104 protein-coding genes (2 of these 104 running past the window's edge) are annotated in these 113,451 nt (G+C 68.9%); 44 read left to right on the forward strand and 60 right to left on the reverse strand.

Annotation, left to right across the window (positions count from 1 at the left end):
* On the forward strand, nt 1-290 hold the 3' portion of the coding sequence (locus ACN8HC_RS01630; RefSeq protein ID WP_490073119.1) for an acyl-CoA dehydrogenase. The gene continues 1,570 nt to the left of window position 1, outside the view; only the last 290 of its 1,860 coding nucleotides appear in the window; the start codon falls outside the window, past its left edge; the stop codon is at nt 288-290.
* Nucleotides 291-413: 123 nt separating this feature from the next.
* Here ACN8HC_RS01630 and ACN8HC_RS01635 read toward each other — a convergent pair whose 3' ends face one another.
* The 3 genes from ACN8HC_RS01635 to ACN8HC_RS01645 are packed head-to-tail and all read right to left on the reverse strand — an operon-like array spanning nt 414 to nt 3,312.
* A complete protein-coding gene (locus ACN8HC_RS01635; protein ID WP_490073120.1) occupies nt 414-920 on the reverse strand; it encodes a hypothetical protein in 507 nt (168 codons plus the stop codon).
* A 31-nt stretch (nt 921-951) separates the two neighbouring features.
* Nucleotides 952-2,841 carry an NHL domain-containing thioredoxin family protein gene (locus ACN8HC_RS01640; protein ID WP_490073121.1) on the reverse strand — a complete coding sequence of 630 codons (1,890 nt, stop codon included), beginning with the start codon at nt 2,839-2,841 and terminating at the stop codon, nt 952-954.
* 48 nt (nt 2,842-2,889) lie between these two features.
* Nucleotides 2,890-3,312 (reverse strand): hypothetical protein, encoded by a 423-nt coding sequence (locus tag ACN8HC_RS01645; RefSeq protein WP_490073122.1) that lies wholly within the window; start codon nt 3,310-3,312, stop codon nt 2,890-2,892.
* A gap of 140 nt (nt 3,313-3,452) precedes the next feature.
* Here ACN8HC_RS01645 and ACN8HC_RS01650 point away from each other — a divergent pair, with 140 nt between their 5' ends.
* Nucleotides 3,453-4,076 carry a LysE family translocator gene (locus ACN8HC_RS01650; RefSeq protein ID WP_490073123.1) on the forward strand — a complete coding sequence of 208 codons (624 nt, stop codon included), beginning with the start codon at nt 3,453-3,455 and terminating at the stop codon, nt 4,074-4,076.
* A 79-nt stretch (nt 4,077-4,155) separates the two neighbouring features.
* Here the strand turns inward: ACN8HC_RS01650 and ACN8HC_RS01655 are convergent, their stop codons facing one another.
* Nucleotides 4,156-4,950 carry a carbon-nitrogen family hydrolase gene (locus ACN8HC_RS01655; protein ID WP_490073124.1) on the reverse strand — a complete coding sequence of 265 codons (795 nt, stop codon included), beginning with the start codon at nt 4,948-4,950 and terminating at the stop codon, nt 4,156-4,158.
* A gap of 5 nt (nt 4,951-4,955) precedes the next feature.
* Nucleotides 4,956-6,965, reverse strand: coding sequence for a bifunctional copper resistance protein CopD/cytochrome c oxidase assembly protein (locus ACN8HC_RS01660; protein WP_490073125.1), 2,010 nt, complete (start codon nt 6,963-6,965; stop codon nt 4,956-4,958).
* A gap of 73 nt (nt 6,966-7,038) precedes the next feature.
* Between ACN8HC_RS01660 and ACN8HC_RS01665 the strand changes: the two genes are divergently transcribed.
* The 3 genes from ACN8HC_RS01665 to ACN8HC_RS01675 all read left to right on the forward strand — a co-directional run bounded on the left by ACN8HC_RS01665 (nt 7,039) and on the right by ACN8HC_RS01675 (nt 10,261).
* Nucleotides 7,039-7,830, forward strand: coding sequence for a hypothetical protein (locus tag ACN8HC_RS01665; protein WP_490073126.1), 792 nt, complete (start codon nt 7,039-7,041; stop codon nt 7,828-7,830).
* A 167-nt stretch (nt 7,831-7,997) separates the two neighbouring features.
* Nucleotides 7,998-8,507, forward strand: coding sequence for a MarR family winged helix-turn-helix transcriptional regulator (locus tag ACN8HC_RS01670; protein WP_490073127.1), 510 nt, complete (start codon nt 7,998-8,000; stop codon nt 8,505-8,507).
* Entirely contained in the window at nt 8,504-10,261 is a 1,758-nt protein-coding gene (locus ACN8HC_RS01675; RefSeq protein ID WP_490073128.1) for an MDR family MFS transporter, read from the forward strand. Before ACN8HC_RS01670 ends, ACN8HC_RS01675 begins: the two co-directional genes overlap by 4 nt.
* A 188-nt stretch (nt 10,262-10,449) precedes the next feature.
* Here the strand turns inward: ACN8HC_RS01675 and ACN8HC_RS01680 are convergent, their stop codons facing one another.
* Entirely contained in the window at nt 10,450-11,970 is a 1,521-nt protein-coding gene (locus tag ACN8HC_RS01680) for an amino acid permease (protein ID WP_490073129.1), read from the reverse strand.
* 251 nt (nt 11,971-12,221) lie between these two features.
* Nucleotides 12,222-14,063, reverse strand: a complete 1,842-nt coding sequence (xsc, locus tag ACN8HC_RS01685; protein ID WP_490073130.1) for a sulfoacetaldehyde acetyltransferase — start codon at nt 14,061-14,063, stop codon at nt 12,222-12,224.
* Nucleotides 14,064-14,240: 177 nt separating this feature from the next.
* On the opposite strand from xsc, the gene ACN8HC_RS01690 reads away from it, so the two are divergent.
* From ACN8HC_RS01690 to ACN8HC_RS01710, 5 genes are all read left to right on the forward strand, one after another.
* On the forward strand, nt 14,241-15,050 hold the full coding sequence (locus ACN8HC_RS01690; protein ID WP_490073131.1) for an IclR family transcriptional regulator: 810 nt from the start codon (nt 14,241-14,243) through the stop codon (nt 15,048-15,050).
* Nucleotides 15,047-16,000 carry an AAA family ATPase gene (locus ACN8HC_RS01695; protein WP_490073132.1) on the forward strand — a complete coding sequence of 318 codons (954 nt, stop codon included), beginning with the start codon at nt 15,047-15,049 and terminating at the stop codon, nt 15,998-16,000. Before ACN8HC_RS01690 ends, ACN8HC_RS01695 begins: the two co-directional genes overlap by 4 nt.
* Nucleotides 15,997-17,682, forward strand: a complete 1,686-nt coding sequence (locus ACN8HC_RS01700; RefSeq protein ID WP_490073133.1) for a cobaltochelatase CobT-related protein — start codon at nt 15,997-15,999, stop codon at nt 17,680-17,682. Before ACN8HC_RS01695 ends, ACN8HC_RS01700 begins: the two co-directional genes overlap by 4 nt.
* A 97-nt stretch (nt 17,683-17,779) precedes the next feature.
* Complete coding sequence (locus ACN8HC_RS01705) at nt 17,780-18,007, forward strand: FitA-like ribbon-helix-helix domain-containing protein (RefSeq protein ID WP_490073134.1); 228 nt, start codon at nt 17,780-17,782, stop codon at nt 18,005-18,007.
* Nucleotides 18,004-18,429, forward strand: coding sequence for a type II toxin-antitoxin system VapC family toxin (locus tag ACN8HC_RS01710; RefSeq protein WP_490073135.1), 426 nt, complete (start codon nt 18,004-18,006; stop codon nt 18,427-18,429). Before ACN8HC_RS01705 ends, ACN8HC_RS01710 begins: the two co-directional genes overlap by 4 nt.
* A 413-nt stretch (nt 18,430-18,842) precedes the next feature.
* Here ACN8HC_RS01710 and ACN8HC_RS01715 read toward each other — a convergent pair whose 3' ends face one another.
* The 3 genes from ACN8HC_RS01715 to ACN8HC_RS01725 are packed head-to-tail and all read right to left on the reverse strand — an operon-like array spanning nt 18,843 to nt 22,337.
* The gene (locus tag ACN8HC_RS01715; protein WP_490073136.1) at nt 18,843-19,829 is read right to left on the reverse strand and encodes a phosphotransacetylase; all 987 of its coding nucleotides are present in this window, start codon (nt 19,827-19,829) and stop codon (nt 18,843-18,845) included.
* Nucleotides 19,826-20,944, reverse strand: a complete 1,119-nt coding sequence (gene ald / locus ACN8HC_RS01720) for an alanine dehydrogenase (RefSeq protein WP_490073137.1) — start codon at nt 20,942-20,944, stop codon at nt 19,826-19,828. The genes ACN8HC_RS01715 and ald overlap by 4 nt, the downstream gene beginning before the upstream one ends.
* Before the next feature lie 28 nt (nt 20,945-20,972).
* Nucleotides 20,973-22,337 carry an aspartate aminotransferase family protein gene (locus ACN8HC_RS01725; protein ID WP_490073138.1) on the reverse strand — a complete coding sequence of 455 codons (1,365 nt, stop codon included), beginning with the start codon at nt 22,335-22,337 and terminating at the stop codon, nt 20,973-20,975.
* Nucleotides 22,338-22,535: 198 nt separating this feature from the next.
* On the opposite strand from ACN8HC_RS01725, the gene pdxR reads away from it, so the two are divergent.
* Nucleotides 22,536-23,996 carry a MocR-like pyridoxine biosynthesis transcription factor PdxR gene (pdxR, locus tag ACN8HC_RS01730; protein ID WP_490073139.1) on the forward strand — a complete coding sequence of 487 codons (1,461 nt, stop codon included), beginning with the start codon at nt 22,536-22,538 and terminating at the stop codon, nt 23,994-23,996.
* Nucleotides 23,997-24,009: 13 nt separating this feature from the next.
* Here pdxR and ACN8HC_RS01735 read toward each other — a convergent pair whose 3' ends face one another.
* Together ACN8HC_RS01735 and ACN8HC_RS01740 are read right to left on the reverse strand one after the other, a co-directional pair.
* The gene (locus tag ACN8HC_RS01735; RefSeq protein WP_490073140.1) at nt 24,010-25,374 is read right to left on the reverse strand and encodes an MFS transporter; all 1,365 of its coding nucleotides are present in this window, start codon (nt 25,372-25,374) and stop codon (nt 24,010-24,012) included.
* A gap of 35 nt (nt 25,375-25,409) precedes the next feature.
* On the reverse strand, nt 25,410-26,675 hold the full coding sequence (locus ACN8HC_RS01740; RefSeq protein ID WP_490073141.1) for a hydroxyacid-oxoacid transhydrogenase: 1,266 nt from the start codon (nt 26,673-26,675) through the stop codon (nt 25,410-25,412).
* Between the two features lie 160 nt (nt 26,676-26,835).
* On the opposite strand from ACN8HC_RS01740, the gene ACN8HC_RS01745 reads away from it, so the two are divergent.
* Nucleotides 26,836-27,627, forward strand: a complete 792-nt coding sequence (locus ACN8HC_RS01745; protein ID WP_490073142.1) for an IclR family transcriptional regulator — start codon at nt 26,836-26,838, stop codon at nt 27,625-27,627.
* A 27-nt stretch (nt 27,628-27,654) separates the two neighbouring features.
* Here the strand turns inward: ACN8HC_RS01745 and ACN8HC_RS01750 are convergent, their stop codons facing one another.
* Nucleotides 27,655-28,347, reverse strand: a complete 693-nt coding sequence (locus ACN8HC_RS01750) for a GntR family transcriptional regulator (protein ID WP_490073143.1) — start codon at nt 28,345-28,347, stop codon at nt 27,655-27,657.
* Nucleotides 28,348-28,363: 16 nt separating this feature from the next.
* On the opposite strand from ACN8HC_RS01750, the gene ACN8HC_RS01755 reads away from it, so the two are divergent.
* The gene (locus tag ACN8HC_RS01755; protein WP_490073144.1) at nt 28,364-31,192 is read left to right on the forward strand and encodes an FAD-binding and (Fe-S)-binding domain-containing protein; all 2,829 of its coding nucleotides are present in this window, start codon (nt 28,364-28,366) and stop codon (nt 31,190-31,192) included.
* 131 nt (nt 31,193-31,323) lie between these two features.
* Here ACN8HC_RS01755 and ACN8HC_RS01760 read toward each other — a convergent pair whose 3' ends face one another.
* The 5 genes from ACN8HC_RS01760 to hisC form a co-directional block, all read right to left on the reverse strand.
* Nucleotides 31,324-32,001 carry a maleylpyruvate isomerase family mycothiol-dependent enzyme gene (locus tag ACN8HC_RS01760; RefSeq protein WP_490073145.1) on the reverse strand — a complete coding sequence of 226 codons (678 nt, stop codon included), beginning with the start codon at nt 31,999-32,001 and terminating at the stop codon, nt 31,324-31,326.
* A gap of 185 nt (nt 32,002-32,186) precedes the next feature.
* The gene (locus ACN8HC_RS01765) at nt 32,187-33,623 is read right to left on the reverse strand and encodes a dihydrolipoamide acetyltransferase family protein (protein ID WP_490073146.1); all 1,437 of its coding nucleotides are present in this window, start codon (nt 33,621-33,623) and stop codon (nt 32,187-32,189) included.
* Nucleotides 33,624-33,705: 82 nt separating this feature from the next.
* A complete protein-coding gene (locus ACN8HC_RS01770; RefSeq protein WP_490073147.1) occupies nt 33,706-34,695 on the reverse strand; it encodes an alpha-ketoacid dehydrogenase subunit beta in 990 nt (329 codons plus the stop codon).
* Nucleotides 34,695-35,915 (reverse strand): pyruvate dehydrogenase (acetyl-transferring) E1 component subunit alpha, encoded by a 1,221-nt coding sequence (gene pdhA / locus ACN8HC_RS01775; protein WP_490073148.1) that lies wholly within the window; start codon nt 35,913-35,915, stop codon nt 34,695-34,697. The genes ACN8HC_RS01770 and pdhA overlap by 1 nt, the downstream gene beginning before the upstream one ends.
* Nucleotides 35,916-36,197: 282 nt before the next feature.
* Entirely contained in the window at nt 36,198-37,292 is a 1,095-nt protein-coding gene (gene hisC, locus ACN8HC_RS01780) for a histidinol-phosphate transaminase (RefSeq protein ID WP_490073149.1), read from the reverse strand.
* A gap of 74 nt (nt 37,293-37,366) precedes the next feature.
* Between hisC and ACN8HC_RS01785 the strand changes: the two genes are divergently transcribed.
* Nucleotides 37,367-37,762 (forward strand): phage holin family protein, encoded by a 396-nt coding sequence (locus ACN8HC_RS01785; protein WP_490073150.1) that lies wholly within the window; start codon nt 37,367-37,369, stop codon nt 37,760-37,762.
* Between the two features lie 4 nt (nt 37,763-37,766).
* On the opposite strand, the gene ACN8HC_RS01790 is transcribed toward ACN8HC_RS01785, so the two are convergent.
* Nucleotides 37,767-38,708 carry an NUDIX hydrolase gene (locus ACN8HC_RS01790; protein ID WP_490073151.1) on the reverse strand — a complete coding sequence of 314 codons (942 nt, stop codon included), beginning with the start codon at nt 38,706-38,708 and terminating at the stop codon, nt 37,767-37,769.
* Between the two features lie 101 nt (nt 38,709-38,809).
* Here ACN8HC_RS01790 and ACN8HC_RS01795 point away from each other — a divergent pair, with 101 nt between their 5' ends.
* Nucleotides 38,810-39,148 (forward strand): hypothetical protein, encoded by a 339-nt coding sequence (locus ACN8HC_RS01795; protein ID WP_490073152.1) that lies wholly within the window; start codon nt 38,810-38,812, stop codon nt 39,146-39,148.
* Between the two features lie 517 nt (nt 39,149-39,665).
* On the opposite strand, the gene ACN8HC_RS01800 is transcribed toward ACN8HC_RS01795, so the two are convergent.
* The 3 genes from ACN8HC_RS01800 to ACN8HC_RS01810 form a co-directional block, all read right to left on the reverse strand.
* A complete protein-coding gene (locus ACN8HC_RS01800; RefSeq protein ID WP_490073153.1) occupies nt 39,666-41,594 on the reverse strand; it encodes a S53 family peptidase in 1,929 nt (642 codons plus the stop codon).
* Nucleotides 41,595-41,754: 160 nt separating this feature from the next.
* Nucleotides 41,755-42,645 (reverse strand): L,D-transpeptidase, encoded by an 891-nt coding sequence (locus ACN8HC_RS01805; protein ID WP_490073154.1) that lies wholly within the window; start codon nt 42,643-42,645, stop codon nt 41,755-41,757.
* 118 nt (nt 42,646-42,763) lie between these two features.
* On the reverse strand, nt 42,764-43,465 hold the full coding sequence (locus tag ACN8HC_RS01810) for an ANTAR domain-containing protein (RefSeq protein WP_490073155.1): 702 nt from the start codon (nt 43,463-43,465) through the stop codon (nt 42,764-42,766).
* Between the two features lie 190 nt (nt 43,466-43,655).
* On the opposite strand from ACN8HC_RS01810, the gene paaI reads away from it, so the two are divergent.
* Together paaI and paaK are read left to right on the forward strand one after the other, a co-directional pair.
* On the forward strand, nt 43,656-44,069 hold the full coding sequence (gene paaI / locus ACN8HC_RS01815; protein ID WP_490073156.1) for a hydroxyphenylacetyl-CoA thioesterase PaaI: 414 nt from the start codon (nt 43,656-43,658) through the stop codon (nt 44,067-44,069).
* Complete coding sequence (paaK, locus tag ACN8HC_RS01820) at nt 44,066-45,397, forward strand: phenylacetate--CoA ligase PaaK (RefSeq protein ID WP_490073157.1); 1,332 nt, start codon at nt 44,066-44,068, stop codon at nt 45,395-45,397. The genes paaI and paaK overlap by 4 nt, the downstream gene beginning before the upstream one ends.
* Before the next feature lie 60 nt (nt 45,398-45,457).
* On the opposite strand, the gene ACN8HC_RS01825 is transcribed toward paaK, so the two are convergent.
* Nucleotides 45,458-46,024, reverse strand: a complete 567-nt coding sequence (locus ACN8HC_RS01825) for a DivIVA domain-containing protein (RefSeq protein WP_490073158.1) — start codon at nt 46,022-46,024, stop codon at nt 45,458-45,460.
* Between the two features lie 33 nt (nt 46,025-46,057).
* Here ACN8HC_RS01825 and galE point away from each other — a divergent pair, with 33 nt between their 5' ends.
* Nucleotides 46,058-47,077 (forward strand): UDP-glucose 4-epimerase GalE, encoded by a 1,020-nt coding sequence (gene galE, locus ACN8HC_RS01830; RefSeq protein ID WP_490073159.1) that lies wholly within the window; start codon nt 46,058-46,060, stop codon nt 47,075-47,077.
* Here the strand turns inward: galE and ACN8HC_RS01835 are convergent.
* Nucleotides 47,065-47,352, reverse strand: coding sequence for an MbtH family NRPS accessory protein (locus ACN8HC_RS01835; protein ID WP_490073160.1), 288 nt, complete (start codon nt 47,350-47,352; stop codon nt 47,065-47,067). The genes galE and ACN8HC_RS01835 overlap by 13 nt on opposite strands.
* A gap of 173 nt (nt 47,353-47,525) precedes the next feature.
* On the opposite strand from ACN8HC_RS01835, the gene ACN8HC_RS01840 reads away from it, so the two are divergent.
* Nucleotides 47,526-49,244: an alpha/beta hydrolase gene (locus tag ACN8HC_RS01840; RefSeq protein WP_490073161.1), complete on the forward strand. Its 1,719-nt coding sequence runs from the start codon at nt 47,526-47,528 to the stop codon at nt 49,242-49,244.
* A gap of 19 nt (nt 49,245-49,263) precedes the next feature.
* On the opposite strand, the gene argS is transcribed toward ACN8HC_RS01840, so the two are convergent.
* Nucleotides 49,264-51,030, reverse strand: coding sequence for an arginine--tRNA ligase (gene argS, locus ACN8HC_RS01845; RefSeq protein WP_490073162.1), 1,767 nt, complete (start codon nt 51,028-51,030; stop codon nt 49,264-49,266).
* 86 nt (nt 51,031-51,116) lie between these two features.
* Here argS and ACN8HC_RS01850 point away from each other — a divergent pair, with 86 nt between their 5' ends.
* The 3 genes from ACN8HC_RS01850 (at nt 51,117) to ACN8HC_RS01860 (ending at nt 54,125) form a co-directional block, all read left to right on the forward strand.
* Nucleotides 51,117-51,908 carry a hypothetical protein gene (locus ACN8HC_RS01850; RefSeq protein WP_490073163.1) on the forward strand — a complete coding sequence of 264 codons (792 nt, stop codon included), beginning with the start codon at nt 51,117-51,119 and terminating at the stop codon, nt 51,906-51,908.
* A gap of 104 nt (nt 51,909-52,012) precedes the next feature.
* Nucleotides 52,013-53,257: an AI-2E family transporter gene (locus ACN8HC_RS01855; RefSeq protein WP_490073164.1), complete on the forward strand. Its 1,245-nt coding sequence runs from the start codon at nt 52,013-52,015 to the stop codon at nt 53,255-53,257.
* Between the two features lie 46 nt (nt 53,258-53,303).
* Nucleotides 53,304-54,125 (forward strand): hypothetical protein, encoded by an 822-nt coding sequence (locus tag ACN8HC_RS01860; RefSeq protein WP_490073165.1) that lies wholly within the window; start codon nt 53,304-53,306, stop codon nt 54,123-54,125.
* A 24-nt stretch (nt 54,126-54,149) separates the two neighbouring features.
* Here ACN8HC_RS01860 and ACN8HC_RS01865 read toward each other — a convergent pair whose 3' ends face one another.
* The 3 genes from ACN8HC_RS01865 to ACN8HC_RS01875 form a co-directional block, all read right to left on the reverse strand.
* Nucleotides 54,150-54,782 (reverse strand): TetR/AcrR family transcriptional regulator, encoded by a 633-nt coding sequence (locus ACN8HC_RS01865; protein ID WP_490073166.1) that lies wholly within the window; start codon nt 54,780-54,782, stop codon nt 54,150-54,152.
* Between the two features lie 81 nt (nt 54,783-54,863).
* Nucleotides 54,864-55,994 (reverse strand): L-cysteine desulfhydrase Cds1, encoded by a 1,131-nt coding sequence (gene cds1, locus ACN8HC_RS01870; protein WP_490073167.1) that lies wholly within the window; start codon nt 55,992-55,994, stop codon nt 54,864-54,866.
* A 104-nt stretch (nt 55,995-56,098) separates the two neighbouring features.
* Nucleotides 56,099-57,037, reverse strand: coding sequence for a LysR family transcriptional regulator (locus ACN8HC_RS01875; RefSeq protein WP_490073168.1), 939 nt, complete (start codon nt 57,035-57,037; stop codon nt 56,099-56,101).
* A gap of 174 nt (nt 57,038-57,211) precedes the next feature.
* Here ACN8HC_RS01875 and ACN8HC_RS01880 point away from each other — a divergent pair, with 174 nt between their 5' ends.
* The 4 genes from ACN8HC_RS01880 (at nt 57,212) to ACN8HC_RS01895 (ending at nt 60,842) form a co-directional block, all read left to right on the forward strand.
* Entirely contained in the window at nt 57,212-57,910 is a 699-nt protein-coding gene (locus ACN8HC_RS01880) for a DUF4282 domain-containing protein (RefSeq protein ID WP_490073169.1), read from the forward strand.
* A 149-nt stretch (nt 57,911-58,059) separates the two neighbouring features.
* Complete coding sequence (gene galT, locus ACN8HC_RS01885; RefSeq protein ID WP_490073170.1) at nt 58,060-59,133, forward strand: galactose-1-phosphate uridylyltransferase; 1,074 nt, start codon at nt 58,060-58,062, stop codon at nt 59,131-59,133.
* On the forward strand, nt 59,133-60,305 hold the full coding sequence (gene galK, locus ACN8HC_RS01890) for a galactokinase (protein ID WP_490073171.1): 1,173 nt from the start codon (nt 59,133-59,135) through the stop codon (nt 60,303-60,305). The genes galT and galK overlap by 1 nt, the downstream gene beginning before the upstream one ends.
* 15 nt (nt 60,306-60,320) lie before the next feature.
* Entirely contained in the window at nt 60,321-60,842 is a 522-nt protein-coding gene (locus ACN8HC_RS01895) for a low molecular weight protein-tyrosine-phosphatase (protein WP_490073172.1), read from the forward strand.
* A gap of 28 nt (nt 60,843-60,870) precedes the next feature.
* On the opposite strand, the gene speB is transcribed toward ACN8HC_RS01895, so the two are convergent.
* Nucleotides 60,871-61,815: an agmatinase gene (gene speB / locus ACN8HC_RS01900; RefSeq protein WP_490073173.1), complete on the reverse strand. Its 945-nt coding sequence runs from the start codon at nt 61,813-61,815 to the stop codon at nt 60,871-60,873.
* Between the two features lie 156 nt (nt 61,816-61,971).
* Nucleotides 61,972-62,361, reverse strand: coding sequence for a hypothetical protein (locus ACN8HC_RS01905; RefSeq protein ID WP_490073174.1), 390 nt, complete (start codon nt 62,359-62,361; stop codon nt 61,972-61,974).
* Between the two features lie 145 nt (nt 62,362-62,506).
* Here ACN8HC_RS01905 and ACN8HC_RS01910 point away from each other — a divergent pair, with 145 nt between their 5' ends.
* From ACN8HC_RS01910 to ACN8HC_RS01930, 5 genes are all read left to right on the forward strand, one after another.
* Nucleotides 62,507-63,286 carry a VOC family protein gene (locus ACN8HC_RS01910; protein WP_490073175.1) on the forward strand — a complete coding sequence of 260 codons (780 nt, stop codon included), beginning with the start codon at nt 62,507-62,509 and terminating at the stop codon, nt 63,284-63,286.
* A 9-nt stretch (nt 63,287-63,295) separates the two neighbouring features.
* On the forward strand, nt 63,296-64,255 hold the full coding sequence (locus tag ACN8HC_RS01915) for an FAD-dependent monooxygenase (RefSeq protein ID WP_490073176.1): 960 nt from the start codon (nt 63,296-63,298) through the stop codon (nt 64,253-64,255).
* A 65-nt stretch (nt 64,256-64,320) separates the two neighbouring features.
* Nucleotides 64,321-65,733, forward strand: coding sequence for an adenylosuccinate lyase (gene purB / locus ACN8HC_RS01920; RefSeq protein WP_490073177.1), 1,413 nt, complete (start codon nt 64,321-64,323; stop codon nt 65,731-65,733).
* A gap of 107 nt (nt 65,734-65,840) precedes the next feature.
* Entirely contained in the window at nt 65,841-66,122 is a 282-nt protein-coding gene (locus ACN8HC_RS01925) for a metal-sensitive transcriptional regulator (protein WP_490073178.1), read from the forward strand.
* A gap of 28 nt (nt 66,123-66,150) precedes the next feature.
* Complete coding sequence (locus ACN8HC_RS01930) at nt 66,151-66,366, forward strand: heavy-metal-associated domain-containing protein (RefSeq protein WP_490073179.1); 216 nt, start codon at nt 66,151-66,153, stop codon at nt 66,364-66,366.
* Between the two features lie 23 nt (nt 66,367-66,389).
* Here ACN8HC_RS01930 and ACN8HC_RS01935 read toward each other — a convergent pair whose 3' ends face one another.
* The 4 genes from ACN8HC_RS01935 to serS all read right to left on the reverse strand — a co-directional run bounded on the left by ACN8HC_RS01935 (nt 66,390) and on the right by serS (nt 70,213).
* Nucleotides 66,390-67,043 carry a VOC family protein gene (locus ACN8HC_RS01935; RefSeq protein ID WP_490073180.1) on the reverse strand — a complete coding sequence of 218 codons (654 nt, stop codon included), beginning with the start codon at nt 67,041-67,043 and terminating at the stop codon, nt 66,390-66,392.
* Nucleotides 67,044-67,070: 27 nt separating this feature from the next.
* Entirely contained in the window at nt 67,071-67,886 is an 816-nt protein-coding gene (locus ACN8HC_RS01940) for a TrmH family RNA methyltransferase (protein ID WP_490073181.1), read from the reverse strand.
* Nucleotide 67,887: 1 nt separating this feature from the next.
* Nucleotides 67,888-68,670: an HAD family hydrolase gene (locus tag ACN8HC_RS01945; RefSeq protein WP_490073182.1), complete on the reverse strand. Its 783-nt coding sequence runs from the start codon at nt 68,668-68,670 to the stop codon at nt 67,888-67,890.
* A gap of 232 nt (nt 68,671-68,902) precedes the next feature.
* On the reverse strand, nt 68,903-70,213 hold the full coding sequence (serS, locus tag ACN8HC_RS01950) for a serine--tRNA ligase (RefSeq protein ID WP_490073183.1): 1,311 nt from the start codon (nt 70,211-70,213) through the stop codon (nt 68,903-68,905).
* A 96-nt stretch (nt 70,214-70,309) separates the two neighbouring features.
* Between serS and ACN8HC_RS01955 the strand changes: the two genes are divergently transcribed.
* From ACN8HC_RS01955 to ACN8HC_RS01965, 3 genes are all read left to right on the forward strand, one after another.
* A complete protein-coding gene (locus ACN8HC_RS01955; protein ID WP_490073184.1) occupies nt 70,310-71,224 on the forward strand; it encodes a diacylglycerol/lipid kinase family protein in 915 nt (304 codons plus the stop codon).
* Nucleotides 71,221-71,676 carry an SRPBCC family protein gene (locus tag ACN8HC_RS01960; protein WP_490073185.1) on the forward strand — a complete coding sequence of 152 codons (456 nt, stop codon included), beginning with the start codon at nt 71,221-71,223 and terminating at the stop codon, nt 71,674-71,676. The genes ACN8HC_RS01955 and ACN8HC_RS01960 overlap by 4 nt, the downstream gene beginning before the upstream one ends.
* An 83-nt stretch (nt 71,677-71,759) precedes the next feature.
* A complete protein-coding gene (locus tag ACN8HC_RS01965; protein WP_490073186.1) occupies nt 71,760-72,506 on the forward strand; it encodes a class F sortase in 747 nt (248 codons plus the stop codon).
* A 14-nt stretch (nt 72,507-72,520) separates the two neighbouring features.
* Here ACN8HC_RS01965 and ACN8HC_RS01970 read toward each other — a convergent pair whose 3' ends face one another.
* Nucleotides 72,521-73,375, reverse strand: coding sequence for a prephenate dehydratase (locus tag ACN8HC_RS01970; protein WP_490073187.1), 855 nt, complete (start codon nt 73,373-73,375; stop codon nt 72,521-72,523).
* A gap of 102 nt (nt 73,376-73,477) precedes the next feature.
* Between ACN8HC_RS01970 and ACN8HC_RS01975 the strand changes: the two genes are divergently transcribed.
* Nucleotides 73,478-75,652, forward strand: a complete 2,175-nt coding sequence (locus ACN8HC_RS01975) for a hypothetical protein (RefSeq protein WP_490073188.1) — start codon at nt 73,478-73,480, stop codon at nt 75,650-75,652.
* Between the two features lie 70 nt (nt 75,653-75,722).
* On the opposite strand, the gene ACN8HC_RS01980 is transcribed toward ACN8HC_RS01975, so the two are convergent.
* From ACN8HC_RS01980 to ACN8HC_RS02000, 5 genes are all read right to left on the reverse strand, one after another.
* Entirely contained in the window at nt 75,723-76,598 is an 876-nt protein-coding gene (locus ACN8HC_RS01980; RefSeq protein WP_490073189.1) for a DUF5926 family protein, read from the reverse strand.
* 11 nt (nt 76,599-76,609) lie between these two features.
* Entirely contained in the window at nt 76,610-77,470 is an 861-nt protein-coding gene (locus ACN8HC_RS01985; RefSeq protein WP_490073190.1) for a P1 family peptidase, read from the reverse strand.
* A 10-nt stretch (nt 77,471-77,480) separates the two neighbouring features.
* Nucleotides 77,481-77,909, reverse strand: a complete 429-nt coding sequence (locus tag ACN8HC_RS01990) for an ATP-binding protein (protein ID WP_490073191.1) — start codon at nt 77,907-77,909, stop codon at nt 77,481-77,483.
* 25 nt (nt 77,910-77,934) lie between these two features.
* Nucleotides 77,935-78,759, reverse strand: a complete 825-nt coding sequence (locus ACN8HC_RS01995) for a glycerophosphodiester phosphodiesterase (protein WP_490073192.1) — start codon at nt 78,757-78,759, stop codon at nt 77,935-77,937.
* A 179-nt stretch (nt 78,760-78,938) separates the two neighbouring features.
* Nucleotides 78,939-80,387: a UDP-N-acetylmuramoyl-L-alanyl-D-glutamate--2,6-diaminopimelate ligase gene (locus ACN8HC_RS02000; protein WP_490073193.1), complete on the reverse strand. Its 1,449-nt coding sequence runs from the start codon at nt 80,385-80,387 to the stop codon at nt 78,939-78,941.
* Nucleotides 80,388-80,728: 341 nt separating this feature from the next.
* On the opposite strand from ACN8HC_RS02000, the gene ACN8HC_RS02005 reads away from it, so the two are divergent.
* Both ACN8HC_RS02005 and ACN8HC_RS02010 read left to right on the forward strand, forming a co-directional pair.
* Nucleotides 80,729-82,456: a hypothetical protein gene (locus ACN8HC_RS02005; protein WP_490073194.1), complete on the forward strand. Its 1,728-nt coding sequence runs from the start codon at nt 80,729-80,731 to the stop codon at nt 82,454-82,456.
* Between the two features lie 42 nt (nt 82,457-82,498).
* Nucleotides 82,499-83,383 carry a M56 family metallopeptidase gene (locus ACN8HC_RS02010; RefSeq protein ID WP_490073195.1) on the forward strand — a complete coding sequence of 295 codons (885 nt, stop codon included), beginning with the start codon at nt 82,499-82,501 and terminating at the stop codon, nt 83,381-83,383.
* Between the two features lie 18 nt (nt 83,384-83,401).
* Here the strand turns inward: ACN8HC_RS02010 and ACN8HC_RS02015 are convergent, their stop codons facing one another.
* The 6 genes from ACN8HC_RS02015 to ACN8HC_RS02040 all read right to left on the reverse strand — a co-directional run bounded on the left by ACN8HC_RS02015 (nt 83,402) and on the right by ACN8HC_RS02040 (nt 91,245).
* Nucleotides 83,402-83,803, reverse strand: coding sequence for a BlaI/MecI/CopY family transcriptional regulator (locus tag ACN8HC_RS02015; protein WP_490073196.1), 402 nt, complete (start codon nt 83,801-83,803; stop codon nt 83,402-83,404).
* The gene (gene cydC, locus ACN8HC_RS02020) at nt 83,797-87,087 is read right to left on the reverse strand and encodes a thiol reductant ABC exporter subunit CydC (protein WP_490073197.1); all 3,291 of its coding nucleotides are present in this window, start codon (nt 87,085-87,087) and stop codon (nt 83,797-83,799) included. Before cydC ends, ACN8HC_RS02015 begins: the two co-directional genes overlap by 7 nt.
* Nucleotides 87,087-88,133: a cytochrome d ubiquinol oxidase subunit II gene (cydB, locus tag ACN8HC_RS02025; RefSeq protein WP_490073198.1), complete on the reverse strand. Its 1,047-nt coding sequence runs from the start codon at nt 88,131-88,133 to the stop codon at nt 87,087-87,089. The genes cydC and cydB overlap by 1 nt, the downstream gene beginning before the upstream one ends.
* An 18-nt stretch (nt 88,134-88,151) precedes the next feature.
* Nucleotides 88,152-89,597, reverse strand: coding sequence for a cytochrome ubiquinol oxidase subunit I (locus ACN8HC_RS02030; protein ID WP_490073199.1), 1,446 nt, complete (start codon nt 89,595-89,597; stop codon nt 88,152-88,154).
* Between the two features lie 199 nt (nt 89,598-89,796).
* A complete protein-coding gene (locus ACN8HC_RS02035) occupies nt 89,797-90,771 on the reverse strand; it encodes a pirin family protein (protein WP_490073200.1) in 975 nt (324 codons plus the stop codon).
* A gap of 12 nt (nt 90,772-90,783) precedes the next feature.
* Nucleotides 90,784-91,245, reverse strand: a complete 462-nt coding sequence (locus tag ACN8HC_RS02040; RefSeq protein WP_490073201.1) for a MarR family winged helix-turn-helix transcriptional regulator — start codon at nt 91,243-91,245, stop codon at nt 90,784-90,786.
* Between the two features lie 42 nt (nt 91,246-91,287).
* Between ACN8HC_RS02040 and ACN8HC_RS02045 the strand changes: the two genes are divergently transcribed.
* Complete coding sequence (locus ACN8HC_RS02045) at nt 91,288-92,274, forward strand: pirin family protein (protein WP_490073202.1); 987 nt, start codon at nt 91,288-91,290, stop codon at nt 92,272-92,274.
* A gap of 114 nt (nt 92,275-92,388) precedes the next feature.
* On the opposite strand, the gene ACN8HC_RS02050 is transcribed toward ACN8HC_RS02045, so the two are convergent.
* Complete coding sequence (locus tag ACN8HC_RS02050) at nt 92,389-93,393, reverse strand: aldo/keto reductase family protein (RefSeq protein ID WP_490073203.1); 1,005 nt, start codon at nt 93,391-93,393, stop codon at nt 92,389-92,391.
* Nucleotides 93,394-93,449: 56 nt separating this feature from the next.
* Here ACN8HC_RS02050 and ACN8HC_RS02055 point away from each other — a divergent pair, with 56 nt between their 5' ends.
* Complete coding sequence (locus ACN8HC_RS02055) at nt 93,450-94,031, forward strand: 3'-5' exonuclease family protein (RefSeq protein ID WP_490073204.1); 582 nt, start codon at nt 93,450-93,452, stop codon at nt 94,029-94,031.
* Here ACN8HC_RS02055 and ACN8HC_RS02060 read toward each other — a convergent pair.
* Nucleotides 94,015-95,364, reverse strand: coding sequence for a cytochrome P450 (locus ACN8HC_RS02060; protein ID WP_490073205.1), 1,350 nt, complete (start codon nt 95,362-95,364; stop codon nt 94,015-94,017). The genes ACN8HC_RS02055 and ACN8HC_RS02060 overlap by 17 nt on opposite strands.
* Before the next feature lie 89 nt (nt 95,365-95,453).
* Between ACN8HC_RS02060 and ACN8HC_RS02065 the strand changes: the two genes are divergently transcribed.
* Nucleotides 95,454-96,512: a P1 family peptidase gene (locus ACN8HC_RS02065; protein WP_490073206.1), complete on the forward strand. Its 1,059-nt coding sequence runs from the start codon at nt 95,454-95,456 to the stop codon at nt 96,510-96,512.
* 43 nt (nt 96,513-96,555) lie between these two features.
* On the opposite strand, the gene ACN8HC_RS02070 is transcribed toward ACN8HC_RS02065, so the two are convergent.
* From ACN8HC_RS02070 to ACN8HC_RS02100, 7 genes are read right to left on the reverse strand one after another with little or no spacing between them, the layout of a single operon-like run.
* Entirely contained in the window at nt 96,556-97,416 is an 861-nt protein-coding gene (locus tag ACN8HC_RS02070) for a GNAT family N-acetyltransferase (protein WP_490073207.1), read from the reverse strand.
* A 55-nt stretch (nt 97,417-97,471) separates the two neighbouring features.
* Nucleotides 97,472-98,512, reverse strand: a complete 1,041-nt coding sequence (locus tag ACN8HC_RS02075) for an LLM class flavin-dependent oxidoreductase (RefSeq protein ID WP_490073208.1) — start codon at nt 98,510-98,512, stop codon at nt 97,472-97,474.
* A gap of 30 nt (nt 98,513-98,542) precedes the next feature.
* Nucleotides 98,543-99,214, reverse strand: coding sequence for a GntR family transcriptional regulator (locus tag ACN8HC_RS02080; RefSeq protein ID WP_490073209.1), 672 nt, complete (start codon nt 99,212-99,214; stop codon nt 98,543-98,545).
* Nucleotides 99,215-99,245: 31 nt separating this feature from the next.
* Nucleotides 99,246-100,727 carry an aldehyde dehydrogenase gene (locus tag ACN8HC_RS02085; protein ID WP_490073210.1) on the reverse strand — a complete coding sequence of 494 codons (1,482 nt, stop codon included), beginning with the start codon at nt 100,725-100,727 and terminating at the stop codon, nt 99,246-99,248.
* Nucleotides 100,720-101,451, reverse strand: a complete 732-nt coding sequence (locus ACN8HC_RS02090) for an alpha/beta fold hydrolase (RefSeq protein WP_490073211.1) — start codon at nt 101,449-101,451, stop codon at nt 100,720-100,722. Before ACN8HC_RS02090 ends, ACN8HC_RS02085 begins: the two co-directional genes overlap by 8 nt.
* A gap of 11 nt (nt 101,452-101,462) precedes the next feature.
* Nucleotides 101,463-102,014, reverse strand: a complete 552-nt coding sequence (locus tag ACN8HC_RS02095; protein WP_490073212.1) for an amino acid synthesis family protein — start codon at nt 102,012-102,014, stop codon at nt 101,463-101,465.
* The gene (locus tag ACN8HC_RS02100) at nt 102,011-102,673 is read right to left on the reverse strand and encodes an amino acid synthesis family protein (RefSeq protein ID WP_490073213.1); all 663 of its coding nucleotides are present in this window, start codon (nt 102,671-102,673) and stop codon (nt 102,011-102,013) included. Before ACN8HC_RS02100 ends, ACN8HC_RS02095 begins: the two co-directional genes overlap by 4 nt.
* Before the next feature lie 318 nt (nt 102,674-102,991).
* Between ACN8HC_RS02100 and ACN8HC_RS02105 the strand changes: the two genes are divergently transcribed.
* From ACN8HC_RS02105 to ACN8HC_RS02120, 4 genes are all read left to right on the forward strand, one after another.
* Nucleotides 102,992-103,939: a flavin reductase gene (locus ACN8HC_RS02105; protein WP_490073214.1), complete on the forward strand. Its 948-nt coding sequence runs from the start codon at nt 102,992-102,994 to the stop codon at nt 103,937-103,939.
* Between the two features lie 53 nt (nt 103,940-103,992).
* The gene (locus tag ACN8HC_RS02110) at nt 103,993-105,495 is read left to right on the forward strand and encodes a purine-cytosine permease family protein (protein WP_490073215.1); all 1,503 of its coding nucleotides are present in this window, start codon (nt 103,993-103,995) and stop codon (nt 105,493-105,495) included.
* A gap of 123 nt (nt 105,496-105,618) precedes the next feature.
* The gene (locus tag ACN8HC_RS02115) at nt 105,619-106,473 is read left to right on the forward strand and encodes a tryptophan 2,3-dioxygenase (protein WP_490073216.1); all 855 of its coding nucleotides are present in this window, start codon (nt 105,619-105,621) and stop codon (nt 106,471-106,473) included.
* 21 nt (nt 106,474-106,494) lie between these two features.
* Nucleotides 106,495-107,718, forward strand: a complete 1,224-nt coding sequence (locus tag ACN8HC_RS02120) for a kynureninase (RefSeq protein WP_490073676.1) — start codon at nt 106,495-106,497, stop codon at nt 107,716-107,718.
* Here ACN8HC_RS02120 and ACN8HC_RS02125 read toward each other — a convergent pair.
* From ACN8HC_RS02125 to ACN8HC_RS02145, 5 genes are all read right to left on the reverse strand, one after another.
* Nucleotides 107,702-109,213 (reverse strand): flavin-containing monooxygenase, encoded by a 1,512-nt coding sequence (locus tag ACN8HC_RS02125; protein WP_490073217.1) that lies wholly within the window; start codon nt 109,211-109,213, stop codon nt 107,702-107,704. The genes ACN8HC_RS02120 and ACN8HC_RS02125 overlap by 17 nt on opposite strands.
* An 11-nt stretch (nt 109,214-109,224) precedes the next feature.
* Nucleotides 109,225-110,010, reverse strand: coding sequence for an SDR family oxidoreductase (locus tag ACN8HC_RS02130; protein WP_490073218.1), 786 nt, complete (start codon nt 110,008-110,010; stop codon nt 109,225-109,227).
* Nucleotides 110,011-110,149: 139 nt separating this feature from the next.
* A complete protein-coding gene (locus ACN8HC_RS02135; RefSeq protein WP_490073219.1) occupies nt 110,150-111,097 on the reverse strand; it encodes an AraC family transcriptional regulator in 948 nt (315 codons plus the stop codon).
* A gap of 82 nt (nt 111,098-111,179) precedes the next feature.
* Nucleotides 111,180-112,814 carry a thiamine pyrophosphate-binding protein gene (locus tag ACN8HC_RS02140; RefSeq protein WP_490073220.1) on the reverse strand — a complete coding sequence of 545 codons (1,635 nt, stop codon included), beginning with the start codon at nt 112,812-112,814 and terminating at the stop codon, nt 111,180-111,182.
* 7 nt (nt 112,815-112,821) lie between these two features.
* A protein-coding gene (locus ACN8HC_RS02145) for a cyclase family protein (RefSeq protein ID WP_490073221.1) crosses the window boundary here: on the reverse strand, nt 112,822-113,451 show its 3' portion. It continues 150 nt past the right edge of the window; the window shows 630 of its 780 coding nt (coding positions 151-780); the start codon falls outside the window, past its right edge; the stop codon is at nt 112,822-112,824.

A 113,451-nucleotide genomic window follows, 5' to 3' on the forward strand; every position in this document is an offset into this window, starting at 1 on the left:
CTCTGGAGGACGGCAAGCAGCGGGAGATCTACAAGGTGGGACTCAACACCACGCGGTTCCTGCTGGCTGCGGGCGACCTCGTCATCGGCTGGCTGCTGCTGCGCGGTGCCGAGGTGGCGCAGGATCGGCTGGCCGGCGGTGACGCCGGCTCCGACGAGGCGTTCTACCGCGGCAAGGTCGCGGCGGCGAAGTTCTACGCCGCCAACGTGCTGCCGAAGATCGCCGCCGAGCGCGCGATTGCCGAGAGCACCGATCTGTCGCTGATGGACCTGCCGGAGGAATCCTTCTAACACTTCGCCGAGAGGCTCAGAAACACACTGAGAGGCTCAGCAAAGTCGCCCGCCAGGGCCGACTTTGCTGAGCCTCTCGGCGTTTGGTGAGCCTCTCGGCAAGAAGGGGAAGCGCTGGGCGGATCAGGCGGTGGCGCTGGGGCCGTCGTCACGGACCTCGTGGACCGCGGCGACGGCATCCCGTAGCCGGCCGATCCAGTCGTCCTCGTGCCGCCCGACGAGCCGCACGCACCAGGCCAGTGCCTCGGAGCGCGAGCGCGCGACGCCGGCGTCGACGAGCGTGTCGAGCACCCTTCGCTCGGGTTGGCGGAGCCGGGTCATCACCGGTACCGACAGGTTGGTGAAGATCTCGCGGGTGTCGCCGCACGCCGCCCCCCAGGCGACCTTCGCGCCGAAGCGACGCTCCGCCTCGTCGGCGATCCGCATGCGCTTGCCGCGAGTGTCCTCGCGCCACCGCTTGATGCGGCCGCTCTCGGCGGCGCGCGCGCCGTCGGCCTCCGCGCCGTTCACATCGGGCGCCGGCAGGGTGCCGACGACCACGATCTCCTCGCGGTCCGTCGTCACTTCCGGTGCGCCCTCGAACCAGTCGTCGGGCAGCCGCCCGGCGAACCATCCTTCGATCGTGTTCATCCGCTAATTACACGCTTACATGATTACATCGTCAAGAGGTTGCGCGAAGGCCGAGGTTGAGCACGTCAGGGGCGCCCACGACGAGTGACACCGGGATGCCCCAATCTTGTTGATACACGTGGCATGCGGCATGTTCGGGCAGTTCTCCGGTGACCGGGTCACCATCACAGGCGGCCGCCCGCACGGACACGTGCAGCACCCCTTCGGCCATGCCATCGGCAAATTCGAGCGTCCGGTCCAGCCCTTGCGCGGCTCCGGCGCCGCTGCGCAGCAATCCCTCGGGGCTTGCCGAGACGGTGAGCTGGGTCGGGTCGCCATACCGCTTGTCGAGCTTCTGACCGGTCGGCGGCACGAAGTCGACGGACAATCGCAGCGCACCCGGCGACACCTGGGTGACCGGTCGCTGCGTTTGCAACGCAGCGCCGGAAACCCGAGCCGCGGCAACGGGTATGGCGACCCGGACCACCCGATGTGCCGCCGACTCGACGACCACCAGGCGTGCTCCGTCCGGATCGTCCTCGACCAGCAGATCGCTCGGCTCCGCCATACCGGTGGCCAGAGTCGACACCTCGCCGGAGACCGGGTCGTAGCGCCTGATCGCACCGTTGTAGGTGTCGGCGATCGCGACGCTGCCGTCCGGCAGCTCGGTCACCCCGAGCGGGTGCTGCAGCAGCGCCTCGTCGGCCGGCCCATCGAGATGCCCGAAGTCGAAGAGGCCCTTGCCGACATACGAATCGAGCCGGAAGCCATTGTCCTGTAATGAGATCGACCGCAGTGCAGAGGTTTCCGAGTCGGCGATCCAGACCCTGCCGCCGTCGCCGGACGTCGCAAGACCGGATGGCTGCGCCAGCCAGGCGTCGTGCGCGTCACCGTCGCGCAGCCCCTCCTGGCTCGTGCCCCCCAGGACCGCAACCGAGTTGTCCTTCGGGTCTGCCGCCAGGTGCAACACCCACAGCTGGTGCGTGCCGGCCATCGCGATGACGACGCGATCGATCCACCAGGCGAGATCCCACGGCGACGCCAGCGGTTGCCGCAGGGCGGCACCGCTTCCGGAGCGTTCGCGCAACTGCTCGCCCGTGCCGGCCTGCACGCGGATCTGACCGTCCGAGAAGCGGATCGAGAAGATCTGGTGCCGCACGGTGTCGGCGACGAGCGCGTCATAACCGAGTCCGGCCGCGACGTCGGGCGGCAACACGAGCACGCCCTGCGGTGAGTCCAGGAGACCGCTGCCGTACCGAGTTCGCTCGGTCTCCAGGTCCGCCTCGAGGTGCACGACCTCGTGGTGAGCGGTGTCGGAGACGAGATAGCTGCCGTCGCCGGCCGCGGCGATCTTGCCCGGGAAACGCAGAGCGGTCGCGGGCGGCGCGGGCGCGACATACGGGCCGTCACCGGAGCGCAAGGTTCCCTTCGCGCGGTGCTCCTCGAGCAGCTCCCGGATCAGCACCTCCAGCCCGTGCGCGTGCCCTTCGCCGGAGAACTGTCCGACGACGTACCCCTCGGGATCGATGACGACGAGCGTGGGCCACGCGCGCGCAGTGTAGGCGCCCCACGTGGTCAGCTGTGGGTCATCGAGCACCGGGTGGTGCACGGCGTAGCGCTCGACCGCCTGCTCCAGCGCGACCGGGTCGGCCTCGTGCTCGAACTTCGGCGAATGCACGCCGATGAGGACCAACTGATCGGCGAATTCGCGCTCAAGCGGGCGTAATTCATCCAGTACGTGAAGACAATTGACACAGCAAAAAGTCCAGAAATCCAGGACGACGACCTTGCCGCGCAGGTCGGCGAGGCGCACTTTCGCACCGCCGGTGTTGAGCCATCCTCGGCCGAGGAGTTCCGGAGCACGCACCCGCAGCCCTACCCCACGAAGTTCTCCGCTCGTTCCTCGCTCCGATACTTCGCGGGGACCCCGGTAGTTCGTCATACGACCATGGTGGCGCGGTGGCTCGTGGGTGTTGCAGGCAGCCCGGCCTCAGGGGCGCGGGGCCGACGGGTTTTCCGGTTGCGAGCCGTGGATTGCCGACAGACCGCCGATCCGCAACAGCTTGGTCAGCTGCTGGATGCGGTCACGCGACTGGTCCCAGCCCTTGACCTGCTCCGCCGCGAGCAGCCGGCGCTGCTGGGTCACCTCGATCGTCCACGGCTTGCCGAAGACGGCCCGGGCGATCATCACCAATGGGAAGACCAGCAACAACAGGAGGAATTCGCCGAGGAACAGCACCAGGATGACGATGAGCGGGATCATGATGATGCCGAAAATGATCATGCTGATCGGGTCGTCCCCGAGATCCGGGATGTCGAACCAGTCGATGTCCTTGGCCTTCGCCTTGCGACGCCAGGGCAGCCACTTGCGACGCACCCGGTATTTCTCGCCGTTCGGCCCGGAGACCTTCATCCCTCACCCTCCTCGCTACCTGCGGTGCTGACGGTAGCCGCGGGGACTTCGTTCCGGTGGAACACCTGGTCTCGATACACCTCCTCCGCTGCGCTCCCCCGGCACTCGACCAGCGTGCAGGCGGTTCTACGATTTTTCGCATGACGCAGTACCTGTCCTTCGTCGCGCTCGCCGCCGTGCTGGCGATCGCACCCGGCCCCGACTCGCTACTGACCCTGCGCAGCACGCTGCTCGGCGGCCGGCGACGAGGTGCATGGACGGCGGCCGGCATCCTGGTGGCCAACATCGTGCAGGGCGTGCTCGCCGCGTCCGGTCTGGGCGCGATCCTGGTGCACGCCGAGACGGTGTTCCGGATCATCAAGTGGGTGGGAGCGGCATACCTCGCCTATCTCGGCTTCCTCGCGATCCGCGCGGCCTGGCGGATGCGGACGACGGACGGCGCCACGGAGGCGAAACTGCCGGCGCGGCGCAGCCCGTGGTCGGCGGTTCGGCAGGGCTTCCTGTGCAACATCACCAACCCGAAGGTGCTGGCCTTCAACATCGCGGTGCTGCCGCAGTTCGTGGGCGAACACGCAAGCGTGGCAACGCTGCTCACCTACGCGATGACTTTGTCGGCGGTCGGCTCGATCGTGCTTGTCGGGCTGGTCGTCCTCGCGGGTGTCGCCTCTCGCGTGCTGCAACGGGTCACCGTGCGGCGCAGCATCGAAGGCGCCACTGGCGCGGTGATGATCGGTTTCGCCGGCGCGCTTGTCGCGGAAAGCTGACGTGCGCGGCACCTCGATACGCCTCCCCCGCTTCGCTCCGCCGGCTACTCTGCGACCGCTGCGCTCGGCGACCTCGCTGCTACAGGCGTCGGTCGCGGAGGACGGGAAAGGACTCGCGGAACTCCTCGACGGCCGTGGGGTCGATGTCGACGCGTAGCACCTCCTGGCCGGTGCCCGCTTCGGCGAGCACCTCGCCGGTCGGTGCGATGACCGCGCTGTGCCCGCCCATGGTCGTGTTCGCGTGCGTGCCGGCGGTGTTGCAGCCGATCACGAAGCACTGATCCTCGATGGCGCGCGCCCGCAACAACAATGACCAGGCCTCCACCCGAGCCTCCGGCCAGGCCGCCGGTATGACGAAAACCGTCGCGCCGCGGTCCACCTGAGCCCGATAGAGCTCGGGGAAGCGCAGGTCGTAACAGGTCGACAACCCGGCGCGAACTCCCGCAATGTCCGTGATCACGATGTCGGCTCCGGCCTCCATCAGCTTCGGCTCGCCCCCGGCGAAACCGAAGCGGTGAATCTTCCGGTAGGTGGCGACGACCGAACCGTCCGGCGAGATCAGCACCGAGGTGTTCCACAACGTCTTGCCCTCGGGTCCGGTCTCGCCGGAGTCGGGGCGCTCGGCGATCGAGCCGCCGTGCAACCAGACGCCCACCTCCCGAGCCACCGCCGCGAGCGCCGAGACCACTGACCCGCTGACGTCCTGGGACCGTGCCGGCCAGTCCCGGTAGGAGAATCCGCCGGCCGACCACAGCTCGGGCAGGACGACCAGGTCCGCGCCGGACTCCGCCCGCACCAGCCCGACGACGCGATCGGTGCGCTCGGCGAGCGACTCGTCGTCGTCATAGGCCAACTGGATGAGGGCAGTCTGCATGAAGGTCAGTCCTTTTCGTGAGCGCCGGCACGAGCACGCGCGGCCAGATAGTCGTTGTAGGCGATCAGCTCGGCATCGCCGTCGCGCTCGGCCTGCCGCTCGGCACGCTCCCCGGCGGCCCGGTCGGTGCGATACCACTCCCCGGCGATGAGCATCGCCAGCATGAGGGTCGGGAACTCGCCCGCACCCCAGGCGACGGTGCCGGCCCGCTGCTGATCGACCAGGGCGTCGGGCACCCACGACAGGTGGAGCACCGTGAAGAAGTCCGGTGCGAGCAGCGTCGTGCCGGTCATCATCGCCACCCCGAAGAAGGCGTGGAAGGCGATGGCCACGAGCAGGACGAGCATCCGGATCGGCGGCGCCCAGCGCTTGGGGCCCGGATCGATGCCGACCAGCGAGTAGGCGTAGATGTACCCGGTGATCATGAAGTGCGCGACCATCAGGAGGTGCCCGGTGTGCGTGGTCAGCGCCAGGTAGAACCAGCTCGAGTAGTAGAAGACGATCAACGTGCCGAACGAGAGCACGGCGGCGATGATCGGGTTGGCGAAGAAGCCGAAGATCCGTGAGTGCACGATCGACAGGACCAACTCGCGGGGACCGAGGGTGCCGTCGGTGCGCCGCGGCAGCGCACGCATCGCGAGCGTCACGATGCCGCCGCGCACCAGGCAGATCGGCACGAACATCGACACGCCCATGTGCATCAACATGTGCATCGAGAACATGACGTGCCCGTAGATCGCGGGCGCGCCGTCTGCGAAGTAGGTGAAGCCGGCCCATCCGGCGATCCACCACAGGGTGCGGGTGACCGGCCACTTGTCGCCGCGGCGGTGCAACCGCCATACCCAGCGCAGATAAACGCCGAGGGCGAGTATGGCGATCACGGTGAACAGCCACTCGACCCGCCAGGCGGTGAACCAGCTGCTGGTGTCGAGCGGGGTCGGTGTCGGGTAGTCGGTGAGCGAGAACGCGATGTCGGTCTTCTGCAGCGGCGACTCGCCGGACACCGGCGGTTGCGAGCGCGAGAGAGCGGCACCGAGCCCGATCGCGACACCCATCACGACGGCCTCGACCGCCGCGAGACGCACGAAGGCCGCCCGCCCCGGCTTGGATGACCGGTCCGCCCGCAACCGGTCGACGACCCGGCGCCGCTGGAACCAGCCGAGCACGCCGAGCCCGACGAGCGCGGCGGCCTTGGCGAGCACCACGATCCCGTACCGCGACCCGAGCCCGGCGACACCGCCGAGCCGGATCCAGGCGTTGAGCACGCCGGAGAGGCCGACCATCGCATAGCACCAGGTCGCGATCGTCGAGAAGCGCGCGACGACGTCCGGCGTGCCCTTGCCCAGCCGCGACCACATGACCAGCACGGCGAGCAACCCGCCCACCCAGACGGCGACACCGGCGAGGTGGAAGGCCAGCGAGTTGACGGCGGCGTCGTGGTCGTTGCTGCCGGCGGCGTGCCCGGACAGGGCGAGGGGCCACAGCGCGAGCACCGCGCCGAAGAACAGCCAGGCTTGCACCGCGCGGCCGACGCCGATGAAGCAGACGATCGCGATCGCCAGGCCCGCGAGGCTGCTGATCGCCGGATTGCGGAGGGTTTCCAGCTGCCAGGTCCAGTGCCAGACGCCGGACCAGAACCCGCTCGCGCCCACATGCACGCCCGAGTCGTCGGCGTAGTTGAGGATGTCGCTGATGATCCCGAACACCGCCCACGACAGGGCCGACCAGGCGGCATACCGGCAGACGCGGATGCGCCGTGCGGTCCGTGCGCCCTCGGGCATCAGCATCCCGCCGAGCAGCAGCAGCCCGATCGTGAGGGCCATCGACAGCTCGAACAGGGTGGACGACAACGGCAGCCCCCACCGCACCACAGCGCCCGGATCGAGCAGCTGCAGCTTGGCCGCCGCGCCGGTGAACCGGATCCCGGCCGCACACGCGATCAGCCCGCCGAGTGCAGCCGCAGCGACGCCTCCCGCACGCGAGATGGGGCGGGCGGTGCGGGGCTGATCGGTCACTACAAAAGGTTAAGTCCGCAGGTTCTGGCTCATGCGGTCGGTGCTGGCCCGCAGCGGCCATTACCGTGTGGGTATGCCGACACGACCGCTCCCGCCCGAAGGACTCGACGAGTTGGTGACGTCGTATGGCGCCACCGCGCAGGCCGTTCTCGACCTCGGACTGACCTGCCACCCCGACCAGTTCACGTTGCCGACTCAGCACGAGGGCCGCACCGTGCTCGACCAGATCGCGCAGGTCGCAGGCATCCCACCGGGTGAGGTGCGAAGCGGCCACGAGGTGGTGCAGCAACTGGCGCACGCCCTGCCCCGGCGCATGCGGGCACTCCGCGAGCCCGGGCTGACGCTGGACAGTCCGACCCCGGAAGTGCTGGGCGGGGCCGGCACGCTGGGCACGGTTCTCCCGCTGCGGATCATCGACACCTGGTGCCTGGAGCAGGACCTACGCGAGGCACTCGACCGGCCCGGCAGCCTGGACTCGCCGGCGGCCGCACTCGTCGTCGCTGCGATCCTGGCGGCGTTCCCGGCGCAGGCCGAAGGTGCCGGCCTTGCCCCCGGCACTTCGGTGATCATCGAGTGCACCGGCCCCGTCCTGGCCCGCGGAGGAGTCCGCATCACGCCGAGCCCCAACGGCTCGCTGCGCGCGGAGGCGCTCTTCTCGGGGCAGGCCCATGTCGACGAGACCGACGACACCACCGGTGAGCTGATCATCGTGCCGCCGGGCTCGATCACCACCATCCGGCTGACCACCGAGGCGCTCACCCGTCGTGGCGCCGGCCGGGTGCCGACGGCGCTGTTGCGCTACTCGGTCGTGGGCGACGAGTCCATCGCCGCCCGGGTGTTGGACCGCCTCGCCATCGTTTCCTGACCGTCACCCCGCGAAGTTTCTCCCCCGCTGCGCTCCTCCGAATACTTCGCGGGGACCCTGACTCCATACTCCGCGCTTCGAATCAGGACCGGATTTTGTCCATCGGGGTTCGATGTATATACTTGTATGTCGCAAGCAAATGAACCGAGCCCGCAGGAAGTCGACACATGCCCGTTGAGCACGCCGTGGCAATGGAGTTGTCCGCGGAGCTGATCCAGCTGGTCAAGAAGATCGAGGCGGTGCGCCATCACACGCCGCGGGTGCATCCCGGATCGGAGCCGTCGAGCTATCCCGTGATCTTCGCGCTCCGCCGCAGCGGCCCGTCCCGGATCTCGACGCTCGCTGAGTTGGTCCACTCCGACGTCTCCACCGTCAGCCGGCAGGTCAGCCACTTGGTCGGCCATGGGCTGCTGGTCAAGGTGTCCGACCCGGACGACGGCCGCGCGCAGCGCGTCGCGCTGACCAACGAGGGTGAGGCCCTCGTGCAGCGGCTGCAGGACGGCCGCGGCAAGTGGATCCAGCGCATGCTGGCCGGTTGGGACGACGACAAGGCCCGCGACTTCACGCGCTATCTGCACGAGTTCGTGGACGAGCTCAGCGCCGAACTCGACCGCGCTCGCGCCCAGGGCGCGGACCTCCCCGAATTTCCCCCAATCACTCGAAAGGATCCTTCGTGAGCACCTCGACGGCGGCCGACAAAGCCCCCACGAGCGGTGAATTCACCCACCGGCAGATCCTGACGATTCTCACCGGCCTCTTGCTCGGCATGTTCCTCGCCGCGCTCGACCAGACGATCGTCAGCACCGCCATCCGCACGATCGCCGACGACCTGCACGGCCTGTCAGTTCAGGCCTGGGTCACCACGGCATACCTGATCACCTCGACGATCACCACGCCGATCTACGGCAAGCTCGGTGACCTCTACGGCCGCAAGAAGCTGTTCGTCTTCGCGATCGGTGTCTTCATCGTCGGTTCGGCGATGTGTTCCTTCGCGACCTCGATGTACGAGCTCGCTGCCTTCCGGGCCTTCCAGGGCATCGGCGCCGGCGGCCTGATGACGCTGGTGCTCGCGATCATCGGCGACCTGGTGCCGCCCCGGGAGCGGGCGAAATACACCGGCTACTTCATGGCGACCTTCGGCACCTCCTCGGTGCTCGGGCCGGTCGTCGGCGGCTTCCTCGCCGAGACCTCGTCGTTCCTCGGCGTCACCGGCTGGCGCTGGGTCTTCCTGGTCAACGTGCCGATCGGCATCGTCGCGCTCTTCGTGGTGTCGGCGACGCTGCACCTGCCGCACACTCGTCGCGAGGCCCGCATCGACTGGTGGGGCGCGGTCGCTCTCGTCGTCTCACTCGTGCCGTTGCTGACGGTCGCCGAGCAGGGCCGCTCCTGGGGCTGGGCATCGGCAACGTCGCTCGTATGCTTCGCGATCGGCATCCTGGGCGCAGCCGCCTTCGTCTGGGTCGAGCACCGGATGGGCGACAACGCACTGATCCCGCTGCGCATCTTCAAACTGCGGGCCGCCTCGGTGACGATCGGCGCCAGTGTCATCGTCGGCATCGGGATGTTCGGCGGCATCACGGTGCTGCCGCTGTACATGCAGATTGTGCACGGCGCGTCCCCGATGACCTCGGGCCTGATGATGCTGCCGATGGTGGCCGGCCTGATGATCGCCGCCGTCATCTCCGGTCTGATCACCGCGAAGACCGGCAAGATTCGCGGTTTCCCGATCCTGGGCACCCTGCTCGCGACGGTCGGGCTGCTGCTGCTGTGGATCTTCGTCACGGCCGACACCAACCTCGGCTGGGTGATGGTGATGATGTTCATCACCGGGCTCGGGCTCGGAAACTGTATGCAGCCGCTGACGCTGATCGTCCAGAATGCCGTGCCGCCCCGAGAGATCGGCGTTGCGACGTCGGCCGCGACGTTCTTCCGGCAGACCGGTGGCACCATCGGTGTCGCGATCTTCCTGTCGATCCTGTTCAGCACGGTCGGCGACAAGATCAAGGGTGCGCTCGGGGCGGCGGTCAAGGCCGACCCGTCGCTGGGCAGCCCGGCCAACCAGAAGCTGCTCGGGAAGGTCGCCGCGACGGTGCAGGACGACTCCAACATCCTGCAGCACGTGCCCGCCGCGATCGCGCACCCGTTCAAGGTCGGTTTCGCCGACTCGATGGACCTGATCTTCCTGTGCGCGGCGGTGCTGATGTTCCTCGGCTTCCTGGTGCTGCTGCTCATGCCGCCGGTGGAGTTGCGCGCCCAGTCGGCGCAGGCCGCCGCCGCATCCGAAGGTGAGCTCGCCGAGGCGACCGCGATCGGCCAGACTCCCGAGCCGGTCGGTGTCGCCTCGGGTGCGGCCGGACGCCACTCGTTGAACGGTGGCGAGACGGTGAGCGACGTCGACGAGTCGTTGCCGCCACGGCACAACGCGGAGTAGCGAACCCACCAGAACCCGGATCCGGGGCCCCCGCGAAGTATCGGGGGAGCGTGGCGGGGTCCCCACGAAGTATTCGGAGGAGCGAAGCGGGGGAGAAACTTCGCGGGGTGCCGGAGCGGAGGAGAACTTCGTGGGGTGGAAATGGCCCGGCACGTCATACGTGCCGGGCCATTCGTTGTCTTGACCTACTACTTCTCCCGGCGCCGGGCGTCGGCATACGCACGGACCTTGCGGGCGCGCTCACGCGCGCTGACCGACCGGTCCGGCACGTCGACGATCGCGAACGCCGGCGGCGGCAGCTCCACCGGACCCGGGCCGGGCACCGGCCGCTTCTCACCGACCGTGGGGTGGCGGCGCTGCCACCACTCGTAGACGCCGAGGATGATGCCCAGAGTCATGAGGCTCAGCCAGAACTCCTTCTGGGTCTTGCCGATGAATGCCATCGAGACGATCACCGCACCCATCAGCGCGATGGTCAGGTAGCTCAGCCCCGGGAAGAGCCACATCTTCAGCAGCGGACCTTCCGGCATCTCGGCCTCCAGCCGGCGCCGCAGCACCACCTGGGAGATGGCGATCGCGAGGTAGACGAACAGCGCGACGGCGCCATACGAATTGACCAGGAAGCTGAACACCGCGTCGGGCGAGACGTATGCCGCGATCACCGACACGTAACCCACCAGCGTCCCGGCGAGGATGGCGCGCCGGGGCACCCCGCTCTTGGAGAGCTTGGTGAACGCGATCGGCGCGTCGTTGTGCCGGGTGAGGGCGAAGAGCATCCGCGAGGAGGTGTAGAGCGCGGAGTTCAGGCAGCTGAGGACGGCGGTCAGCACGATGAGGTTCATGATCGTCTCGACGCCCGGCACGTTCAGCACGGCGAGCACCGACGCGTAGGGGCTGACGCTGACGTTCTTGCCGTTCCACGCCTGCACGCTGACGACCACGAAGATCGAGCCGACGTAGAAGGTGACGACCCGGATGATGATCGAGCGCATCGCCTTGGCGATCGCCTCGGCCGGTCGCTCGGACTCCGCTGCGGCGATGGTGACGATCTCGGCGCCGGTGTAGAACGCGACGCACGGGACCACGGCGGCGACGACCGCACCCCAGCCCAGTGGTGCGAACCCGCCGTTGTTGACCAGGTTGCCCAGCCCGGGGGTCGAGTGCGGCCACGCTCCGGTCAGCCAGAGGATGCCGGCGGCCAGGAAGAGCACGATCGCCACGACCTTGATCGAGGAGAACCAGTACTCGAACTCGCCGTAGGACCGGGCGCTCACCATGTTGGTGCCGGTCAGCAACAGCATCAGCCCGAGGCTGAGGACCCACAGCGGCACCGCCGGCACCCAGAGCTGCAGGATCCGGCCGCCGGCGACGGCCTCCACCGCCACGACGATGACGAAGAAGTACCAGTACATCCAGCCGACGGCGAATCCGCCTCTGCGGCCGAGGGATTCACGCGCGTAAACATAGAAGGAGCCGAGTGCCGGCCGGTTGACCGCCATCTCGGCGAGCATGCGCATGATCAGAACGGTGATCAGTCCCGCGATGAGGAAGGAGATCACCGCCGCGGGTCCGGCGTCGTCGATGACGACACCGCTGCCGACGAAGAGGCCGGCCCCGATCACCCCGCCCAGGGCAATCAGGTTCATGTGACGTTGTTTCAGGCCCTTCCCGAGCCCGCTCTCGGCGGTCGTCTCCAAGGTCTCACTCATGTGCTAACGCCTCCATCTGCGCCACCGAAGTGCGCGATGTCGCTCACTTGACTGTCGAATCTCGCTGTGACAGTGGGGTTTTCGATCTAGTAATTGAATAACCGCCATCGGGATGTGAGCAGTACCACACACGTGCTCCTTCGTGGTACCAGCCAGTCACGACCGGCCGAAAATGGCAAGGGCCAAGGACCGACCGGGTCACCGGTCGGCCCTTGGCCGCTTGGTATGTCGCGGGCTAGCTCCGTTGGGGTTTAGACGTAGTCCTGGTACTTCTTGAGCAGCCGCACCGGCTTGGACAGCGCGTCGCGACGGAACGGGTCGCCCAGCTCCCGGGTGCACATGATCTCGATGACCGTGGTGACACCGTCCTCCAGCTGTGCCTTCACCGCCGCCTGCAGCGCCGGCCCGACATCCTCCAGCTTGTCGACGGTGACGCCCTGGGCGCCCATGGACCGGGCGACCTCGGCGAAGCTGGGGTTGTCCAGTTCGCCGGCCACGAACCGCCGGTTGTAGAAGTCGACCTGGTTCTTCTTCTCCGCGCCCCACTGCCGGTTGTGGAAGACCACCGACGTGACCGGGATGTGGTGCCGGACGGCCGTCATGATCTCCGTCATGCTCATCGTCCACGCGCCGTCACCGGCATACGAGATGGCGGGCCGGTCCATCGCGGCGGCCTTGGCCCCGATGATGGTGGGCAGCGCGTAACCGCAGTTGCCGAAGCTCATCGGCGCGAAGAACGACCGCGGCTCCTCGAAGCGCAGGTAGGAGTTGGCCACCGAGTTGATGTTGCCGATGTCGGTGGACACCATCGCGTGTGCCGGCATCGCCTTCTCCAGCTCGCGGAGCACCTGGCGCGGGTGCAGCCAGTTGCCGTCCTCACCCTCGGCCTCGGCAATCATGTCGAGGCTGTAGTCGTCGCGCTCATGGGTCCAGTCGTCCAGCTCGCGCTCCCACGCGTCCTTCTCGGCGACGATGCGCTCGCCGCGCTCCGCGCGGGTGCTGTCGCAGGCGAGGGTGCGGTCGCGCAGCCGCTCGGTGAGGGCGACGGCGGCGTCCTTGGCGTCGCCGCAGATGCCGACCGAGATCTTCTTGACCAGGCCGAGCATCTTGTGGTCGGCGTCGACCTGGATGATCTTGGCGTCCTTGGGCCAGTAGTCCAGTCCGTGCTGCGGCAGGGTGCCGAACGGGCCGAGTCGGGTGCCGAGCGCCAGCACCACGTCGGCCTGGCTGATCAGCTTCATCGCGGCCTTCGAGCCCTGGTAGCCCAGCGGCCCGCACCACAGCGGGTGGCTGGCCGGGAACGAGTCGTTGTGCAGGTAGGAGTTGACCACCGGTGCGCCGAGGCGCTCGGCGAGCGCCTGGCACTCCTCGACGCCGTCGGCCATCACGACACCGCCGCCGGAGACGATGACCGGGAACTTGGCGGTGGCGAGCAGTTCGGCCGCTTCGTCGAGCGACTTGGTGCCGCCGGGGCCCCGGTCGAGCACCTGCGGCTGCGGGATCTCGCACTCCAGCTCGCCATAGAAGTAGTCGCGCGGGATGTTCAGCTGGGTCGGGCCGAGCTCGGAGTGTGCCCGGTCGAAGCAGCGAGCGGTGATCTCGGCCATCCGCTTCGGGTTGTTGACGTGCCCTTGGTACTTGGTGAACTCCTGGAACATCGGCAGCTGGTTGGCCTCCTGGAAGCCGCCGAGGCCGATGCCCATCGAGCCGGTCTCCGGGGTCACGATCACCACGGGGCTGTGCGCCCAGAAGGCGGCCGCGATCGCGGTGACGCAGTTGCTGATGCCAGGGCCGTTCTGGCCGATGCAGACGCCGTGCCGGCCGCTCACCCGTGCGTAGCCGTCGGCCATGTGGGCCGCGCCCTGCTCGTGTACGACGGGGACGAGCCGGATCCCGGCGGGCGCGAAGATGTCCATCGCGTCCATGAACGCCGAGCCCATGATCCCGAAGATCGTGTCGACGCCGTTCGCTGCCATCGTCTCGACGAACGCCTCCGACGGCGTCATTCGTTGCACACCGGCCGACTCGTCAGATCGACCGGCGACCTGTGATTCCAGGGCCTGTGCCTCCACGCTTTCCGCGAGATCGGTCATGTGTTCCACTCCTTCAAGGGACGGATCCCGACATCCACCCGTCTCAAAAAACGGAACGTCGCGATCGAATTTCTTCAACACTTGGACCGTAGGCACTGGCTGCGCTACTGTCAAGGCAATCTCGTTTTCTTGTGCTCTCCGTACCGTTTTCCGGAAGCAACCCTGGAGGTAGCTGCGATGAGTTCCCCGCTGCGGCCCGCGCCGGACCCGCTGGCCGCCGAGCCGCTGCCCGGCGACACCCCGGCGTTGCGGTTGTTCGCGCTGCTCGAACTCATCGGCGGCAAGGACCATTTCGTCACCCTGCAGGGGCTCGTCGAGGAGACCGGACTGCCCAAGCCCACGGTGCACCGGATGCTGCAACAGCTGGAAGGCGCCGGGCTGCTGGTGCGGCAGGCCGATGGCCGGCACTACGGCACCGGCGCCCGGCTGCGCGACTTCGCCGAGACGCTGATGCTCAACACCGTCCAGTTCGGCGGCCGGCACGCGGTGCTGCGTCACCTCGCCGCGGAGACCGGCGAGACCTGCAACATCACCGCGCTGTCCGGGGACGAGGTCGTCTACCTGGACCGCGTGGAGACCGACGAGCCGCTGCGGGTGCAGCTCGGTCCCGGCTCGCGGGTGCCGATGCACGCGTCGGCGAGCGGCAAACGGGTGCTGGCGCAGCTGACCACGAAGCAGCGGCACCGACTGCTGGAGCATGCCCCGCTGCAGCGCTTCACCCCCAACACGATCACCTCGGTGAAGGCACTCGATGCCGAGCTGGACCGCATCGCCGAGCAGGGTTACGCGATCGACGACGAGGAGTATCTGCCCGGTCTGGTCTGCATCGCCGTGCTCGTGCCCGGCGGATCGGAGCGGTCCAACCTCTGCGTGGCGACCCAGGCGCCGGTGCTGCGCATCGACAAGGACTCCGCGACGAAGCTCCTGCCGGCGCTGCGGCGCGCAGCGGATGCCCTGGCGGACATCGAGCGGGAGGGAAACCAATGAGCCCTGGAACTGCCTGTGTTGCAGAGCTTTTCGGCATCGAGACCACCATGCAGGTGCCGGTCAGCGCGCCGCCGGCCGAGCTGGCCGAGCACGTCCCGGCCGTCGATCCGGCATACGTCTTCGACCCCGACGTGACGCTGGCGATCCTGTCCGGCTTCGCGCACAACCGGCGGGTGCTGTTGCAGGGCCTGCACGGCACCGGTAAGTCGACGCACGTGGAGCAGGTGGCAGCGCGCCTGGGCTGGCCCTGTGTGCGGGTCAATCTCGACGGGCACCTGTCCCGGCTCGACTTCGTCGGCCGCGACACCGTCGTGGTCCGGGACGGCGTGCAGGTGACCGAGTTCGCGGAGGGCATCCTGCCATGGGCGCTGCAGCGTCCCGTGGCGCTGCTGCTGGACGAGTATGACGCGGGCCGCCCGGACGTGATGTTCGTACTGCAGCGGGTGCTGGAGCAGGAAGGCAGCCTCACCCTGCTCGATCAGAACCGGGTGCTGCACCCACACCCGGGGTTCCGCCTGTTCGGCACCGCCAACACCGTCGGGTTGGGCAACACCAGTGGGCTCTACCACGGGGTGCAGCGGCTCAACCACGCCCAGCTCGACCGTTGGTCCGTCGTGGCAACGCTGAATTACCTACCAGCAGAACGTGAATCGCAGATCGTGCTCGGCCGGGTGCCGGCGTTGCGCGGTCGTGACCCTTTGGTCGGAGCGATGGTCGAGTTCGCCGGACTGACCCGGAGGGCGTTCGCCGCCGGCGACCTGTCGACGCTCATGTCGCCGCGCACGGTGATCAGCTGGGCGGAGAACATCGCGATCTTCGACGACATCGCCCGGTCGCTGCGGCTGGCCTTCACCAACAAGTGCGCGGACGACGAGAAGCCGCTGGTGGCGGAGTTCTTCCAGCGGTGCTTCGACGCGGACCTGGACCTCGCCCTGCCGACGAGCGCATGAGTGTGGTGCCCACGACCGACGAAGTCGCGACCGCGGTCGCGCGGGCGGACCGGTCGGCCGCGGCGGCGCGGGCGCTGGGCGGTGCCGGCTTGCTCCGGCGCGGGGAGGCACTCGTCGACCGCGCTGGGATCGTCCCCGTGCGGGCGGCCCACGTCGTGGCGGCCGACCTGACCGACGCGCGCACCTCGTCCGGGGTTGCCGACGCCGTAGCCGTCCGGCTGCGCTACAGCGACGCCGCGCTGCACCGAAGCCTCTTGCCGGACTCCGAGATCGCCCGGATCGTCGTCGAACTCGCCGAGCAGTTGCGGTGCGAATCCCTCGTGCCCCCAACGCTTCCCGGCGTGCGACGGAATCTTACGCGCCTCTTCGAGCGGTGGATCGACGACGCCTGGCAGACCGGGGCCATCGAGACCGAGCTCGGCTTACACCTGCTCACCATCGCGGTCGTCATCCGCGCCCGGCTCACCGGAAGCCCGATCCCGGAGGAGCTGGAGGACGCCATCGAGAGCACCCGCTTCGCGCTCGCCGAGGACATCGGCCGGCCGTTGCGACGGTTGGCCGGGCAGCGCACCGACCAGCGGGCGTTCGGCGAGTCGGCGCGGGAGATCGCGCTCACGATCGCCGCGCTCTTCCCCGACGAGGTCAGCACCGTCGAGCGGACGAACCTGCGCGAGTCCGGTTTCGTGCCCGTCATACCCCCGGGATCGGACGGCGACGACCCGGCCATGGGAGCACCGGGCACGACCCGCGCGCACGCCGCCATCCGCCGGGACTACACGGTGTTCACCCGTGCGTACGACCGGGTCTCACAAGCCGCCGCGCTGGCCCGCCCGCTTCAACTGAACCGCTGGCGCGCCGAACTCGCCGCACAGCCGCGGCCGGTGCGGGCCGAGCGCATCGCCCGGATTGCCGCGGCCCGGCTGGCCCGACCGGTCACCGCCGGCTGGGCGGGTGGCATGGACGAGGGACTGCTCGACCCGACGATGGTTGCCTCGTTCGTCACCCGGAAGGACGCGTCCGGGATCTTCCGGCTCCCCGGCAGCCGGCTGCGCACCGCGGCGGCGGTGACGGTCCTGCTCGACTGCTCGGGCTCGATGCGTCGGCACAGCGCCGCGACCGCGACCCTGTGCGACCTGCTCGGCCAGGGACTCGACCTGGCGGGAATTCCGTTCGCAGTGCTCGGCTTCAGCACCGTCGACTGGCACGGTGGCCGGGCCGCCCAGGACTGGCGTGCTGCCGGTTCGCCCGCACATCCAGGGCGGCTCGGTGGCACGCACCACCTCGTCTTCGTTCCGCCCGGAGTTCCGTGGCGGCTGGCCCGCCGCGGGCTGCCGGTGCTGCTGCGCCCGGATCTGTATGCCGAGGGCGTCGACGGAGAGGCCGTGCACTGGGCGGCCGGTCAGGCGCGCCACCAGGAGGCGGAGCGCCGGATCCTGCTCGTGCTGTCCGACGGCGGTCCGATGTCGACTGCCACCCGGGACGCCCAGGGGGCGGCATACCTGGATCGGCACCTGGCCGCCGTCGCCGATGCGATCGAGCAGGACGGCACGGTCGAATTGTGTGCTCTGGGCATCGACGCCGACCTGAGCCCGTTCTACCGGCGCAGCCGGACGGTGACTTTCGGCGAGACGCTGAGCCGGGAGACCGTCAACACGGTGCTGGACCTCATCGCCGGAAGATGAGCTACGAGAACGGGATTCGATGGCGTTCCTCGGCTGTGCCTTGCCTGACCGCTTCAGCGGATATGATATCATCTGACTGATATCAGAGGTGATCGTGATGGAACAGATCCTGATCCGCAATCTTCCTGCCGGAACCAAGGCCGCGCTTCGCGCCCGCGCCGAGCAGCGTCACCGGTCTGTCGAGGCAGAGGCGCGCGACTTGCTCACGCGAGCCCTCCAGGACGAGCCGATCAGCATCGTTGACCTCCTCAGCACCGACGACGGAGCCGATATCGAGTTCGAACCCGAGCGGCTGGGTGTCAAGGCCCGCTCAGCAGACCTATGAAATACCTGTTGGACACCAACGTCGTGTCCGCACTGCGAGTGCGAGGGCGCAACCAAGCGGTTGAGGGGTGGGCTGCGTCGGTTCCCGTCGCCGAGCAGTTCGTCTCGGCATTCACCATCGCAGAGATCGAGCGAGGCGTGGTTGCCAAGGAGCGTTCCGACGCTGGGCAAGGGGCGGTTCTGCGTCGTTGGTTCGAAGAGAAGGTCTTGCCCACTTTCGCCGAGCGGGTGCTGCCATTCGACCTCCCGGCCGCCCGGATCCTGGCACGTTATCGGATTCCCGAACACGCGCCGGACGACGATGCCCTCATCGCTGCCGTTGCCGATGCCGCACGAATGACGGTGGTCACACGGAACATCAGGCACTTCGAACCCCTCGGCGTGCCGTGCCTGGATCCGTGGAACACGCCGTCCTCTCAATGATCCGCCAGCGAGCGGGGGCAACTTGCGGTCGGCGCTGAGGCCAATGCCGGTCAGGCCGTCGACATCCGACTCGCGCATGACCGCGGCTTGAGCAGTGATCTCTGGCCACGATGATCGATATCGTCGGAGGTCATGAGTCAGGTCTTCATCGTGAGGCACCCGATGCCCACACTTGACGCCGGATTGGAACCGAGCGAATGGTCCCTGTCGGCGCAAGGCTCGTGCGCGTCGGGGGATTTGCGAGGGCGGCTTCCTCAGGATTCGCGTCGCGTTGCCTCAGGGGAGCGCAAGGCGCAGGAAACACTCCGGGCGGCGCTTGACGGACCGTTCGAGGTTGACCAGAGACTCAATGAGGTACAGCGTCCGGTGGAACGCCGCGCAGCTCTAACCAGCCGCGGGTGGAGAACTCCGGGCTAGCCGGCGACGATCGCTCGATCGGCATTGGCGGCCTGCAACGCGCTGATCAGCGACACGTTCACGACGTCCTCGGCGCTGCACCCCCGCGACAGGTCGTTCATCGGAGCCCGCAGGCCCTGCAGAATGGGGCCGTATGCCGAGGCGTGGCCGACTCGTTCGGCGATCTTGTACCCGATGTTGCCGGCAGCCAGGTTGGGGAAGACGAAGACGTTCGCCTCACCGGCGACCGGCGACCCCGGGGCCTTGCTGGCCGCCACGGCCGGGATAAAGGCCGCATCGAACTGTAGCTCGCCGTCGATACGCAGGGTCGGATCCCGTTGCAGCGCTTGGGCAGTCGCGGTCCGGACGGTGTCCACCGTCGGATGGTCGGCGCTGCCGCTGGTGCTGAAAGAGAGCATTGCCACCACCGGCTCGCGGCCGGTCAGCGCGCCGAATGTGCGGGCGGTGCTGAGCGCGATGTCGGTCAGGCCGTCGGCGTCCGGCTCGGGCACGACGGCGCAATCGGCGAAGGCGACCGGCTCGCCCACCGCGAGCTCGAGCAGGAAGCAACTGGACAGCAGCGAGGTACCCGGCGCGAGCCCGATGCCGCGCAAGGCGGCGCGTATGACGTCACCGGACGGGTTCGCCGCTCCGGCCACCGCGGCGTCCGCCTCGCCGGCGCCGACCGCCGCGGCGGCGACCAGCAGGGGATCGGTCGACGCCTGCACGCGTCGCACCTCCGACCAGCCGTTGCGGGCGGCGAGTTCGTCCAGCCGGGCGGCGACGGGGCCGGTCTGCAGCTCGTAGACCGACCGGCATTCGACCTCTCGGGAGAGGTCTGCGTGCCACCGGCCAACCAGAACGGGCCGCACCCCGTGCTCGGTGAGCCGACAGGCCGCGTCGCGCACCCGACGGTCCTCCCCCTCGGCGAGCACGACGGTGGTCGGTGTAGCGCCCGGCGTCTGCAGGCGCTGCACCCACTGCCTCGTGAGAGGCTCGGTCATCCGCCGAGCACCTCCGTGACCGGGGTGAACTCCAGGCCGTGTGCCGCGGCAACCGGTTCGCTGGTGACCCGGCCCTCGAAGGTGTTCAGGCCGCCGGCCAGCGTCGGGTCGTCGCGCAGCGCCTGCTGCCAGCCCTGGTCGGCGAGCGCGACGGCGTAAGGCAGCGTGACGTTGGTCAGCGCATAGGTCGACGTGTTCGCCACGGCGCCGGGCATGTTCGCGACGCAGTAGAAGATCGAGTTGTGGACCGTGAAGGTCGGCTCGGCGTGCGTCGTCGGCCGCGAGTCCTCGAAACAGCCGCCCTGGTCGATGGCGATGTCGACGAGCACGCTGCCCGGTCGCATGCGGCTCACCGTCTCGTTGGTGACCAGCTTCGGCGCGCGGGCTCCGGCGACCAGCACCGCGCCGATCACCAGGTCGGCCTCCACGACCGCCTTGTCGATCTCGAAGGCATTGGCTGCGACGGTTTTCACGCGGCCGTTGTAGCGGCGGTCGAGTGCGCGCAGCTTGTCGACATTGGTGTCGAAGACGGTGACGTCGGCCCACATACCGACCGCCATCGCGATCGCGTTCATGCCGGAGACGCCCGCGCCGAGGACGACGACGTTGGCCGGCCGGACACCGGAGACGCCACCGAGCAGCACGCCGCGGCCACCCTGCGCCTTCATCAGGTGGTGCGCGCCCTCCTGCGGCGCGAGGCAGCCCGCGACCTCGCTCATCGGGTAGAGCAAGGGCAGCGCCCCGTTCGGGAGCTGGACCGTCTCGTAGGCGATCCCGGTCGTGCCGGCGGTCAGCAGCGCGTCGGTGCACTCCGCCGACGCGGCCAGGTGCAGGTAGGTGAACAGCGTCAGGTCCTTGCGCAGGAAGCCGTATTCGGACTCGATCGGCTCCTTGACCTTCAGCACCATCTCGCCGGCGCCCCACGTCTCCTCGGCGGTGGGGACCAGCCGGGCACCGGCTGCGGCATACTCCTCGTCGGTGATCGATGATCCGGTGCCGGCACCGGCCTGCACGAAGACCTCGTGCCCGTGCTGGACCAGCTCGTGCACGCCGGAAGGCGTTGCCGCAACGCGATATTCGTGGTTCTTGACCTCGGCGGGGACGCTGATGCGCATGGCTGTGTCTCGCTTTCGTTGAATGGGTTCAGGGACGGATGTGGGCGTCGGTCGCGGTCAGCACCGCGTCGACGCAGCGGAAGAGGTCGTCGAGGACCTCGCGGTCGGCGATCAGCGGCGGCGAGAGCATCAGCATCGTCGCGCCGCGGTCGTCCGGACGGGTGATCAGCCCGACGTCGCGCATCGCCCGGGGCATCACCTCCCGGACCAGCGTCGCGCCCTCCTCGTCGGTCAGCGCGCGGCCGCTCTCGCGGTCACCGGTGAGCTCCAGCGCGTAGAAGTAGCCGGTGCCGCGCCACTCGCCCAGGGTCGGGTGGGCATCGACCAGCCGGTCGAGCTGCTGCCGGAAGAAGGGCTCGTTGGCGCGGACGTTCTCCAGCACCTGCTCCTCGGCGAGCGCGCCGAGGTTGGTCAGTGCGACGGCGGTCGAGACGGGGTGCCCGCCCCAGGTCGCGCCGTGGGTGAACATCCCGGCGCTCGGCGAGTCCAGCAGCGCGGCGGCCAGCGGCTGCCGAATCAGCACACCGCCGAGCGGGGCGTAACCGGAGGTCGAGCCCTTGGCGAAGGTGATCAGGTCGGGCACAACGTCGTACTTGGCGGAGCCGAACCACTCACCCAGCCGGCCGTAGGCGCAGATGACCTCGTCGGCGATCAGCAGGATGCCGTAGCGGTCCGCGATCGCCCGCAGTTCCTGCCAGTAGCCCTCCGGCGGCACCAGGGCACCACGCGAGTTCTGCACCGGCTCGGCGAAGATCGCCGCAATGGTCTGCGGGCCCTCCTCCTCGATGATGTCGACCAGCGCCTTCAGCGACGGCAGGTCGGCTGCGGTGCCGCCCTCGGGTACCTGCTCACCGAGCGTGTTGGGGAAGTGCCGGATGCCCGGCATGAGCGGGCCGAACGGCTCCTTGTACTTCGGAATCGCAGTAACGGCAAGGGCACCGAGCGTCGTGCCGTGGTAGGCCATGTCGCGGGAGAGGATCTTGGTGCGCTCCGGCTGGCCCTGGCTGCGCCAGTACTGCCGGCTGAACTTCACCGCCGACTCGACCGCCTCCGAGCCGGAGTTGACGAAGAAGACGGTGTCCAGGTCACCGGGCGCGCGGCGAGCGATCGTCGCCGCCGCCTCGGCCGCCATCGGGTGGGCTGCGGACCAGTTGGTCCAGTAGGCGAGCTTCTCCATCTGCTTGGCCGCCGCGGCCGGTATGTCGCTGCGGCCGTGGCCGATGTTCACGCAGAACAGACCGGCCAGGCCGTCCAGGAAGCGGCGACCCGTGTCGTCATACAGGTAGCAGCCCTCACCGCGCTCGATGATCGGCAACGCGTCGTCCTGCCACACCTTCCCCCGGGTGAAATGCGGGAACAAGTGGCGCTGCGCGAGTGCGCGGGTGTCGGACATGACTGCCTCCCTCGGGCGTGGTGTGTGCTGTGTCACCATCCACGATGGGACGTACGCACTGGGCCTTAGAAGACCCAGCGGGAGGATGATTGATGGATCCAGGCATCGACGAGTTCATTACCCCGATTCGACCCACTCACCAGGGCCCGGTTGGTTTGATTGGCGGGTGCCCAAGCGACGACCACTGGAGATGAGACATTGGCGCTGACCCTGCTCCGGCTGGACCGCGACAGCGCTGAGCCGCTCTATCGCCAGGTCCGCAGAGCGCTCGAGAACGCAGTCACCACAGGCATGTTCGATGCCGAAGAGGCACTGCCCAGTTCGCGTACCCTGGCGATCGAGCTCGGAGTGTCGCGCAACACGATCAAGCTCGCCTACGAGGAGCTCATCGCCGCAGGCATCGTGGTCAGTCGCGAGCGGCGGGGGTTGTTCGTCAACCCGGACGTGCAGGCTGCACTGGTCACCGAGTCGCACCGCACCCCGGGCATCGACTGGTCGAAGCGCACCCGTTCGTTCCCCGACGCGGGCCTGCCGCACATCGAGAAGGTGTCGGACTGGGCGTCATACCCCTATCCGTTCCTCGCCGGACAGACCGACGTGCGCAGCTTCCCGGTCCGGGCCTGGCAACGTGCGCTGCGCGAATCGCTCTACCACCCGCACGTGTTCCCTTCGCTCCAGGACAGCCTCGGAGTCGACGATCCGATGCTGGTCGATGCGATCCGGCGGCAGCTGCTGCCCACTCGTGGCATCGAGGCGGACCCGGACGAGATCCTGATCACCGTCGGGTCGCAGCACGGGCTGGACCTGCTCGGCCGTGTGTTACTCGGCGCCAAAAGCACTGTCGCGATAGAGGATCCGGGCTACCTCGATGCCCGGCACATCTTCACGAGGACCGGTGCCGCGCTGCGAGCGATGCCGGTGGACGCCGACGGCGCGATCCCGCCCGACGACTTCCGTGACATCGACCTGGTCTATGTCACGCCCAGTCACCAGTCGCCGACCAACGTGACGCTGGCGATGGAGCGCCGGCTGCACTTCGTGCAGCGCGCCGGTCGGGCGGGGACGGTGCTGGTCGAGGACGACTACGACTCCGAGTTCCGCTACCGCGGTCAGCCGAGTCCGGCGCTGAAGGCACTCGACCCGACGAGTGACGTCGTCTATCTCGGGACGTTCTCGAAGTTCCTGTCGCCCGGTCTGCGGCTGGGCTACCTCGTGGCACACCGCGATCTGATCCGTGAGCTGGCGCAAGTCCGACGCTATGAACTGCGCCATCCTCCAGGGCAATTGCAGCGGGCGATGGCGCTGTTCATCACCAGCGGCGACTACCACCGCGCGCTGCGCCGGCACCGCGAAAGCCTGCAGCAACGGTGGACCACGATCACCGCTGCCGTGGAGCGCGAGTTGCCGTTCGAGACCGGTCCGTTCCCTCCGGGCGGCGTCAGCCTGTGGCTGGCGGGACCGGCGGGTTTCGACGCCGTCGAGCTCACCGTCCGGGCACGGGCGGCCGGTGTGCTGATCGAGCGCGGCGACATCTACTTCCAGAGGTCGGATGCGTCCGCACGCAGGCACTTTCGGCTCGGGTATGGCGCCATACCAACGCGTTCCATCGTCCCGGGAGTGCAAGCTCTGGCGGCGGTGTGCCGAAAGCTGCACCACTGAACCGGTCCGGTCGTCACACGGCAGAAGCGGTCTCGGTGGCCCGCTTCCGCCGGCCGGCGCGCCGTTGCGCCGGCGTCGACCGGATGCACAGCGCGCACACCGCGGACACGGCGCCGGTGAGCACGAAGTAACCGATCAGCAGACTGGTTCCGCCGCCCGCGCGATGGAGCAACCAGGTGAGGATCATCGGTGTGAGGCCCGAGGCGACGATCCCGGACACCTGGTAGACCGCCGAGATGCCGGTGTAGCGCACGTGGACCGGGAAGAGTCCGGCGAAGAACGCACCTTCCGGGCCGTACATCAGCGGGTAGAGCACGCCGAGCGCGAGCACGATGCCCAACCCGAAGACGACAGCGTTACCGGTGTGCAGCATCGGGAAGACCACAATTGGCGCGATCGCCGCGAGCACGGCTCCGGCGGCATACGTCTGGCGCATCCCGACACGGTCGGCGATCATCCCGCTCACCGGGATGAGGACCAACAGGACGAGTGCACCCGCCATGACGCCCAGCAGGGCCGGCTGACGTTTCATCCCGAGAGTGTCGGTCGCGTAGCTGATGGAGAAGACCGCCCACGCGTTGAAGGCGACCCCCTCCACCCAGCGAGCGCCCATGCCGAGCAAGAGGTTTCGCCGACTGACCGCATCTGCCAGGAGCTCCTTGGCCGGGACCTTGGCCTTGCCCTCGCTCTGCTCGAGGTCCTGAAAAGCCGGCGTCTCCATGACCTTGAGCCGCACGATCAGTCCGATGATCACGAGCAACAGGCTCAGCCAGAAGGTGATCCGCCAGCCCCAGGACGCGAAGGCGGCGTCGCTCATGACCGCCCCGGTGAGCGCGAAGATGCCGGTACCCAGGACGAGTCCGACCGCCAGTCCGGCCTGCGGCGTCGATCCGTAGAGCGCCTTCTTGCCGCGCGGCGCGTATTCGACCGACATCAGCACAGCGCCACCCCACTCGCCGCCGACCGCGACACCCTGCAGCAATCGCAGGACGATCAACAAGGTCGGGGCCAGCAGCCCGACCTGTTTGTATGTCGGCAGGCACCCGATCAGGAACGTCGCGACGCCCATGATCAGCATCGTCATCACCAGCGTCCGCTTGCGGCCCATCTTGTCGCCGATGTGGCCGAAGATCAGCCCACCGATCGGCCGCGCCACGAAGCCGAGGGCGAACGTCGCGAAGGCGAGCATCGTGCTGACCGCGGGATCGTGCGACGGGAAGAACTGCTTGTTGAAGATGAGCCCCGCGGCGACGCCGTAGAGGAAGAAGTCGTACCACTCCACGGTCGTGCCCATCACGCACGACGCGAGGACCGCCCGGATCTGCTTCTTGGCCGGGCGCGACGCCGGTGCGTCGATCGCCTCGTGGTCGTTCGACATCGGTGACCTCCTGGGTCCCTGGTGCGGTTGTCGTGTCAGAGGGCTGCGCGGAAGATGTCGCCGAGGGCTTCGGCGGTGACGGGTCGGGGGACCACGGACAACTGGCGGGTCTGCTTGAGCGCACCGGCCACCAGGGTGTCGACATCGCTCTCGCTGTACCCGAACGCACCCAGGCTGCTCGGGATCCCGATGTCGCTCATCAAATCCTGCAGCACTCCGGCGAGCGCGTCCGCGCCGTCGACACCGGTGAAGGTGCGGCCGCTGAGGAGTTCGGCGGCGCGCAGGTGCCGCTGCGGGTCACCCGGGTAAGTCCAGCGGAAGACGTGCGGCGCCGTGACCGATACGGCCTGCCCGTGCGGGACCATCGGCATCTCGGGGTAACCGGATGCCTTGTAGACCTTCACCGCGCCCGCGATCGGGTAGGCGTTCGCGTGCGGCAGGTGGGTGCCGGCGTTGCCGAAACCGGTTCCGGCGTATGTCGATGCGAGCGCCATCTGGGTGCGGGCCTGCACATCGCGACCGTTCATGACCGCCCGGCGCAGGTTGGCACCCACTAGCTTCAACGCCATTTCGCACCAGACATCGCTGATCGGGTTCGCCCCGCAGAAGGCGGGACGCGCCATCGGGTCGTCGGGCGCGGGCTTGGAGTCGAACGGCACGCTCGTGTAGCTCTCCAGCGCGTGGGACAGGACGTCCATGCCGCTGGCGGCGGTGACCTCGGGCGGCAAGGTCAGCGTCGTCGTCGGGTCGACGATCGCGAGATCCGGGCGCAGCGCCGGGTGACTGATGCCGGCCTTGAGGTGCAGGCGCAGCATGTCGATGACGCAGATGGTGGTCGACTCCGAGCCGGTGCCCGCCGTGGTCGGTATGGCGATCAACGGCTTGAGCGGGTTGATCGGCCGACGGCCACCGCCGATCGGCGGCGTGACGAAGTCGAGCAGCTCGCCGTCGTGGGTGGTCAGCAGGTTGACGGCCTTGGCCGTGTCGATCGCCGAACCACCACCGACGGCGACATATGCGTCGTAGTCGCCCTGCCGCGCGAAGTCGATTGCCTCGCCGATGGACTCGTCGGTCGGCTCGACGCCCACCTGGTCGTAGAGCGTGGTGGTCAGCCCGGCCGCGCGCAGGGAGTCCACGACCCGCGCCGGTACGCCGGACTCGGCCACTCCGGGATCGGTGAGCACCAGCACCGAGCGTGCGCCACGGGCGCCGACCTCTGCTCCGACCTCGGCCAGTGCGCCCACGCCGAATTTCAGCGGTGGGGCGGCCCAGGTGAAGACGGACTCGTTCACGGTGGTCATCGATGCTCCTTCGTTCACAATATGGTGTTCGACTCCACATTACGGCGATGTGATGCAGCGCACAAGAGCCGTGCGCAGATTTCTGGCTCCCGGCGGGAGCCGGGGCGGGTGTCGTCGCCGGCGCCGCCATACCCCAACGGTCGGGCCGTAGAGTCGGCCCGTGGCGAAATCCGTGAATGCTCCCACCGGCACGCAGGCCATCGAGCGCGCCCTGACCGTGCTCGGCGTACTCGCCGACGGCGGGGAGCTGTCGACCGGTGAACTGGCCCAGCGCACCGGACTCACGGCCGGGACCGCCAGTCGTATTGCGAAGGCGCTCGTCGCCGAGGGCATGCTGCTGCGTGATCCGAGCAGCGAGCGCTACCACCTCGGGCCGCGCGCGGTCGTGCTCGGACGCTCCGCAGAGCGGGTGCTCGGCATCGACAAGGCGATGCAACCGTTGCAGGGCCTGGCCGACAGCTCACACGAGTCGGTGAACCTCGCCGCCCGCGACGGGGCCGAGTCCGTGGTGCTGGCGCGGATCCAGTCGACCCTCCCCCTGCGTTTCGTGCAGCACGTCGGGGCCCGGTTTCCGCTCTACAGCACCGCTTCAGGCAAGGCGATGCTGGCATTCGGCGACACGACGGCGGCATACCTCGCCGAACTGCCGACCCGGCTGCCGCCCGTCGGTCCGGGCACGCTCGCCACCCGGGCGCAGTTGGCGCGCCAGCTCGAGCAGATCCGCGAGCGCGGCTACTCGATCGACATCGAGGAGAACGTCGAAGGTGTCCGCTGCGTGGGTGCACCGGTGCTCGACCGGGACGGGATTGCGCGCGCCGCTGTTGTCCTGCAGGCTCCGAGCGTTCGTATGCACAAGGACCGCATCGACGAGCTCGGGCCCGCCATTGCCAGCACCGCGCGGGAGGTCTCGCGCGTCATACCCGATGCGAGTGTGCTGCGTTCGCAGGGCTGACCCGCGTCTCCTCTCACTCGTCTTCGCTCACTCATCTTCGTCGACCAGCGCCGCCCAGGCCTGCCATGCACGACTGTCGCCGTCGTCGTGCGCCTGCGCCACGAGCAACCGGCCGGTGTCGATCAGGTGCCGTCGCATCGACATCGCCGCACGAGCAGCGTCACCGTCGGCTATCGCATCGACGAACGGCTCGTGCTCCTCGAGCACCTCCAGATGTGAGCGGGACCGCCCGGCGGTGTTCGCGCCGATGAGCCTGGTGGTGTCGCGCAACTCGGCGATCAACGCGACCAGCCGGCGGCTGCCCGAGCACTCCAGGATCAGCGTGTGCAGCTGCTCGTCCGCGGCCCCGAACTCAGCCTCGCGGCCGGCAGTCGCGGCCGTCTGCATCCGCGCCAGTTGGGCGCGCAGCTCGCGCACCAGGCGCCGGCGGTCCTCGCCCTCGCGAGCCGCGTGGGCTGCCGCCGACGGCTCCAGCGCGAGCCGGAGGGCGAAGATCTCTGCGACGTCCTGCCCGGTGGGACGCACCGGGCGGAAGCCGCGCTGCGGGACGAAGTCGATGAGGCCGGCCTCTGCCAGCCGCAGCAGCCCCTCGCGCACCGGGCTGCGCGACATGCCGAGCCGCTCGGCCATCTCCGGCACCGAGTGGAAGCTGTCGCGGCCGATCGTCCCGTCATACAGCCAGGCGCGCACCTGCGCCGCCGCCTGCTCCGCCAGAGTCATGGGTAACATGTTACTCATGTCGCTGATCTCCGCACTTCGTTCCGCCGGGCTCGAGGCCCGCGATGACGACACCACCCGGGCGATCTACAGCTCCGACGCATCGCTCTACCGCGTGCCGCCGGCGGTCGTCGCATTCCCGCGCTCCGCGGACGAGCTCGCGGCGGCCTATGCCGCCGCCCGCGACGCCGGCGTGCCGTTCACGACGCGTGGCGCCGGAACGTCGGTCGCCGGCAATGCTGTCGGGCCGGGCCTCGTCATCGACCTCTCGCGGCACTTCAACAGAGTGCTGGAGATCGACCCCCAAGCTCGCACCGCACGCGTGGAGCCGGGGGTCGTCCAAGAACAACTGCAGTGGGCCGCCGCACCGCACCGGCTGCGCTTCGGACCGGACCCGTCCACGTCGACCCGGTGCACGATCGGCGGCATGATCGGCAACAACGCGTGCGGTTCACGCAGTCTGGGTTATGGGCGGACCGCGGACAACGTGCTCGCCTTACGCGGCTTCTTCGGAACCACAAGCGAATTCACCGTCTCCTCGGGCCACGACGATCCGGTCCCCTCCGCCGAGACAGCTGCTCTCCGCCGACTCGGAGCTGAGAACCTGGCGCACATCCGCACCCAGTTCGGTCGCTTCGGCCGGCAGGTGTCGGGCTACTCGATGGAGCACCTGCTGCCCGAGCGAGGCGCCGACCTCGCCCGCTTCCTGGTCGGCTCGGAGGGGACGCTCGGCGTCATCACGGAGGCGACCGTGCGGCTGGTGCCGGAGCCTCGACATCGACGGATGATCGCTCTCGGGTTCGCGGACATCGTCGCGGCCGGCACCGCCGCACCGGCCGTGCTGGCCCATCGGCCGACCGCCTGCGAGGGACTGGATGCCCGGCTCGTCGACGTGGTGCACGAGCGGCGCGGGCCCGGCGCCGTGCCCGATCTGCCGCGCGGCGGTGCCTGGCTCTTCATTGAGGTGAGCGGCGACGACCTGTCCGAGGTCGACAGCCGCGCAGCGGCGGTTGCGGCGGATTCTGCTCTCGGCTTCGTCGACTCACGTGTCGTGCGGTCCGCTGCGGAGACCGCCGCGTTGTGGCGGATCCGCGCGGACGGCGCCGGGCTCGCGGGTCGCTCGCCGGCGGGCGAACCGGCCTGGCCCGGCTGGGAGGACGCAGCCGTGCCACCGAACCAGCTGGGCGACTACCTGCGCGACTTCGACGACCTGGTCGCGTCGCACGGACTCAGCTCCGCGCCGTTCGGCCATTTCGGCGACGGGTGCATGCACGTGCGCCTCGACCTGCCACTGCAGCGACCGGACGCGCGCGCCGTGCTCCGTGCATTCATGACCGACGCTGCCGAGCTGGTCGGCCGGTACGGCGGGTCACTCTCGGGCGAGCACGGCGACGGACGCGCTCGCAGCGAGTTGCTCCCGCACATGTATGACGCCGCCTCCCTCGGCCTCTTTGCCGATGTCAAGCGCATCTGTGATCCCGAAAATGCCTTGAATGCGGGCGTGCTCGTCGATCCGGCGCGGATCGACGCCGACCTGCGTTTCCCGGCACCCCGGACGCCGGTGCCACGCCGGTCCGGCTCGCTCGCGCTCGCCTGGGCGGCGGACGGTGGCGACTTCTCCCAGTCCGTGCACCGGTGCACCGGCGTGGGCAAGTGCCGCGCGGACAACACCGGGTCCGGCGGCGTCATGTGCCCGTCATACAACGCCACGAGGGAGGAGAAGGACTCCACCCGCGGGCGGGCACGCGCGCTGCAGGAGATGATCAACGGGTCTCTCGTGCAACCGGATTGGCGTGCGCCCGAGGTGCACGAAGCGCTCGATCTCTGCCTGTCCTGCAAGGGCTGCCTGTCGGACTGCCCGACCGGCGTCGACATGGCGTCGATGAAGTCGGAGGTGCTGCATCAGACGTATGCCGGTCGCCGGCGCCCGATCTCGCACTACACCCTCGGCCGCCTGCCGCAGTGGCTGCGCCTTGCTCGTCGCGCTCCTCGGATTGCCCGTGGGGCAATGGGTTTCGGCGATCGGGTCGGACTCACCAAGCGGCTCGCCGGCGTCGACCCACGACGCTCGATCCCGGTCATCGCGCGCGCTTCGTTCGCCGAGTGGGCGACGACGCGTGGTCTGCGACCCTTCGAGCCGGGCGTGCACGAGCGACCGGTGCTGTTGTGGGTCGACACCTTCACCGACCAGTTCTCACCCGAGATCGGGGAGGCGATGGTGTCGGTGCTGCGCGATGCGGGTTACCAGCCGGTTCTACCAGCCCGGTCGGTGTGCTGCGGGCTCACGCTGATCTCGACCGGGCAACTGGATGCGGCGAAAGCGACTCTGGGGTCACTGGTTTCGACCCTTGCACCCGCTGCTGAGGCCGCCGTACCGATCATCGGCGTCGAGCCGTCCTGCACGGCGGTGTTGCGGCACGACCTGCTCGAGTTGCTGCCGGACGATGCGCGGGCCGCTGCGGTGGCCGGTGCCACCGTCACGCTCGCCGAGCTGTTGACCCGCACGCCCGGCTGGCGGGCGCCGGATCTGACCGGCACGCGCGTCGTCGCCCAGCCGCACTGTCACCACCACGCGGTCATGAACTGGTCGACTGACGAGGCGCTCCTGCGCGGCGCCGGTGCCGACGTGGTCCGCATCGGCGGATGCTGTGGTCTGGCAGGCAATTTCGGCGTCGAGCAGGGCCACTACGAGGTGTCGGTCGCCGTGGCCGAGACCAATCTGCTGCCCGCCGTGCGCGAGGCCGGCCCGAACGATGTCATCCTGGCCGACGGCTTCTCCTGCCGCACCCAGCTGCAGGACCTGGCGCACGAGGACGCCATACATCTGGCGCAGTTGCTGGCTCGCTGATCGGCCGTTCGGGCGCACGCAGCGCCACGGCGAGCTATGCGGTGCTCCCCCCGGGCAAGCGCAGCCCCAGCACCCATCCGACCCGGAGTCGAGCAGTATCGCCTGCGCATCGCGTCGCCGGCTCGTCCCGGTCACGGTGTCATGGCAACGGACCTGAGTGCTGCCGGCCGAGGACCGGTCAGCTCGTCGTCTCCCACTCGATGCCAGAGCAGACGCAAAAGCAGCTCTGCCTTCTCGTGGATCGCCACCGCCTGGCCCTCGCCGATGGTGACCTCGCGCTCGACGTCGGTGGCAACCAAGCGCGCCGCAGGTGCCAAGGCCGCGGCTCGGCCGAGACGCACCTGGCGTGGATAGAAGATGTCGGTGACCTCGAGGACGCCGTCCCAAGCCAGTGCCGGATCGATCGGGGCCACCTCGCCGACTGCGTGCTGTGCGTCCCACAAGTGGATCACGGTCTCGTGGACCTGCCGCCGCCTCCAGAATCCCGCGGTCGGGTCATGGTCGTCGAACGTCCAAGCCGACGCATCCGTCGGTGTCGCGGTCAGCACCTCGATGAGGTGAGCGGCATGACGCCGATACCAGCCGAGAAGCGCTGGATCTCCCGGCCCGATGGGTTCCGGCTCGAGCCGCGGATTCCCTTCGAGCACAGCATGAGCCGCCCAGCGATGCACCCCTCCCAGATGAACCGTCAGATCGCCAACGGTCCAGCCCGGGCAGAACGCCAGTGGAGCGTCGCGGTCGGCCTCTTCGACGAGTTCGGCGAAACTGTCGGTGCGACTGCGGAGCAGTCCGAGCCAGTCGAATCTCACCGCTCAATCCTGCTCCTGCGGACCTGGCACCGGTCCGCGGTAGGTGCCCCGGCCTCGCGCCATACATCGGCGGTAGACGATGTTCATACCGCCGAACGTACCGGGACCCGCTTCTCACCGGCGGCTATCGTCCAGTAGAACGTGCAGCGGGGCGCACGTTCTACTGGACCAAGACGACGGGCGGATCAGCCCCAGACGAGTGCCTTGGCCGGGTCCTCGAGCAGCGCCGCGATGTCGGCCAGGAAGCGCGAGCCGAGGTCCCCGTCGATCAACCGGTGATCGAACGACAGCCCGAGCTGCGTCACCTGTCGCGGCACGATCTGGTCGACACCACGCTCGTCGGTCACCACCCACGGCATCTTGCGGACCTGACCGAAGCACAGGATCGCCGACTCGCCCGGGTTGATGATCGGCGTGCCGGTGTCGACACCGAAGACGCCGACGTTGGTGATCGTGATCGTCCCGCCGGACATGTCCGCCGGTGGTGTGCGGCCCTCGCGCGCGGTGCCGACGAGGCCGCCGAGCGCTTCGCCGAGCTCGCGCATCGACATCCGGTCGGCGTCCTTGATGTTCGGGACGACCAGCCCGCGCGGTGTTGCGGCCGCGATGCCGAGATTGACGTAGTGCTTGACGACGATCTCCTGCGCGGACTCGTCCCAGGTCGCGTTGATCTCCGGATTGCGTTTGATCGCAATGAGAAGCGCCTTGGCCAGCACCAGCAAAGGGGTGACCTTGACGTCCCGGAAATCGCGGTCCGTCTTCAGCCGCTCGACGAGCTCCATGGTCCGCGTCATGTCGATGGTCACGAACTCGGTCACGTGTGGCGCGGTGAACGCCGATCCGACCATCGCCTGCGCGGTCATCTTCCGGACGCCCTTGACCGGGATCCGGGTCTCCCGTGCGCCGTCGTATGACGGGGCAGCTGCGACCCCGGGAGCGGCCGCACCGGCAGCACCGCCACCGTCGAGGAACGCCTCCACGTCCGCCCTGCTGATCACCCCGTCCTCACGGGTCGGCTGGATCAGCGAGAGGTCGACCCCGTTGTCCTTGGCGAACTTTCGTACCGGCGGCTTGGCGAGCACCTTTGTGCCGGACGCCGGTGCGGCGGCTCCGCCTGCCCGGCTGCGGGACGGCGCCGGAGCATCATCCCGCGGCATCGGGGCACTCGGGAGCGCGTCGGTGGCGACATGCAAGTGCAGATCGGGTGCCGGCAGCGGCGGGCCCTGTGTGCCCGGGCCCTGGTTGCCCTCGAACGCCCGGCGAGCCCGCCGGGTCGTCGCGCCCTCGACGGCGCCATACCCGACGAGGTTGGCGACGCGCTCGCCCGAATCCTCAGTGGCCGCAGCGGGTGCGGCCACTGCCGGCGCCTCGTCCTCGGCGCCGACGACGTCGATCGCCACGATCGGCGCACCGACCTCGACCGTGTCGCCCTCCGCGACCAGCAACTCGACGACGGTGCCCTCCCACGGGATGGGCAGCTCGACCAGGGACTTGGCGGTCTCGATCTCCACGACGATGTCGTTGACCTTCACGGTGTCGCCCGGCTTGATCTTCCAGCCGACGATGTCCGCCTCGACCAGACCCTCACCGGGGTCAGGCAGCTTGAACTGCTTCACGCCCATGAAAAATGTTCTCCTCGTGCAAAGTTCGAAGTGTGCTGGCGGCTCGGGCCTCGATACGGCTCGCCTACTCGACCGGCGCGCATCAGAACGCGAGTGCTTGGTCGACGCTGTCGAGGATGCGGTCGAGGTCGGGCAGGAAGTCCTCCTCGAACCGGGACGGCGGATAGGGGATGTTATAACCCCCGACACGCAGCACCGGCGCCTCCAGCGAGTAGAAGCATTCCCGCTGCACCTGGGCCGCGAGCTCGGCACCCATGCCGAGGAAGGTCGACGCCTCGTGCACGACCACGCAGCGGCCGGTCTTGCGGACCGAGGCAAAGATCGTCTCGGTGTCCAGCGGCGACAACGACCGCAGGTCGATGACCTCCAGCGACTTGCCCTCGGCCTGTGCAGCGCCCGCCGCGTCCAGGCACGTCTTCACCATGGGGCCGTAGGCGAGCAGCGTCGCGTCCTCACCGGCTCGGGCAACCCGCGCACTGTGCAACGGCAGCGGGGCATCCGCGTCCTCGTCGAGTTCGACCTCGGCACGCTCGTGGTAGCGGCGCTTCGGCTCGTAGAACATCACCGGGTCGTCGGAGGCGATCGCCTGCTGGATCATCCAGTAGGCGTCCGCCGGGTCGGCGCAGCTGACGGTCCGCAGCCCGGCGGTGTGCGCGAAGTAGGCCTCGTTGGACTCCGAGTGGTGCTCGACGGCGCCGATGCCACCGCCGAACGGCACTCGTATGACGAGCGGCAGTCGCAGGTGGCCGAGGGACCGGGCGTGCATCTTGGCGACCTGGCTGACGATCTGGTCGAACGCCGGGTAGATGAACCCGTCGAACTGGATCTCGATGACCGGGCGGTAACCGCGCAGCGCCATACCGATGGCGGTGCCCACGATGCCGGACTCGGCCAGCGGCGTGTCGATGACCCGGTCCTCGCCGAAGTCCTTCTGCAGGCCTTCGGTGATGCGGAAGACACCGCCGAGCTTGCCGACGTCCTCGCCCATCAGAACGACCTTGGGGTCGTGCTCCATCGCCTTGCGCAGGCCGGCGTTCAATCCCTTTGCCAGCGAGAGCTTTTGCGCGGTCATCAGTTCGCCCCTCCCGTTGCGAAGGACTCTTGGTAAGCGATGAACTCCGCTCTCTCCTGCTCCACCACCGGGTGCGGGTCGACGTAGATGTTGTCGAACATCGCCGGCTTCGGCGGGTTCGGCATCTCCTGGCAGGCCTTGCGGATCCGAGCCGCCAGCTCGTCGGCCTCCTTGTCGACGGCATCGAAGAACGCCTCGTCGGCGTGCCCCTTGCTGGCCAGGAAGCCGCGCATCCGGGCGATCGGGTCCTTCTCGCGCCAGATGTCGACCTCGGCAGCGATGCGGTACTTGGTCGGGTCGTCCGACGTGGTGTGCGCGCCCATCCGATAGGTGAACGCCTCGATCAGCGTCGGACCCTGGCCGGCTCGAGCGGCGTCCAGGGCAGCCTTCGTCACGGCATACACGGCCAGGACGTCGTTGCCGTCGACCCGCACGCCCGGGAAGCCGAAGCCACGAGCGCGCTGGTAGGGCGGGATGCGGAACTGCTTGTAGTTGGGCTCGCTGATCGCCCACTGGTTGTTCTGGACGAAGAAGACCAGCGGCGCATTGGCGACGCCCGCGAAGACGAGCGCCTCATTGAAGTCACCCTGCGCGGTGCCGCCATCACCGGTGAACGCCATCACCGCGGTGTCCCGCTCGGGGTCGCCGGTGCCGACGTCGCCGTCGCGCTGTACACCCATGGCGTAGCCGGTCGCGTGCAGCATCTGGTTGCCGATGACGATCGTGTAGAGGTGGAAGTTGTTGGCGTTGCTGTCCCAGCCCCCGTGGTTGACGCCGCGGAAGAGACCCAACAGGTTCTCCGGCGGCACGTCGCGACACCACGCGACACCGTGCTCGCGGTAGCCCGGGAAGGCGTAGTCCTGCGGCCGCATCGCCCGCCCGGCACCCACCTGCGCGGCCTCCTGACCGAGCAGCGACGGCCACAGACCGAGCTCACCCTGCCGCTGCAGGGCGTGGCCTTCGGCGTCGATCCGGCGCACCAGCACCAGGTCGCGGTACATCGAGCGACCGTCCTCCGGCGTCAGCTCCTCGACGATCTGGGCGTAGTCAGCGTTGGCGGGACTGGTGGGCAGGCGGTTGCCGTCGCCATCGACGAACTGGACCATGTCGGGGCCGCCATCGGTGATGTCGTGCTCCATCGGACCTGTCACCACCGTCTCGTGATGTATCACGGGCGCGGGCGCCTGCGGCGCTTGCTCCATCGCATCGTCGTCGGGCATGGGCTCTCCTTCTCGGGGCGGCCGCGGACTGGGTGAGCCGCGACGTGTCGTGCACCGCACCGGGGTCTCCGGGCGGTGCCGAGCCGGCTCGTCATACCGCTCCGAAACGGTGCTGGAGTCCTATGACGCGGCTCACATTGCCTTATGGCGGAAGGGTACCTTTCGATACGCCCTCCGCAGGCTCCGGCCTACTCAAGACGCCGCCTTTCGATACGCCCTCCGCAGGCTCCGGGCTACTCAAGACGCCGCCGGCGAAGCGCGCAGCCACCGAATCGGGGAGCGCTACCGGTGGGTACCCGCGAACGCTGCCGCCACCTCGAGCAACCGGTCGGTGGCCTCGACCTCGCCGACGCTGCAGCGGACGCCGGCACCGGCGAACGGCCGGACCACGACGCCGCCCGCCTCGGCTGCCGCGGCGAAGTCGAGCGTCCGGTCCCCCAGCGGCAACCACACGAAGTTGGCCTGGGTGTCCGGTACGGCGTAGCCCAGCTGACGCAGGCCGGTCAGCAGCCGGTCGCGCTCGGCCACCAGCGCCTGCACCCGCTCGTCGAGTTCGTCGTATGCCGCCAAGCTGGCAATCGCCGCCTGCTGTGCGACATGGGAGACACCGAACGGCACGGCGGCGGTGCGCAGTGCCGAGGCGACCTGCTCGTGCGCAACGCAGTAGCCGACGCGCAGCCCGGCCAGACCGTATGCCTTCGAAAAGGTCCGCAGCACAGCAACGTTCGGCCGGGAGCGCCATACCTCGAGGGCATCGGCCGACTCCGGGTCACGGTTGAACTCCAGGTAGGCCTCGTCGATGACGACGAGCACGTCGGACGGCACCCGGCGCAGGAACTCCTCCAGCTCGGCGGCCCGCACTGCCGGTCCGGTCGGGTTGTTGGGCGTACAGACGATCACCAGCCGGGTCCGGTCGGTGATCGCCTCGGCCATCGCGGACAGGTCGTGGCGCGCGTCCGCGTCCAGCGGCACCTGCACACCCGTGGCGCCGGACAGCCCGACCACGATCGGGTAGGCCTCGAACGACCGCCAGGCGTAGACGACCTCGTCGCCGGGCGCGCAGGTGATCTGCAACAGCGTGCCGAGCAGGCCAACGCTGCCGGTGCCGGTCGCGATCTCGTCCGGCAGCACGTCGAAGCGCTTCGCGATCGCCTCGCGCAGCGCGACCGTACCCATGTCGGGGTAGCGGTTCATCGTCTGCAGGGCGTCGCGCACCACTTCGAGCACCGACGGCAGCGGCGGATAGGGGTTCTCGTTGCTGCTGATCTTGTAGGTCGTGCGCCCGGGCTGCGCGGCGGCCGGCTTGCCCGCGACGTAACGGGGGATCGACTCGAGGGTCGCTCGCAGTCGGACGGTCCCCGGTGTGGCGTCAGTCATGTTCGGCAGCTTAGGACCACGACCGCGGGCGCGTTCCGGGCGGCTGCCGGTCACCGGCGTGACAAGCTGGTGTCATGAAGAACTTCCTGGTCAAGATCGGCATCAACGCCGTCGCGCTGTGGATCGCCGCCATCGTCGTGCCAGGCATCACCCTCGCTCAGGACAGCAAGTCGACGAGCTCGAAGGTGCTGACGATCATCGTCGTCGCCATCGTCTTCGGGGTGATCAACGCCATCGTGAAGCCGATCGCGCACTTCTTCTCGTTCCCACTGATCGTCCTCACTCTCGGGCTGTTCACCTTCGTGGTCAACGCCTTCATGCTGCAGATCCTGTCGTGGCTGTCCGACTCGCTCGGGCTGGCCTTCCACATCGACCACTTCTTCTGGGCCGCCATCCTGGGCGCGCTCGTCGTGTCGTTCGTCAGCATGCTGATCAACATGCTGCTGCCGGATCAGCTCGAGGCCCACTGACCGGTCACCAACGGGGCGGCCGGCCGTCCTCCAGATAGACGGTGCCGCTGCCCGCATCCAGTGCGGCCAGCGCGTGCTCGGCGACCCTCGCGGTGTAGTCGGCGGCGTGTGCGGCGAGCTCGGCGGCATCGCACCAGTGCACCGCCCGGATCTCCCGCGGTTGCAGCTGTATGGCGGAAAGCTCCTCGGCCGGCACGTGAACGTCGAAGACGAACAGCGTCGCGTCGTCCCAGCCGTGCCACGCCGGCAGCCAGCTCACGGCGGCAAGGGACCGGATCTGCCCGGTGACGCCGAGTTCCTCGCGCAGCTCGCGGGTGACCGCCGTGGCCGGTGACTCCAACGGATCGACGACACCGCCGGGCAGGTCCCACGGCTTCTTGTAGACCAGCTCGCACATCAGCAGCCGGCCTGTCTCGTCCCGGATCAACGCCTGGGCGATGGCCCGCTTGGTGGGCAACGAACTGTTCAGCCACGCCGTGAACGCGTCCCGGCTGCCCGGCACGGCGTCCGTTGCCAGGCGGCCGAGGATCGCGGCATCGACACCTTCGCGGTAGCCGCGGAGGACACCCTCGATGCGCAGCCCGGCCGCCGCGGCAGTGCGGAACGCCGGGCGGTTGCGCCGGTCGACGTGGGCCTCGACGCGGCGCAGTCCCAGGTCGACGAAACCGTGCTCGATGACCGCGCGCAGCGCGGCACCGGCCAGCCCGTGCCCGCGGAAGTCCGGGTCCACTTGCCAGGCCAATTGTCCTGCCGCATCCCGGTGTTCGGGCATCCGCAGGGCAACGAACCCGGCTGCCGCGCCGTCTTCTTCGATGGCGAAGACGAGCGCGTGCTCGTCCTGCACCCAGACCGGCACGTCGTCGTCGATGCGATCCGGCACCTCGGCGGCCGAGAGCTGTCGCAGGGTGCGGCCGTCGCGCAGGGTCGGGGCGGCCGGCTGCGTCATACACCCAAGCCTGTCAGAACGCCGCTGCCCAAGTGCTCGCGCCCCGGAACGCACAGCGCCCCCATTCGCCGCATGGCGAATGAGGGCGCTGCTTCTGCCGTGTGCGACGTCAGCCGGTCACCGGCAGCGTCGTGGTCGTCGGCGTCGGCGTCGGCGGCTCCGTGGTCGGAGGCGGCGTCGTCGAGGAGGACGGCGACGTCGTCGGTGAGGTGGTGGGCGACGTGCTCGTGCTGGTGCCCGTGCCGGTCGGCGACGTCGTCGGCGACGTGCTGGTGCTGCTCGTCGGCGACGTCGTGGGGGACGTGCTCGTGCTGCTCGACGTGGTGGTGCTCGACGGTGGCGTGCTCGTCGGCCCGGTCGCGGCGCAGTCGGCGCCCGTCAGCGCGACCCAGGTGCCGTTGAGGCCCGGGCTGAAGCTGATGAACGCGCCGACGGAGTGACCGCTGAGGGTCCGAGTCGCGAACGTCACCGTGCCCAGCGCGTTGGCATAGCCGGTGAACTTGGCCATCGAGACCGAGCCTCCGGTGTAGGTACCGGCCGCACCCCCGCCGGCCACCGTCACGCTCGGCTTGCCGCTGACACAGGTTGTCTTGACCGCGACCGTGGACCCACCCGCGGCCAGCTTGAACGTGCCGGAGCCCAGCGCGGCAGCCCCCGAGAACTCCACCCCGTATGGGTCCGCGTACGCGCCGGTCTTCCAACCGGACGACTGGCCGCTTGTTCCGTCGGCCCAGGCGACGCCGTAGTACTTGTCACCGGCGGCCGCCGAACTGGTGGTGCTCGTCGCAATCAGCCCCGAAGCCGCTGCCAGGCCTGCCACCAGCGAAGCCCCGAACAACGCAGTATTGCGCTTCATGGTTTTGCTCTCCTTCGTGTTGTCACATCAAGTTGTTGGGCGGCGTGCGGGCCGCGCAGAGACGCGTGACCCGCACACCGATCGAGCTGGTCGGTCGAGCGTCAGCCGCCGAACGCGGTCAGGAAGTTGCCGGTGGGCTCGCCCAGACCGGTCACGTTGTCCCAACCCGAGTTGACGCGCAGGGAGTCGGCCGGCTCCTGCAGACCCTCCAAGATGTTGTCGTGCGGGGCCTTGGTCAGCTGCCCCAGCCATGCGCCGTAGGTGGTGCTGGTCGGCTTGACGTCGCGGAGGTTCGTGGTGCCCCTCAACTTGTAGAAGTAGGGTGCCGCGTTGCCGATCTGCCGCTTGGTGAGCGCCTTGGAGGACGCAACCAGTGCGGCGACGAGCGGTGACGACTGGCTGGTGCCCCCACTGGTCGTGGCGTTCTGGCCGTCGAAGGTCAAGAGGATGCCGGTGGCCGGGTCGGCGACTGCGCTCACGTCCGGGAAGGTCCGTTTGGTGGTCGACCCGGTCACGACGCCCTTCTGCCAGGACGGCTGCGAGTAGACACCGCTGACCCCACCGCCGGCGCCCACGGAGTTCTGGAAGAACGGGTAGCGCTTGACACCGGTGAGGGAAGAGCCGTTCGGCTGGTCCCAGAGCGTGTTGGACCAGCCCAGGGTGAACTTGCGGCCACCGGTGGAGGTTTCACCGACCGCGGTGCCGCCGACGGAGGTGAAGAACGGCGAGGTCGCCGGGTAACCCGGTGTCTTCGGACGGGTTGCCGAGGTGTGGCCCGCCTCGATGCTGCCGTCGCCCATGTCACCGCTGCTGGCGAAGAGGCTGATGCCGGTCACCGATGCACGGGCGGCGATGCGGTCGAACTGGGTCTGGAACGACCCGGCCTGCTCGTCTCCGCCCCACGACATCGAGATCGTGCTGACCTTGTGCTGCGTGACCGCCTTGTTGAAGATGCTGATCAGTGCGGAGTCCGTCGGGGCCGACGCACCGTAGTAGTAGATCGACGCCTTCGGCGCGATGTAGTGGGAGGTCTGGACGTCCATGTCCTGCTCGCCATACGCCTCGCCGTCCGAGCAGTATGTCGGGTTCTCCGCCGCAGACTCGTCGTAGTAGTTGGCCAGCGTGGGGATGCCGTAGGCCTGGGAGATGATGTTCGTCTTCGACTTGACGTTCTTGTCCGAGCACCACAGCAGGATCCCGATGTTGGGCGTGACGGTGGCGGCCTTCTGCGCGTTATAGAGCGCCACCACCTGCTTGGGCGTGAAGCCGCACTGCGAGTTGGACATGTTGGCGAACTTCTTCGCCGTCACCGCGAGCCGCTCACCCCAGTACTTCGCACAGCCGCCCTGAGCCGCCGCCGGAGTGGCCGCTGGGCGCAACGACGTCGACGACTTGCCGAACGGAGTCTTGGACTGCAGGGTGGAGCGCGTGAGCGACACCGCGTGACCGGACAGGCCATTGGCGGCGACAGGTCCGGTGTGCCGGGTGGTGACCGTCGAGAGACCGACGACGCTGGTGACACCCAGCGACTTCGGCAGCAGCGGTGCGGTGTTCGGCGCAAGGCCGGTGTTCGAACCGAGGGCGACGCGCTGCATCTGCAGAGAGAATGCCTTGTTCACGGTCCGGACCGGTGCGCTCACACTGACCAGGCCGCTGGCGGCGTCCGTCGAGGTGACCTTGAGGCCCTGCTGCTTGGCCCAGTCGGAGACCTTCTTGAGAGAGGCCTGCGACGCGCCGAACAGGCGCGTGTATTCCGCCGGCGAGATGACCGTGCCCTTGGCGAGCAGCGAGTCGAGCAAAGCCTGATTACGCAGCGGCACCGCGATCGACAGGTTCAGGTTGGTGGCGCTGGATGCAGTCCCCAGGGTCTGCAGCTGCGAATGGTTCGGCAGCGCGGTGCGACCCGAGTTGGTCAACCGCACGCTGTCGTTGCTGCGGCCGGCCGCGTGCGCCATGCTGGCACCCGCTCCTGCCATGGCGACAGCCGTGGTCAACGCGACGGCCCCCGTCGCGATGTGACGACGCTTCATCAAAAATCCTCCCATTAGATGTGGCCTTGCTCCGCGGTCTGAGGGTCGACGGACCAGAGATCCGGGTGTGGCGCGGGTAACACAGTACCCAATATCACGATTTACGCTAGTCACACGGTCAATGTGAGATAGCCATCACAGCCGGACGGCGCGGGGTGGATCAGGCGACGATGTCGACGGGGGTGCCGGTCGGGAGTTTCGCGAAGAGCTTGAGGGCCGCCGCCGGCACCCGGACGCAGCCGTGCGAGACGTGTCCCTCGCGACCGGCTTCGGTGGGCCAGCCATGCACCGCCACGGTCCCCGGGCCCCCGCCATACGAATCGAGTGTGTCGGAGTGCGCGCCGAGCGCGTAGATGACCGGCGAGAAGTTCTGTGTGGGATCGACGAAGCCGCTGACCAGGAACGTCTGACCGGCCGGTGTCGGAGTCGACGGCTTGCCCTGCGCGATCGGCCAAGTCCCTTGCGACTCACCAGCTTTCGTGACGGTGAGCGTGCCGCTGCCGAGGTGCACGGTCACGGCCCACTCGGTGCGCGCCCGGTTCAGGCCGGCTTCGGGGACCCAGGCGGTGGCACCGTTGGGCCGGGACGGCAGGCGCACCTGCGCCCAGCCGGACCGAGTGCGGATCACCGGCAGCCACGTCGTGGCCCCGATCTGCTTGTCGGGGATCACCGCGATCGGATCGGCCCCCGGCTTCGCGAACGCCGGCATGGTGTGGTCGATCTCGATCGTCTGCCCGCCGCTGGCGCTGGTCAGGTCGATCGGCGCCTTGGCGATCTTGCCGTCGGTGGTGGCCTTCGGCAGCTTGTCGAGCACCGACTTGGGCACGTTGGGAACAGGTATGGCGGGAGTCGTTCCGGTGGAGGACAGTCCCGCTGCTGACGTCGTGGAGGACGCGGCCGAGGGGCGCGCGCCGCCGCCTCCGAAAACCTTCACCCCGAAGAAGATGACGAGCGCAACGATGAGGAAGCCGGCGACGACGCCCGCCGCCGACATACCAACGCCACCCAGCGGGTTGGAACCCCCGCCGCGATGCTTGCCTGGCTGCGTCACAACCCTTGCCCTCTGTCTCGGCGACTCTGTACTCGGCGCTTCCGCTGCCCACGCCGAGCGGCATTGTCCACCGCGACCCTGTCAACGTCGTCATCGCAGCTTCGTCGAGGAGCGGCGATCAGCTCAGCGGCAACGCCCCGGTGCCGGTCACCTCGGCCGCGACGTCTCGGAGCTTGCGGTTCAAGTGGTTGCTGGCAGCACGCAGCATCGCGAACGCATGGTCCTCGGTGATGGAGTGCGTCTTCATCAGGATGCCGATCGCCGCGCCGATCTGCCGGCTGTTGATCATCGCCTGTCGCAGCTCGGCATTCAGTTCGGCGCTGTTGGCGTGTGCCATCAGCACGCCGGCATGCATGGCGAACACGGCACCGGTGACGACCGAGTTCTCGTCGAGCTTCCCCGGTGCATCGGCGTAGAGGTTGAGTGCCGAGCGATTCGGCGCATCGGTCAGGTGGAAGGCCAGTGCGCTGCGCACCGGTGTCTTTCGAAGGGTGCCCTCGATGAAGGCCGGCCAACGCCCCTCAGCGCGCAGGTCCGGTATCCAGGAGGGCGAATCGCGAACGGCTGCGCGAAGACAGGGGCCCTCGCCGGTCGTGTACTGCAGATGATCGACGTCCTCGGACACCGGGCCGGTGCTGGCCATGGTGCGCGGCTCTCGGCCTTCCGGCCACACCGTGATCGCGGCCCATGTGCAGCCTTCGATGAGTTCGCAGGCGAGCTCGACCAACCGCTGCCGCGCTGCCCGGGCATCGCCGCTGCTGGTCAGGGCTTCGTGAGCACCATGGAAATCCACGATGAACTGCCGCGAGTCTTCGTCCATCACGTGCGCCTCTCGGGTCTCGTGCACCTCCGGACGGGTCCACTTCGCCGACGACAACTCTACGGAGTTCGGCCGATGATTACGCCGGGTATCCGAGAGACGCGGCCCGCGGCGTCCAAATACTGACCGATTGATCAGTATTTCCCACGGAAGCACACCTGCGGCTACCGAGCGGTGGCATGCTGACCGCATGGAATCGCTGGAGCACGTTCGCGCGATGTGGCGGGAGGACCGCGCATCGGCCGCTCAGCAGATCGAACTGCTCGACGTCGGCCGGCACGACGACGGTCGGGGATACGCCCGGACCCGCATGGAGTTGCGCCGGGATCAGGTCAACGGGCACGACATCGCCCACGGCGGACACGTTTTCCTGCTGGCCGACTCGACGTTCGCTCTCGCCTGCAACGCCGGAGGCCACAGGACGGTGGCCTCGGGTGCCGACATCTCGTTCGTCGCTGCCGGGCGGCTGGGTGATGTGCTGGTTGCGGAGGCGACCGAACGCGTCCTCTATGGCCGATCCGGGATCACCGACGTGACTGTCCGTCGCGAGTCCGACGGAGCAGTGATTGCCGAATTCCGAGGTAGGTCAAGGAGAATCGGATGAGCGCCAACCGAGGCGAGGACACGAGGCGCGACGAAATGAGCGGAGCAGAGCTGGACACCGCGGAGCGGTGGTCGATCGACGAATTGCGGGCGCACCAATTGCAGCGCTTGCAGGAAACCGTCGCGGCGGCCTACGCCAACGTGCCGCACTACCGGAACGCGCTCGACTCCGCGGGCGTGCGCCCGAGCGACATCCGGGAACTCGATGACGTGCGCCTGCTGCCGTTCACCAGCAAGGCCGAGCTGCGCGACAACTATCCCTTCGGGATGTTCGCCGTGCCGCGCAGCCAGGTCGTGCGCGTGCACGCGAGCAGCGGCACGACCGGCGCACCGACGGTCGTCGGCTACACGAGGGCGGACATCGACACCTGGGCGGACCTCGTCGCGCGTTCCCTGCGGGCCGCAGGTGTCCGGCCGGGCGATATCTGTCACGTCGCCTACGGTTACGGCCTCTTCACCGGCGGTCTCGGTGCGCACTACGGCGCGGAACGGCTCGGCTGCACGGTGGTGCCGATGTCCGGCGGGCAGACCGCCAAGCAGGTACAACTGCTGCGCGACTTCGGTGCCCGCGCGATCATGGTCACGCCGTCATACTTCCTGTCGATCCTGGACGAGATGACCGCCCAAGGCATCGATCCGCACCAACTGCCTTTGCAGGTCGGTGTTTTCGGCGCCGAGCCGTGGACCGATGCGATGCGCGCCGAGATCGAGGAGCGGGCCGGCATCGACGCCGTCGACATCTACGGCCTCTCGGAGGTGATGGGCCCCGGCGTCGCGCAGGAGTGCGTCGACACCAAGGACGGACCGACCATCTGGGAGGACCACTTCCTGCCCGAGGTCGTCGACCCCCTCACCGGTGAACCGGTCCCCGACGGCGAGGAGGGCGAACTGGTCTTCACCTCCCTCACCAAGGAGGCGATGCCGGTGCTGCGCTACCGCACCCGCGACCTGACCCGCCTGCTGCCCGGTACGTCGCGGCCGTCGTTCCGGCGGATGGCGAAGATCACCGGCCGCAGCGACGACCTGATGATCGTCCGCGGCGTCAACGTCTTCCCGACCCAGATCGAGGAGCTGGCGCTGCAGTATGACGGGCTGTCGCCCTACTTCCAGTGTGTTCTGACGCGGCCCGAGCGGCTTGACGAGATGACGGTGAACGTCGAAGCAGCAGAAGGCTTTCCACCGGACAAGTGGACACAGCTCGAGCAGGATCTGGCACGCGACATCAAGGACCGCATCGGTACGTCTGCGCGCGTGGTGGTGTTGCCGGTCGGCGGCATCGAGCGGTCCGTCGGCAAGGCGCGGCGCATCGTCGATCAAAGACCGAGGTGAGTTTGCACTTGATCTCGATACACCTCCCCCGCTTCGCTCCTCCGGCACTCGATCAGCGTGTCACCGCAACGGACGGATGCGCTCCAGCTGGTCGAGGAAGTGGTCGACGGCGGCGGCGTCATACCCGCCGCGGCCCGGTCGGGCCATGTGGAACTGCGCGCTGCGAATGTCGGGCAGCGGCTCGCCGTTCGCCATGGCGCGCAACACGTTGTCCAGGAAGTCGTCGACCTGGTCGGTTTCGTAGGCAGAGCCGAAACGCGTTGACACGAACGTGATCTCGCGGACCCAGACCTGCTGTTCGCGGGTCCAGGTCAGGCCCTGCTCGGCCGGCGCCGGCGGACCGTCAACGTCCGCCGCCTCCTGCCGGACGTTGAGCTGCCGCTGCCATTCGGCGATGTTGTCGAAGAGTGCCTTCACCGACTCGGGCGTGTATCCCTCGCGAAATCGCGCACGACGCAGACCCGCCGTGCTGACCGCCGGCACCGGTTGCCCGGCGCGCATCAGGGACAGCACGCGATCCAGTTGCCGTTTGACGTCTGCCATGACATAGCCGCCGCGTTGCTGGACGGAAAGAACGGGGTTCTCGACTCGGGCAATGTGATCCGCTGTCCACTGGGTCCTCACCACGCGCTCCATCCTTGCACCGTAACCTGGTCAACCATGCGTGTACTCGTCTCCGGCGGCGCCGGCTACATCGGATCGCACACCGTGCTCGCCCTGCTGGACAACGGGCACGATGTGGTCATCGTCGACGACTTCGCGAACAGCAAGCCGACCGTCCTCGGGCGGCTCGAGGCGCTGTCCGGCAAGACCATCCCGCTGCATGCCTTCGACCTGACCGACCTGGACAAGACCGAGCAGCTCTTCAGCCAGGAGCGGTTCGACGCGGTCATCCATTTCGCCGGCCTCAAGGCCGTCGGTGAGAGCGTCGAGCAGCCGCTCGCGTACTACCGCAACAATCTCGACAGCACGTTCTCCCTGCTGCACGCCATGACCCGACACGGTGTCGACAAACTGGTCTTCTCGTCATCGGCGACGGTGTATGGCGATCACGCACCCGTCCCCTATCAGGAGGACTACCAGCCGCTTTCGGCGTCATCGCCATACGGCAGGACGAAGGTGATGATCGAGCGCGTGATCACCGACGTCGCGAACATCACGCACGGATTCCGGGCCGCGCTGCTGCGCTACTTCAACCCGGTGGGCGCCCACCCGTCGGGGCGGATCGGGGAAGACCCACAGGGCGTGCCCAACAACCTGATGCCGTTCATCGCGCAGGTCGCGGTGGGGCGTCGCGACAAGCTGATGGTCTTCGGCGACGACTACCCGACCGAGGACGGCACCGGCGAGCGCGACTACATCCACGTGATGGATCTCGCGGCCGGGCACGTCGCTGCCCTGGAACATCTGCCCGCGATGACTGAGCCGGTGCGTGCGTTCAACCTGGGCACCGGACAGGGCACGTCGGTCCTCCAACTGCTGCACGCGTTCGAGCGAGCGGCCGGGCACGAACTCCCCTACGAGATCGCGCCGCGTCGCGCAGGCGACCTCGCTGCGTACTGGGCGGACCCGACACGTGCCGAGACCGAGCTGGGCTGGCACGCCACCCGCTCCATCGACGACATGTGCGCCGACACCTGGCGCTGGCAGTCGCAGAACCCGCAGGGCTACCCCGACTGAGTCACCCCACGAAGTTTCTCCTCTGCTGCGCTCCCCCGAATACTTCGCGGGGACCCCGACTGAGTCACCCCACGAAGTTTCTCCTCCGCGCGCTCACCCCGGTGACGCTCGACGTATGCCTCGCACCGGTCGTGGGTGTCGGGCCCGAACACCACCTGCCAGCCGATCGGAACCTGCGCGCTGCACGGCCAGATCGTGCATCGGCCCACCCGTCCGATCAGCACGAAATAGAGATCTGTGCTCGACAACTTCTCGCTGCCCGGATCGCCGCACATCGCGACCCCTCCCAGCTCTTACCAAGCCCCCGAGCTTCATAGGATCCGTTACCAGTGTGACCCATCCACGGCCGTGTTCGCAGCAGGTTGCGCAACGCGCCGCGCCCACCGACCGGAACCATCCCACGAGGTCGCGACGTCAACGTCGCGACAACCACGAAGGAGTTCCAGTCATGCGCCGTCGCCTGTCGCACGGAGTCACCGTGAGTGCACTCGCCGTTCTGCTCGCCGCAGGCGGCGGCACCCTCGTCACGGGCCCGGCCACCGCCGCCGGGCAGCCCGACGACCTGTCCCCGACTCACGCCGACCTCGCGAAATACACCGGCCAGCCCCTCACCTGGAGCGCGCGCCTGTGCCCACAAGAGGTCCGCGTGCTCGGTGCGGCAGCGGCCCGATCGCAGTGTGCCCGGGTCAAGGCTCCCAAGGACTACGCGGACCCGGCCAAGGGCGACATCACGCTCATGGTCACCCGGACGCTGCCCGAAACGGCTTCGAAGAGCAGCCGTTTCGTCTTCACGAACCCCGGCGGACCCGGCGGACCCGACGCGCGCTTCTCCGTCATCGTGGCGGCGCTGTCACCGATGGGGCAGACGGAGACCGTCATCGGCGTCGATCCGCGGGGCACCGGTGAGAGCACGCCCGTCAGTTGTGACCAGCCGAAGCCCGACGTCGTCAAGGACAGCCATCAGCTGACCGCCGACGACGTCCGGGCGTTGCAGACGGCGGTCAAGACCTCGGTCGACAAGTGTGTGGCCCAACACGGCGACTATCTGCCCTACATCACGACGGACAACACTGCCCGAGACCAAGACCTCATACGCCGGCTGCTCGGCGCCCAGACGATCGACTACTACGGCGTCTCTGCCGGCACCTGGCTGGGCGCCCACTACGCGACCCTTTTCCCTTCCCACGTCGGGCGTTTCCTGCTGGACAGCAACACCGACTTCACCGCCAGCTTCCAGACCAGCTTCGGTTATCAGCCAATGGGCTTCCAGCGCCGCTTCTCCGAGCAGTTCGAGCCGTGGGCCGCGCGGCACGACGACACCTACCAGCTCGGGTCGACCGCGGCGGCGGTGCACGCCACCTACACACGGGTCCGCAAGGCCGCGGCGGCCGGCGAGCTGGGCTTCTTCTCCGCGAACGTCGTCGACAACGTGATGGCGCAGCAGCTGTACTCCGACAAGGGCCTCGTCACTGCAGCGAAGTTCCTCGGCTTCCTCGACGAGGCTCGCCAGGGTCACAAGTTCGCGCTCTACCGGGCCTTCGCGCTGCTCTCGTCCGGTTCGGACAGCTACACCGACAACCGCGAGGCGACCACCTTCATGGCGACCACGTGCAACGACACGTCCTGGAACAAGGACCCCGACTACTACGTCGGCAGGGCGCGCAGCCTCGGTCCCAGGTATCCGCTGCTCGGCTACAACCAGGTCGTCAACCAGTGCGCGTACTGGCCCTACCCCGCCAGGAACACCACGATCGACCTGTCCAAGGCGCCGAAGATCCTGATGGTCGACAACACGCTCGACCCGGCCACTCCCTACGAGGGCGCGCTCGCGGCGCACAAGGACTCCGCCAACACCGTGCTCCTGACCGTGAACAACCAGGGCTTCCACGGCGCAGTGCTCGGCAGCAAGAACACCTGCGTCACCGACGCGGCATACGGCTTCTTGATGAACGGCAAGCAGTTGCAACGTGACTCGGTGTGCGAAGGGCTGCCCCTACCCGGTGACAGCAAGGTCTACCCGGTGGGTCGGCAGGTGCACGGGCCGCGCCCGAGCGACGTGCAGACCCAGACCAAGACGCCGCCGCACACGTCGGACAGCCTGAGTGACACCATCCTGGAGCTGCTCGGCAAGCTGATCGGCGACATCCTCGGCGGACCGCACGCCTAACACGCTGGTCGAGTAGCCGCTACATCTGGTCGGGTGACTCGATGCCCAGCAGGTCGAGTCCCTTGACCAGGACCTTGCGGGTGAGTGCGCACAGCGCGAGCCGGCTGTCGCGGACGGCGGCGTCCTCGGCCTTGAGCACCGGGCAGTGTTCGTAGAACGCGGTGAACGTCGTCGCCAGGTCGTAGAGGTATGCCGCGAGCCGGTGCGGCTCGAGCGTCTCGCCGACCTCGGCGACAACCGGCCCGAAGTCCAGCAACCGCAAGGCCAGCGCCCGCTCGTCCGGCTCGGTCAGAACGATGGGTCCGGTGAACTCGACCCCATCGGCACGAGCCAGGATCGACCGGATCCGAGCGGTGGCGTACTGCAGGTAGGGACCCGTGTTCCCTTGCAGCGCAAGCATTCGGTCCAGATCGAAGGTGTATCCGGAGGCGTGCGAGACCGACAGGTCGGCGTACTTGATTGCGCCGATGCCCACCTGATGCGCGATCGACGCACGCTCCTCGTCGGACAGATCGGGACGCGACTCGGCCACCACCTCGGCGGCCCGCTCAAGCGCCGAATCCACCAGGAACTGCAAGGAGATGAGGTCACCCGAACGAGTCCGCAGGATCTTGCCGTCCGGACCGACGACATTGCCGATCTGCACGTGGATCGGCTCGGTGCCCTGGATCCATCCCGCCCGGTCGGCGGCCGCCCAGACCATCCGGAAGTGCAGGTTCTGCGGCGCACCTACGACGTAGAGCGCTCGGTCGGCGTGCAGGTCGAGCGACCGGTGCCGGATCGTGGCGAGATCCGTTGTCGCGTAGCCGTATCCGCCGTCGGACTTGCGGATGATGAGCGGCACCGGCTTGTCGTCGCGGCCGGTGAACTCGTCGGAGAAGATGCACAACGCACCGTCGCTCAGGACCGCAATCCCCTTGGCCTCGAGGGTGTCACAGACCTCGTCGAGTTCGTCGTTGTATGACGACTCCCCGCGAATGTCGTCGTCGGTCAGCGTGATGCCGAGGTCGGCATACACCCGGTTGATGTAGGTACGGGTGAAGTCCATGATCTCGACCCACAACCGCTTGCTCTCGGCGTCCCCGCTCTGCAGGGTGGCCACGCGCTGCCGGGCGCGGGCCGCGAAATCTCCCCCCGACCCAGGGGATCGGGGCTTGTCCGACGCGTCGAACTTGGCGCGGGCCGCCCGGTAGAAGGCGTTGGGGTCGGTCTCCAGCAGCTTCGCCTCGTCGCTGTCCTCGCCCACCTCCAGGAGGTGCTCGATGAGCATCCCGAAGGCGGTGCCCCAGTCACCCAGGTGGTTCTGCCGGATCACGTCGTGCCCGAGCGCCGCCAGGGTGCGCGCCAGCGAGTCACCGACCACGGTCGTCCGGAGGTGACCGACGTGCATCTCCTTCGCGGCGTTCGGCGATGAGTAGTCGATGACGACGATCTCGTGCTCCGGCGACGGGATGCCGAGACGCTCATCGGTCAGCTGGTGATCGGCAGCCCAGGCGATCCAGTCGGTGCGCAGCGTCAGGTTGAGGAACCCCGGGCCGGCCACCTCGACCGACGCGATCAACCCGTCGTCCGGAGCAATCCGGTCCGCGATCGCTTGAGCGATCTCCCGGGGCGGCTTGCCGACCTGCTTGGCGAGCGCCATCGCGGCGTTGGCCTGGAAATCGGCGTCGGTCTGGCGTTTGTTGGCCGGCCGGATGACCGGGTCCGCGTCTCGCCACTCCGGTCCGAAGGCGTCGGCGAGAGCCTGCTGGACACGTGTGGAGAGTGCGAGAGCGGGATTTGTCATGTCCTTCAGGGTATGGCGTTGCCCGGCACCCGCCGAATCGAGTTCGGCGGCAACAAGGGGCGCACGCACCGAACTACGATGCGGTCATGCGGTTCGCCACGAGCGCCACGCTCAGCACGCTCACCCTCCTCGCCGGCCTCGTGCTCTCCGGTTGTGCGTCGAACGCAGCCGTGTCGGTCACGCCGCCGAGCGGACCCACCGCGTCCGTCGTCCAGACCGGAAGTGAAGGCGACACCGTCCCGGACGCCAAAACGCTGCTGCACGAGGCCCGTTCGGCATACAAGGCGGCGAAGTCCGCCCACGTCCACGCAACCATCAGCGGCGACGGGGACACGCAGGTCATCGACATTCGCGGGACGATGGACGGTAGCAATCAGGAGCTGACCGTCGACGACTCGAAGAGGGGCACCGCGACGGTCCGCACGGTCGGCGGCAGCTACTACATCAAGGGCGACAAGGAGTTCTGGGCTGCCGCGGCGAAATCGAGCGGCACGACGGCCACGCTGCTGGCCGGCAAGTGGGTCCTGGCACCCGCGAGCGCGAAGGGCGACTTCAAGCGGCTGACGATCCGGCGGCTGCTGGACGACATGCTCGGACCGGACGTGATCACCGACTCCGACACCGAGCAGATGAAGACCTACGCGACCACCGAGCAGGACGTGAACCTCTACGCCGCCGTCTCCGTGGATTCGACCTCGCAGGACGTCAACACCTTCAAGGTGGTCGCCAGCACTCCGCACAACGTGGTCGAGGTGTCGGGCAACTCGCAGGACGGCTCCCAGGGCGCCGCCGACTTCGACGGCTGGAACGGTCGGGCACGGGTGACGGTGCCGAAGGGCTACATCGGCTTCCCCGGCTCGGGCGGCCGGAGCGTCTGAGGACTCGGCGTGGGCGCTGGCAGGACGCCGAGTCTCTCTTCACCCGCCGCAGCCTGGGTATACAGGTCATGCATCGATCGTTCGCCCGGGGAAGAGGTCTGTTCGTGCTGAGCCGGATTCTCTCGTGGACGAGACTGGCCGCTCGTGCGCCCAGAGGCGGCGAAATCGCCGAGGAGACACCCACCGCCCGGACGGCTACGACCGAACCCGACCGCCCTGAGCAAGGCCTGCCGCTGCCGGACCTGGACCCGGCTGACGTGGTCGAGCAGGAGGAGCCACTGCCGGAGGACATCCCGGTCGACACGCCGCCGCTGAACCGCCGCTCTCCCTTCTACGTCGGCTTCGTCGGTGCCCTCGGCGTGCTCGTGGCCTGGGGGCTCGTCCAGATACTCGGAGAGCTGTCTCAGGAACTGAGCTTCGTGCTCATCGCGATCTTCCTGGCGCTGGGACTGAACCCGATCGTGGAGCGGCTGGTCCACCACGGGATCGCACGGGGATGGGCGGTGTTCCTCGTCTTCTTCGGTCTCGTGGTGGTGTTCGTGCTCATCGGCTTCCTGGTGATTCCCCCGATCGTGGCGCAGGCCCGGGATCTGGTCGAGCAGGCACCGCACCTGCTGGACGACCTGCGGCGCGATCCGCAGATCCGCCGGCTCGACGACAAATATCACCTCATCGAGCGCGGGCAGGCCGAGCTGCAGTCCCGGCTCAGCTCGGGAGACGCCGCCAGTCGCCTCTTCGGTGGTGTCATCGGTGCCGGGAAGGCGATCATCAACGGCCTGGTCGAGGCAGTGACCATCCTGGTGCTCACCCTGTACTTCCTCGCCGCGTTGCCGACGGCCAAGGCCTCGGCATACCGGCTCGTCCCGTTGTCCCGGCGGACCCGAGTGGTGCAGCTGAGCGAGGAGATCAGCAGGCGGGTCGGCGGCTATGTCATGGGCCAGGCCTTCGTCGCCACGATCAACGGACTGCTCTGCTTCACCATGCTCGAGATCCTGGGGCTGCCGTTCGCACCGATCATCGCCGTCACCGTCGCGTTCCTCGGCCTGATCCCGATCGTCGGCACGCTCATCGGCGGAGTCCTCGTGGTGTTCGTCGCGCTCTTCTCCTCCTGGGAGAAGGCCGTCATCATGCTCGTCTACTACGTCGCCTACCACGTCTTCGACGCCTACATCCTGTCGCCGAGAGTGATGCGGCGAGCGGTCGAGGTGCCACCGGCGATCACGATCCTCGCCATCCTGGCCGGCGGCACCCTCCTCGGCATCGTGGGCGCGCTCATCGCCATCCCCGTCGCCGCCGGGCTGTTGATGATCTACGAGCAGGTCATCGTGCCGCGCCAGCAACGCAGCTGACGGACGACGTGGACGACCGCGGGCAGGGGTCACGTAGCGTTGGCCCATGCGTACCGTCACACGTCTCTCCCAGGCCGCCGCTGTCGCAGCCCTCGGCCTCACGCTCGCCGCATGCGGCTCGAGCGCCAGCTCCGGCAGCGCCAGCTCCGGCAGCGCCACCTCCACAGCGAGCAGCCGAAGGTCGGCTGCCACCTCCGCCGCTCCGGCGACCGGCACGTCCAGCGCTACCGGTGGCAGTGACTCGGCGACGCCCGACGCGACGACGCTGATCCACGAGGCGCGGGCGGCATACGCCAAGGCGAAGTCGGCCAGCATGCACGCCGACGTCATCGACTCCAGCGACCACGAAATCATCGACATCCGCGGCACGATGGACGGCTCCAACCAGGACGCCACCGTCAAGACCAACGAGGGCGGCGCGACCATCCGCACGGTGGACGCGAAGTACTACATCAAGGGGGACAAGAGCTTCTGGAAGTCGGCGGCCCACGCACCGGAGACGAGCGCGGCGCTCCTCGACGGCAAGTGGGTCAACGCGCCGGCGAGCATGGCGACCGGCCTCAAGGACCTCACCATCAAGAGCTTCCTGGACGAGACGATCGGCCCGGACAGCGTCAGCGATGCCGAACTCGCCAAGGCAACCACGAGCAAGACGACGTATGACGGCAAGCCGGCCTACGTCGTGACGTCGGCCCGGACGAAGAACACCATCACCATCGCCGCGGACTCGAAGCTCATCCTGGAGGTCAACGGCGAACAGGGTTCCTCGACCTCCAAGGGCAAGGTCACGCTGACCGGCTGGGACCAGCAGTCCCCGCTGAGCGCGCCGCCCGGAGCGATCGACGTGCCGTCGTCGATGGGTAACTGACGCCAGCGCCCGAGAAGGGTTTGGTCAGCGGAAGATCCGGCGCGCAACTTCGAGGTTCTGCAGGAAAACGGCAGCCAGGTCGCGGTCGTCGTCGCTGGCAGTGAACTCGGTCATCGAGACGTCGAAGACGGCTCCGAAGAGCGCGACCAGCAGCCGGGGCTCCGGGTCCCCGGCGGGTATGCCGGAGCGCTGCTCGAGCAGCTCCTGGACGCCCTCGACGAAGCCGGCGAACGCCTCGTGTGCCGCGATCATCAGCTTGGGGTTGGTCTCGAAACACCGGCGCAGCGTGCGCCACTCCGTGCGGCTGCGCTCCAACTCGGGGCTGGCTCGCAGGATGCCGAGCACCAGGGCGGCGACGTCGTCGATGAACTCCCCCGTGGGTCCGCCCGCGAGGAACGTGTCGATGTCGGACTGCCGCAGTTGGGGGCCGCCGCCGATGGTGGCTTCCAGCTTGCCGTCGAAGTAGTTGAACAACGTGCGACGAGAGACGCCGGCCCGCTCGGCGAGCTCGTCGAGCGTGAATTCGTCATACCCCTTCTCGACCGCGAGCTGCTGCGCGGCGCTGGTGATCCGGTGCGCCGTCTGCCGGCGCTTCAGCGGCATCGGCTCCGCGATGCGCAACCGCGGCGGCGTCGGGGTGGAGGGGCTCTTGGACACGCAGGCAGTTTTGCCCTTTGGTTATCCAAAGTGCAAATCGAGCGTGGGTGATCCGTCTCACCTGGCTGAGCGCTCGACCGGTCAGTCGAGCCACTCCCCTGTGTCCAGGGCGCGATCGAGGGTCTGTCGGTATGGCGAGGGGTCGAGCCCCATGCCGGCCACCCAGGCCTTGTCGTGGTACGTGTCGGCATACCGTTCGCCGCCGTCGCAGAGCAGCGTGACGATGCTGCCGCGCTCCCCTGCGGCCCGCATTTCGCAGACGAGTCGCAGCACACCGAAGAGGTTGGTGCCCGTGGACCCGCCGGCGAACAGGCCGGTGCGCTCCCGCAGCACGTGCACGGCCGCGATCGAGGCCGCGTCCGGCACGCAGAGCATCCGATCCACCACACCGGGCTGGAAGGACGGCTCGACGCGCGGCCGGCCGATGCCCTCGATGCGGGAACGTGCACCGGTCTCCAGCTCCGGGTCGCCGCGGCGCCAGCCCTCGTAGAACGCCGAGTTCTCCGGGTCGACCACGCACAGCTGCGTAGCCAACCCGCGGTAGCGCAGGTAACGCCCGATCGTCGCGCTCGTTCCGCCGGTGCCCGCTCCGACGACGATCCAGGTCGGCACCGGGTGCGGCTCCATGCTCAGCTGCTCGAAGATCGACTGTGCGATGTTGTTGTTGCCGCGCCAGTCGGTGACGCGCTCGGCATAGGTGAACTGGTCCAGGTAGTGGCCTCCGGCGCTGACCGCGATCTGCTGCGCAGCGGCATACATCTCGCCCGGCTCGTCGACGAACTCGCAGCGCCCACCGTGCCGTTCGATCAGCTCGACCTTGCGCCGACTGGTGCTCCGCGGCATCACTGCAACGAACGGCAGGCCGAGCAGGCGGGCGAAGTAGGCCTCGCTGACGGCGGTGGAGCCGCTGGACGCCTCGACCATCACCGTGTCGCGGTGGATCCATCCGTTGCACAGCCCGTAGAGGAAGAGACTACGCGCCAGGCGATGCTTCAGGCTGCCGGTCGGATGGGTCGACTCGTCCTTCAGATAGACCTCGATCCCCCAGTCCGTGGGCAGCTGCAACGGGATGAGATGCGTGTCGGCGGAACGGTTGGCGTCGGCCTGCACCGTACGGACCGCCCAGCGGACCCAGTCACGGTCACTGTCGGCGGCAGCGGCGAGCGCGATCGGCGGTTCGATGCGGTCGACCAGGCGGGCAGGCGCTGACATGGGGATCCTTCGAGTCTCGTGGTGCCGCCGGACGCGGCACGCTTCGAGTCTGTCCTGCCCAACGCATTACCACCAGGCCGAACTGATTGGACCCGATCAAAGTGCTACTTATGCTTCGCGGAGCCACGCGGTCCGCTGCGTTGCTCCTTCAGCTCAGTGGACGCCGCCCGCAGGGCACCGAGCATGGTGCCCACCGCGGGGATGTGCTGGTAGTCGGCAAGGGTGTATGCCGTCACCGCGCGACGCACGGCAGGCCGCAGCGGCCGGACCACCACGCCCGGGTGCCGGAGGAACGACAGCACCAGACCGGGCATCACCGCGATCCCCGTGCCCGCGACGACCAGGCTCTGCATGGCCAGGTTGTCGTCGGTCGTGAAGGAGATGACCGGACTGAACCCCCCAGCAGCGCAGGCCGCCACGAACGTGGTGCGGCAGCGCGGGCAGCCCGCGATCCACGTCTCGTCGGCGAGTTCCGCCAAGGCGAGGGTGCGGCGCCTGGCCAGCGGGTGGTCGGCGGGAAGCACCACGACCATCTCGTCGTCGAGCAGCGGTGTGGCCGCCATACCCTCCTGATCCGTGACCGACTCCGCGTCATAGCTGAACGCGAGCGTGATGTCGCAGTCGCCGCCCCGCAACAGAGCCAGCGACTCCGGCGGCTCCGCCTCGAGCAGCTCGACCCGGACGCCCGGGTTGCTGGCGCGCAACCGGCTCACCGCCGCTGCGACGATCGTCGCGCTCGCACTCGGGAAGGTGCACAAGCGCACCCGGCCCAGCGCCAGATGCTTGATGGCGGCAACTTGCTCCGCCGCTGCACTCAGGTTCGCGAGGATCGTCTCGGTGTGCCGCGACAGCAACTCGCCCGCCTCGGTCAGTCGCAGATTGCGCCCGGAGCGGGTGAACAACGGAGTGCCGACGCCGCGCTCCAGCGCACGCATCTGCTGGCTGATCGCGGGCTGCGTGTAACCCAACGACCGGGCGGCGGCAGAGTAGGACCCGGAGCGCACCACTTCGTGGAACATCCGCAACTGCCGCGAATCCAACATGCCAGAACTATAAGTTCTGCTATGGGAAGCCCGCGCAACCCACGCAGCTGACCGAAGATGCCGGATCTGGCCGCGACCGGAGGGTTCGTTGGACGCTCAGCCTGTCACCAGGTTGGATGGGAGGCGACAGCAGGCCGCCGCGCGGGGGCCTCCCCAAGACCCAGGAGGGAATGTATGTCGACGCCCACAGGTAGCTCGTGGAACAACGACCAGCAGGGCCAGGGTGGTGGCCAGGGCTACCAGGGACAGAGCCTCGGCCAGGACTTCGGGCAACAGCAGGGTCAGCAGCCGCAGCCCGAGTACGGTCAGCAGGCGCCGCAGCAGCAGGAATACGGCCAGCAGGACTACGGCCCACAGCACGAGTACGGCCAGCAGCAGGACTACGCCCGGCAGCAGGCGGAGCCGCAGCAGGACTACGGCCAGCAGAGTGCGCAGCAGCCGGCATACGGCCAGCAGGGCTACGGCCAGCAGCCCGAGCAGGGGCCGGCCCAGCACGGCCGTTTCGCGGGGCACGCCCAGCAGGCCGGCCAGCAGTGGGCCTCCGACGCCGGGCAGATCGCCTCGGGCGCCGGGCAGGGTATCGGTGACCTCTTGTCGGACCTGCAGTTCAAGAAGTCGTTGACCGAGAAGATCGCCGGCCTCACCTATCTGCTCGTCATCGTGTGGGCGGTCATCAACTTCATCAGCGAGTTGGCGTACAACTTCGGCAGCCAGGACTTCGGCGGCACGAGCGTCAAGAACATGGGCACCTTCTCCGCGATCGTGCACTCGGTCGCCGACCTCGCCATGCTCCTGGTCATCGTCGCGATCGTGCGCGTCGTCCTCGAGCTCGCGGTCAACGTCGCGCGCATCGCGCAGCGCACCAAGGCCTGACGCCTCGTTCCCCGGCATGCGGCCGGTGCCCCGCGGGGCACCGGCCGCTTTCGCGTCCGGTCAGCTCCTGGCAATCCCCACCGGCAGCCCTCCGAACGTGATACAACAGGAATAAACATTTTCCAACGTTCAACCGGGAGGAGGCGAGCATGGAGCGCACGGACGGTCGGCTGGCCGATGGACGGCAAATCATCTGGTACGACACGGACGGCACCGACCGCACGCCGGTCCCCGACCGACGCGATCTGCCCATCACCGTCACCGGCTCGCAACTGCGCCGTGACCCCCTGACCGGAGAGTGGATCGCGGTCGCCTCGCACCGGCAGAGCCGGACGTACCTGCCGCCGGCCGACCAGTGTCCGCTCTGCCCGTCACGCGATCACCTCTCGGAGGTGCCGTCCGCCGAATATCAGGTCGTGGCGTTCGAAAACCGTTTCCCGTCATACGAACTGAACGCCGAGGCGCCCTCCGGCGCGAGCGATGGTCTGGAGCAGGTGCGTGCCGGGCGCGGCCGCTGCGAGGTGGTGTGTTTCACCAGCGATCACCACGCGTCGTTCGCCCAGCTGTCGCCGCAGCAGGCCCGGCTCGTGGTGGACACCTGGGCGGACCGCACCACCGAGCTGAACGCGATCGAGAGCGTGCAGCACGTCTTTCCCTTTGAGAACCGCGGCAAGGAAATCGGCGTCACCCTGCAGCACCCGCACGGGCAGATCTACGCCTATCCGTTCGTGCCACCGCGCGCGGCCACCGAGCTGGAGCACGCGCAGGCCTACCTGGTGGAGACCGGGCGCAGCCTGTTCGGTGACATCATCGGGAGCGAATCCGCAGCAGGCACAAGGGTGATCGCCGAGAACGCGGAGTGGATCGCGTTTGTGCCGTTCGCCGCGCGCTGGCCGATCGAGGTGCACTTCTACCCCAAGCGCCAGGTCCCCGACCTCCCGGCGCTGGACGACGCCGCACGGGACGGATTCGTCGAGGTCTACCTGGACGTGCTGCAGCGCTTCGACAGGTTGTATACCGAGCCGACTCCCTACATCGCGGCCTGGCAGCAGGCGCCGGCGCGTCAGCACCGGGACGTCGCCTGGCTGCACTTGGAGCTCTATTCCATCCGCCGCGCGGAGGGCAAGGTGAAGTTCCTTGCCGGATCCGAGTCGGGACAGGACGCGTTCGTCAACGACGGCCTGCCGGAGGGTATGGCGCAGCGCCTGCGGGACGCGAAGTGATGGCGACGCCCGCGCCGGTCGACGTCGACCGCCTCGTCGCTCGCTTCCGCGAGCTGTATGACGCGACGCCCGACGGCAGCTGGGCGGCGCCCGGCCGGGTCAACCTGATCGGCGAACACACCGACTACAACGGCGGATTCGTGCTACCGATCGCGCTCGCGCAGCACACCGTCGCTGTGGTCCGCCGCCGCGACGACGGGGTCGTGCGGGTCTGGTCGGCGACGGTCGACGGCACCGCTCCCGTCGAGCTGGACCTGTCCGAGGTGCGTGCAGGCGGGGACTACGGCTGGGCGGCATACGTCGTCGGGGTGGGGTGGGCGGCAGCCGAGCGCGGCCTGCCGGTGAGCGGGCTCGACATCGCCCTGGACTCGAACGTCCCTGTCGGCGCCGGCCTTTCGTCGTCCGCGGCACTGTCGTGCGTAACCGCCCGTGCCTGGTGCGACCTCCTCGAATGGCGGCTCGACCACGAGGCGGTCGCGGGTCTGGGCCGTGCCGCGGAGAACGAGATCGCCGGCGCACCGACCGGGCTGATGGACCAGTTGGCCTCGGTGTGCGGCAAGGAGGCGCACGCCATGCAGATCGACACCCGCGCCGTGACGATCGAGCAGATCCCCTTCGACCTCCCCGCGTCCGGTCTCTCCCTGTTGGTCATCGACTCGCACACCGAGCACACCCACGCCACCGGCGAATACGCCGAACGACGCCAGTCCTCGCACGAGGCGGCGCTCCGGCTCGGGGTGCGTGAGCTGCGCGACGTGCCGCTGGAGAGCCTGGCGAGGACGCTCGACAAGCTGCCGCCGCTGCTCCGCCGCCGGGCACGGCACGTGGTCACGGACTCCGCGCGAGTCGAGCAGGTCGCCCGCCTGCTGGTGTCCGGGGACGACCCTCGCCGGATCGGCCCGCTGCTCAACGCCTCCCACGCATCGATGCGTGACGACTTCGAGATCACGGCGCCCTCCGTCGACGCTCTGCAGGAGGCTGCCGTGACCGCCGGTGCGCACGGCGCGCGGATGACCGGGGGCGGCTTCGGCGGCTGCGTGATCGCACTCGTCGACCGCGAGGCGGCCGACACCGTGGCGGACGCATGTGCGGCAGCGGCAGCAGCCGGCGGCTTCGCCGCGCCCACGGTTTTCGAAGCTGTTGCCAGCCGAGGTGCGGCCCGCATCCGGTGACGTAAGGTCGGCCGCGTGACTGCTTCCTCCTCTCCGGCGGACGACCCGGCATACCGGGTCTGTTTCGTGTGCTCGGGCAACATCTGCCGCTCGCCGATGGGCGAGGTGATCCTCCGGACGATGCTCGACGAGGCCGGGCTGGGTGACGAGGTCGAGGTGGACTCCGCCGGCATCGGCGACTGGCACGTCGGGCAGGGAGCCGACCCGCGCACGGTCGCCTCGCTCGAACGCGGCGGGTATGACGGAACGGCCCACGTGGCGCGCCAGTTCGAGGCGTCCTTCTTCGACGACCACGACCTGATCCTCGCCGCGGACCGCGGACACCTGCGCGACCTCCTGCAACTGACAGAGGGCCGGGACATCAACGCCGAGACCCGACTGGTGCGCGAGTTCGACGCGGACGCATCGGCAGCTGGTGAGCTGGAGTTGGACGACCCCTACTTCGGCAACGCGAGCGACTTCGACCGGTGCCGGCACGAGATCGAGCTCGCGTGCCGCGGCCTGGTGAGCGAGCTGCGACGGGAGCTCGGCTCCTGACTGACGGTGCTCGGGCGGCGCCGCTCCCTCAGCTCCGTCCGGGGACGATGCCGAGCAGCTCGTAGATCGTGTGCGCTGCCACGATGCCGGTGATCTCGGCGTGGTCGTATGCCGGGGACACCTCGACGATGTCGGCGCCGATCACGTTGAGGCCGGTCAGCCCGCGCAGCACCTCCAGCAGCTGCAGGCTGGTCAGGCCGCCCGCCTCCGGCGTCCCTGTGCCGGGTGCGAACGCCGGATCCAGCACATCGATGTCGAGCGAGACGTAGACGGGTCGGTCACCGAGCCGCGCGCGGATCCGGTTGATGATGTCGTCCAGCGGCTGACGGGCGAAGTCGCGACAGTGCACGGCGGCGAAACCGAACTGCTCGCTCTCGTCGAGGTCCAGCCGGCTGTAGAGCGGTCCGCGCAGCCCGACGTGCATCGCGTGGCCGGAATCGATGAGGCCTTCCTCGGCGGCTCGCCGGAAGGGTGTGCCGTGCGTGTAGGGCGCCCCGAAGTAGGTGTCCCAGGTGTCGAGGTGTGCGTCGAAGTGCAACACCGCAATCGGGCCGTGCCGCTCGGCTTGAACGCGCAGCAACGGCAAGGCGATCGTGTGATCGCCACCGATCGTGACCAGGGACCGGCCGGTCCCGCTGACGTCGCGGGCCGCGGCTTCGATCGCGGAGATCGCCGCCTCGATGTCGAACGGGTTGACCCCGAGGTCACCGCCGTCGGCGACCTGCGCTCGGGCGAACGGTTCGTTGTCCTGAGCCGGGTTGTAGGGCCGCAGCAGCCGCGAACTCTGCCGCACGTGCGACGGCCCGAACCGCGCACCGGGCCGGTAGCTCACCCCGCTGTCGAACGGCACGCCCCAGATCACCGTGTCGGCGTCCGGCAGGTCCGACAGACGCGGTAACCGCGCGAAGGTCGCAAATCCGCTGTAGCGCGGGTCGGTCGTGGCGTCGACGGGACCGACGATGGGCTGTGTCATGTGGCTACCTCTCCGAGACTGGTGGCGCATTTCACCGAGAGACAAGCACAGCACCGACAGGACACGAAAATGGACCGAATCGGCCCTCTTCGGCCGTCCGATGTCGTCCTCTCGGATTTTTGTTGTCCTCTCGGTGAGGGGGATGCCCCCGCCGCCTCAGCCGACCGGGCAGGCGCCGCGGGCGAAATCCGTTGCCCAGCGCAGGATCTCCAGGTCGTCCGGCTCGTCGGCATCGGTCGGGCAACCCGGTCGGTCCCGCGTCGCCACGTAGTGGACCGCCGCGATGACGACCCGACGGCGGCCGTCGGTGCGCAGTGCCTCGACCGCGGCCGACGGCAGCCCGGGCTCGCTGAGCTCTTCGATGTGCGCGTCGACGATCGCTTCCGCAATGTCGAGGTGGATGCGCGTGGCGATGTCGGCGCCGGCAGCCCGCTGGCGCGTCTCGACATACGACAGCAGTGCGCGCAGCGCCTCGGCATCGCCGAGCAACCGCCCTGCCGCCTCCCGCGACACGCGGAAACTCGTCGACTGCATGGGATCCCGCATCCCTGCACCTCCGCCCTCGTGGCAATGCGCTCACGGTAGGTCGGCGACCTGGCTCGTGTTCGTGGCTTGGTCAAACCTTGGTGATTTCCTGACGTTCCAGTTCAGAAGCTGAGACCGCGCACCCGTCGGCGTCTACCCTCGGTGCATGGTTACTCGCACCACGCCGTGGCCGACCGGCACACCGTGCTGGGTCGACTGCGCCTTCGAGCCGGCCCACCGCGGCATGCACCACGCCCAGGACTTCTACGAGAAACTCTTCGGCTGGGACGTGCGCCGCGGCGTCGAGCCGAGCGACTATCTCGTCTGCCGCAAGGACGATCTGCCGGTCGCGGGACTGGAGCACAAGTACGGCGGTGAGGCACCGTCGTTCTGGACGACCTACTTCGCGACCGACGACGTCGACGCCACGTGTGCAGTGGTCACGGCGGCCGGTGGCAAGGTCCTCACGCCGCCGTTCGACGTCCCGACGCTCGGTCGCGCCGCCTACTGCGCCGACCCGACCGGCGCGTTCTTCGGGCTGTGGCAGGGCACCGGTCTGCTCGGCCTCGGACTGGTCAACGAGCCGGGCTCGGTGGCGTGGAACGACCTGTTGACGCGCGACTTCGAGGGCTCCAAAGCCTTCTACAGCGACGTTTTCGGCTATCTGTATGACGACCGCGGCGACTCCTACTCGATCGCGAAGCTGGCGACCGGCGACACGGTGTGCGGCATCCATCAAGCGGAGCAATTGCCGGACGACGCACCGCCGAGCTGGCTGGTGCATTTCGCCGTCGCCGACTGTGCTTCCTCCGCACAGATCGCCCAGGAGCTCGGTGCATCGATTCTGATGACGCTGGACACGCCCGTCGGCCCGGAGGCGGTGCTGCAGGGCAAGTACGGCGAGACCTTCACGGTCGTCGAGATGGACGATTCCACCGCCGGCTGAGTCGCTGGTATGACGAAACGGGTCGCGATCGTCGGTGGCGGCATCGCGGGGCTGACCCTGGCAGCTCTGCTCGACACCGGCCGTTTCGAGGTGATCCTGCACGAGGCGCAGCCGGAGCGCGCATTGACCGGGAGCGCGCTCGGGCTGTGGCGGCCGGCGGAGCGGGTGCTGCGCTCGATCGACGCATTCCCGGCGTCCGGCTCGCGACGCGCCGCAGGCGGGTTGCACCACATCGACGGCCGCCGGGTAGCGGCCGCGCGCCGAGGCGGGCCGGTGCTGGTCGACCGGCCGGCGCTGCTCGCGGCGCTGCAGTCCGCCGTGCCCCCGACGGTCCGCCAGGTCACCGAGGAGGTCACCGATCCGGCCGCCCTGGAGGCCGATCTGGTGATCGGCGCGGACGGCGTGCGCAGCCGGGTGCGCGGGCTGGTCGCGCCGCACGCCGCCGAGCGGGTGGCGACGCCATACCTCGCGCTCCGAGGAATCCGTGACACGCCAACGCAACTCGAGAACGCGGGCGAATACTGGGGACGCGGGCTGGTCGCGGGTGTCGTGACCATCGGCGACAACCGCAGCTACTGGTTCACCACTCACCGCAGCCGGCTGACCGAGCCGCTCGATGTGGCGCAGGTGCTGGACGAGGCGCGTGACCGCTTCCGCGCCGCAGCACCGCTCGTCCGCCGAGTGCTCGCCGAGGCCGGCCCGGACACCCTGGCTACGGCACTGTGGGTGACGCCGCCGTTGCAGCGCTACGTCCGCGGCCGATACGTCGTGATCGGGGACGCGGCGCACGGGATGCTGCCCAACCTCGGCCGCGGCGCCTGCAGCGCGATCGTCGACGCGGCAACCCTTGCGGGGACGCTCAACACCGGTGCCGACCTGCGACGCTGGCAGGCACGGCGAGTGCCGGCAACGCAGTTCGCGCGGGTCGCGTCGGCGGCCGTGATGCGCGTGGCGCTCGCCATACCTTGAGCACCCCACGAAGTTCGGCGGACGCGCGAGACGCACGGGTCGACGCCTCTGGGACACTGGGAGCCATGCGTTCGCTTGCTGAAGCCCACCCGCCGATCGCGCTCGGCGCCCTGGACGGGCGCTACCGCGCCGCCGTCGCTCCACTGGTCGACTACCTGTCCGAGGCCGCGCTCAACCGTGAGCGGGTGCACGTCGAGGTCGAGTGGCTGATCCACCTCACCCGGCAGGGTGCGGTGCCCGGCGTGCGCCGGCTGACCGACGAGGAGATCAGGCAACTGCGCGACATCCCACAGCAGTTCGACGTCGCCGACATCGCCGAACTCGCGGACATCGAGCGGGAGACCGTGCACGACGTCAAGGCGGTCGAGTACTACCTGAAGCGGCGGCTGCCGCAGATCGTCGGCGCACAGGACGCCGCGGGCCTGTCCGAGCTGGTCCACTTCGCCTGCACCAGCGAGGACATCAACAACCTCTCCTACGCGCTGATGGTGCAGGGCGCCACTCGGCGGGTCTGGCTGCCGCGGGCGTCGGCGCTGGTCGACCAGATCGCCGCGATGGCGCGCGAACTCGCGGATGTGCCACTGCTCGCGCACACCCACGGACAGCCGGCCACGCCAACGACGATGGGCAAGGAGCTGGCCGTTCTCGCGCACCGGTTGCGCCGGCAGCTGCGGCGCATCGAGCGCGCCGAATACCTCGGCAAGATCAACGGTGCCACCGGCACCTATGGCGCGCACGTGGCCGCCGTGCCGACCACCGACTGGATCGAGGTCTCGCAGCTCTTCGTCGAAGGCCTTGGGCTGCAGTGGAACCCGCTCACCACGCAGATCGAGAGTCACGACTGGCAGGCCGAGATCTACAGCGACGTGTCGCGCTTCAACTCGATCCTGCACAACCTCGCCACCGACGTGTGGACCTACATCTCGATGGGCTACTTCGCCCAGTCACGCGGGCAGGGCACGGTCGGCTCGAGCACGATGCCGCACAAGGTCAACCCGATCCGGTTCGAGAACGCCGAGGCCAATCTCGAGCTGAGCAACGGCATCTTCGACGTGCTGTGCCGCACACTGGTCACCTCCCGCCTGCAGCGTGACCTCACCGACTCCTCGATGCAGCGGAACATCGGCACGGCATACGGGCACTCGCTGCTGGCGATCGACAACGTCTCCCGGGGGCTGGCCGGACTGGACGCCGTCCCGCAGAAGATGGCTGCCGATCTGGACGCCAACTGGGAGGTGCTCGGCGAGCCGATCCAGTCAGCGATGCGGGCGCTCGGCGCGCGGGGGGTGCCCGGCATGGAGCAGCCCTACGAGCGGCTCAAGGAACTCACCCGTGGCCGGCGGATCAGCGAGGCCGACCTACGCGAGTTCGTGCGCGGACTCGGCCTGCCCAACACCGTCGAGGACCGCTTCCTGCGGCTCACGCCGGCGACGTATGTCGGGCTCGCGCCGCAGCTGGTGAAGTTCCTGCAGGGCTGACCGGACGCGACGCGCGGAATACCCCCGAGGGGTATACTGTTCGCCTGTATGACGGGCCAGGACATCCGCCACCCGTCGAGACGCACCGCACGCTGGGAGGCACCCACATGGCTGGTTACACCGGCACCAAGGACGACTACCTCAAGCGGCTGCGGCGGATCGAGGGGCAGGTTCGCGGCATCCAGCGCATGGTTGAGGAAGACACCTACTGCATCGACGTGCTCACCCAGGTCAGCGCGGTCACGAAGGCGCTACAGACGGTGAGCCTCGGCCTGCTCGAAGACCACGTCGGGCACTGCGTCGTCGACGCGGCCCGTGAATCCGACGAAGCTGCCGAGCAGAAGGTGCGTGAGGCGTCCGACGCAATCGCCCGCCTGGTGCGCAGCTGATCCACCCCAAACGCTCGAAGGAGGAGCAATGACCCGGACCGACATCATCGTGCACGGCATGACCTGCGGACACTGCGTCAACGCGGTCACCGAAGAACTCAAGACCATCGACGGCGTGCAGGACGTGCAGATCGACCTGCACGAGGGCGGCAACTCGCCGGTGATCATCACCAGCGAGGGCGACCTCGACGCGCAGGCCGTCGCGGACGCCGTCGACGAGGCGGGCTACCAGGTCGTCGGCTGACCCGCACCGCCACGGGCACCGCGTCAGATGATGACGCGGCCCTTGCTGCAGTCGAACGTCACCGACATGACGCCGGGTGTGCCGTGCAGCGCGGCGAAGTCGAACTCGATGTCCGGCTCCCAGTCCTCCCGGTCGACGCCGGGCTCGCCGACCAGGCCGAGCCACTCCCGGATCCGCTCCGGCGACCCGGCGATCTGCATACCCGCGAGCGCCGCGGTCGTCGGGCCCTCGGTGGACGGGTGGTCCTGACCCTTCTGCCATTCGATGAAGAACGGCACCTGCGGGTCGGCCAGCAGGCCCAGGATGCCGATCTGCTTCCAGCAGATCTCCACACCGTCGGGACGGTGCCGATTGCCGGGCACCGCGCTGCGGCCCAGCAGCCGCTCGGCGATCGACATGTCCTCGACCTCGACGACCCAGCCGAGCCAGCCGCCGCCGGCAGCGGACCGCGCGCGGACCGCCTGACCGAAGGGCGCCTTGTCGGACGCCGGGTGGTCGAGCACCTCGACGACCTCGACGAACCGGTGCTCCATGAGCGGGATGATCGAATTGCGAGTGCCGAATCGCGGGTGCAGGCCGCCATCGACCGGCTCAACCCCCAGCAGCGCCCCGAGTCGCTTCGCGGTTGCGACCATTCCGTCAGGTTCTGCGGCAAAAACCAGATGATCAACTCGCATGAACCGATGGTGCCACTGCGGCTCAGCTCAACGTGCAGCGGGTCCGCGCTGACGTACGGCTTCGTAAAGAATGATCGCCGCCGAGGTGGCCACATTCAGCGAATTGGCCTTGCCGGTCATGGGGATCCGGACACGGACGTCGGCAACGTCGAGCGCCTCCGTGGTCAGCCCCTCCTTCTCCGTGCCGACCAGGATCGCGACCGGGCCGGTGAGGTCGACGTCGGTGTGCAGCGCGGTCGCGGCCGGTGTCGCGGCGACCAGCCGGATGCCGCGCTCGCGTGCCCAACCGAGCGTCTCGTCAGTGGTCGCCGTGGCCACCTGCACCGAGAAGACCGTGCCCTTCGAGCTGCGCACGACGTTGGGGTTGCCCCAGTCGGTCACCGGATTCGCCGCGACCACTGCGTCGACTCCAGCAGCATCCGCGGTGCGCAACATTGCGCCGAGATTGCCTGGCTTCTCGACGCTTTCGGCGATCAACAGCAGTGAGTTGTCCGGCAGCGTCAGCTCGCGCGGCGCGGCGCCGACGGCCGGCACGACCGCGAGGAACCCGTCCGCACCCTCGCGGTAGGCGACCTTCTCGAACGCCGCTCGACCCAGCCGGACGATCTGTGCGCCGGCGTCCCGCGAGCGCCGCACCACCTCGTCCTGTGCCGTCGGGTCGGCCATCAGCTCGCTGCAGATGTAGAGCTCCTGGGGCCGGACACCCGCCTCGAGTGCGAGACCGAGCTCGTCATACCCCTCCAGCAGGGTGCGTCCCGCCTCCTCCCGGTGCCGCCGACGACGCAACGCGACGAGCGCCTTGAGCCGCGGGTTGGCCGCCGAGGTGATCGTCTGGTCGGCCACGTCACGCCAGCTGCCGGAGTATGACGGCCGCGCCGTCCTCCTCGATCGGGCCGGTCACCTCGTCCGCGGCGGCCTTGACCTCGTCGGGCGCCTGGCCCATCGCGACCCCACGTGCCGCCCAGTTGAGCATCTCCAGGTCGTTGGTGTGGTCGCCGATCGCGACCGTGTCGGCCGGCTCGACCTGCAGCCGGCGCCGGACCTGTTCGAGCGCCGACGCTTTGGAGACGCCCTCGGGGTTGACGTCCAGCCAGGCGGTGAACCCGACGGCGTAGTTGACGCCGTGCAGACCCAGCCGGTCCACCAGTTGGACGAAGTCCTCCGAGGTCCCGCTCGGCGACCGGAAGGTGAGGCGCGTGGTGGGCTCCTTGCCGAGCTCGTCCCAGCCGAGCACCTTGATGGGGCCGATGAGTTCGCCGTCCGGGAAGGGGCCGCTGACCTTCGTCGCGACGCCCGGCTCCTCGACGCCGACCACCGCGTCCGGCCAGGCGTCCTTCAGCACCTCGAGGACGGGTGCCGGGTCGAAGGTCACCTTGTCGACGATCTCCCAGCCGGAGCCGTGCAACGTGGCGATCACCGCGCCGTTGGAGGTGACCGCGAATCCGCTTGTCAAGGAGAGCATTTGGATGATCGGCTCGGCGCCCAGAATGCTTCGTCCCGTGGCGATGACGACGTGGTGACCGGCGTCGGCGACGGCCCGCACCGCGTCCCTCACTTCGTCACTCAGGTATCCGTCGTGGTGGAGCAGCGTCCCGTCGATGTCCAGGGCGACCAGTTTCTTCCGCACGGGGACAGCGTATGGGTCGCTCACTCGGCAATCGTCGGCTGAGGTCGTCCACAGTCGGTATGTCTTCGTCACTTCCGGGTCCTGCCGTCGGCCGTGCTCGACGGTATGCCGGAAGCCGCCATACGACTCTGACGGCGATATTCACGAGTGACGGGGGAATTCGACCGTCAGCCGTGAGTCGGGCCGTCAGGGTGGGCCCGGGGTTGGGGAAGTCGTGGCCCGCGGACACTCCTCAGGCGGGGCGGATGACGTCGGTCCCCAGGAACGGCTGCAGCGCGGCCGGCACCCGGATCGAACCGTCGGCCTGCTGGTGGTTCTCCAGCAGCGCGACGATCGGCCGGGTGTCGGTGAGCATCGTGCCGTTGAGCGTGGCGACGAACTCGGTCTTGCCGCCCTCGCTGCGCTGTCGGATGTTCAGCCGACGCGCCTGATAAGTCGTGCAATTCGACGTCGAAGTGAGCTCGCGGTATTTGCCCTGGGTCGGCACCCACGCCTCGCAGTCGAACTTGCGCGCGGCCGACCCGCCGAGGTCGCCGGCGGCGACGTCGATGACCCGGTAGGGCAGCTCCAGACCGTCCAGCAGGCGCCGCTCGATGCGCAGCAGGTTCTGGTGCTCGGCCTCGGCCTGCGCCGGGTCGCAGTAGACGAACATCTCGGTCTTGGTGAACTGGTGCACGCGGAAGATGCCGCGGGTGTCCTTGCCGTAGGAGCCGGCCTCCCGGCGGTAGCAGGTCGAGGTGGCGGTGTAACGCAGCGGACCGTCGGACAGGTCGATGATCTCGTCGGTGTGGTAGCCGGCGAGCGCGACCTCGCTGGTCCCCGTGAGGTAGAGGTCGTCCGAGGCCAGGTGGTAGACGTCCTCGTGCGCGTCGAGGTAACCGGTGCCGCCCATGGTGGCGGCACTGACGAGCGTGGGGACGACCAGCGGAGTGAAACCCTCCTCCGCGGCGATGCTCTGCGCGTAGGCCATCAGCGCGTTGGACAGCCGTGCGCCGGCACCCTTGAGGAAGTAGAACCGCGAGCCGCTGACCTTGGCGCCGCGCTCCATGTCGATGGCGCCGAGCTTCTCACCGAGCGCCAGGTGGTCCAGCGGCTCGAAGTCGAACTCCCGTGGCGTGCCGATGATTTCCAGCGTCTCGAAGTCGTCCTCGCCGCCGGCGGGCACACCGTCGAGCACGATGTTGTCGAGCTCCCGGATGAGCGTGGTGAAGTCCTTGTCCTCCTGGTCGGCGGCGGCTTCGCGACGCTTGACCTCGGCCGCCAGCTCGGCCGCCTTGGCCCGGGCCTCATCGGCCTCCTTGGCCAGCACGTCGACATCTGCCGAGCCGGCCTTCCGCGCCGCGTTGAGCTTGCCCATCGCCGCACCGACCGACTTGCTGACCGACTTCTGCTGCGAGCGCAGGCTCTCGAACTCGGTGATGGACGAGCGGCGCTTCTCGTCGGCAGCGAGCACCTGGTCGACCAGGCTCTCGTCGGCGCCGCGAGCGCGCTGGCTCGCACGCACGAGGTCGGGGTTGTCACGCACTAGCTTGATGTCGATCACGACAGGCAAGGCTACGCGGCGCGCCGCTGCCTTGTGCAACCCGATAACGTCAGCCGGAGTCGAAGTGACCGGTGAGTAACGAGGAAGGTGCACCCAGTGCAGCGTGCTGCGGTGATCGTCAATCCCACCAAGGTGAAGGACGTGCGGTCGTTGCGGGACCAGCTGACCGCTGTCTTCCGGGGATACGGCTGGGCGCCGCCGCTGTGGTCCGAGACCAGCGTCGCGCAGCCGGGCACGACCCAGGCGTATGACGCGCTCGCCCGGCACGTCGATCTGGTCGCTGTCCTCGGCGGCGACGGCACCATCCGGTATGTCGCCACCGCGCTGCTCGGCACCGGCACACCGCTCGCCGTGCTGGCCGGCGGCACCGGCAACCTCTTCGCCCGCCAATTACGCCTCCCGGTCGGCCGGTACGCCGATGCCCTGCGCATCGCGCTGTCCGGCGCCGACACGCCGGTCGATGCGATCCGGGTCGGTCTGGACGCCGATGGATCCGGTGACTTCGCCGACGAGCACATCGGCTTGGTGATGGGCGGGATCGGCCGCGACGCGGACATCATGGCCGACACCACCGAGAAGCTGAAGTCGCGTCTCGGCTGGGCGGCATACCTCGTGGCGGGGCTGAAACAGGTGCGCCACGAACGTTTTTCGGCGCGCATCGGGTTCGATGACCGGCCGCCGTTCCACCGCGACGTGACCGCCGTGCTCGCCGGCAACTGCGGGATCCTGCAGGGTGGGCTGCAGCTGATGCCGGATGCCGTCGTCGACGACGGCCTGCTCGACGCCGTCGTCGTGCGTGGTGGCGGGCTGCGCTGGGCGCCGGTGCTCAGCAAGGTCGTCGCCCGCTCGCGGACCGACTCCGCACACTTCCGCCGCGCCCAGTGCGCCGAACTCATCATCTCGGCCGACGCACCGCAGCGGGTGGAGCTCGACGGCGATGTCATCGGCACCGCGCGCACGGCCCGGTTCCGCGCCGATCGTGGTGCATTGACGGTGCGGCTGCCGCGATGAGGCAGCGGTTCCGCTTCGCCAGCACCCACCACCTCGCGGCCCCCCGCGACGCGGTCTTCGAGGTGCTGCGGGACGCCGAGCGGTGGCCGGAGTGGTGGCCACAGATCCGCTCGGTGGTCCCGTATGACGACACCCACGGCCGCACCGAGATCCGCAGCGTGCTCCCCATGACGCTGCGGATCGAGCTCACCTCCGAGCGCGCCGACCGAGAGTCCGGCGTGCTGCGAGCGACCTTGGCCGGTGACCTGGTCGGCTGGTCGCAGTTCGCGCTGCGCGCCGACGGCGCCGCGGCGACCTGGCTGCACTACACCCAGGAGGTCGAGGTGCGGATGTCCGGCTGGGCCGGCCGGCTGGCCGGTTGGCGGCTGCTGCGGCCAGTGCTCGTCGCGAACCACGCGATGATGATGCGCAGCGGCATGCGCGGGCTGCAGCGTCGCGCATCGGCCGGCTGACCCCGATCGGGCAGCGGGCGACATAATCGGGGCAGGTCGGGGTCGGCCCGATCCGCACGTTCGTCGACGACCGAGGACTTCGCATGCAGACCCGCGAGATGCGGCGCCGCACCCGCCGGAAGGGCAGCATCGCGATCGCCGTCGGCGCCGCTCTCGCGGTGGCCGGTGGACTGGCGCTCGCCGCCGGCCTGCAGAACGGCTCCGGGCGGGCGGCTGCACTCCCGTCGTGGTCGACATCCGGCACCGGCGACTCGTCGACCGTCGCGAGCAGCAGTTCCGTGCCGAAACGCTCCGTCAAACCGTCGCCGACGGCGTCGACCGGGCACGCATCGCCGCTGCCGAAGCCGCGCAGCAACAGCACCCCGGTGCCGATCGCGAATCCCGCCGGTGCTCCGTGCATTCCGGCCAGTCTGACGGTCTCCGGCGTCGGCATCACCGGGGAGCGGGTCGTCGCGATGGGAACAAACGCGCAGGGCCAGATCTACCCGCCACCGCACACCACGATGTGGTACGACCGGTCGGCACAGCCGGGGCAGCGCGGCATCTCGGTGATCGCCGGTCACGTGACGTATGACGGCCCCGACAACTTCTACAACCTGCGCAACGTCCGGGTCGGCACCGCCGTGTCCGTGCTGTGCGCGAACGACAAGGCCGTCAGCCTCACGGTCACCCACCTGGAGTCGGTGCCGAAGAACGAACTCACGACCGACCAGCGGGTGTGGGGCGGCAGCTCGACGCCGGTCGTCGTGCTCGTCACCTGCGACATCGACTCACCGATGGTCGCCGGGCATCACCTGAACAACTTCGTGGTCTGGACCAAGCCGGCCTGAGCCGTGGGTACGACTCAGTGCCGCTCGGGCGCGGCGGCATACACCCCGAGGATCTTGACGTCGGTGGTGAAGAAGCGCAGTTCGTCCAGCGCACGCTTCAGCCCGGGATCGTCCGGGTGCCCGTCGACCTCGCTGAGGAACTGCGTGGCGGCGAATCTGCCGCCCACCATGTAGGACTCGAGCTTCGTCATGTTGATGCCGTTGGTGGCGAACCCGCCGAGCGCCTTGTAGAGCGCGGCCGGGATGTTGCGGACGTTGAAGATGAAGCTGGTCACCATCGGCCCCGAACCCCGCGGCGGCACCACGAAGTCCCGGGACAACACCACGAAGCGAGTGGTGTTGTGGTCCTCGTCCTCGATGTCCTCGCGCAGCACGTCCAGCCCGTAGATCGACGCCGCCAGCGGCGGACTGATCGCGGCCATCGTCGGGTCTCCGGCCTCGGCGACCTCGCGTGCGGCGCCGGCCGTGTCACCGGAGATCACCGGCTCGAGGCCGAGCTCGTGGATCACGTGGCGGCACTGGCCGAGCGCGTGCACGTGGCTGTGCACCGTGCGTAGTTGGTCGAGGGACGCACCCGGGACCCCCATCAGCGAGAACCGGACCCGGTGGAAGTGCTCGGCGACGATGTGCAGACTGCTCGCCGGCAGGAAGTGATGTATGTCGGAGACGCGTCCGGCCACCGAGTTGTCGATCGGGATCAACGCCAGATCGGCATCCGGGCCGCCGTCGTCGGTCCGCTCCACGGCCGCGAAGACGTCCTCGAACGAGGCGCACGGCACGGCCTCCAGGTGGGGGTATTCGCGTTCGCACACGGCGTGCGAGTTGGAGCCGGGTTCGCCCTGATAGGCGATGCGTCGATGCTGGATCACTCCCGAAGTTTACGAGCGCCACTGTCATACGCCCTGCCGGGTGACCCACACCACCCGGTGAGGACGAGGGAATCGATGGGTTCGTCCCGTACGCTTTGCCCGGTGTTACGACGGTGGCTGGCGTGGGTCGTGTGCCTGTCCGTCGTCGCCGTCGGTGGGTCCTTCCTCATCTCCTACCTGACCCGCTGGCCGGCCGCGCAGCCGATCAGCCAGCCGGGTCCCGTCATCGTCGTCAGCCAGCCGACCTTGTCCTGGGACCAGGTCAGCGCCCGGCGGACGCCGAACCTGTGGAAGCTCGCCACGGAGGGCGCCGTCGGCTCGCTCACCACCCGCAGCCTCAGCTCGCACAGCTGTGACAGCCAGTCGTGGCTGACTTTCGGCGCCGGGAAGCGCACCACCTACGGCGCCTCGGTGCCGATGACACCACCCGGGCAGAAACCGGCACCGTGCGTGGTGCAGCCTCCGCCCACGCCGCTCACCACCACGCCGACCACCGGCGCCGGCGCCCCCGCAGCGTATTCGTTCTGGCCGAAGCTGCGCGCGATCACCCTCGCTCGCACGGTGCCGGCCGATCCGTCCAACCTGACCACCCGGCTGACGCTCGCCGGCCAGTGCATCACCGCGGCCGGGCCGTATGCCCCCCTCGCGGCGGCCAACGCCGTAGGGCGGGTCGAGCACTACGTCGCCGACCCGGCCACCGTCGACCTCCGCTCCTGCCCGGTCACGCTGGTCAGTCTTCCCCGCATCGACGACGCCCTGCTCGGAAGAATCCTCGCCAGAGCTCCTGCCGACGCGACCATCGTGGTCGCGGGCTTCGCGGACGACACCAGGCCGGAGGTGTTGCACACCGTCGTCCTCCGCGGCCCGGGGGTGCCGCACGGGCTGCTCACGTCATACTCCACGCAACAGCCCGGGGTCGTGCAGCTGACCGACCTGACCGCGCTGCTCCTCGCCCGGCTCGGCACCAAGGCGCCGCGCCTGCCCGAGGGCCGGGCACCGATGGTGCAGCCGCGCGCGACCGGCATCAGCGCGATCACCGACGCGTCGATGGTGGCCATGCAGTTGCGGATCGAGCACGGGCTCTCCGGTGACTTCCTCACCCGATTCGTGATCACCATGGCCGTCCTGCTCGGCGCCGGGCTCGTCTGGTGGCTGCTGCGCCGGCGGCGGGTGCGGGCCGGCCGCACGTCCGGCTCGGGCAGCGCGCTGCGGTGGTGGATCAGCGGGTGCGCCGCCCTCACCGCGTCGATGCCGGTCAGCACCTGGCTGGTCGGGCTGGTGCACTGGTGGGACGCACCCGAACCGCGCACCGCGCTCGGCTGGGGCATCGTCGGGATCGCCGCGATCATCGCCGCGCTGGCCCTGCTCGGGCCGTGGCGACGCCACCCGATCGGTCCCCCGGTGTTCATCGCCACCGTCACCCTGTCGGTGCTGTTGCTCGACGTCATCCACGGCACGCCGCTGCAGTTCGTGTCGATCATGGGTCTGCAACCGGTGTATGGCGGGCGCTTCTACGGGATGGGCAACGTCGGGGACGCCATGATCGCGACCTCCGCGCTGCTCATCTCGGCACTGCTCGCCGGCGTGCTCTACGGCAAGGGGCACCGCCGGCTCGCGGCGGCGACCGTCATCCTCATCGGACTCGTCACGTTGCTGGTCGACGGCACGCCCACCTGGGGCGCCGACGGCGGCGGCCCGCTGGCGATGTTCCCGGCGTTCGCCTACCTCGCGCTGAACGCCGGCGGGCTGGCGCTGACCTGGCGGCGCGCCGCGCTCATCGGCGGCACGGCGGTCGGGATCGTGGGCTCGATGGCGGTGCTCGATTACCTCCGGCCGCCGCAATACCGCACGCACTTGGGCGATTTCGTCGCGCAGATCCGCTACCACGGTGACTTCTCCGGCATTCAGCGCATCATCACGGCCAACTGGCACATGCTGCGGAGCAACGGTTTGACCGCCCTGGTGCCGCTGATCCTGGTGGTGTCCTTCATCGTCCTTCTCACACCGTCCCGGTGGCCGGGACGGGCGTTGTTGCCCCTGGTCAGACGCGTGCCGCTGCTCGGCGAGGGCATCGCAGCGATTGTCGTCTTCTGGTTCATCGGCTTCGTGTCGAACGACTCCGGTGTCTCCATCCCGCCGACCGGCCTGTTGATCCTGGTGCCGCTGCTCCTGCTGCTTGCCGCCGCGCCGACTGCCGCGCCCGACGCCGGGCCGCGGATGAAGGGAACGCTGGCACACCCAAAGCGGCAGCCGGAGCCCGAACTCCGACCCGAGTGAGGAAAGGGACGGCCGGGGTCCCCGCGAAGTATCGGAGCGACGAAGGAGCGGAGAACTTCGTGGGGTGGCCTCAGCGGATCGTGATCTGACGCGACACCAGACCGGCTCGCGCCCGGCGCTCCTCGTCGGTCAGGGCGTCGCCTGCACGCACCGAGGCGAGGGCCTCACCGAAACGAGCGGCCAGTTCACCCATTGCCGTGTCGTATGACGCGGCGTCCGCCGAGGCGTCGACCTCCCAGACCGGCACGAGGAGGCCACAGGTGCGGAAGGCGCCGAGCAACCTTCCGTCGGTCCCGAGGCTGTCCCGTCCGGCGGCGTGCAGCCGGGCCAGCGCGGCGGTGGCTTCGTCCTCCGCGTGCGGGAGAACCCAACGGACATAGGTCCGTTCGCCGATGTGGCACCAGTATGCCGACGACGTCGACGGCAGCGCCGCGGTCGGCGAGATGGCGGCGTTGGCCTGCTCGAGCGAAGCGGCCGCGGCATCGTCCAACTCGCCCTGCTCGACCCAGAAGTCGAATCCGTCGTGCAGCTCCACGTCCAGCGCCTCCCCGGTGAGGAGGTCCTGCAACCGCGGGGTGTCGGCGCTCACCGGCGGCGTCTTCGGCACCGGTGTTCCCGGCGCGGCGTCGACGGTGGCGATCAGAGCGGCGGCGAGGTCCCGGGACAGGTCGCCGGAGCCGGCGCCGGACTGGGTGGCAATGAAGCGCTCGCCGTCGTTGCGGCACAGGGCCGCCCACGCCAGCGGCAGCACGGTGGCGACGGTGGCGGTGTGCTCGGCCCCGTCATACGAGAAGGAGATCCGCGCGGTCGCCGCCGGCAGGATCTCACGCATCGCGACCCAGCTGGTCTCACCGGCCAATCCGTCGAACGGCCTCGCGGCAAACGGAACTCGCGCGGCGCGTGCGGTCTTCTTGTCGGCGCCCTTGCGGCGCGATGCCTTACCCATGACTGCCCACCTTATGTGGTGTCAGCGCCGCGGATCGCGTCAGCGACGGCAGCCAGCGCGAGCAGCCGGACCACGTCGACGTGCGCCGGTACCTCACCCGTTGCCGCGGCGACGAACGCGTCGCCGTCGAATCGCGTGTGCGGCGGAGTGATCGCCCGTGCGAGGCCGTCGTGGGCCCCCTGCGCGACGATGCGGCAGCCGATCTTGTCGAGCCGCGCGTTGGTGGCGACCAGCCCGATGGTGGTGTGCGTGCGGTCGAAGTCGAAGCCGCCCTCCAACGCCTGGACCGGCGCAAGGTCGACACCGGACGTGCCGGGGTCGATGTCACCGAAAGCGTTGACCACCACCAGCGCCCACACCACGACGTCTCCCAGCTGTCGCGTCGCGGTGCGGATGCCGCCGGGCTGCGCACCCTGCGGGCCGCGCCAGTGGCTGACGAAGGCACCGGTCCCGGCACCCACCTGTCCGGTTTCCGGGTCGTGGGTGGTCGCGGCGAGCGCCGCGGCATACCCCTGCTCGGGGCCGGGACGCACCGTGCGGTCGCCGACCGCGAGATCGAAGATCCCGAGGGCAGGCACGATCGGCACCGCCCCGGCAGGCGTGGGCACGCCGCGACCCAGCTCCTCCATGCGGCGCATCACGCCGTCCGCCGCGGCCAGGCCGAACGCCGAGCCACCGGTGAGCAGCAGTGCGTCGATGCTGGTGACGGACTTGTCGGGCTCCAGCAGGGTAAGTTCCCGGGCCGCGGGTGCACCGCCTCGGCATTCGTACGACGCCACCGTGCCGGGCGGGAATTCCACGACGGTGCAGCCTGTTTCGGCGGCCGCGTCGGTCCAGTGCCCGACCTTGACGCCGGCGACGGGAATCGCCATACCTGGTGACTCAGATCCGCCGTCGCGACGCGCCCCCGAGGGCCGCCCACACGAGGGTGTGGCCGTCCTCGTCGGCGACGCCCCACTCGTAGGCGAGCGAGCGCACGATGCGGAGACCGCGACCGCTGGGAGCCCAGTCGGCCTGTGGTCTCGGTTTGGGCTGCTTCCCGGACCCGCCGTCGGTCACCTCGATCTCGACCCGCGGCGGACGCGCGCGCCAGCGGACCCGCACGGTGCCGTCGGGCAGCGGACGGCCGTGCAGGATGGCGTTGGCCACCAGCTCGGCGACCACGGTCTCGGCCTCCTCGACCACGTTGTCCGGCAGCTTGCCGCTGCCGAGGTCGGCGACGACCTCTTCGCGCACCTGCGGGACGGAGTCGATGGTCCACGGCAGCCGGACCGTCCGCACCCAGGGCTCGGCCCTGTGCTTGTCACTCACGCAGTCATCATGCCCGACGGGCGACTCAGCCCTCCGCGTAGGCCGCGTCGACCATTTCCCTGACCAGACGCGGACGGTTGGAGATGATGGCGTCCACGCCGAGGGTGAGGCACAGCTCGATGTCCGGCTCCGTGTCCACGGTCCAGACGTGCACCTGGTGGCCGTAATGATGTTGGCGGGCAACGAATTCCGGACTGCGGCGAATGATGCCCATGCGGGGGCCGGCGATCGCGACGTTGGAGGGCAGGCCGTCCCGGAAGAACGGCGACGTCCCGACCTCGATGAGCTGCACCCGCTGCACGTGCGGCGCGAGCTTGGCCATCCGCTGGATCGCCATGGAGGAGAACGACATCACGCGGACCACCGGCTTGTCCGGGGCCGGCCGCAGCAGATCGAAGTCGGCGAGCACGCCGACCAGGCGCCGCTCGACCTCTCCGGCATACCGCGTCGGGTGTTTGGTCTCGATGACCAGGTCGGGGTTGCGGTTGGCGGCCAGGGTGGAACGGATCAGCTGGCGCAGGGTGAGGATGCTCGCGTGGTGCCGGTCCGGCATCTCGTTGTCGTGGCCGTGGGCGGCCTTCCAGCTGCCCCAGTCCATGCCCTCGAGCTGGGCGAGCTCGAGCGCCGAGACGACGCCGCGGCCGTCGGAGGTGCGGTTGACGCGCCGGTCGTGGACACACACCAGATGCCGGTCGGCGGTCAGCCGGACGTCGCACTCGAGGCCGTCGGCCCCTTCCGCGATCGCGCGTTCGTAGGCGCCGAGCGTGTGTTCGGGGTTGTCGTGGCTGGAGCCCCGGTGAGCGATCACCTTGGGCGGGCCGCCACCGAGAGGTGAGCCGATTGTGCGCACGATGCCATCGTTGCAAAGAAGCCTGCGGCTGCGTACGCGACCCGCGGCCTCCTCCCACCGAGAGGCTCACTTACGGCCCAGAGGCTCAGGAAAATGCGGCTCGCGGGCCCCGTCTTTCTGAGCCTGTCGGTCGTATCTGAGCCTTTCGGCGAGAAGGGCGGCAGGGGGTGGCGATCGGCTCAGCGCGAGGTGAGCAGCTCCGTCACCACCGTGACGTCATGGAAGGGGACGTCGCCGGTCGCGAGGTGCTGGACCCGCTCGTGGCCCTTGCCCGCGACGACCACCACGTCGCCAGCGCGTGCCGCCCGCAACGCCTCGTCGATCGCAGCCCGTCGGTCGAGCACGATGCGGGTGTTCGCCGCGTCGGCACCGGCCAGCACCTCGTCGGCGATCGCCTGGGGGTCCTCGTGGTAGGCGTCGTCGGTGGTGATGATCGCGACGTCGGCGAGCTCGGACGCGACCGCGCCCATCTTCGGCCGCTTGTCGCGGTCGCGGGCGCCGGCCGCGCCATACACACAGATCAGCCGGCCGTCGCCGGCGACCTCGCGCGCGACCTCGAGGACGGCGCGCAGCCCGACGTCGGTGTGCGCGTAGTCGACGACCACCTCGAAGCCGCGCTCGACAGCGGCGGGCACCCGCTCGAATCGTCCTGGGACCTGACCCATTTCGTGCACGGCGCGCACCAGGACGTCAGGTGACATGCCCATCTCGAGTGCGACCCCGGCGGCACCGGCGACGTTGTGCACGTTGTAGTCGCCGAGCAGCGGGATACGCAGGGTCAGCGTCCCCTGCCGCGGGGTGACCAGCTCGAAGACGGTGCGCACGCCGTCGCGCCGCTCGTGCTGGATCCGGTAGTCGGCCCCTTCGGCGGCTCCGAAGGTCAGCGTGCCGTCGATCTCACCCGCCAGCCGGGAGCCCCACGAGTCGTCGGCATTGGTGAGCTTCGGGCCCTGCGTCCATTCGAAGAGCTTCCGCTTGGTGCGGTAGTAGTCCTCCATCGTGCCGTGCAGGTCGAGGTGGTCACGGGTCAGGTTCGTGAAAAGCGCTGCGGCATACCGAGTTCCATCGACCCGGTGCAGATGTATGCCGTGCGAGCTGGTCTCCAGGACGACGTGCCGCACGCCGGAGTCCCGCATCCGTGCCAGGTTTGCCTGCACCTCCGTCGCCTCGCCGGTGGTGCGCACGGCCACCTCGTGCTGCGCGCCGACGATGATCTCGGCGGTCGTCATCAGTCCGGTCGACGCCTCGCCATACGCAGCAGTGAGGATCGCGTGCAGCACATAGGAACTCGTGGTCTTGCCGTTGGTGCCGGTGACGCCGTACACCGTCAGGTCGTATGACGGGTGCCCGGCCAGCTCGGTCGCGAGCGCGGCGAGCGCGATCCGGTCGTTCGGCACCACAGCTGTGGCCACGCCGTCGACCGGCTGCTCCGCGACGATCAGCCCCGCGCCACGCTCGAGGGCCTGCGGTACGAAATCGGCGCCACGGGAGGTGAAGCCGTTGATCGCGACGAAGGCCCCGCCGGGCACCACCGACCGCGAATCGTGGGTCACGGCGACGATCGGTCCCGGCAGCGGGGGCACTTCCACGCCGAGCACACGGGCGACGGTTTCCTGGTCCAACGGCACCGCAGGAGCGTACCTGCCACCGGCCGGCCGGCTGTGCTGCGGCGGCTGATCGGACGGCAGGAACGGCGTCTCGATGCGCTGATCTAATCAGATCTAGATTTTTTCCTAGATATCGACATATCGGCCGATCGGTCCAGTCCGTTCCGGCGAAATGGTGCCGCACGCCGGCCGGCACCATCGCCAAGGTTACGAACGGGTATCACGCGGCTCTCCAATGAGGGTCCGGACCGCTCCCCGTGTCAGACTCGCGGAAGCAAAGGGTGAGCGTCGGTCGACTGGGCTGCTCGGTGGCGCTCACCGTCGACCCGAACACCTCAGACGCCGAGAGACGACGCACGCAGATGACTGAGCACGAGCACGAGGTCCCGGCGCGTCCGGCATTCGTGCTGCGGGTCCAGCCGGACGCATCCGGTGCGGAACGCGGCTGGGTCGACGACGAGCCGATCGCCGCGCCCGCCGGTGTCGGCATACACCGGGCACTGATCCGGGAAGCGCGCAGACGCGCCGATCGCACGGTGCCGGGCCAGACCATCCGGGTCATGGGCGTGACGGCCGACGGTGCCGTCTTCCACCTCGCCATCGACCCGGACGGGGTCCCCCGCGAAGTGCCGCCGCCCGCGGCGCAACCGGCGAGCGCACCGACTGCTCCGGTCAACGCGTTCCGTCCGGTGGAGCAGCCGGTGGAGCCGGCGCCGGCATACGCGCCGGTCGAGTCGGCGGACGTCGCGGGCGGCGGCAACGGCCGGTTGACCGACGATCTCGGGCGCCCCATCCCGACCAGCACCACGACCCAGACCAGCGCGGAGCCACACTTTCCACCGGCCACGGCACCGGAGCCCGACGAACCTCGGCCGGCCGAGGCGGCGGAGGTGAGCGACGAGCCGCGCGACAACCGCGGTCCGTCGCGGCGAACCCTGCTGCTCGGCGGCGCCGGCGCGGTCGTGCTCGCCGGCGCGGCGACGGCCGGTTTCTTCGCCTTCCGCGGCAGCAACAGCAGCCCCAGCGCCACGCCCTCGATGACCGGCACGCCACTGCCGGATGGCCTGCGGCCGCCCGGGGGGCTACCCGCGAGCTATCTCTGGTCCGTGGTGAACCTGTCCGACGTCGCGCCGCGGCTGGCCGTCACCACCGGCCAACTGATCTGCACCGTCGACAACGACACGACCGGTGGCACCCAGCTGATCTCGCTCGACGCGGCCACCGGCAAGTCGCAGTGGAAGGCCGATCTGCCCATCGACGCGATCATCGCGAACGGTCCGACGCTGGCCCCGGTCGACGGCACCACCTCGATCGTGCTGGTCAGCCAGAGTCAGCTCATCGCCTATCCGCTGACCGGCGGGGAAGCGAAAACCTGGCCGTTGCAAAGCGATTGGTCCACCGCGATCACGGTGAGCGGTGTCATCGTGACGAAGCCGGACGAGGAGACCAGCGCCTATGTGCTGCACGGCGACAAGCTGACCCGACGCGCGATCGACAAGGGCAGCAACCCGGTCGCGGTCCTGCGGGACGGCACCGTGGTCGCGACCGACACGCACGGCAGGGTCTGGCTGAGCACCCACGAGACACAGGTGCCGAAACCGAAGAAGCTGACCGCACCGGCCGGCACCGTGCCGGGCACCTTCGTCGGGGCCACCGCGACGCAGCTGATCACCGCCTTCGTGCCGAAGGCCGAGACGACCACCTCCCGGCTACGCTCCTTCGCCCTGCCCAGCCTCGAGCCACGTATGACGACCACACGGATCGACCCGGCCGTCTTCCCCAGCTCGTTCATGCTGGCCCCCGACGAGAGCTGGGCCGTGGGCGGAAACTCCTGGATCGACATGCGCACCGGCGCGACCCGCGTCATCACCGCGCGCTGGTCACCGATCGCGATCTCGCAGTACGACAGCTGGAGCAAATCGGGCGACAACATCCTCACCGCGGACAGCAAGGGCAAGCCGCTCGGCCCCGCCAAGGGCTCCGGGGGGCAGGTGCTGGTGCCGCGCGGCGGCACCGCGAAGGTCGCCTATTGCGTCGGCTCGGTGGGCAGCGACACCACGCTGTATGCCGTGCCGCTCACCGCGGACTGACGCGACGGCAACCGCATCGCGGCGCTCGGCGACAATGGCCGGGTGCTGACCGCCGGATTGCTCGTGGTCGCGGTCCTGCTCACCTGGCCGGTCCCGCGACTGCTTCCGCGGCTGACGGCGCTGGAGCGCGTGCCGGGCCCCGCTCTGTTGCTGTGGCAGGCGGTTTCGCTGTCCGCGATCTTCGCGGCGGTGTGTCTCGCTCCGCTGGCGATCCTGCAGGTCGTGCGTGACCGCCGGCAGATCCCGGCACCGGCGGCCAACATCCCGCTGCTCGTCGTCGGGCTGCTGATCTCCGGCCTCATCGTCGCGCGGTTGCTGCTCCAAGGACACCGGATCGGACGCAATCTGCGGACCGCGCGACGCGAGCACGCCGAGCTGATCGACCTGCTCGGCGATCCGGCGGCCGGTCACCGTGTGCCGGGCGGGACGGTGACGGTGCTGGCCCACCCGACGCCGACGGCATACTGCATCCCCGGCCGGCGGCGCCGCGTTGTCCTGACCGACAGCACGATTCGTGCCCTGCCGGCCGAGGAACTGGCCGGCGTGCTCGCGCACGAACGGGCTCATCTGCGACTGCGGCACGACCTGGTGCTCGAATTCTTCACCGTGTTGCACACCGCGGTGCCCCGGGCAATTCGCAGTGACCGCGGGATGTTCGAGGTGCGACTGCTCATCGAGCTGCTCGCCGACCGCGCGGCCTGCCGCACGGTGGGTCCGCTGCCGGTTGCGCGAGCACTGGTGCAGCTGGCAGGGGGCAGCCACCCGGACGCGATGCTGGGGGCGGGTGGACCGGCACAGCGCCGGATGGAGTTGCTCGCCGACGCAGGACCGCACCGCGTGCTCGCGACGGTGGTGGTGCTGGCCGCGGTCGTCGTCGTTGCGGTGACCGGCGTCATCGCGTGGGGCGCTCTGTTGGGGATTGGCTGACGGTTCGCGCAGGTGCCGTCAGTCGGACGCGGCGCGGCGCTCGACCGCGGCGAGACCGGCGCGCAGCACGTCCAGGTCCTCGGCCGTCGCGTTGTCGAGGAAGTGCAGCAGAGCCGCCTTGCGGTCGTCGGCGGCGAGTGGCGCCAGGCTGGACTGCAGCACCTCGGCGGTCAGCTGGTCGCGACTGGAGGCCGGGCGGTAGCGCCAGGCACGACCGACGCGCTCGCGGCTCACCAGCTCCTTCTTGGCGAGGCGATCGAGCACGGTCATCACCGTCGTATAGGCGAGGTCCCGGTCGACCAGCCGCTCCAGCACTTCGCGCACCGACAGCCAGCCGTCCGGCGGGAGCGCCCACAGCTGCTCCATCACCGCGCTCTCCAGGTCACCTAGCCCGGATTGTGCTTGCCGCCGCCTCACCACGACGACACCGTAGTCCGCTCGGCTGGAACGCTCGGCAGCTGGATGGCGACGGTCCGGTCCGGTGCCAGCTCGTCGACCGCCTGGTGCGACACGGCCACCACGGTCGCGCCGGCGGTCGCGCTGCGCACGTCGGCCATCACCGCTCGAGCAGTCGCCGAGTCCAGGTGCGCGACGGGCTCGTCCATGAGCAGCACCGGACGGCCGGACAGCACAGCTCGCGCGATCGCCAGGCGGGCGCGTTCGCCGCCGCTGATGCTGCGCCCGTCGCCGAGCTCCGTGTCAAGGCCGTGCGGCAGAGTCGCCAGCCATCGGCCGAGTCCGGCATCCACCAGCGCTCTCGCGACGGCGCCGTCGTCGGCGTCCGGCCGGGCGAGCAGCAGATTCGCCCGGACGGATCCGGCGAAGACGTGCGGCTCGTCGTCCACCACGGCGAGCTGCGATCGCACGGCTCGGAGGGACTGCGCGCGCACGGTTCGTCCGGCGAAGTCATAGCTGCCACTCGTCGGATCGAGGTGGCGCGCCAGAACCGCCAGCAGGGTCGACTTGCCGCAACCGTTCGGTCCGACGACGCTGACCCGCTCCCCCGGCGCGAAGCGCACGCGGTCCACCGCGAGGTCGGTGTGGGTGCCCGTCCAGGAGGCCCGGAGCTCGCGCAGCCGGATCCCCGAGCCGGCCGCGGGAGACGAGGCGTGCGGGCTCGCGTCATACACCGCGGGTGGCTGGGTGGTCAGCCGGTCCAGGCGGCCGCGCGCCGCGAGGCCGCGCGCCCCGGAGCCGACGGCGTCGGGCAGCTCACCGAGCACGTCCATCAGCGCGAGAGGGCCCAGCACCAAGAGTGCGGCGATCGGTGCCGCGACGGCTCCCTGCTGCAGGGCGGCCTGCGCGACGAACCCGGTGCCGACGACACCGAGTCCGGCGATCACGGTGTTCAGCGCTGTGCCGATGGCGCGTCCACGTGCCTGACGGCCCGCGGCGTGCAGCGCTGCCGTGGTCGCCGTGTCCAGCCGGTCCAGCAAGCGGTTGCTCGCCGAAATCGCTTGAACACCAGGGAGGTTCGTGGTGATCAGCTGAGTCTCCTCGTTGACGGCCGCCCGGGCCCGAAGGGTATGGCGCTGTGCCGCCGCTTCCAGCCGGAAGTCGCACCAGGCCGCGCCGGTGGCCGCGAGCAAGACACAACCCAGCACCAGACCGCTCAGCGGATGCAACGCGGTGACCACGGCCAGTGCGATGCCGCTGGTCACCGCTGCGCCGGCGACCGGGACCAGCGTGCGGACCTGCACGTCGACCTCGTCGTCGAGATCCGCCACCGCAGCCGTGAGCACATCCGCGCGGCGCCGCTGGCCGAGTCGCGCCGGCGTGAGCGGGATCAGCCGCTGGTAGAGCGACGTTCGACGGTCGACGAGGTCCGACAGTGCCGCGTCGTGCGAGCGGACCCGCTCGACGTAACGCAGCACCGGCCGGCCGATGCCGAAGGCACGCACGCAGACGATCGCGACCAGCAGCGTCAGCACCGGCGGCCGGGTCGACGCCTGCACGATCAGCCAGCCCGAGGTGGCGGTCAGTGCCACGCCACAGGTGGAGGCGAGTGCGCCCACGCCGGCGGCGCGCAGCACGCCGCGGGCGGGCCGCCAGACCGAGGCGGGATGACCCACGGGTGTCGGTGTGCCGACCTCGGAGGGCAGCTGGGTCGCGGCCGGCGACGCCGGTGCGGACACCCGGGCATGCACATTGGCGCCCGCGGCCGGCTCGGTCGGCCGGAGGCGAACGACCTTGTCCGCCACCGCCATCAGCGACTCGCTGTGCGTCGCGGCGATGACCACTCGATCGGTCGCCAGGTCGCGGATCAGCGCTTCGGTGGCCCGGCGCATGTCCGGGTCGAGGTGCGCGGTCGGCTCGTCGAGCAGCACGACCGGCGCGTCGGAGAGCCGGGCACGGGTCAGCGCGAGGAGGGCGCGCTGACCGGCCGACAGGCCGAATCCGTCGTCGCTCACCGGCGTTTGCAGTCCGTGCGGCAGGCGACGCAACGGCTCCGGCAGCCAGTCGGTGCCCCCGGGCAGTGGGCCGCCGAGCGCGAGATTGTCGGCCAGCGTCCCGGGGATCAGGAACGGGCGCTGGGTCGCGTAGTGCACGGCATCCGGCTGTTGCACGGTGCCCGCAACAGGCGTGCGCACCCCCGCCAGCAGGTCCAGCACGGTCGTCTTCCCCGCACCCGACTCACCCACGAGCGCGGTGAGCCCGACACGCACATCCAGCCGAAAGTCGTGCAGCACGAGGCGGTCCGTGCCCGGGTAGCGGTAGTCCAGGCCTACGGCCGCCAGAGTGACACCGGGCGCTCGCTGCGTCGCCGGACCGGCCGACGCATCCTCGAGCAGGTCGGCGATCGCCTGCGCGCCGTCGGCTGCTGCGTGGAACTCCTGGCCGATCCGCCGGATCGGCCAATACGCCTCCGGCGCCAGGAGTATGGCGATGAGGCCGACCTGTAGCCCCATCTCTCCGTGCACCAGCCGCAGACCGACCGCCACGGCCACGATCGCCACCGAGATGGTCGCGAGCAGCTCCAGCGCGACCGAGCTGAGGAAGGCCGTGCGCAGGGTTCGCACCGTCGCCCGGCGCAGCCGGTCCCCCACGGCCCGCACCACGCCGACCTGGTGCTCCGCTCGCTGGTAGTTCACCAGTGTGGGCAGTCCGCGCATCACATCGAGGAAATGACCTGTCAGCCGGTCCGTTTCGCGCCAGCGTGCGGCGGTCTCGTCGCGCGTGTGCATGCCGATGAGTGCCGCGAAGAGCGGCAGCAACGGCACCGTGAGCACGACGATGAGTGCGCTGATCCAGTCGGTGCACACGAGCGCGAGCAACGCCAACGTGGGCACCACCGCAGCGCTGATCAGCGCCGGGAGGTAGCGGGCGACATACGGCTCGATCGCCTCGGCACCGTGGGTCGCCCGGCTCAGCATCACCGTCTCGCTCGGCCGGGTGTCGATGGACCGCGTCAGCCAGCCCCGCACGGCCCGCCGGCGGAGAACGCCTGCGACATACGAACCGGCCCATGCCGCAACGCGTTCGGCGGCGCTCGCGCCGAGGGCCCGCAGTGCGAAGACCACCAGGACCTCCGCAGACGGGCCGAGCAACCGGCTTCCGCCGACGACCGCGACGACCAGCCGCGCCACGGCGATCGCCTGCGCGATCGCGAGCACGCCCTGCAGCACTCCGAGGCCACCGAGGGCGGCGAGCGGGCGCCGCACGGCGGGTTCCGAGCGGAGCAGGTCGGGATCGAACGGCCGCATCAGTGCAGAGCCACCTTGGCGAGCGGATCTGTCTGCGGGGCAATGTGATCGGCGCTGACCCGCTTGCGGAAGACCCAGTAGTTCCAGGCGGTGTAGAGCAGCATGATCGGGGTGAAGATCACCGCGGCACCGGTCATGATCTGCAGGGTCAGATGCGAGCTGGATGCGTTGTGCACGGTGAGACTGAACGCCGGGTCGGTCGTGCTCGGCATGACGTCGGGGTATGCCGCGAGGAAGTAGCACGCGACGGTCGCGCCGATGGTCACGAAGGTGCCGGTGAAGGCCCACCCGTCCCTGTCCGCCCGGTCGGCGCCGACTGCGCCCACGAACGCCGCCACGCCGAGCACCGCGACGGCCCACGACCAGCTGGTCCCCGTGTGCACGTTGACCCAGACGAGCAGCGCGATCGCGAGCAGCGCTGCCACCGGGGCGCATCGGCGGGCGACACGGCGCGCGTCCTCCCGGACGGCGCCCGTGGTTTTCAGCGCGAGGAAGAAGGCGCCGTGCACCAGGGACACCGCGACCAGCGTGATGCCGCCGAGCAGACTCATCGGATTGAGCAGGGTGAAGAAGCTGCCGGCGAAGTTGCCGCTGCGGTCGACCGGCACGCCGTGGATCAGGTTGGTCAGCGCGATGCCGACCAGCAGCGGTGGCAGCACCGATCCGCCGATGATCGCCGCGTCCCAGCCGGCCCGCCACCGATCGCTGTCCCGCTTGTAGCGGTAGTCCAGACCCATGTTGCGCAGGATGAGTGCGACCAGGAGCAGCAGCATCGCGAGGTAGAAGCCGCTGAACATCGTGCTGTACCAGGCGGGGAAGGCGGCGAACATCGCGCCGCCCGCGGTGATGAGCCACACCTCGTTGCCGTCCCAGAACGGCCCGATGGTGGTGAGCATCAGCCGCCGCCGGGTGTTCGTCTCGGCCGTGTCGCGGCCGCGGCCGATGATCGCCAGCAGCATGCCGACGCCGAAGTCGAAGCCTTCGAGGATGAGGTAGCCGGCCCAGAGCAGGCCGATGAGGATGAACCAGAACGTTTCCAGGGACATCGTGAATCTCCTTCAGCCTCAGTAGGAGAAGGCCAGCGGTTTGTCTTCCGCCGTCTGCTCGGTCGGTGTGTACGGTTCGGCGCCGTGCCGCGTGTAGTCGAGCATCAGCTTGATCTCGACGACCGCGAGCGCGGCATACAAGATGGTGAAGACGACCATCGAGGTGATGACCGTGCCGGCGGTGACGGTCGGGGACACCCCGGAGGAGGTCGTCATCACGCCATACACCAGCCAGGGCTGCCGGCCGGTCTCGGTGAAGATCCAGCCGAAACTGTTGCCCAGCACCGGAAGCAGCGGCGCGGCGATGCCGGCAAGGACCAGCCAGCGCGGGATCCGCGCACGGCCTTTCCGGGTCAGCCAGAGCACGGCGACCGCGATCGCGGCGGCGAGCATCCCGATGCCGATCATCAGCCGGAAGGACCAGTAGGCGAGCGGGATGTTCGGCGTGAAGACGGCGTCGGCCGGCTGTACGTAGCGTGCTGGTTCACCGCGTGCCGCTGCCGCCTTCGAGATCTGGCCCGGCAGTTCACGTTTCAGGTCGTTGACGCCCTGGACTTTGCCGCTGAACGACCCGGTCGCCAGGAAGCTGAGCACACACGGGACGGTGATCGCGTACTTCTCGTGCTCGCCGTTCAGCGAGCCAATGGTGAAGATCGAGAACTCGGCGCAACTGTCCCGAGTCGTGTAAAGCGCTTCTGCCGCAGCCATTTTCATCGGCTGCACCTCGGTCATCACCTTGCCCTGGGTGTCGCCGGTGATCGAGACCGCAAGTCCCGCGATGAGGGTGACGACGGCACCCACACGCGCCGCCTTGCGATACATCATCCGCTCGTGCTCGTGCTTGCGCATCGACCACAGCCCGACGCCCATCACCATCGCACCGCCGCAGAGGTATGCCGCGGCGAGCACGTGCGGGAAGGTCACCAGTTGCACCTTGTTGGTGAGCACCGCGAGAAAGTCGGTCAGCTCGGCGCGTCCGGTCCGCGCGTTGTACTTGTAGCCGACCGGATGCTGCATGAACGAGTTCGCGGCGAGGATGAAGTATGCCGACAGGACAGTTCCGATGTGGACGACCCAGATGCACGCGGCGTGGATCTTCTCCGGGATGCGGCCCCAGCCGAAGATCCACAGGCCGAGGAAGGTCGATTCGAGGAAGAAGGCGAGCAGCGCCTCGAACGCCAGCGGGGCGCCGAAGATGTCACCGACGAACTTGCTGTAGTCCGACCAGTTCATCCCGAACTGGAACTCCTGCACGATGCCGGTGACCAGGCCGAGCGCGAAGTTGATGGTGAAGAGCTTGCCGAAGAACTTTGCCAGCCGGAGCAGTTCGGGGCTGCGGCGGCGCAGGTACCACGTATGGAAACCGGCCACGATCGCCGAGAGGCCGATCGTGATCGGCACGAACAGGAAGTGGTAGACCGTCGTGATGGCGAACTGCCACCGCGCCAGATCGAGGGCGTCCACGGGCTCTCCTCCGTTGCCTACTACGTTTTGTCGTAGCCAACGTTACTACTACTTCGGGTAGTACTGCACCCGCCCTCCTCGCCGAGAGGCTCAGAAACATCTCGAGAGGCCCAGAAAATCACGCCGTACGACGCGATCGTTCCGAGCCTGTGGGCATTTGGTGAGCCTCTCGGCGAAGTGGGTGCGGTTGGTGTCCGCGTCAGAGAACGTCGTGGCCGGGGTGTGGTTCCGCGGGGACGGTGCCGAGCCGGCCGGCCTGGAAGTCCTCGAACGCCTCGATCAGCTGCTCGCGCGTGTTCATCACGAACGGACCGTATGCCGCGACCGGCTCGCGGATCGGCCGGCCGCCCATGATGTAGAGCTCCAGACTGGGGTTGCGCGACTCCTGGTTGTCGTCCGCGGCGACTTCGATGACTTCGCCGGGGCCGAACACCGCGAGCTGACCGGTTTCGATCGGACGGCGTTCCGCTCCCACCGATCCCCGGCCGGCAAGCACGTAGACCAGCGCGTTGAAGTCCTTGCGCCAGGGCAGTTGCACCCGAGCACCGGGCGCGACCGTCGCGTGCACCACGGAGATGGGCGTGTGGGTGATGCCGGGACCCTCATGGCCGTCGACCTCGCCCGCGATGACGCGCAGCAGTGCGCCGCCGTCCGGGCTGGAGAGGAGTGCCACCTCCTTGCCTCGGATGTCCTGGTAGCGCGGGTCGGTCATCTTCATCGTGCTCGGCAGGTTGACCCACAGCTGCAGGCCGTGGAAGAGCCCGCCGGACATGACCAGCGACTCCGGCGGCTTCTCGATGTGCAGCAGGCCGGAGCCAGCGGTCATCCATTGGGTGTCACCGTCGGTGATGCGCCCACCGCCGCCGGTGCTGTCCTGGTGCTCGAAGATGCCGTCGATCATGTAGGTGACGGTCTCGAACCCACGGTGCGGGTGCCAGGGTGTGCCCTTCGGCTCGCCCGGCGCGTATTCCACCTCACCCATCTGATCCATGTGGATGAACGGATCGAGATCCGCCATCGAGACTCCGGCGAACGCGCGGCGCACCGGAAAACCTTCACCTTCAAAGCCCTTCGGGGCCGTGGTGACCGACTTGACCGTCCGCGACTGCGCGCTCGGCTCGGGAGTCGAGACGCGCGGGAGGGCCAGGATGTTCGACACTGTGACAGCAGGCATGCCGATTCCAACTTACTTCAGATTTGAATTATTCCGTGGGTTGCGCAGCTCGGCGCGCAGCCGGGTGAACACCCTGTCGAGGGTGGCCGCCTCCTCCGCGCTGAGGTCGTCGAGGAAGAGCTCGCGCACGGCCATCAGGTGGGTGCGCCCCGACTCGTCGAACTTCTTCTTCCCGGCGGCGGTCAGGCAGGCATGTATGACGCGCGCGTCGCCCGCGTCGCGCTCCCGGCATACCAGCCCACGACGCTCGAGCACGCCGATCTGGTAGCTCAGCCGGCTGCTGGAGAACACCATCGCCCGGGCCAGATCGCCCATCCGCAACCGGTGGCCGGGAGCCTCGTCGAGCAGGAGCAGGAGGTGATATTCGAAGAGCGACAGGTCGGACGCCGCCCGGAAGCGCTCATCGAGCGCGGTCTGCAACAACACGCTCGACTCGAGATAGGAGCGCCACATGTGCACGCGAGACGTCGCCACCGAACCAGCCTAACTTCAAATTTGAGAGTTATGGTGTCCCACGTGACGACTCTCGAGCTCCTCGAGCCGCGCGACGTGCCGCTCGGCGGGCTGCGCGCCCTCCAGGTGCGCCGCACCCTGCCGCACCGCGAGCGCACCATGGTCGGCGCGTGGTGCTTCGTCGATCATTTCGGCCCGTCGACGACACCGATGGACGTCCCGCCCCATCCGCACTGCGGCCTGCAGACCGTCACCTGGATCTTCGACGGGGAGATCGAGCACCGGGACAGTGCAGGCAACGTCCAGCTGATCCACCCCGGCGAGGTCAATCTGATGACCGCCGGGGACGGCATCAGCCACTCCGAGGTCTCCCGCTCTGAACGGCTGCGGGGTGTCCAGTTGTGGGTTGCCCAGCCGGACGCCGATCGCAATGGCGGCAACGGATTCGACCATTTCGTGACGCCGGTGACGCACCTGCCGGTCATGTCCGGCGAGGCGACGGCGCGGGTCTTCGTCGGTGAGCTGGACGGTGCGTCCTCGCCGGTGCGGACCTTCAGCGCACTCGTTGCGGCCGAGCTGCAGCTGGCGCCCGGCACAGCGGTCGACGTTCCGGTCGACCCGTCCTTCGAGCACGCCGTGCTGCTCGACGACGGGGCCCTCACCATCGCGCCCGGCGACGCGACCGAGGAGGAGGCGCTGGCGCTGCAGCGGTCCCAACTCGGGATCGTCGACACCGGCCGTGAGCACATTCGCTTCATGAGCGGCGACGAGCCGGTCCGCGCGATCCTCATCGGCGGGACGCCGCTCGACGAGGACCTGATCATGTGGTGGAACTTCGTCGCGCGCACCCACGAGGAGATCGTGGCCGCGCGCGAGGAATGGGAAGCGCGGTCAGGCAGATTCGGCAAGGTCGAGGGGTATGACGGCCCGGTCGACCGCATCCCCGCACCGCCGTTGCCGCCGGTGCGACTCAAACCACGTAAACCGCGCCCGACGCCGGCCGAGAAGCCGGCAGCGTCGGTCGAGCGTCGTCCCACGTCGGTCGAGTAGGGCGAGCCGCTAGGCGAGCCCGTATCGAAACCACCTGAATGCACTTGATCTCGATACGCTCCTTCGTCGCTACTCGATCAGCGTGCGGATGTCGCTACTCGATCAGCGTGGTGGTCAGCCGATGCGCGTCTCCGGCGACTTGGTCAGTGACGGGTCGCGCTGAGCCAGCCCGCCGATCGCATCGTCGATCCGAGCGAGCACGTCCTTGTCCAGCTGCACGCCGGACGCCTTGACGTTCTCGGTCACCTGCTCGGGACGCGACGCGCCGATGATCGCGCTCGCGACGCTGTGGTTCTGCAGCACCCACGCGACCGCAAGTTGCGCCATGGTGAGACCGAGGTCGGCCGCGATCGGTGCGAGTTGCTGCACGCCGGTGAGGGTTTCGTCGTTCAGGAAGCGCGCGATCATGTCGGCGCCCCCCTTCTCGTCGGTCGCGCGGCTGCCGGCCGGCGGCTGCTGGCCCGGCTTGTACTTCCCGGTCAGGATGCCCTGCGCCACCGGCGACCAGACGATCTGCGAGATGCCGAGCTCCTGCGACGCGGGCACGACCTGCTCCTCGATCACCCGCCACAGCATCGAGTACTGCGGCTGGTTCGAAATCAGCTGGAAGCCGAGCTCTTTCGCGAGTGCATGGCCGGCACGCAGCTGGTCGGCGGTCCACTCACTGACGCCGACATACAGCACCTTGCCCTGGCGGACCAGGTCCGCAAACGCCTGCATGGTCTCCTCCAGCGGCGTTTCGTAGTCGTAGCGGTGCGCCTGGTAGAGGTCGACGTGGTCGGTGCCGAGCCGACGCAGGGAACCGTCGATGGACTCGAGGATGTGCTTGCGCGACAGCCCCGTGTCGTTGTGGCCCTTCGGACCGGTCGGGAAGTAGACCTTGGTGAAGATCTCCAGGCTCTCGCGACGCTGACCCTTGAGCGCCTCACCGAGGACGCTCTCAGCGGCGGTGTTGGCATAGACGTCCGCGGTGTCGAAAGTGGTGATCCCCGCGTCGAGCGCGGCATGCACGCAGGCGATCGCCGCCTCGTTCTCGACCTGCGACCCGTGGGTCAGCCAGTTGCCGTAGGTGATCTCCGAGATCTTCAGGCCGGAACGGCCGAGGTAGCGAAACTCCATGGTTGACACCGTACGACGGCGATCGATCACGGCCGTACCGTGGTCTGATTGCAGGCATGAGCGATATCGCGTTTGTCGCGACCGACATCGAGATCGACGGATTCGACCCCGGCGCCAACTCGATGCGCTCGTTCGCTTCGGTCGCGATCGACGCCACCGGCGCCGAACTCGGCCGCTTCGAGGCCGTGCTCGAACCGCTTCCCGGTTCCGCACCCAGCCCGGACACCTTGGCGTGGTTCCGCACCCAACCGCCCGAGGTATGGCGCGCCGCCACCGACAACCCGCAGCCGCCCGCTCGGGTGATGCAGAACTTCGCCAGTTGGGTGCAATCGTTCGGCTGCACAGCGCATTTCGTCGCTTCTCCGGTCGCCTTCGACGGCGGCTGGATCGACTTCTACCTGCGACGCTTCACGTCATACGGGCTCGTGATGGGACCGGATGCGACCGACGCACTCTTCACCGGCACGCTGTGCCTCCACTCGTATGCCGCGGGCGTGACCGGCGCCGCGCCCGCCACGTTCACCGTGCACGACCTCCCGAAGAGCTGGTTCGGCGACGTACCGCACACGCATCGTGCGATCGACGACGCGCTGGGGTACGCGAACCTGCTGCGGACGCTGCTCACGAAGCAGCACTGACCGCGCCGGAGCTCGCGGCGGTGTCGGCCGCGGCCGTCAGACGCGCCGGGAGGTTGTCCCAGCCACGGAGGACGCGGGTCGACCGACGCCTCGCGCCGGGCAACAGCTCGACCGTGCCGAAGCGGTCGTAGAACGCACGCAGCCCGACCTCACCTTCCATCCGGGCGAGCGCTGAGCCGAGGCAGTAGTGCCGTCCGGCGGAGAACGACAGGTGGTCGCGGGCATTCGCTCGTCGTATGTCGAAAAGGTGCGGGTTCTCGAACACCTTGGGGTCGCGGTTTGCGCCGGCGAGGACCGTGACGATCAATTCGCCCTGTTTCACCGGCTTTCCGACGATCTCCGTGTCACGCCCTGCCTGCCGGCCGGTGAGCAGCACCGGGGGGTCATAACGCAGCACTTCGTCGATCGCGTTGGGCCAGCGACCCGGCTCGGCACGCAGCAGCTCGACTTGGTCCGGGTGCTCGTCGAGCAGTCGGATGCCGTTGCCGAGCAGGTTGACGGTGGTCTCGAAGCCGGCGGCGAGCACCAGGCCGGCGGTGGCCTTCAGCTCCCGCTCGTTGAGTTGCGCTTCCTGGTCGCTGACCCGCACCAGCTGGCTGAAGAGGTCGTCCCCGGGGTGCTCACGCAAGTGCGCGAGGTGGCTCCCGAGCCAGTCGTCGAACTCGTCCAGCGCGTCCTCGACCTCGCGGAAACGACGCCACCGCAAGCCCATGTCCAGACTGGGCGCGGCCAGCGTGCCGAGCTTCAGCACCAGCGCCCGCTCCGTCGCCGGAACACCGAGGATCTGGGCGATCACCTCGACGGGCAGCTTTGCGCAGTAGGACTCCACCAGGTCGACCGGCCGCTCGGCCGGGATGGTGTCGAGCAACTCTGCCGCGATCTGCTCGGTGCGGTCGCGGAGCTTCTCGACCGCGCGAGCGGTGAACACCTGCGTCACCAGCTTGCGGTAGCGCGTGTGGTTCGGCGGCTCGACCGCGAGCAGTGAGGGTGCCTCGACCGGGTTGACGCCGTCTCGCTTGGCCCACCGCCCGAGCCGGCCCAGCACGGTGGCTTCCTCGAAGACGAATCCCGCATGAACGTCGTTGCTGCTCAACGTCTCTCGGACCGCTGCGTGGTCGACTGTGATGTGCCCGAGCCGCCACGGGGCAAGCGGCCCCTGTTCCCTGATCTCCGCGATCAGCGGCATCAGCTCCTGCGTGCTCATCCGCTCGGCGTCGGTCGTCATACGACCCTGCAAGTCACCGCGCCGGGCGGCGACGCGCATCAGCCGGCCCGGAAGTCCGTGGCCGAGACCCCAGCGCACACCGCGCTTCAACTCGCCGGTCGGCTTCATCGCGCCTCCGTTTTACGACAGGTGTAGTGGTTACTCCAGCGTAAGCACGAACGCGGCCACGCCGCTACCCCTCGCCTACGGTGGGTGCCATGCCGCACACACCCTCTCCTTCCGGTCGGGTCCGCGCCCGGGAGCTCGGGCTGGCACCGGGCACCGGCACTCCAGGTCCGACGAACACGATCGTCGACGTGCCGGGCGTGCGGGTCGGTCACGCCACGATCCATCAGGGCAGCCGGCTGCACACCGGCGTCACGGCGATCGTGCCGGACGCGGTGGACGTACCCCACGGCCGCCTCCCGGCCGGTCTCTTCGTCGGCAATGGTTACGGAAAGCTCGTCGGTGCAACACAATTGGTCGAGCTCGGCGAGATCGAGACGCCGATCCTGCTGACCGGGACCCTCTCGGCCTTCCGCGTCGCCGACGCGCTCGTCTCCTACGTGATCGGCAAACCCGGCAACGAAGGGGTGGAGTCGCTCAACCCGGTCGTCGGTGAGACCAACGACGGATACCTCTCCGACATACGCAGCCGGCCGATCACCGAGGCACACGTCTTCGAAGCACTCCGCACCGCGACCGGCGAACCGGTCGAGCAGGGCTGCGTTGGCGCGGGCAGCGGCACCGGCGCGCTCGGCTTCAAGGGCGGCATCGGCAGCGCCTCACGGCGGGTCGACCTGGGCGACCGCGGCTCGTGCACGGTCGGCGTGCTCGCGCAGACCAACTTCTCCGGCACGCTCACCGTCGCCGGGGTGCCGATCACCGTGCAGGAGGCACTCGGCGAGAAGGCGCTCGACCCGCGCCCAGAGGGGAATTCCTGCATGCTCGTGGTCGCGACGAACGCCGGCCTCGACGCGCGGCAGCTCCGCAGGGTGGCGAGTCGCGCGATCTTCGGTATGGCGCGCGCCGGCTCCGACTTCGCGCAGGGCAGCGGCGACTACGCGATCGCCTTCGACACCGCACCCCCGAGCGGTTTTCCCGACAACCGGCTCAACCCGCTGTTCTTCGCGGTGCAGGAAGCGGTCGCCGAGGCGATCCTCGACTCGCTCTTCCTGGCGACCACGACGTATGGCGTCGACGGACACGTCAGGCACGCCGTCCCGCTGGACTTCGTGGTCGAGAAGTGCCGCTCGGCGGGCGTTTTCGACCGGTGAGCACGAGCCGAGGTCTCAGTACGGCGTCCGCCGGCGCTCCGGCCTAGACCGACCCGGTACAAAAGGTGAGGCGGAGGTCCTCGCCGAGGTAGCGGTAGCCGAGCGCTCGATAGATCTTGTTGGACGTCGGGTTCGCCAGCTGGGTGTAGAGCATGCAGCTGTGGCCCTTGTCCTGCTCCCGGACGCTGGCCGCCACGACGACGGCGCTGGCGTAGCCGTTGCCGCGATGCGTCCGCGGCGTGTAGACGCCGGACACGCGCACCACGCCGCCGAACGCATCGCTCGCCCAGCACATCGCAACCGGGCGTTCGTCGACCACCCACAGGCTGACGTTGCCCAGGCCGATCTGCCGGCGGGCGGTGGCCTCCGGATCGTTCAGGCTGTCGCCGGTCTCGAGCATGAAGGCGCTGACCCACGACGCGACGAGGTCAACGTGGGATTCGCCCGCGAGGTGCGCCTCACCGACGACCGGCCAGGGGAGCCGGGCACGGACCGGCAGGTCGTAGACACCGATCGCCTCGCGACCGCGAACCCGCGTGCCGGTCGCCGGCAGGTAGCGGTCGGTGAACTCCTCCACTGCAGCCACCGGACCGTTGACACCGGGCACCGAGTCGCCTGCCGCAAGGAGGTGATCGGCGAGCGCTGCCGCCGTGCCCGGCACGTGCGCAGGGAGGTGCAACGGATGTGGCGGCGTCTGCATAGCGACGAGCGAGACCGGACCGGCGCCGTCCTGCACCCCCCACCAGCGGGGGTCGGTGAAGCGGCTCGGCTCCTTCTGCAACGATGCGGTGACCGTCGAAAACACCGAGTAGGCCACCGGATCGGCATCGACCAGCTCACCGGCGCACTCGATCGCCGCCGTGGGGTCGGTCAGGTCTCGCACGTGCCACTGGTCTGTCGCCATACCCGCATGCTGGCAGAGCGACCGCCTGCCAACCACCGAGTTACCCCGTGTCGGCTCAGCGGAACTGCGGCACGACCTCGTCGATGAACAGCTGCAGCGAGCGCTTCTTCTCCTCGTGCGTCATGCCGTTGTCGATCCAGTAGCTGAACTCGTCGACGCCCAGGTCGGCATACCCCTTGATGCGCTGCACGACCTCGTCCGGGGTGCCGATCATCGCCGACTTGTGCAGCGACTCGACCTCGAATTCCGGCTTGTCCGCGACGCTTTCGAGCGGGGACGGCTCCAGGAACCCGTTGGTGGGAGTCGTCCGGTTGCTCGCCCACGACCCGAACGTGCGGTAGTAGCGGCTGATCGCCTCGGCGCCGGCGCGCCAGCCGTCCGGGTCGGACGCCGGGTGCACGACGGTATGGCGCAACACCATCAGCTCCGGCGTGGCAGCACCCGGATGCGCGGCAACCGCCGCGTCCCGCTTGGCGACCAGGTCGGCGACCTCGGTGTCGTCCTTCATCAGCGGGGTGACCATCACGTTGCAACCCTGCTCGACGGCATACTCGTGCGACTCGGGCGATCGGGCGGCGACCCAGATCGGCGGCTGCGGGTTGACCGGCTTCGGCACGCTGGTCGAGGTCGGGAACTTCCAGACGTCGCCGTCGTGCGCGTAGTCGCCCTTCCACAGCTCGCGGATGGCCGGAATGATCTCCCGCATCGCCGCACCGCCTTCGGCCGCGGACATCCCACCGGCGAGCCGGTCGAACTCGAATTGGTAGGCGCCTCGGGCGATTCCGAGCTCCAGGCGTCCGTTGCTGATCACGTCGACGAGTGCTGCCTCGCCGGCGGCACGGACCGGGTTCCAGAACGGCGCGACGATCGTGCCGGCACCGAGGTGGATGTCCGTGGTGCGTGCCGCGAGGTAGGCCAGCGTCGGCATCGGGCTCGGCGAGATGGTGAACTCCATCGCGTGGTGCTCACCGATCCAGATGGTGCCGAAGCCGCCGGCTTCGGCGAGCAGTGACAGCTCCACCAGGTTCTCGAAAAGCTCCCGGTGAGAGACGGACTCGTCCCAGCGCTCCATGTGGACGAAGAGTGAAAATCGCATCAGCTGCGTGCCTTTCGTGGTGGCCTGAGGTCAGTGGGATGGTGGTGGGTCGGACAGCACCTCGTATGCCGCGGACCCGACGTGCCGGCGCATCGCGATCTCCGCGCCGATGCCGTCCTTCTGCTCGATGAGTTCCAGCACCGCCTGGTGCTCGGCGACGGATTGCCGCAACCGCCCGGGATGCTCGACGGTGCTGCGCACGAACCGGTGGTAGGCCAGCTGATTCATCAGCATCCGGTAGTGCTGGCTGAGCTTCTGGTTGTCGGCGCCGCGCACCAGGGTCTCGTGGAACTCCTTGACCAGTCCGGCATAGGTGTCGGCGTCCCGGCGGACGACCGCGTCCTCGGAGGACGCGACGTTCGCCTCGAGGATGCGCAGTTCCTCGGTGGGTCCGCGCTGGGCGAGCAGCCGGGCCGCCATACCCTCGAGCACTTCCTTCAGCCCGAAGAGTTCGACGATCTCCCGGCGGGACACCTGCCGCACGAAAGTGCCGACCTTTGGGCGAATCTCGACCAGACCTTCACCCTGGAGTTGCTTCAGCGCTTCCCGGATCGGTGTGCGGCTCACGTCGAAGTGCTCTGCCAGGCGCACTTCGGAGAGCGCGACGCCCGGTTCGTAGGCGCCGCTCAGCACCAGCTCGCGCATCCGGCTGAGCAGATCGGTCTCGGTGACGGCGTCCGGCGTGGGTGTGCTTCGCTGCATTTTCCGGACGGTACTCGACGAGGTCACCGGGTCAGCCCCGCATCACGAACGGGTCGCCGATCGGACCCTCATCGGTGTTGATCCAGACGCTCTTCAGCCGGCTGTACTCCTTGATCGTCTCCGTGCCGTGCTCGACGCCGACGCCGCTGCTCTTGAAGCCCTGCCGCGGCGACATCGGCGACATGGCGCGGTAGGTGTTGACCCAGACCGTGCCCGCGTCGAGTCGAGTGGCCATCCGGTGGGCACGCGCAAGATTGGTCGTCCACACGCCTGCGGCGAGGCCGTAGTCGGTGTCGTTGGCGAGCCGCACCACCTCGTCCTCGGTGGAGAAGCGCATGACCGCCGCGACCGGGCCGAAGATCTCCTCGCGCACCACGCGCATGTCGTTGGTGACGTCGGTCAGCACCGTCGGCTCGAAGAAGAAGCCGCCGAGGCCACCATCGCTCGAGGTCCCGCCGGTGAGCACCGTCGCGCCCTCGCTGCGGCCGAGGTCGACGTACGACGCCACCTTGTCGCGCTGGTCCCGGAAGGCGAGCGGCCCCAGCTCGGTCGCGTCGTCGAGCGGGTCCCCCAGCTTGATGGACTTGGCGCGCTCCGCGACACGGTCGAGCAGTTCGTCATACACCGACTCGTGCGCGAAGACCCGGCTGCCGGCGATGCAGGTCTGTCCGGCGGCGGCGAAAATGCCTGCGACGACACCCATTGCGGCGTTCTCCACGTTGGCGTCGTCGAAGACGATGTTGGGTGACTTGCCACCCAGCTCCAGGGTCGAGCCGATGAACCGGCCGGCAGTCGCCGACGCGATGCGCGAGCCGGTCAGCGTGCTGCCGGTGAAGGAGATCTTGGCGATCGACCGGTGGTCGACCAGCGCCTGGCCGGCTTCCGCGCCGAATCCGGTCACGACGTTGAGTGTCCCGTCCGGGAAGCCGGCCTCCGTCACGAGTTCGGCCAGTCGCAGCACCGACGCGGACGTGTGCTCCGACGGCTTGACCACCATGGTGTTGCCCATCGTGAGCGCGGGCGCCAGCTTGCTGGTGGTGAGGGTCAGGGGGGAGTTCCACGGCGTGATCGCGCCGACCACGCCGAGCGGCTCCCGCATCGTGTAGTTGAGGATCGCCCGGTTGGAGGCGGGGATCACCGATCCCTGGATCTTGTCGGCCAATCCGGCGTAGTAGTAGTAATACTCCGGCAGATTGGCCAGCTGGCCGCGCATCTCACGCAGCAGCTTGCCGTTGTCGAGGCTCTCGATCCGGGCGAGCTCATCGGCGTGCTCGCCGACCAGGTCGCCGAGCTTGCGCAGCAGGTGACCGCGCCCGGTCTGGCTCAGGTCGCGCCAGCGCGGGTCGTCGAAGGCGCGCTGCGCCGACTGCACCGCGCGGTCGACGTCCTCGGCGTTGCCGCGGGCGGCCCGGTAGATCTCCTGACCGTTGGCCGGGTTGATGCTGGCGAAGTACTCGCCGGACACCGGCAGCTCGTAACTGCCTGCAATGTAATGGTTTCGGGGTTCAGTCATGATGGGTTCCTTTGACGAAGGAGACGAGCTCACGGGTGAAGACATCGGGCAGCTGGACCGGGAGCATGTGCCGGGCGTCCGGCACCACCACCGCGGTGCAGCCCGGCATGCGGCTGGCCAGCCGATAGGTCATGTCCGGCGTCGAGCCGGGGTCGAGTTCGCCGGTGATCGCGAGCGACGGCTGGTGGATCCGTCGCAACTGCGGTGCCAGCGTTTCGTCCGCCGTCGCGAACACCCGGTAGCAGGCGAGGTATGACGCCAGGTCGTTCGCCAGCAGTGTCGCCCGAGTCCGTGCCACGACGTCCGGCGCGACGTCCGTGCCGGCATACCAGCGGTCGATCGACGCGTCGACCGACGCACCGAAATCACGCTCCGCCGCACGAAGTCGCCGCAGGACCGCCCAGCGCTCCTGTTCAGTGCGGTCACACACCGAGTTGACACACGTCAGGGTCGCCACTTTGTCCGGGCGCTGGATCGCGATCCACTGGGCGACCAGCGCACCGAGCGAGAATCCGACGAAATGTGCTGGTCCGTCGACGTTCTGGAGCACGTCGCAGGCCAGGTCCTCGAGCGTGGTGCCGGTCTCGGCCGGCTTGTTGGCACCGTGGCCCAACAGGTCCGGTGCCACGACGTGCAGGTCCTGCGGCAGGCGCGAGCTGACCGGTTCCCACATCTCGTGGTCCAGTCCCACCCCGTGCAACAGCACGACCGTCGATGTCGGCATCGGTGATCGGCCTACTGCTCGGTCGACAGCGCGGCGAGCCGCTGCTGCGGGCGGCCCTGGGCCGCGGCGGCCAGCCCGACGACGATCTCGTCCGGGTGGGGCGCGTCCGCGACTCGCACCTCGAGGGTCTGGTGGTGCGAGCGAATCGTGGCGTCGGTGAAGTGTTTCAGCGGCACGTCGAACATCACACCGGCCGGTCCGCGCTTCTCCACCGCGGGCAACAGGGTGCTTGCGTCGGTGGCCTTGCGGTAGTGGTCGCCGAACTTCAACGTGTGGATCAGTGCGGAGGCGTGCTCGATCTCGCCATCGAGGCCGACAATTGCCGCCTTGCCGTAGGCCTCGACCGGCGCACCGAGCAGCTCGACCACGCGCGGCGCCAGCAGCGCGCCCAGGTCGGATGCGGTGGCGTCGATGCCAGGACCGAGGTCTTCGACGAATCCTTGCCCGGCCCAGGGGTTCTCGATCACTGCGGCGACGAAGGCGACACGTGCGGCCGGTTCGACCGGCCGACCGCCTTCGGCGCAGGTCTCCTCGACGATCGAGATGATCTTGCGGACGTTCATGACTTCTCCTTGAGGGTCGCGACCGTCACCACCGGATCGGTGGTGCGGTCTCCGATGCGGGGATGCGGCCGTCCTCCCGTGGACGCGGCCGCCAGGACGACGATCTCGTCCGCGTGCGGCATGTCCGGGAGGGAGGCGGTGACGGTCTGGTAGTGGCTCCGGGTGGCGGCGTGCGTCTTGTGCCACATCGGCACCACGAAGCTGGTGCCCGCTTCGCCGCGCGCGTCCGCGAAGCAGATGATCGACTGGCCGTCGAGGAACTCGCGCAGCAGGTTGCCGAAGTAGGGCGTGTGGATCAGCGCGCCGCCGTGCTCGATCTCACCGGCCGTGCCAACGACCGCCGCCTTGCCGAACGCCTCGATCCGGTCGACGCCGCCGAGCGCCTCGATGAGCCGGGCGGAGATGAGCTCCGCGAGCACCGGAGCCACCTGCTCGACCTCGGGTGCCAGGTCACGATCCGGGGTGGTGCCCAGCCACGGGTTGCGCAGCACCGCCGCGACGACGCCGCGACGGGCCCCGGTCGCCGGCGCCATACCGCCTTCGAGCAGCAGCTCGTCGGTCTGCACCATGAGCTTGCGCAGACCCCACTCGTCGCGCAGCCGATCGACGTGGCCGGCATCGGTCGCGGCTGCGACTCGGGTGTCCGTCACGGTGGTCATGTCACCCCTTCTCTCGAGTCTGTCTGTCCGGTCGGTATGCCGGGCCGGCTCGCGGCCGAAGCTGCATACATGATGTTTCGGACGGTCACGCTCTTGTATGCATTGAAGCTACGCCAGCAGGTCACGTCCGTCAACCATGCAAGTGCTGCTCGTCGACGCGACGATCGCGTAATGGCAACTAATCTTGTTGCAATCGCGCCGAATCTGCGGTCTCCAATGGGCCGCCAACGATCCGTCGTGCGTCGATCGACTCAGAAATTTTCGCTCGCGCTCTTGACTTTGTTGCATGGCAGTAGCCACATTTGTGTCATGCACCACATGACCTCTGAGACCCTGCAGGACCTCTGGACCGCGGTTTGGGACCGTGGCGAGGTCGACGTCCTCGACCGGGTCCTGGCGCCGGACTACGTGCGGACCAACAGCGTCTCGCGGGCGCAGACGACGGGGGACGCGCTGAAGGCGGAGATCACCCAGATCCGCACGGGATTCCCCGACCTGCGCACCACGATCGACTCGATCGTGATGGACGACGACCACGTCGCCGTGTTCTGGACGTCGGTGGGCACGCACACCGAGACCTTCCTCGGCGTCCCACCCACCGGTGCCCGGGTGCGCACCTCCGGATCGAACTTCATGACCCTGCGCGACGACCGGCTCGCCTCCGAGCAGGTGACCTGGGACGGCAGTGAGCTGCTGGCCTCGCTGGGCGTGCGGTCGCTGCGCGACGCGGCGCCGGTGCCGGAGGGCCAGCAGAGCATCGTGGCGCCGCTGCGCGGCGAGCCGGACCCGGAGCTGATGAAGGGCTTCAACCGGCAGTTCGTCACCGGCGTCACGGTGGTCACCACCACCGACGCCACGGGTGCGCCGCGCGGGCTGGCGGTCAACGCCTACTCGTCCATCTCGCTCGAGCCGCCGTTGGTCATGGTGTGCGTGCAGAAGACCTCGTCGACCTATTCCGCGCTCTTCTCGGCCGACCACCTCGGCATCAACATCCTGGCCGCGAACCAGTCCGACGTCGTCGCCAGCTTCGCCCGCAGCGGGCACGACAAGTTCGCCGGCCTCGCCTGGCACGAGGGACCGGACGGCAGCCCACTCATCGACGGGTCCTCCGCCGCACTCGAGGCGGAGATCCGCGAGCGCTACCAGGCCCAGACGCACACCGTTTTCGTCTGCCGCGTGCGGCACGCCGAGGTGAGCGGCGACGACCCGATGATCTACCGCGCCGGGAAGTTCTACACCGGCTCGCAACTCACGCCGATCTCCTGAGCAGACCGGCCACCCACCTCCGCCCGATCCCACCTTCACCGAACGGACTTCCCATGAAAGGCATTTCGATGGCACCGGACACGGCACGGCCTCCTGCCGCCGCTCCCGTTGAACAGCAGCGGGACTTCGAATATCGCAGCCAGGTCGCAGTCGTCGAGCCGTACGGCGTCGACGCGATCCCCGACTCCGAGCGGCACGGCCGCCCGGTGTCACAGTTCTTCATCTGGTTCGCCGCCGGCATGAACTTTCCGATCATGGTGCTGGGCTTCAGCGCCATCGGCATGGGCCTCTCGCTGACCGCAGCGGTGACCGCGATCCTGGCCGGCTCGTTCGTGGGCGCGGTCGTCATGGGCATCCTGTCCCGGATGGGCGGCCGCCTCGGCGTCGCGCAACAGATCCAGGCCCGCGGCCCGCTCGGCTTCTTCGGCAACTTCGTGCCGGTGGCCTATGTCAACGTCTTCGCCGGCATCGGCTGGGCCGCGGTGACCATCATCCTGGGCGCGCAGGCGTTGCACTCGCTCGTGCCCGCCATACCGACCTGGCTCTCCGGCCTGGTGCTGGTGCTCGTGCAGCTGACCGTCGCGGTGTACGGCTACAACATGATCCACTTCCTGGAGCGGATTCTGGCGGTCGTGCTGGGCTGCGGCTTCGTGATGATCACGGTCGTCTCGCTGGCGCGCAGCTCCGGCGGCAACTTCGGCGCCAACCCGCACGCGAGCGGCTTCATCGGCAGCACCGGTGGCTGGATCACCTTCGCCGGCTACTTCCTCTCCTTCCTCATCGCCTGGTGGCCGTTCGCGTCCGACTACTCCCGCTACCTGCCGGACACCAACAAGGTCAGCCGCGGCACCGGCTTCTGGACCTTCCTCGGCAACTTCGTCTCGCTGTCCTGGCTCGGCATCGCCGGCGTCATCCTGGGCAGTTCGGCCGCCGCGGGTGAGTCACCGATCGAGGCCCTGCACCGGCTGACCGGACCCTTCGCGACACCGGCGCTGCTGACCGTCCTGCTGTCGTCGTTCTCGCAGAACTTCCTGAACGTGTATGGCGGAGCCATCTCCATCCAGACGCTGCGCATCCCGGTCAGCCGCCGCACCGCCGTCATCGCGATCTGCGCCGTCGCCTACGTGATCAGCCTCTGGGCCGACGCGGAGTTCGAGGCGAAGTTCAAGAACTTCCTCTTCCTCGGTGCCTACCTGATCGCACCGTTCGGCGCGATCCTGCTGCTGGACTACGTGCTCAACAAGCGGCACGACCGGGCGCGCACCCAGGAGCTCTACGACTCCCGGCGCGTGCTGGAGTGGGGCTTCGTCGCCTGGCTCATCGGTGCCGCCGCGTCCTCGCCGTTCTGGAACCTGTCCTTCTACACCGGTCCGTTCGCAAAGGCGCACCCCGGCGCCGGTGACCTGAGCTACTTCGTCGGATTCGGTGCGGGCGCAGTGGCGTTCGTCCTGCTCCACCGGCTGCCCGCCCTGTGGCATCGGGCGACACCGGTCTTCGAGCACGAGAGTGCAGCCGACTCCCCCGCGCACATCGCGCAAGCCGGCGACGTGCACTGAGCCCGCGCTCCCCTCGGCCATGCCGGACGTGCTCGACAGGCACGTCCGGCATGGCCGCCCCACGTCATCGGAGAGGTTGCCCTGCAAGACTGGGTGCGACCAACGACGAAGGGGCACAGCGACGTGGCGATCGAAGGCGGAGAACGGCCGATCGAGGAGGGCGTGCGCACCGACTTCCGGTCCCGGATGGATTACGGCGGCTACCTCGACCTCGCCAAGCTGCTGGACGCGCAGCACCCGGTGAGCGACCCGGTGCATCCCGACGAGCTGCTCTTCATCATCCAGCACCAGACGACCGAGCTGTGGTTCAAGCTCGTGTTGCACGAGTTGGAAGCGGTCCGCACCTACCTGCAGGACGACGACGTCAGCCGGGCGCGCAAGGGCATCGCCCGGGTCAAGCACATCTTCCGCACGCTGGCCGAGCAGTGGTCGGTGCTCGCGACTCTCACGCCGAGCGAATATGCAGAGTTTCGAGGGTTTCTCGGCTCTGCCTCCGGTTTCCAGTCCTACCAGTACCGTTGTGTGGAGTTCATCCTCGGCAACAAGAACGCCGGCATGCTGCGCGTGTTCGAGGCCAACCCGCAGCATCACGCGGGACTCACCGAGCTGCTGCAGTCGCCCACCGTGTATGACGCGTTCCTGCATTTCGTCGCCTCGCGCGGCCACGACGTGCCGGACGAGATCCTGCACCGGGATGTCACCAAGGCGTGGGTGGAGCAGCCCGCGCTCATCCCGCTCTTCCAGCAGGTCTACGAGGACCCGGGCGCGCACTGGGCGGAATACGCCATGTGCGAGGACCTGGTCGACCTCGAGGACGCGTTCCAGTTCTGGCGGTTCCGGCACCTGCGCACGGTCCAGCGCACGATCGGCTACAAGAAGGGCACCGGCGGCAGTTCCGGCGTGGACTTCCTCAAGCGGGCCCTCGACCTGACGTTCTTCCCCGAGCTCTACTCGGTACGCACCGAGATCGGAGAATGAAATGAGCGGGTCCTCGCCCAGCTGCCGGAACACCTTGTCGCGCAAGCACACTCGCTCGACGAAGCTGACCCGCTCGCGGCATACCGCGACGAGTTCGTGCGGTCGGACGACGTCGTGGCCTACCTCGACGGCAACTCGTTGGGCCGCCCTCTCACGGTCACCCGCGACCGCCTCGCGGGTTTCGTCCAGGACGACTGGGGCGACCGACTGATCCGGGCCTGGGACGAGACGTGGATGGATCTGCCGTTGCAGCTCGGCGACACGATCGGCCGGGTGGCGCTCGGCGCCGAGCCCGGCCAGACGGTGGTCGCCGACTCCACGACCGTGCTCCTCTACAAGGTCGCGCGTGGCGCGGTCGAGGCGCAGCCCGGACGCCACGAGATCGTCGCGGACACCGAGAACTTCCCGACCGACCGCTACCTCGTCCAGGGCATCGCCGCCGAACTCGGCCTGACCATTCGCTGGATCGAACCCGACCCGGCCTCGGGCGTCACCGCCGACGAGGTGCGCGCCGCCGTCTCCGCCGACACCTCATTGGTGCTGCTCAGCCACATCGCCTACAAGTCCGCGCACATCGCGGACCTGCCCGCGATCACCCGGATCGCGCACGACGCCGGTGCGTTCGTGCTGTGGGACCTGTGCCACTCCGTCGGCCTGCTGCCGATCGAGCTGGACGCCAGCGGTGTCGACTTCGCCGTCGGCTGCACCTACAAGTACCTCAACGGCGGACCCGGCGCGCCCGCCTTCGGGTATGTCGCAAAAGCCCTGCAGGACAACGTTGTCCAGCCGATCCACGGCTGGATGGGCCACGCCGAGCCGTTCACGATGGGCCCGTCATACACGCCCTCCACCGGGATGCGTCGCTTCATCAGCGGCACACCGCCGATCCTCGGGATGCTGCCGATGCAGGACATGCTGGAGCTCGTGGAGCGGGCCGGCACCGAGGCGATCCGGGAGAAGTCGATCCGGCTGACCGAGTTCGTGATCGAGGTCGCCGACGAGGCACTTGCGCCGCTCGGCGTGGCCGTCGCGTCGCCCCGCGATCCGACGGTCCGGGGCGGTCACGTCACCCTGGAGCACGATGCGATGCAGGGCGCGATCGCGCAGCTGTGGCAACGCGGCGTCATACCCGACTTCCGCCGGCCGCGGGGCCTGCGTGCTGGAATGTCTCCGCTGTCAACCAGTTTCGTCGAGGTCGCCACGGCAATGGCCTACCTGCACGAGATCCTCAGCGATTGGGGCTAGGCTCAGCCGACGCCCGGACGCGTCGTGCGACGGACGGCGCGATGTGCCGGTAATCGCTCGGATCGACCGGCAGCAGCCATTGCTTCGCCCGGGTCGCGGCGCTGACGTCGACTCCGACGTCGGACAGCACCTCGTCGATGTTGTGCACCGAGAACGGAATGATGTTGGTGCCGTGCGCGTGTTGTCCGCGCGTCCGTTCGCGCATCCAGGCGAGGCGTTCCGTCACCTGCTCGAGCATCTCCTGCCGGCTCGGCACTGAGTGGTTGCCACCGAGCAGCGAACCGATCCAGATGGCGGACACCTCCGCGGACAACGGTGAGAAGAAGGACGAGTTGTAGCCCGCGAAGCTGAGATCGGGGACGTCGACGGGGTGGATCTGCCGGTAGAGCAGATAGTCGCCCTGGTCGTTGGTGATGCGATCCATCACCTCCTGCGGGAGGAAGGGCAGGTCCTGCTTCCAGCCGGTCGCCGCCAGCACCACGTCGGCAGGCAGCTCCGACCCGTCGGACAGTTCTGCTGCGGGTGTGCCGTCCCGCTCCACGAACTGCCGGATCGTGGTGTCCCGTTTGACGCGGATCCTGCCCTGCTCGACGCCCTCGAAGAAGCCTTCCGAGGCGAGCGACACCGTCGAGCGGGCTATGTCGGAGAACGTGCCTCGTGGGGTCAGGCCGAGCGCGGAGAGTTTGAGCTGCTTGCTGGTGACCTTCTCAACGCTGCCCAGCATTCGGCCCGCGAGCGCCGAGTTTCGCGCGTGCAGAAGGCGTTCCGGACCGGACACCGAGCGATAGCGGAAGAGCCCTTCACCCATTCGGGTGAGCATGAGGTACTTGTAGTTGAGCACCCCGGAGACCTTGCGGGGCATCTTCCACAGCAGCTCACGGGCGACCACCGTCGTCGAGGCTGCGACCTTGGAGACCTCGACGGTGATGTCGCAGGCCGACTTTCCGTAGCCGACGACGATCACGTGTTTGCCGCGAACCTCGTCCAGGCTGTGCCAATCGCTCGCCGCGCGCAGATCGCCACCCAGTTTCGTGAAGACGTCGGTGTTCTCGAAGGGCGGGATGAACGGTCGCGAGAAGATGCCGCTGGCGAGCACCAGATGCTCGAAGTGCGTTGTCTGCGTTCCTGACCCGCCGGCTTCGCTGGACGTCGTGGTGACGTCCCAGCCACCGCCCGGCGCCGGCTCGGCCCGGTCGACCGCGGTGTTCAGCCGGACCAGCTCGTGCAGATCGAACTTGCTGGCGTACAGCTCGAGATAGGCCTGCACCTGCTCACCGGACGGCCACTCCGGGTAGTCGTCGGGCATCGGCAGATCGGACAGCGCGTAGGTGCCTTTGTTGTTCTGCGTCTTCAACCCCGGGTAGCGGCGAGTGGCACTCCACACGCCACCGATGTCGGGCGTCTTCTCGAAAACGGTGACGTCGTGGCCGAATTCGCGCAGCACCTTGGCGCTGGACAGGCCGGCGAAGCCGGCACCCACGATGGCGATCTTCATGATGGTGACCTCTACTCGGAAAGCTTCGGGATAGCGGGCACGGCTTGTTCCGGCCCCATGGCGGAGTAGCCGCCGTCGGCCGACCAGTCGGCGCCGGTGACGACCGAGGCGGCGTCGGAGACGAGGAAGGCGACCACGGCGCCGACCTCTGCGCCGTCGCCGACCCGGCCGGTCAGGTGGAAGGGTGCGGCCACGGCATCGGTCTTCGCCCGGTCGCCGCCGGACAGGTCGTCCATGATCTTCGACCAGGTCCAGCCGGGACTGACCGAGTTGACCCGGATCCCGTCGGCGGCGAAGTCCATCGCCATGGAGCGCGTCAGCTGAGCGATCGCAGCCTTCGACGCCGGGTAGACCCACCGACCGGTCTGGGCGACCCGGGAGGAGATCGAGGTGAAGTTCACGATCGCGGCGTGGTCACTGGTCTGCAGGTGCGGGTATGCCGCGCGCACTACCTCGACCATGCTGACCACATTGACGTTCAGGGCCGTCAACCAATCCGCTCGCGGCGTGGCGAAGCCCTCGTCGAGGTAGGTCGAGGCGAGGTTCACCACGATGTCGATGCCGCCGAAGCTGTCGATCGTGGCGGCGATCAGATCGGCGATCGCGCCATCCTCGGTGATGTCCGTGGGCACGAACCGGACCCGCGGCCCGAGCTGCTCCGCGGCCTTACCGCCCGCCTCGTCGATGTCGGCGACCACGATCTGTGCCCCCGCATCCGCGAGTGCACCGATCACGCCGTGCGCCAGGACCGTGGCACCACCGGTCACGATGGCGGTCCGGCCGGACAAGTCCGTCATACGTTCCTCCTGCCGTCCGGGTCCAGCGCGCTGGACCACAAGGAATGAAGCAGGACACTACGAGCGCGCCGGGGTGCCGGCTATCCAGATTCCGCGGCGGGCAGCCGTCCCGCGCGACCGGCGCGTGACTGGGGGAAACTCACCGGGCGAGGGTCGCGGAGGGCGGCTCGCCATACGCCGCCTGGTAGTGCTGGGCGAACCGGCCCAGATGGAAGAAGCCCCAGCGGCCGGCCACCTCGGTCACGTTCGTGGCGGCGCCCGCCGCGAGCAGGTCCTCCCGCGCCCGCGCCAGCCGGATCTCGCGGAGCACTCCTAGCGGTGTCGCTTCGCGTTCGCGGCGGAAGGCCTCTTGCAGACTGCGGACGCTGACGCCACACGCCGCGGCCAGGTCGGTGACCCGCCAGTCACGCGCCGGGTCGTCGTGCATCAGGTCGAGGGCGGTGCGCACGGCCCTGGAGGTCGGCACGGCGTCCGCGACCGTAGCCAGGCCGGCGGAATTGGGCTGGGCGTTCAGCAGGCCGCAGATCAGCGCCTCGGCGAACTGGCCACGGGCCAGCGGAGCGGTCAGCAGACCGGTGCCGCGGCTCAGGTCCTCGCTGGCGTAGTGCAGCAGCTGCAGCCAACTGCGCATCACGGGGGTGCGCAGGTCGACACGGGGATCGAACCAGACTGCTCGGCCGTCGCCGTAGGACTCGACGACGTCGCGACGCAGGTAGACCAGGAGCTGTTCGCAGTCGGCCGACCAGATCATGTCGACCGGGTCGGTCGGTGACGGGAGGCTGCCGACATACCGGTCCGAGACGACGACCCGGTCACCGGCCTTCACCCGGGCGCGTCCCCGCAACGGGAGTTGCAGCAGATAGAACTTCTCGAACCGCCCGGGCGTGATGCGGACCTCCGATCCGTAGCGCAGGTAGTGGATCGAGACGTTCGGGGACAGGTCGACACCGTTGTGCAGCATGTCGAAGGAGCCGGCGTCGCCGGTCGGTTCGAGCCGGTGCGCGCAGAACCGGGCGGCAACCTCCGTGCGTGCAGCGTCCACGTCCGTGGTCGCGAGCAGCGGGTGGCGTTCGAGCACACTGGGCATGTGATCTCCCTACAGCAGAGATCAACCGTATTCCCCGGTATGACAGCTGGTCAACGCTCGTCGCAAAACTGTCATGCTGCGGTCAGTGTCCCTTGAACGCCTCCGCGAGCCACCAGGAGCCGCCGTCGTCGGCCACCTTGGCGTCGAGCACCAGGACGCCGTCGGGCGCCGCGGCCCAGTCGGCGACTGGGGCCAGGTCGGCCTGGGTGCGGACGGTGACGCCGCGCGCGCCGTACCCGGCGGCGACCGCGGCGAGGTCGACGTCCGGGAAGGTGACGGTCGACAGATCGCCGTCGAAGTGATGCACCTCCGCTCCGTATGCCGCGTCGTTGTAGACGACGACCAGCATCGGTCGGCCCAGCCGGACCGCCGTCTCCAACTCGTTGATCGCCATCAGGAAACCGCCGTCACCGGTGCCGATCACCGGAAGCCGGTGTGGCTGGGCGAGCGCGGCTCCGATGCCGCTCGGCAGGCCCAAACCGATGGACTGGTAGGCCTGGGTGAAGCAGAAACCGTTCTCGTCCGGCACGCGCAGGTAGGCGCTCGGGTAGCCCATGAAGTTGCCGGAGTCGACCGAGACGACACGCTCGCTAGGCAGCAACCGGTCCAACTCCGTCGAGAGGACCCGAGGGTCGATCCGGTCGGCGGTCGACAGGTCGGGTGTCGGAGTCTGGTTCCACCAGCGCCGCTCCGCGATGCGATGTCGGATGTCGTTCGTGCGGTAGCCGATTCGTGCCGCGCCGTCGTCCAGCGCGGTGAGCACGTCGGCGGCCGTTGCGGCGACGTCGCCGACCACGCCGAGGTCGACCGGGCGATGCGCGCCGAGTGCGGACTCGGTGTCGTCGACCTGCACGACGGTCGCGTCCGGCCCGATCAGGCTGCCGTGGCGCATCGTCCACATGTTCATGGCGCAGCCCCAACCGATCACCAGGTCCGCGCCCGCCATCAACTCCGCGGTGAGTGGTGAGGAGAAGCCGCCGCTGATGCCGAGGCCGAACTCGTCACCGGCGAAAAGGCCGTTCGCCACGGCGGAGGTCGCGAGCAGCGCCCCGCTCTGTGCGGCCAGCGCGGCCAACTCGCCACGTGCACCTCGTGCTCCGCGGCCAGCGACGAAGACGGGTCGCTCGGCGGTCGACAGCAGCTCGGCGAGGCGCTGCACGGCGATCAACGCGGGGCGGACCGGAGCGGGTGCGGTGATCGAGGCGTCCCCGTCATACCCCGGAGCCGGAGCAGCTTGTATGTCGAGCGGCAGGCTCACCACCACCGTCCGGCGGCCGACGACGGCGGCGCGGTACGCGCGGGTCAGGTCCGCCACCACCGACTCCGGCCCGTGCACCCGCTCCGCGACCGCGCCGACCGCCGTGGCGAGCGCGTCCTGGTCGATGCGGAAGTTGGAGTGGATCGCCGCGGGCTGGGTGTCGGCAGTGAGCACGAGCAGCGGCGTCCGGCTCTTGGCCGCCTCGGTGATGCCGGTGACCGCGTTCGTCAGACCGCATCCCTGATGGGTCGTCACGACGGCGGGCAGCGGTGAGAGCCGGGCGAATCCGTCGGCCATCGACGCGGCGCCGCCTTCGTGTCGCGCGGCCAGCCACGGAACCCCCGCATCCCGTAAGGAATTGGTCAGATAGAAGTTGCCGCTGCCCACGACGCCGAACGCGTGACCGACGCCCAGATCAGCCAGCACCCGTCCGGTCAGCCGGGCGACCGTCTCGTCCATCGCTGCGTCACACGTTTTCGGTGTCGACGATGGCGAAGGCGCGCGCGGGCGATCCGGTGCCGCCGACGATCGGCAGCGGGGCCACGACGAGCAGCGCACCGGTGACCGGCAACTGGTCGAGATTCTGCAAGCTGGTCAGGCCGTACTTATCAGCGCCGAGCAGGTTGTAGTGCACCGGGAAGGCCGGGTCCATGCCGCCCGCCTGCCCGGCATCGATGCCGACCGTCTCGACCCCGAAGCCCGAAATGTTCGAGTTCGCAAGCCACTCCGAGCCGGCCACCGAGACACCCGGGGTATGCGGGCCGTTCTCGTCGGCATTGGCGAACCGGACGGCGTCGGTGTTGAACGCACTCCACCCGGTGCGGAACAGCAGCCAGGCGCCGTCGGGGAACGCGCCGTGCTCGGCCTGCCACTGCTCGAAGTGCTCCGGCTCGAGCAGGAAGTCGGCGTTGTCCGCGACCTCGGCGGCGAAGTCGAGCACCACGGCCGGGCCGACGAGGCGCGCCGGCTCGATCCGGTCGACCGACTTGCCGTCGCGCCCGCTCTGCCAATGCGTCGGCGCGTCCACGTGGGTGCCGGTGTGCTCGCCGGTGTGCACGTTGTGCCAGCTCCACATCGGCCCGTCGTCGTCGAAGTC

The sequence above is a fragment of the Flexivirga sp. YIM B11880 genome (genome assembly GCF_058148645.1).

What these genes read in the sequence shown, in the direction of transcription:
- ACN8HC_RS01635 (WP_490073120.1), bottom strand. Translation starts at nt 920, where the DNA reads ATGAACACGATCGAAGGATGGTTCGCCGGGCGGCTGCCCGACGACTGG.
- ACN8HC_RS01640 (WP_490073121.1), bottom strand. Translation starts at nt 2,841, where the DNA reads ATGACGAACTACCGGGGTCCCCGCGAAGTATCGGAGCGAGGAACGAGC.
- ACN8HC_RS01645 (WP_490073122.1), bottom strand. Translation starts at nt 3,312, where the DNA reads ATGAAGGTCTCCGGGCCGAACGGCGAGAAATACCGGGTGCGTCGCAAG.
- ACN8HC_RS01650 (WP_490073123.1), top strand. Translation starts at nt 3,453, where the DNA reads ATGACGCAGTACCTGTCCTTCGTCGCGCTCGCCGCCGTGCTGGCGATC.
- ACN8HC_RS01655 (WP_490073124.1), bottom strand. Translation starts at nt 4,950, where the DNA reads ATGCAGACTGCCCTCATCCAGTTGGCCTATGACGACGACGAGTCGCTC.
- ACN8HC_RS01665 (WP_490073126.1), top strand. Translation starts at nt 7,039, where the DNA reads ATGCCGACACGACCGCTCCCGCCCGAAGGACTCGACGAGTTGGTGACG.
- ACN8HC_RS01670 (WP_490073127.1), top strand. Translation starts at nt 7,998, where the DNA reads ATGCCCGTTGAGCACGCCGTGGCAATGGAGTTGTCCGCGGAGCTGATC.
- ACN8HC_RS01680 (WP_490073129.1), bottom strand. Translation starts at nt 11,970, where the DNA reads ATGAGTGAGACCTTGGAGACGACCGCCGAGAGCGGGCTCGGGAAGGGC.
- xsc (WP_490073130.1), bottom strand. Translation starts at nt 14,063, where the DNA reads ATGACCGATCTCGCGGAAAGCGTGGAGGCACAGGCCCTGGAATCACAG.
- ACN8HC_RS01690 (WP_490073131.1), top strand. Translation starts at nt 14,241, where the DNA reads ATGAGTTCCCCGCTGCGGCCCGCGCCGGACCCGCTGGCCGCCGAGCCG.
- ACN8HC_RS01695 (WP_490073132.1), top strand. Translation starts at nt 15,047, where the DNA reads ATGAGCCCTGGAACTGCCTGTGTTGCAGAGCTTTTCGGCATCGAGACC.
- ACN8HC_RS01700 (WP_490073133.1), top strand. Translation starts at nt 15,997, where the DNA reads ATGAGTGTGGTGCCCACGACCGACGAAGTCGCGACCGCGGTCGCGCGG.
- ACN8HC_RS01705 (WP_490073134.1), top strand. Translation starts at nt 17,780, where the DNA reads ATGGAACAGATCCTGATCCGCAATCTTCCTGCCGGAACCAAGGCCGCG.
- ACN8HC_RS01710 (WP_490073135.1), top strand. Translation starts at nt 18,004, where the DNA reads ATGAAATACCTGTTGGACACCAACGTCGTGTCCGCACTGCGAGTGCGA.
- ACN8HC_RS01715 (WP_490073136.1), bottom strand. Translation starts at nt 19,829, where the DNA reads ATGACCGAGCCTCTCACGAGGCAGTGGGTGCAGCGCCTGCAGACGCCG.
- ald (WP_490073137.1), bottom strand. Translation starts at nt 20,944, where the DNA reads ATGCGCATCAGCGTCCCCGCCGAGGTCAAGAACCACGAATATCGCGTT.
- ACN8HC_RS01725 (WP_490073138.1), bottom strand. Translation starts at nt 22,337, where the DNA reads ATGTCCGACACCCGCGCACTCGCGCAGCGCCACTTGTTCCCGCATTTC.
- ACN8HC_RS01735 (WP_490073140.1), bottom strand. Translation starts at nt 25,374, where the DNA reads ATGTCGAACGACCACGAGGCGATCGACGCACCGGCGTCGCGCCCGGCC.
- ACN8HC_RS01740 (WP_490073141.1), bottom strand. Translation starts at nt 26,675, where the DNA reads ATGACCACCGTGAACGAGTCCGTCTTCACCTGGGCCGCCCCACCGCTG.
- ACN8HC_RS01750 (WP_490073143.1), bottom strand. Translation starts at nt 28,347, where the DNA reads ATGACTCTGGCGGAGCAGGCGGCGGCGCAGGTGCGCGCCTGGCTGTAT.
- ACN8HC_RS01755 (WP_490073144.1), top strand. Translation starts at nt 28,364, where the DNA reads ATGTCGCTGATCTCCGCACTTCGTTCCGCCGGGCTCGAGGCCCGCGAT.
- ACN8HC_RS01765 (WP_490073146.1), bottom strand. Translation starts at nt 33,623, where the DNA reads ATGGGCGTGAAGCAGTTCAAGCTGCCTGACCCCGGTGAGGGTCTGGTC.
- ACN8HC_RS01770 (WP_490073147.1), bottom strand. Translation starts at nt 34,695, where the DNA reads ATGACCGCGCAAAAGCTCTCGCTGGCAAAGGGATTGAACGCCGGCCTG.
- pdhA (WP_490073148.1), bottom strand. Translation starts at nt 35,915, where the DNA reads ATGCCCGACGACGATGCGATGGAGCAAGCGCCGCAGGCGCCCGCGCCC.
- hisC (WP_490073149.1), bottom strand. Translation starts at nt 37,292, where the DNA reads ATGACTGACGCCACACCGGGGACCGTCCGACTGCGAGCGACCCTCGAG.
- ACN8HC_RS01785 (WP_490073150.1), top strand. Translation starts at nt 37,367, where the DNA reads ATGAAGAACTTCCTGGTCAAGATCGGCATCAACGCCGTCGCGCTGTGG.
- ACN8HC_RS01790 (WP_490073151.1), bottom strand. Translation starts at nt 38,708, where the DNA reads ATGACGCAGCCGGCCGCCCCGACCCTGCGCGACGGCCGCACCCTGCGA.
- ACN8HC_RS01800 (WP_490073153.1), bottom strand. Translation starts at nt 41,594, where the DNA reads ATGAAGCGTCGTCACATCGCGACGGGGGCCGTCGCGTTGACCACGGCT.
- ACN8HC_RS01810 (WP_490073155.1), bottom strand. Translation starts at nt 43,465, where the DNA reads ATGGACGAAGACTCGCGGCAGTTCATCGTGGATTTCCATGGTGCTCAC.
- paaI (WP_490073156.1), top strand. Translation starts at nt 43,656, where the DNA reads ATGGAATCGCTGGAGCACGTTCGCGCGATGTGGCGGGAGGACCGCGCA.
- paaK (WP_490073157.1), top strand. Translation starts at nt 44,066, where the DNA reads ATGAGCGCCAACCGAGGCGAGGACACGAGGCGCGACGAAATGAGCGGA.
- galE (WP_490073159.1), top strand. Translation starts at nt 46,058, where the DNA reads ATGCGTGTACTCGTCTCCGGCGGCGCCGGCTACATCGGATCGCACACC.
- ACN8HC_RS01835 (WP_490073160.1), bottom strand. Translation starts at nt 47,352, where the DNA reads ATGTGCGGCGATCCGGGCAGCGAGAAGTTGTCGAGCACAGATCTCTAT.
- ACN8HC_RS01840 (WP_490073161.1), top strand. Translation starts at nt 47,526, where the DNA reads ATGCGCCGTCGCCTGTCGCACGGAGTCACCGTGAGTGCACTCGCCGTT.
- argS (WP_490073162.1), bottom strand. Translation starts at nt 51,030, where the DNA reads ATGACAAATCCCGCTCTCGCACTCTCCACACGTGTCCAGCAGGCTCTC.
- ACN8HC_RS01850 (WP_490073163.1), top strand. Translation starts at nt 51,117, where the DNA reads ATGCGGTTCGCCACGAGCGCCACGCTCAGCACGCTCACCCTCCTCGCC.
- ACN8HC_RS01860 (WP_490073165.1), top strand. Translation starts at nt 53,304, where the DNA reads ATGCGTACCGTCACACGTCTCTCCCAGGCCGCCGCTGTCGCAGCCCTC.
- cds1 (WP_490073167.1), bottom strand. Translation starts at nt 55,994, where the DNA reads ATGTCAGCGCCTGCCCGCCTGGTCGACCGCATCGAACCGCCGATCGCG.
- ACN8HC_RS01875 (WP_490073168.1), bottom strand. Translation starts at nt 57,037, where the DNA reads ATGTTGGATTCGCGGCAGTTGCGGATGTTCCACGAAGTGGTGCGCTCC.
- ACN8HC_RS01880 (WP_490073169.1), top strand. Translation starts at nt 57,212, where the DNA reads ATGTCGACGCCCACAGGTAGCTCGTGGAACAACGACCAGCAGGGCCAG.
- galT (WP_490073170.1), top strand. Translation starts at nt 58,060, where the DNA reads ATGGAGCGCACGGACGGTCGGCTGGCCGATGGACGGCAAATCATCTGG.
- galK (WP_490073171.1), top strand. Translation starts at nt 59,133, where the DNA reads ATGGCGACGCCCGCGCCGGTCGACGTCGACCGCCTCGTCGCTCGCTTC.
- speB (WP_490073173.1), bottom strand. Translation starts at nt 61,815, where the DNA reads ATGACACAGCCCATCGTCGGTCCCGTCGACGCCACGACCGACCCGCGC.
- ACN8HC_RS01905 (WP_490073174.1), bottom strand. Translation starts at nt 62,361, where the DNA reads ATGCGGGATCCCATGCAGTCGACGAGTTTCCGCGTGTCGCGGGAGGCG.
- ACN8HC_RS01910 (WP_490073175.1), top strand. Translation starts at nt 62,507, where the DNA reads ATGGTTACTCGCACCACGCCGTGGCCGACCGGCACACCGTGCTGGGTC.
- ACN8HC_RS01915 (WP_490073176.1), top strand. Translation starts at nt 63,296, where the DNA reads ATGACGAAACGGGTCGCGATCGTCGGTGGCGGCATCGCGGGGCTGACC.
- purB (WP_490073177.1), top strand. Translation starts at nt 64,321, where the DNA reads ATGCGTTCGCTTGCTGAAGCCCACCCGCCGATCGCGCTCGGCGCCCTG.
- ACN8HC_RS01925 (WP_490073178.1), top strand. Translation starts at nt 65,841, where the DNA reads ATGGCTGGTTACACCGGCACCAAGGACGACTACCTCAAGCGGCTGCGG.
- ACN8HC_RS01930 (WP_490073179.1), top strand. Translation starts at nt 66,151, where the DNA reads ATGACCCGGACCGACATCATCGTGCACGGCATGACCTGCGGACACTGC.
- ACN8HC_RS01935 (WP_490073180.1), bottom strand. Translation starts at nt 67,043, where the DNA reads ATGCGAGTTGATCATCTGGTTTTTGCCGCAGAACCTGACGGAATGGTC.
- ACN8HC_RS01960 (WP_490073185.1), top strand. Translation starts at nt 71,221, where the DNA reads ATGAGGCAGCGGTTCCGCTTCGCCAGCACCCACCACCTCGCGGCCCCC.
- ACN8HC_RS01965 (WP_490073186.1), top strand. Translation starts at nt 71,760, where the DNA reads ATGCAGACCCGCGAGATGCGGCGCCGCACCCGCCGGAAGGGCAGCATC.
- ACN8HC_RS01980 (WP_490073189.1), bottom strand. Translation starts at nt 76,598, where the DNA reads ATGGGTAAGGCATCGCGCCGCAAGGGCGCCGACAAGAAGACCGCACGC.
- ACN8HC_RS01985 (WP_490073190.1), bottom strand. Translation starts at nt 77,470, where the DNA reads ATGGCGATTCCCGTCGCCGGCGTCAAGGTCGGGCACTGGACCGACGCG.
- ACN8HC_RS02005 (WP_490073194.1), top strand. Translation starts at nt 80,729, where the DNA reads ATGACTGAGCACGAGCACGAGGTCCCGGCGCGTCCGGCATTCGTGCTG.
- cydC (WP_490073197.1), bottom strand. Translation starts at nt 87,087, where the DNA reads ATGCGGCCGTTCGATCCCGACCTGCTCCGCTCGGAACCCGCCGTGCGG.
- cydB (WP_490073198.1), bottom strand. Translation starts at nt 88,133, where the DNA reads ATGTCCCTGGAAACGTTCTGGTTCATCCTCATCGGCCTGCTCTGGGCC.
- ACN8HC_RS02035 (WP_490073200.1), bottom strand. Translation starts at nt 90,771, where the DNA reads ATGCCTGCTGTCACAGTGTCGAACATCCTGGCCCTCCCGCGCGTCTCG.
- ACN8HC_RS02050 (WP_490073203.1), bottom strand. Translation starts at nt 93,393, where the DNA reads ATGGAGTTTCGCTACCTCGGCCGTTCCGGCCTGAAGATCTCGGAGATC.
- ACN8HC_RS02055 (WP_490073204.1), top strand. Translation starts at nt 93,450, where the DNA reads ATGAGCGATATCGCGTTTGTCGCGACCGACATCGAGATCGACGGATTC.
- ACN8HC_RS02060 (WP_490073205.1), bottom strand. Translation starts at nt 95,364, where the DNA reads ATGAAGCCGACCGGCGAGTTGAAGCGCGGTGTGCGCTGGGGTCTCGGC.
- ACN8HC_RS02065 (WP_490073206.1), top strand. Translation starts at nt 95,454, where the DNA reads ATGCCGCACACACCCTCTCCTTCCGGTCGGGTCCGCGCCCGGGAGCTC.
- ACN8HC_RS02070 (WP_490073207.1), bottom strand. Translation starts at nt 97,416, where the DNA reads ATGGCGACAGACCAGTGGCACGTGCGAGACCTGACCGACCCCACGGCG.
- ACN8HC_RS02075 (WP_490073208.1), bottom strand. Translation starts at nt 98,512, where the DNA reads ATGCGATTTTCACTCTTCGTCCACATGGAGCGCTGGGACGAGTCCGTC.
- ACN8HC_RS02080 (WP_490073209.1), bottom strand. Translation starts at nt 99,214, where the DNA reads ATGCAGCGAAGCACACCCACGCCGGACGCCGTCACCGAGACCGATCTG.
- ACN8HC_RS02085 (WP_490073210.1), bottom strand. Translation starts at nt 100,727, where the DNA reads ATGACTGAACCCCGAAACCATTACATTGCAGGCAGTTACGAGCTGCCG.
- ACN8HC_RS02090 (WP_490073211.1), bottom strand. Translation starts at nt 101,451, where the DNA reads ATGCCGACATCGACGGTCGTGCTGTTGCACGGGGTGGGACTGGACCAC.
- ACN8HC_RS02095 (WP_490073212.1), bottom strand. Translation starts at nt 102,014, where the DNA reads ATGAACGTCCGCAAGATCATCTCGATCGTCGAGGAGACCTGCGCCGAA.
- ACN8HC_RS02100 (WP_490073213.1), bottom strand. Translation starts at nt 102,673, where the DNA reads ATGACCACCGTGACGGACACCCGAGTCGCAGCCGCGACCGATGCCGGC.
- ACN8HC_RS02105 (WP_490073214.1), top strand. Translation starts at nt 102,992, where the DNA reads ATGACCTCTGAGACCCTGCAGGACCTCTGGACCGCGGTTTGGGACCGT.
- ACN8HC_RS02110 (WP_490073215.1), top strand. Translation starts at nt 103,993, where the DNA reads ATGAAAGGCATTTCGATGGCACCGGACACGGCACGGCCTCCTGCCGCC.
- ACN8HC_RS02125 (WP_490073217.1), bottom strand. Translation starts at nt 109,213, where the DNA reads ATGAAGATCGCCATCGTGGGTGCCGGCTTCGCCGGCCTGTCCAGCGCC.
- ACN8HC_RS02130 (WP_490073218.1), bottom strand. Translation starts at nt 110,010, where the DNA reads ATGACGGACTTGTCCGGCCGGACCGCCATCGTGACCGGTGGTGCCACG.
- ACN8HC_RS02135 (WP_490073219.1), bottom strand. Translation starts at nt 111,097, where the DNA reads ATGCCCAGTGTGCTCGAACGCCACCCGCTGCTCGCGACCACGGACGTG.
- ACN8HC_RS02140 (WP_490073220.1), bottom strand. Translation starts at nt 112,814, where the DNA reads ATGGACGAGACGGTCGCCCGGCTGACCGGACGGGTGCTGGCTGATCTG.